We start from the raw sequence: 114068 nt of genomic DNA on the forward strand, positions 1-114068 counted from the left end.
GGCCGGCTACCCGTCGTCGCCTTGGTAGGCCACTACCCCACCAACAAGCTGATAGGCCGCGAGCCCATCCCTGACCGAAAAACTTTCCACCACCACCCGATGCCGGAGGAGGTCACATCCGGTATTAGACCCGGTTTCCCAGGCTTATCCCAGAGTCAGGGGCAGGTTACTCACGTGTTACTCACCCGTTCGCCGCTCGAGTACCCCGAAGGGCCTTTCCGCTCGACTTGCATGTGTTAAGCACGCCGCCAGCGTTCGTCCTGAGCCAGGATCAAACTCTCCAAACAATGCTTGGAAAACCGTCCTGGCCGACATTCACATGAATGTCAACCAAAGGAATCCGTCCAAAAAAGACGGGGTTGTGCATCATGCACTGGCTTTTTGACACACTGTTGAGTTCTCAAGAAACGGACGCGAACACTCGGTTGAGATCCACTTTCAGTAGATCCTGCCCGGGGGCGCTATCTCGTCTTCCGCTAGTTTATCAGATCGTCGATCTCCGTGTCAAATCTTGCGATTTGTTCGGAGGTGTTCAGACCGTCCAAGATTGCGATGCTCCGAGTCCGGAGCGGCCCTCGCAACTTACCGTGTCATCCGGATCACGTCGAATCAACCGAATATTTCGGCGTTCTCGATGTGCCAGAAGACGAGTCGTGCTGGAGCACACCGAAGCGGCTCAGCCGACTGGCTCGTACTTCAAGGGGTTTGCCCTTGGGGCCCGTCCGCCTGATCGGCGTCCGGCTCACTCCCGGGGCGAAGTGAAAGATTAGGTCGCGATCCCCGACACGTCAAATCGCCTCGCCCGGCGATATTCGAACTTCTCGCGGACGTCTCGACCCGACCCGGCTCGCGAGTTCCGGTGGCGAGGCACCCGACGATCTCGAACTCACGGCGAGGGCGAGCGGCGACTGCGGCTGCGGCTGCGCGTCGCCGCCGTGCGGCCGGGGCGTCGTCCCGAACACCGCCGACGTCGGCGGTCTCAGCGAGACTGGCCGTCGACCCGCGGTCACCCCCGCCGAACCGCCGGGTGGACGGCTTCTTGGGGACGGCCCAGGCTACGGAGGAGCAGGTCAGCGGGCCGACTGCTCCTTGGCGGGCAAGTGGGCGCGCCCTCAGGACGAGCTGTGGGGATGGGTGTTCGGCGGTCGGTTCCCCTGTGCGGCGGGCGGGTGCTGCGCCGGGTCCGGAGATCCCGGAGTCGCGGGTCCTCCGGTGGGTGCCGCCCAGGACGGGCGGGGTACTCGATCAAGAAGCCCCGGCTCCGGCGACGGCCGTCGTTCATGGTCTGCCCGGCTCGGGAAGCCCTGTGGTGTCGGGGTTTCGGGCCGGTTCCCGCGACCGGGAGCGGGCGGGATCGTTATGAAGCCGACACGTACCGCCCGCCGAGAGAACCCCTGTTCCCGGCAGGACCGCCGGAGGGTCACAAACCCCCTTAAACGTGATCACATCCTCCATACCCGCGTCCCCACGCCGCGTATCCTGCCCCGGTGACCACTGCCGCCACGTTCGCTCCTCCGACAGCTCCGCCCGCCCGACGCCGCCGCGCGGCGCCCCCTTGGGTGATGGGCGGGCTCGCCGCGCTGGCCGCGTTCTCGGGGACGGGCGCCAGCACCCTGAACGGCGACGAGCTGGCCACGATCAGCGCCGCCTCCCGTTCGCTCTCCGGCATGTTCGAGCTGGCGCGGCACATCGACGGTCACTTTCTCCCCTACTACCTGTTCATGCACTTCTGGGGGATGGCGGGCACGGCGGAGCTGTGGCTGCGGCTGCCCTCGGCAGTCGCGATCGGGGTGGCGGCCTGGCTGCTGGTCGAGCTGGGCAGGCGGTTGCACAGCACGCGGACGGGCGTGATCGCCGCCGCCGTCTTCGCGATCCTGCCGTCGGTGTCCTACTACGGGGCCTTCGCCAGGTCGTACGCGTTCGCCGCCGCGGCGGTGGTGTTCGCGTTCTGGGCCCTGCACCGGGCGATCGAGCGGCCGGTGGGGCGGCGCTGGGTGGTGTACGGCGTGGCGGTGGCGCTGGTGTGCTCCACCCATCTGTTCGCGGTGCTGGTGCTGCCCGCCCAGCTTCTGCTGATGCGGCGCGCGGTGGCCGGCCGGATGGTGGCAGCGCTGGCCGCCGGGTCTGTTCCGGCCGTCGTCCTGGGGCTGATCGGGTTCGGGGAGCGGCATGCCATCAGTTGGATCCCGCAGCGGGGGCCGGAGGTGTGGCTGAAGTTCCCCAAGATGGCGGCGGGGGCGACCACGCTCGGGGTGGTGCTGTTCGCGATGGCGCTGGCCGGGGCGGTGCTGCTGTGGCGGGCCCGCCGGCGCGACCCGGCGCGGGTGTGGGCGTTCGTGCTGGCCGGGTGGCTGGTGCTGCCGCCGGTGCTGCTGCTCGCGGTCTCGCTGCTGGTGACCCCGGTGTACGTCGACCGCTACCTCTTCGTGACCGCCCCGGCGCTGGCGCTGCTGGCGGGGCTGGCGGTGACCTGCCTGCCCCGCTTCCAGACGGCGGCCGGGATCGCGGCCGTGGCGCTCGGGTGCGTGCTGGCCTTCCCCGACCACGTGGAGGTACGGGAGGAGAACGGGCGGTTCGAGAACATCCCGTGGGCGCTGCGCGTGGTCAAGGCCGAGCCGGACGACGGGATCGTCTACGGCCAGAGCCAGTTGCGTACCGGCTTCGACTACTACGCCGACTCCCTGATGCCGGTCGACGTGCTCCGGTCCGGCGACGTGCCCGACGCGGACGGGTTCGGTTACCCGGAGCGCCCCGACCTCTCGGCGGCCCTGGAGGGACGCGAGCGGGTCTGGGTCGTGTGGCGGGGGACGAAGCAGTCGGGGCTGGAGGGTGACGGCGTCCCGAGGGTCGGGGAGGTCGAGCGGGCCGGGTTCGAGCTGAGTTCGGCCCGGCATTCGGGCGATCTGCCGGGGCTGACGGTGGCCTTGTTCACGCGTCGGTGAACGCTCGCGTGAGCGGGCGGGCCCTCGGATTCCGGGGCCCGCCCCGTGTCTCGTCGGTACGGGTGACCGTTCGGTACGGGTGACGCCGGTCGAACGGTCAGCCGACCACCACGCCGCCGATCGACTTCTTGCCGCGCCGCAGCACCATGAACCGCCCGGCCAGCAGGTCGTCGGCGGTGGGCACGTAGGACTCGTCGGTGATCTTGCGGTTGTTGAGGTACGCCCCGCCCTCCTTCACCGCCCGCCGGGCCGCGGACTTGGACTCGACCACGCCGCTGTCGGCCAGCAGGTCCACGTAGGCGACGCCCAGCGCGGGCACCTCGGTCTTGGGCACCTCGGCCAGCGCGGCCCGCAGGGTGGCGGCCGGCAGCTCCGCCAGCTCGCCCTGCCCGAACAGCGCCTTGGAGGCGGCCACGACCGCGTCGAGCTCCGGCCGGCCGTGCAGCAGCTCGGTAAGGTCTTCGGCCAGCGTGCGCTGGGCCTCGCGGGCGAAGGGCCGCTCGGCGACCGCCTTCTCCAGCTCCTCGATCTCCTCGCGGCTCCTGAACGTGAACACCTTCAGGTAATGGATCACGTCGCGGTCGTCGGAGTTGAGGAAGTACTGGTAGAAGGCGTACGGGGAGGTCATCTCGGGGTCGAGCCAGAGCGCGCCGCCGGCCGTCTTGCCGAACTTGGTGCCGTCGGCCTTGGTGATGAGCGGCTGGGTGAGCACGTGGACGTGCCCGCCCTCGACGCGGCGGATGAGGTCGGCGCCCGCGGTGATGTTGCCCCACTGGTCGCTGCCGCCGATCTGCAGCGTGCAGTTGTAGCGGCGGAAGAGCTCGAGGTAGTCGTACGACTGCAGGATCTGGTAGCTGAACTCGGTGTAGCTGAGCCCCTCCCCCGCCAGGCGCGCGGAGACCGACTCCCTGGCCAGCATGCGGTTGACCGGGAAGTGCTTGCCGACGTCGCGCAGGAAGTCGATGGCGCTCAGCTCGCCGGTCCAGTCGAGGTTGCTGACCAGGAGGGCGGGGTTGGGCTGGGCGTCGAAGTCGAGGAACTTGCCGACCTGGCCGCGCAGGCGGTCGACCCACTCGGCGACGATCTCGGTGGAGTTGAGTGAGCGCTCGGTGTTGCGGCCGCTCGGGTCGCCGATGAGGCCGGTGGCCCCGCCGACCAGGCCGATCGGCCGGTGTCCCGCGAGTTGGAGTCGGCGCAGCGTGAGCAGCGGCACGAAGTGGCCGATGTGCAGCGACGGCGCCGTGGGGTCGAAGCCGGAATAGACCGTGATCGGTTCCTTTGCCATGGACGCGCGCAGGGCGTCGAGGTCGGTGGACTGTGCGATCAGGCCCCGCCATGCGAGGTCGTCGAGGATGTCGGTCACGGTATCTGGCTTTCCTGGGGTTGGATGCGGATGCCTTCAGCCTGCCCGATCGGTGCGGATGCGCGCCACTTGGATACGCTGGGTGTCCATGTGGAGGGTCCGTCGCGAGCTTGCCGTTTTCAAGATCTTAGGGGCTCTGGTGTGCGCCGGTCTCGGCGTCTACTGGTGGTTCGGCGATGACTACCGGGGCGTGATCCTCGCGGTGCCCGCGGCCGTGCTGGTCGGCGCGATGGGGCTGCGTGACGTGCTGGTGCCGGTGCGGCTGGCGGCCGACGAGAGCGGCATCACGGTGGTGCACGGGTTCGCGGGCAGCCGGCACGTGCCGTGGGAGTCGATCTGGGACATCAACGTGGACGTACGCAGGCGGTGGGGCAGGCGCAGCGAGATGCTGGAGATCGACACCGGCGACCACCTGCACCTCTTCAGCGCTCACGAGCTGGGCGCCTCTCCCACGGAGGTGGCCGCCGTGCTGCGCCGCCGGGGCACGTGAGCGCGATACGGGGAGACGGTGGGCTCACCGTCGATCCAGAACCGCCACGGGGTCTCCTTGGCCGTCGACACGCCGGTGCGCGGGCCTGACCTGATCGCGGTCGGCTCGGCGGCCAGGCCCTCCAGCATGGTGGCCGACAGGTGGGGGCGTCCGGCGGGCGAGCCTTCGAGGATCGCGTCGAGGCCGTTGTGCTCGCGCAGCAGCCCGAGTGACACGGCCAGCCTGGCGGGCCCGCGGGCGAGGTCGCGGTCGGTGACCCGGCTGCCGGACGAGCGGCGCGAACGGGCCTCGGGCACGCCCTCCACCACCTCGCCCGCGCGCAGCAGCACGGCCGAGCCGAAGCCGTCGGGCAGGCACACGACGTTGGCGCAGAAGTGCATGCCGTAGGTGAAGTAGACGTACAGGTGGCCCGGTGGGCCGAACATGACCGCGTTCCGCGGTGTCCTGCCCCGGTACGTGTGCGCCGCCGGGTCCTCGCCCGGGCCGCCGTACGCCTCGACCTCGGTCAGGCGCACGGCGACGGAGCCGTGCACGAGTACGCGCCCGAGCAGGTCGGGCGCCACCTCGTGCGACGGCCGGTCGAAGAAGCTCCGCGGCAGCGCGGCGGGGCTCAGCTTCCCGCTGCCCATGCCGCCTGCGTGTCGACGGCCTCCCGCAGCGCGATGAGCTGGTCGCGGACGCGGTCGGGGGCGGTGCCGCCGTACGCCTTGCGGGCGGCCAGGGCGCCGGGCACGCTGAGCACGTCGCGTACGTCGGGCGTCAGGTGCGGCGAGACCTTGACCAGCTCGTCGTCGGTGAGGTCGCCGAGGTCCTTGTCGTTGACCTGGCACCACACCACGAGGTGGCCGACCGCCTCGTGGGCGTCGCGGAAGGCGACCCCGCGCCGCACCAGCAGCTCGGCCAGGTCGGTGGCGAGCGCGAAGCCGTCGGGGGCGGAAGACTCCAGGCGGGCGGTGTTGACCCGCATGGTGGCGACCAGACCGGCCACCGCGGGCAGCACGAGCAGGAGCGTGTCGACCGCGTCGAACACCGGCTCCTTGTCCTCCTGCAGGTCGCGGTTGTAGGTCAGCGGCAGGCCCTTGAGCGTGGTGAGCAGCGACATCAGGTTGCCGATGAGGCGGCCGGACTTGCCGCGGGCCAGCTCGGCCACGTCGGGGTTCTTCTTCTGCGGCATGATCGACGAGCCGGTGGAGTAGGCGTCGTCCATCTCGATCCAGCGGAACTCCTGCGAGGCCCACAGGACGATCTCCTCGCCCAGCCGCGACAGGTGCACGCCGATCATGGCCGCGTCGAACAGGAACTCGGCGGCGAAGTCGCGGTCGGCGACGGCGTCCATCGAGTTGGGCGCGGGGGCCGAGAAGCCCAGCTCGTCGGCCACGGCCTGCGGGTCGAGCGGGAGCGAGGAGCCGGCCAGGGCGCCGGAGCCGAGCGGGGAGATCGCGGCGCGCTTGTCCCAGTCGGTGAGGCGGTCGACGTCGCGGGCGAAGGCGTGCACGTGGGCCAGGAGCTGGTGGCCGAACGAGACGGGCTGGGCGTGCTGCAGGTGGGTCATCCCGGGCGCGGCCGTCTCGGCGTGCTGCTCGGCCTGGGCCATGAGCGCGGTCTCCAGCTCGACCAGCCGGGAGACGATCGTGCGCGCGTGGTCGCGGAGGTAGAGCCGCAGGTCGGTGGCGATCTGGTCGTTGCGCGAGCGGCCGGCGCGGAGCTTGCCGCCGAGCGAGCCGAGCCGTTCGAGCAGGCCGCGCTCCAGGGCGGTGTGCACGTCCTCGTCGGCGACCGTCGGCCGGAACTCGCCCGCCTTGCAGGCCCGCTCCAGGTCGTCGAGCGCGCCGATCATGCGTTCGAGCTCGTCGTCGCTCAGCAGCTCCGCCCTGTGCAGCACGCGGGCGTGCGCCCTGGACGCCGCCAGGTCGTACGGCACCAGCCGCCAGTCGAAGTGCACGCTCACCGACAGCCGGGCCAGCGCGTCGGACGGGCCGCTCTCGAAGCGTCCGCCCCACAGCCGCATCGGCTTGCCATCACTCACCGTTGTGTCCTCCGTTTACGTTTTCGAGGGTCGCGTCCGCTTTGGACGGCACGACTCCGGCGACCCCCGAGCTGTGCGCCCCGGCGCGACGATAGTGCACGTCAGCCCTTCCGGTCCCCGACCGCCGCGATCTTAGCGGGCGCGGGCGGCGGAACGCGTGCTAGGCACGTCTGTCGGCGACCTTCAGCAGGGCGTCGGCGACGGATTGGCCGCCGGTGGGGTCGCGGCTGATGACGAGGACCGTGTCGTCGCCCGCCACCGTGCCGAGGATCGACTCCCAGTCGGCGTGGTCGATGGCGGAGGCGAGGAACTGCGCCGCGCCGGGCGGGGTCCTGACGATGACCAGGTTGGCGGACGCCTCGGCCGAGACGAGCAGTTCCTCCGCGATGCGGTGCAGCCGGGCGAGCGGGCTCTCGCCGGTGCCCAGGCGGGTGACCGGGATCCGGCCGCCGCCCTCGCCGGGCAGCGCGTACACGAGGGAGCCGTCGTCGGCGCGCAGCTTGAGCGCGCCCAGCTCGTCGAGGTCGCGCGAGAGCGTGGCCTGGGTGGCCTCGACGCCGCTCTCGGCGAGCAGCTTGGCCAGCTCGGGCTGGGAGCGCACGGCCTGGCGCTGCAGCAGCTCGGTGATCTTCGCCTGCCGCGCGGCCTTGGTCATCGGGATCGTCATCGTCGTCTCACCAGCCAGTGGAGCAGCGCCTTCTGGGCGTGCAGGCGGTTCTCCGCCTGGTCCCAGACCACGCTGCGCGGGCCTTCGAGCACGCCTTCGGTGATCTCGTAGCCGCGGTAGGCGGGCAGGCAGTGCAGCACGATCGCGTCGGACGCGGCGTGTTCGAGCAGTTCGGCGTTGACCTGGTACGGCATGAGCGCGGCGACCCGCGCCTCCTTGCCGTCCTGGCCCATGGACACCCACGTGTCGGTGGCGACCACGTGGGCGCCCTGGGCGGCGGCGGCCGGGTCGGACAGCGCGATCACCGAGCCGCCCGTCCTGGCGGCGATGGCGGCGGCCTGGTCGAGGATGACCGCGTCGGGCTGGTAGCCGGCGGGCGCGGCGACGCGTACGTGCATGCCCGCGGTGGCGCCGCCGAGCAGGTAGGAGTGGGCCATGTTGTTGGCGCCGTCGCCCACGTAGGTGAGCGTGAGCCCGGCGGTGCGGCCCAGCTTCTCCTTGACCGTCTGCAGGTCGGCGAGGATCTGGCAGGGGTGGAACTGGTCGGTCAGCGCGTTGACGACGGGCACCCGGGAGTGGGCGGCCATCTCGTCGATCAGCTCCTGGCCGGTGGTGCGCCAGACGATGGCGGAGACCTGCCGGTCGAGGACCCTGGCCAGGTCGGCGGCCGGCTCGCCGCGGCCCATGAGCACCGAGACGTGGTCGACGATGAGCGGCAGGCCGCCCAGCTCGCCGATGCCGGTGTGGAAGGAGACGCGGGTCCTGGCCGACGGCTTGTCGAACAGCACGGCCACGCTCTGGGGGCCCTCGAAGGGGCGGTAGCCGAACCGGTCCTTCTTCATGGCGGCGGCGAGGTCGAGGACCTCGGCCTGCTCGGCCGGGGTCAGGTCGTCGTCGCGGAGGAAGTGCCGCACGCTCACTTGGCCGCCTCCGCCAGGATCGCGGGGAACGCCGCCACCAGCGCGTCCACCTCGCCGGCCGTCACGACCAGGGGCGGCGCGATGCGTACGGCGTCGGGCTGCACGGCGTTGACCAGGAAGCCGGCCTCGGCGGCGGCCTTCTGGAGCTCGGCGGCGCGGGGCTCGGCCAGCACGGCGGCCAGCCACAGGCCCCGGCCGCGTACGCCCTTGAGCAGCGGGTGCCCGGCGGACTCGAGCCCGGTGCGCAGCCGCGCGGCGACCGAGGTGACGTGGTCGAGGTCGACGTTGGCGAGCACGGCCAGCGCCGCGGCGCACGAGACCGGGTTGCCGCCGAACGTCGAGCCGTGGTCGCCCTTGTCGAAGAGCGTGCCGATCTCGCCGAACCCGACGCAGGCCCCGATCGGCAGCCCGCCCCCGAGCCCCTTGGCCAGGGTGAGGAGGTCGGGGGTGACGCCGTCGGCCTGGTGGGCGAACCAGTGGCCGGTGCGGCCGATGGCCGACTGGATCTCGTCGGCCACCAGCAGGGCGCCGGTGGAGTCGCAGATCTCGCGGGCGGCCTCGAAGTAGCCCTCGGGCGGCGGGACGACGCCGGCCTCGCCCTGCGTGGGCTCCAGGAAGACCGCGATGCAGTCGCCGGTGACGGCCTCTTTGAGCGCGTCGGCGTCGCCGTACGGGACGAAGCGCACGTCGACGGGGAAGGGGCCGAACGGGTCGCGGATGGACTTCTTGCCCGTCAGCGACAGGGCGCCCATGGTGCGGCCGTGGAAGCCGTTCTCGGCGGCCACGAAGTAGGAGCGGCCCTCGCGGCGGCCGTACTTGAGGGCGACCTTGTAGGCGGCCTCGTTCGCCTCGGTGCCCGAGTTGGCGAAGAAGACGCGGGCGGGGGCGTTGAGCAGCGCGAGGAGCCGCTCGGCGAGCAGCACCTCGGGCTCGTGCAGGAAGAGGTTGCTGGTGTGCGCGATCGTGGCGACCTGCGCGGAGACGGCCTCGACCAGGGCGGGGTGGGCGTGGCCGAGCGAGCTGGTGGCGATGCCGGCGATGAAGTCGAGGTATTGCCTGCCCTCGACGTCCCAGACCCGGGTGCCCTCGCCTCGTGCCAGTGCCAGCGGCGGGACGCCGTAGTTGGGCATGAAGGCGTTCTCGAACCTCTCGTACAGGTTCATCCGGGCATCACCATCGTTCCGATTCCTTCATTGGTGAAGATCTCCAGCAGCAGCGAGTGGGGCACCCGGCCGTCGAGGACGTGGGCCTGCGGCACCCCGCCCTTGACGGCCGTCAGGCACGCCTCCATCTTCGGGACCATACCGCTGGACAGTGTGGGCATCAGTGTCGCCAGCTCGTCGGCGGTGAGATGGTCGATCACCTCGGAGTCGTCGGGCCAGTTGGCGTACAGGCCCTCGACGTCGGTCAGGACGATCAGTTTGTGCGCCTCGAGGGCGACGGCGAGCGCGGCGGCGGCGGTGTCGGCGTTGACGTTGTAGATCTCGCCGTCCTCACCCCTGGCCACGCTGGACACGATCGGGATGCGGCCGTTGTCGATGAGCGCGCCGACCGCGCCGGGGTCGACCTTGATGATCTCGCCGACCTGTCCGATGTCGACCGGCTCGCCGTCCACGACGGCGTGCTTGCGTACGGCCGTGAACAGATGGGCGTCCTCACCTGACATGCCGACCGCGAACGGGCCGTGCCGGTTGACCAGGCCGACGATCTCGCGGTTGACCTGACCCGTCAGGACCATCCTGACGACCTGCATGGCCTCGGGCGTGGTCACCCGCAGCCCGGCGGTGAACGTGGACTCGATGCCGAGCCGGTCGAGCGCGCTGCTGATCTGCGGGCCGCCGCCGTGCACGACGACCGGGCGCAGGCCCGCGTGGTGCAGGAAGACGATGTCCTCGGCGAAGCCGCTCTTCAGCGCCTCGTCGATCATGGCGTTGCCGCCGTACTTGATGACGACGGTCGCGCCGTGGAAGCGGGTCAGCCAGGGCAGCGCCTCGATGAGCGCCCCCGCCTTGGTCTGGGCGGTGGTGAGCCTCACGAGGAGTACGCCGAGTTCTCGTGGACGTAGTCGGCCGTCAGGTCGGTGGTGTGGACGGTCGCGGTGTGCGGCCCCGCCGACAGGTCGACGGTGATCGTCACGTCGCGGGGTCGCATGTCCACCTTGGAACGGTCGTCGCCGACGGCTCCGCCCCGGCAGATCCAGATGCCGTTGATGGCCACGTTGAGCCGGTCGGGCTCGAACACCGCGTCGGTGGTGCCGACGGCGGCCAGGACGCGGCCCCAGTTGGGGTCCTCCCCGTGGATGGCGCACTTGAGCAGGTTGGAGCGGGCGACCGAACGGCCGACCTTGACCGCGTCGTCCTCGGAGGCCGCGCCGACCACCTCGATGGCGATGGCCTTGGAGGCGCCCTCGGCGTCGACCAGGAGCTGCCTGGCCAGGTCGGCGCAGACCTCGGTGACCCGCTGCTCGAACTCGGCCAGGTCGGGCACGACCCCGGCGGCCCCGCTGGCCAGCAGGAGCACGGTGTCGTTGGTGGACATGCAGCCGTCGGTGTCGAGCCGGTCGAACGTCCTGGACGTGGCCGCGCGCAGCACGGCGTCGAGCTGCTCGCTGCTCAGCTCGGCGTCGGTGGTGATCACGCAGAGCATCGTGGCCAGGGCGGGGGCCAGCATGCCGGCGCCCTTGGCCATGCCGCCGACCATGTAGCCGGAGCCCCGCTTGAAGGAGATCTTGGAGACGGTGTCGGTGGTGCGGATGGCGTCGGCGGCGGCCAGGCCGCCGTCGCGGGAGAGCTGGCCCGCGGCGGTCTCGACACCGGACAACAGCGCGTCCATGGGCAGGCGCTCGCCGATCAGGCCGGTGGAGCAGACCGCGATCTCGCCCGCGGAGTCGTCGAGCAGCCCGGCGGCCTTCTCGGCGGTGGCGTGGGTGTCCTGGAAGCCCTCGGGGCCCGTGCAGGCGTTCGCGCCGCCGGAGTTGAGCACGACCGCGCGCAGCCGGCCGCCCGCGAGGACCTGCTGCGACCACAGCACGGGGGCGGCCTTGACGCGGTTGGCGGTGAAGACGCCCGCGGCGGCGCGGGCGGGGCCGTCGTTGACGACGAGGGCGAGGTCACGGGAGCCGCCGGACTTGATCCCTGCGGCCACGCCCGCGGCGCGGAAGCCCAAGGGGGCGGTGACGCTCATGCGCCCTCCTTCACCGGCCGCGCAAGTGCCGGCGCCATGAGTCCTGGCCGCAGGGGTGTGGAGCACCCTTGCTCGTCGGTTCGTTCGCTGCGCTCTCTCACGGAGCTACTCCTGTCGTGGGGAGGCCGAGCTCTTCCGGCAGGCCGAGGGCGAGGTTCACGCTCTGGACGGCGCCCCCGGCCGTGCCCTTGGTGAGGTTGTCGATGGCGATGACGGCGACCACGCGGTCCGCGCGCTCGTCGAGCGTCACCTGGAGGGCGGCGGTGTTGGCGCCGTAGGTCATGGAGGTGGCCGGCCAGGTGCCCTCGGGCAGCAGCCGGACGAACGGCTCGGCCTTGAGCGCGGCCTCGTACGCCGAGCGCAGCGACTCCCTGGTCACCCCGGGCGCGGCGGGGGCCGTGCAGGTGGCCAGGATGCCGCGGCTCATGGGGGCCAGCGTGGGGGTGAACGACACCCGTACGGGCGTGCCGGCGACGGCCGACAGGCCCTGCTCCATCTCGGGCGTGTGCCGGTGGACGCCGCCCACGCCGTACGCGCTGACCGCGCCCATGACCTCGCTGCCGAGCAGGTGGGGCTTGAGCGACTTGCCCGCGCCGCTGGTGCCGCTGGCGGCCACGACGACGACGTCGGGCCCGGCGAGCCCGGCGGCGTACGCGGGGGTCAGGGCGAGCAGCACGGAGGTCGGGTAGCAGCCGGGGACGGCGATGCGCCTGGCGGTCCTGAGCACCTCGCGCTGGCCGGGCAGCTCGGGCAGGCCGTAGGGCCAGGTGCCGGCGTGCTCGCCGCCGTAGAACTCCTGCCAGGCGGCCGGGTCGGCGAGCCGGTGGTCGGCGCCGCAGTCGACGACGATCGTCTCCTCGCCGAGCTGGGCGGCGACGGCGGCCGAGTGGCCGTGCGGCAGGGCCAGGAAGACCACGTCGTGCCCGGCGAGCGCGTCGGCGGTGGTGTCCTGGATGATCCGGTCGGCGAGCGGGGCGAGGTGGGGCTGGTGGGCGCCGAGCGGGCTGCCGGCGCTGGAGGCGGCGGTGAGCGCGCCGATCTCGAACTCGGGATGGCCGAGGAGGAGGCGGAGCAGCTCGCCTCCCGCGTAGCCGCTGGCTCCCGCGACTGCTGCCCTCATCCGTCATCCTCCTGCATGATTATGCATCACAGCTCATGACCTTACTGGTGAAGATGATGCACTCTAGAGGATGAACATGCAAGCTGGGGCGGGTCCGAGGACCGCATCGTGAGACTTGTCACCCGCGGGCGAGAACCGGGAGGCGGGCGGCAGGATGGAGGCCATGACCCAGTTCTTGTCCGAAAACCCGGCCGTCACACGTGGAAACGGGCCCGGGCCGTGGGGACGGGTGCTCCTCGCGCTGCTGTGGGCGGGCCTGTGCGTGGTGCCGGCCGTGTCGGCGCTCGGGGAGTTGGGCCTGGTCGCGGACGGGTCCGGCACGCCGGGGACGTTACGCGTCGTCTCGTGCGAGGACCTGGGACACGAGGACCTCGGACCCGAGGGCGCCGGACTGGAAGGCGCCAGACTGGATGCCGCCGGACCGGAGGGCGTCGGCACCGAGGCGCGCAGCCGGTACGACTGCCGGGGCTGGTTCACGTCCGACTCGGGGGAGGCCGTGGTGGAGGTGCCCGCCCCGCCCGGCACCGAGGTGGGCGAGGTGCTGCGGGCCCGGCTCACGCCCGAGGGCGACCGGGCCGTGCCCGCGGGCGCGAAGGCGGTGCTGGCGGCGCTGACGCTGCCCGCGACGGGGCTGGCGGGGCTGGGGTTCCTGCCGTACGTGGTCATGCACTGGCTGGGGGTGCGCAGGGGGCGCCGGGCCGCCGTGACCGGAGGGGTCCTGATCACGGCGGCCGGCGCCGCCCTCGCGGTGGCCGGCCTCGTGGCCGCCCACGCCTGAGCCCGCGGCTCCGGCTCACCGCGGGCGGGGCTCACCGCGGGAGGGACTGCGGCTCCGAGTCGCTCACCGCAGGAAGGCGGCGGCCACGCCCGCGTCCACCGGGATGTGCAGGCCGGTGGTGTGGGTCAGGTCGCTGCCGGCGAGGGCGAAGACGGCCGCGGCCACGTGCTCGGGCAGCACCTCGCGCTTGAGCAGGGTCCGCTGGGCGTAGAACTCGCCGAGCCGCTCCTCCTCGACCCCGTACACGGCGGCGCGGTTGGCGCCCCAGCCGGAGGCGAAGATGCCCGACCCGCGGACGACGCCGTCGGGGTTGACGCCGTTGACCCGGATGCCGTGGCCGCCCAGCTCGGCCGCCAGCAGGCGGACCTGGTGGGCCTGGTCGGCCTTGGCCGCGCCGTAGGCGACGTTGTTCGGGCCGGCGAAGACGGCGTTCTTGGAGGAGATGTAGACGATGTCGCCGCCCATCCCCTGCCCGATCATGACCTTGGCCGTCTCGCGCGAGACCAGGAACGAGCCGCGCGCCATGACGTCGTGCTGCAGGTCCCAGTCGGCCAGGGTGGTCTCCAGGAGCGAGCGCGACAGCGACAGCCCGGCGTTGTTGACGACCAGGTCGACGCCGCCGAACGCCAGGACGCCCGCGCGTACGGCCGCCGCGATCTGCTCCTCCGACGTGACGTCCACCCCGATCGCCACCGCGACGTCCGAGCCCCGGTACGCGCCCGCGCCCAGCTCGGCGGCCACCTTCTCGGCCGCCCCCAGGTCGCGGTCGGCCACGATCACGCACGCGCCCTCGGCGGCCAGCCGGCGGGCGGTGGCCGCGCCGATGCCCGAGCCGCCGCCGGTCACCAGCGCGATCCTGGTGGCCAGGGGCTTGGGCTTGGGCAGGCGGCGGAGCTTGGCCTCCTCCAGCTCCCAGTACTCGATGCGGAACTTCTCCGACTCGGGAATGGGCGCGTAGGAGGAGACGGACTCGGCTCCGCGCATGACGTTGACGGCGTTGACGTAGAACTCGCCCGCGACCCTCGCCGTCTGCTTGTCCTTGCCGAAGGAGAACATGCCGACCCCCGGCACCAGCACGATCGCCGGGTCCGCGCCGCGCATGGGCGGCGAGTCGGGGGCGGCGTGCCGGTCGTAGTAGGCGGTGTAGTCCTCGCGGTAGGCGGCGTGCAGCTCGCGCAGCCGTTCGGCGGCCTGCTCCAGGGGCGCGTCCGGCGGCAGGTCCAGCACCAGCGGCGCGACCTTCGTCCGCAGGAAGTGGTCGGGGCAGGACGTGCCGAGCGCCGCCAGCCTCGGGTGCTCGGAGCGCGCGACGAAGTCGAGCACCTCGGCGGTGTCGGTGTAGTGGCCGACCACGCGCACGTCGGTGGAGGCCAGGCCGCGCACGATCGGGAACAGCGCGGCGGCGCGCTCGTGGCGCTCGGCCTCCGGCAGCGTCTCGTAGATCACCGAGCCGAACGGGTCGGGGCGGCCGTGCTCGGCCAGGTACGCCTCCGCGGTGCGGATGATCTCCAGCGAGCGCTCCTCGCACTCCTCGGACGTCGCGCCCCACGCGGTGATGCCGTGGCCGCCCAGGACGCAGCCGATGGCCTGCGGGTTGGCCTCCTTGATGGCGGCGATGTCCAGGCCGAGCTGGAAGCCCGGCCGCCGCCACGGCACCCACACGACCCGGTCGCCGAAGACGCGCCTGGTCAGCTCCTCGCCGTCGGCGGCGGTGGCCAGCGCGATGCCGGCGTCGGGGTGCAGGTGGTCGACGTGCGCCGCCTCGACCAGGCCGTGCATGGCGGTGTCGATGGACGGCGCGGCACCGCCCTTGCCGTGCAGGCAGTAGTCGAACGCGGCGACCATCTCGTCCTCGCGCTCGACGCCGGGGTAGACGCGGGTCAGGGCGCGCAGCCGGTCGAGTCGCAGGACGGCCAGCCCCTGCTCCTTCAGCGTGCCCAGGTCACCGCCCGAGCCCTTGACCCAGACCAGCTCCACCTCCTCGCCGGTGACCGGGTCGGGGGCGGCGCCCTTGGCCGAGGTGTTGCCCCCGGCGAAGTTGGTGTTGCGCGGGTCGGCCCCCAGGCGGTGGGAGCGGTCGAGCAGTTCGTTGATGACGTTCATGATCGGTCAGGCCCCCCAGCCGGCCTGCTCGCCGCCGACACGCTCGGCGGCGATCTTCTCGAAGTATCCGGAACCGGCGTAGGCGGCCATCGGGTCGGGCGCGAGGCCCAGCTCCTGCCGCAGCTCGGCGAGAAGCGGCCGCACGTCGGTGTTGTAGGCGTCCATGAACACGGCGTTCGCGCCCAGCACGTCGCCCTCGGCCTGCGCGGCGGCCAGCGCCTCGCGGTCGACCAGCAGCGCCTTGGCGGTGGCCTCCTGGACGTTCATGACCGAGCGGATCTGGCCCGGGATCTTGGGCTCGATGTTGTGGCACTGGTCGAGCATGAACGCCACCCCGGCCTCGGCCTCCAGGCCGCCGCCGCGCACGACCTCGTACATGATGCGGAAGAGCTGGAACGGGTCGGCCGCGCCCACCATGAGGTCGTCGTCGGCGTAGAAGCGGGAGTTGAAGTCGAAGCCGCCGAGCTTGCCCTCCCGCAGCAGGAAGGCGACGATGAACTCGATGTTGGTGCCCGGCGCGTGGTGGCCGGTGTCGACGACCACCTGGGCCTTGGGGCCGAGCTTGACGCAGTGGGCGTAGGCGGTGCCCCAGTCGGGCACGTCGGTGGCGTAGAAGGCGGGCTCGAACAGCTTGTACTCCAGCAGGAAGCGCTGGCCCTCGCCGAGCCGCTCGTAGACCTCGGCGAGCGAGTCGGCCAGGCGGTCCTGGCGGGCGCGCAGGTCGTCCTGGCCCGGGTAGTTGATGCCGTCGGAGAACCACAGCTTGAGGGTGTCGGAGCCGGTGGCGTCCATGATGTCGACGCATTCGAGCAGGTGGTCGGTGGCCTTGCGGCGGACCCTGGCGGCGGGGTGGGTGACGCTGCCCAGCATGTAGTCGTCGTCCTGGAAGACGTTGGAGTTGATCGCGCCGATGCGTACGCCCAGGTCGCGGGCGTGCCGGGCCAGGTCGGCGTAGTCGGCGACCTTGTCCCACGGGATGTGCAGGGCGACCGTGGGGGCGATGCCGGTGTGGGCGTGCACCTGGGCGGCGTCGGCCAGCTTCTCGTACGGGTCGCGCGGCACGCCCTTCTGCGCGAACACCTTGAACCGGGTGCCGCTGTTGCCGTAGGCCCAGGAGGGCGTCTCGATGTGCTGCGCCCGCAGCGCGGCCTTGATGTCAGTCATTGCTCCCCGATCAATCCAGGTGGAACACGTCGGGTCAGTGGTCGTGGGGGCCGCTGCACCGACACTCCCTTCAAAACGTTTTAATCTTCGTGCAGGAAACTACGATTCCAGGTCCTCGCTGTCAATGCATCACCGGCCCCGCTCCTGGCCCGAGATCGGATCGGCGGATGACACGTTTTAATGCCCTTGGTTGGAGTTAGAACGTTTTAAGATCTTGCGGCGCACCACCCCTCAACCGCCGAGCCGGTGCGGCGCGAATGCCCACCCCTGGCGGTCACGCGACTGGCGCGCGGGGGGTTTGTACGTTTTAATTGCCCTCCATGGCCATGGTCAGCATCAAGGAGGTCGCCGCGCACGCCGGCGTCTCCCCGGGCACGGTCTCCAACGTACTGAACCGGCCCGGCAAAGTCGCCCCCGCGACCCGGCGGCGGGTGGAGGCGGCCATCGACGAGCTGGGCTTCGTCCGGCACGGCTCGGCGTCCACGCTGCGCGCCGGGCACAGCAGGACGATCGGCCTCAGCGTGATCGACATCGGCAACCCGTTCTTCACCGAGGTCGCCGCCGGGGTGGAGGACATGGCCAGCGAGCTGGGCTACGCGGTGATCCTGGGCAACTCGGCCGGCTCGGCCGGCAAGGAGGACCGCAACCTGCGGGTGCTGTCGGAGCACCGGGTGCGCGGCGTGCTGATCACGCCCTCCGGAGAAGACCCGGCCCGCCTCGACCGGCTGCGCGAGCACGGCATCAGCGTGGTGCTGGTCGACCATCCCGCCCATCGGCCCGACCAGTGCGCGGTGGCCGTGGACGACGTCGCGGGCGGCCGGGCGGCGGTGGCGCACCTGCTGGCGAAAGGGGCGCGCAGCATCGCCTACGTGACCGGCCCGCTGACGATCAGGCAGTGCGTCGAGCGCCGCGCGGGCGCCAAGGTCGCGATGCGGGCCGCCGGGCTCGACCCCGCCGGCCTGCGGGTGGCCGAGGTCGAGACGATGACGGCCCGCGCGGGCGAGCAGGCCGCCACCGAGCTGATCGCGGCCGGCCTGCCGGAGGCCGTCTTCTGCGCCAACGACCTGCTCGCGCTGGGCGTGCTGCGCGCGCTGCTGCGCGCCGGCGTACGCGTGCCTGAGGACGTGGCGCTGATGGGCTACGACGACATCGACTTCGCCGCCGCCTCGGCCGTGTCGCTCAGCTCGATGCGGCAGCCCACCTACCAGCTCGGGCGGATCGCCACCGAGCTGCTGCTGGACGAGTGCGACAACCCGGAGACGCACGCGCACCAGCACATCATGTTCCAGCCGGAGCTCGTCGCCAGGGAGTCCACGCAATGAGCCGCCGTTTCGCCGCCGTCGACCTGGGGGCCTCCAGCGGCCGGGTGATGCTGGCCGACCTGTCGGGCGGTCTGTCGGGCGGGCTGAGCCTGACCGAGGCGCACCGCTTCCCCAACGGCCCCGTACGCGTGGCCGGCCGCCTCCACTGGGACATCCTCGGGCTCTACCGCGAGATCCTGGCCGGGCTGCGGCAGGCGGGTCCGGTCTCCTCGATCGGCGTCGACTCCTGGGCCGTCGACTACGCGCTGCTGGACGCGTCGGGCGCGATGCTGGGCAACCCGGTGCACTACCGCGACGACCGCACCCACGGCGTGGCCGAGCGGGTCGCCGCCGAGGTGGGCGCGGAGACCCTGTACGACGTGTCCGGCCTGCAGGTGCTGCCGTTCAACACGATCTACCAGCTCCTCGCCGACCGGCTCGACGGGGCGGCCACCATGCTGCTGGTCCCCGACCTGATCGGCTACTGGCTGACCGGCGAGACGGGCGCGGAGGAGACCAACGCCTCCACGACGGGGCTGCTCGACGTGCGCACCCGGTCGTGGGCGACGCCGCTGATCGAGCGGCTCGGGCTGCCCGCCGGGATCTTCCCGCCGCTGCGGCGGCCCGGCGACGAGCTGGGCGGCCTGCGCCCCGACGTGGCCGCCGAGCTGGGCTGGTCGGCGCCGGTCAGGGCGGTGGGCTCGCACGACACGGCCTCGGCGGTGGCCGCCGTGCCGGCCCGCGGCCCCGCCTTCGCCTACGTCTCGTGCGGCACCTGGTCGCTGGCCGGGGTCGAGCTGCCCGGCCCGGTGCTGACGCCCGAGAGCCGGGCCGCGAACTTCACCAACGAGGCCGGCATCGACGGCACCGTCCGCTACCTGCGCAACGTGATGGGCCTGTGGCTGCTGCAGGAGTGCCTGCGCGCCTGGCCGGGCTCCGACCTGGGCGAGCTGCTCGCCGCGGCGGCCGGCGAGCGGCCGTTCGCCGCCGTGGTCGACCCCGACCAGCCCCTCTTCCTGCCGCCCGGCGACATGCCGGCCAGGATCGCCGCCGAGTGCCGCCGCACCGGGCAGGCTCCGCCCTCCTCGCCCGCCGCGTACGTGCGGTGCGTGCTGGAGAGCCTGGCGCTCGGGCACCGGCTGGCCGTGCGCCAGGCGATGGAGCTGTCGGGCCGCGACGTCGAGGTGGTCCACCTGGTGGGCGGCGGGTCGCGGAACGAACTGCTGTGCCAGTTCACGGCCGACGCCTGCGGGCTGCCGGTCGTGGCCGGGCCCGCTGAGGCGACCGCGATCGGCAACGTGCTGGTGCAGGCGCGGGCGGCCGGGCTGGTCTCCGGCCTGGAGGAGCTGCGGGCGCTGGTCGCCTCCTCCCAGCCGCTGCGCCGCTACGAGCCGTCCGGCGACCGGGCCGGTTGGGACGAGGCGGCCGCCCGGCTGTTCTGACCCGCCCGCCTTCCCGGGTGTCCTGACCTGCCGGTTTTCCACCGTCCTGTCCAGGGCAGGACTGGGGCCGGGGGCATCGGGGGGTGTCATGGAGTTCTCGTGGCCGCTGCTGCGGCAGCTCACCGGCGACGACCGTACGGCGCGGGGGCCGGCGGCGCGGTCGGCCAGGACCGGGGCGTGGCGGGCGCGTACGGCCACGGCCGACCGGGTGGTCAAGTCGGTGTGCCCGTTCTGCGCGGTGGGCTGCGCCCAGAACGTGTACGTACGAGAGGAGAAGGTCGTCCAGATCGAGGGCGACCCCGACTCCCCCATCAGCCGCGGCCGGCTGTGCCCGAAGGGCGCGGCCAGCCTCCAGCTCACCACCGGCTTCTCCCGGCAGCGCCGGGCGCTCTACCGCCCGCCGGGCGCGGCCGACTGGCAGCGGATCGACCTCGCCACCGCGATGGACATGATCGCCGACCGGATCATCGCGACCCGGCGCGAGACCTGGCAGTGGGAGCAGGACGGCCTGCGTACCGCGCGGACGATGGGCATCGCCAGCCTCGGCGGCGCGACGCTGGACAACGAGGAGAACTACCTCATCAAGAAGCTGCTGACGGCGCTGGGCGTGGTGCAGATCGAGAACCAGGCCCGCGTGTGCCACAGCTCGACCGTGGTGGGGCTGGGCACCTCGTTCGGGCGGGGCGGGGCCACCACGTTCATGCAGGACCTGCAGCACTCCGACTGCATCGTCATCCAGGGCTCGAACTTCGCCGAGGCGCACCCGGTGGGCTTCCAGTGGGTGATGGAGGCCAAGGCGCGCGGCGCGGTGATCATCCACGTGGACCCGCGCTTCACCCGGACGAGCGCGCCCGCCGACCTGCACGTGCCCATCCGTGCCGGCTCCGACGTGGCCTTCCTCGGCGCGATCATCAACCACGTGCTGGAGAACGAGCTGTACTTCCACGAGTACGTGCTCAACTACACCAACGCGGCCACCATCCTGCGGGAGGACTACCGCGACACCGAGGACCTCGACGGCGTCTTCTCCGGCTTCGACCCCGAGAGCCGCACGTACGACCCCGGCTCCTGGCAGTACGAGGGCATGACCACGGTCGCCGCCTCCGGCGAGCGGAACGCGGAGTACGAGCGGCACCTGGGGAAGGTCCCGCCGGGCCGCGGCGAGGTGCAGGGTGGCACCGGCGTGCCGCTCGTCGGGCATCCGCAGCGCGACGAGACGCTGCGGCACCCGCGCTGCGTCCTGCAGGTGCTGCGCCGCCACTTCGCCCGCTACACGCCGGAGACGGTGGAGCGGGTGTGCGGGGTGCCGCGACGCCTGTTCGAGGAGGTGTGCCGCCACCTCACGGAGAACTCGGGGCCGGAGAAGACCTCCGAGTTCGTCTACGCGGTCGGCTGGACGCAGCACAGCGACGGCTCGCAGTTCATCCGGGCGGCGAGCATCCTGCAGTTGCTGCTGGGCAACATCGGCCGCCCGGGAGGCGGCATCCAGGCGCTGCGCGGGCACGCCAGCATCCAGGGCTCCAGCGACGTGCCGACGCTGTTCAACCTGCTGCCCGGCTACATCCCGATGCCGCACGCCCACGAGAACGAAAGGCTGCGCGACTTCCTGTCGGCCGACGCGCCGCACAAGGGCTGCTGGGCGAACATGCCCGCCTACCTGGTCAGCCTGCTCAAGGCGTGGTGGGGCGAGTCTGCGCAGCCGGACAACGACTACCGCTTCGGCTGGCTGCCCCGCCTGACGGGCTCGCACAGCACGTACGACACGGTGCTGGCCCAGCTCGACGGCGTCTGCAAGGGCTACCTGCTGCTCGGCGAGAACCCGGCGGTCGGCTCGGCCAACGCCAGGATGCAGCGCCTGGGCATGGCCCGGCTCGACTGGCTGGTGGTGCGCGACCTCAACCTGATCGAGAGCGCCACCTGGTGGAAGGACGGCCCGGAGATCGAGACGGGCGAGCTGAGCACGGCCGACATCGGCACCGAGGTGTTCTTCCTGCCCGCGGCCTGCCACACCGAGAAGAGCGGCAGCTTCACCAACACCAACCGGCTGCTCCAGTGGCACCACCAAGCCGTCGAACCCGAGGACGACGCCCGCAGCGACCTGTGGTTCATGTACCACCTGGGCCGGATCATCCGCGGGAAGCTGGCCGGGTCGCAGGACCCGATGGACGCGCCCGTGCTCGACCTCACGTGGGACTACCCGGTCGGGGGCGGGCTGGCCGAGCCGTCCGCGGAGGCGGTGCTGGCCGAGATCAACGGCTGGGACGGCGAGGGCCGTCCGCTGCCGGGCTACCACGCGCTCAAGGACGACGGCTCCACCGCCTGCGGCTGCTGGATCTACTCCGGCGTGTACGCCGACGGCGTCAACCAGGCCGCCCGCCGCAGACCGGCCGCCGAGCAGGACTGGATCGCCGCCGAGTGGGCGTGGGCCTGGCCGGCCAACCGGCGCATCCTCTACAACCGGGCCTCGGCCAGGCCCGACGGCACCCCGTGGAGCGAACGCAAGCGGCTGGTCTGGTGGGACGCCGAGGCGGAGCGGTGGACCGGCCACGACGTGCCCGACTTCGAGGCGGGCAAGAGCCCCGGCTACCGTCCGCCGCCGGACGCGCAGGGGAGCGAGGCGCTGTCGGGCATCGACCCGTTCATCATGCAGGCCGACGGGAAGGGCTGGCTGTTCGCGCCCGCGGGGGTGGTGGACGGGCCGCTGCCCACGCACTACGAGCCGCAGGACTCGCCGGTGGCCAACCCGCTGTACGGACGCCAGCGCAACCCGGCGCGCAAGGTCTACCCGCACGAGGACAACCGCTACCAGCCGAGCGGGGACGAGCCGGGGGCGTCGGTCTATCCCTACGTGGTGACGACCTACCGGCTGACCGAGCACTTCACGGCGGGCGGCATGAGCCGGTTCACGCCGTACCTGGCCGAGTTGCAGCCGGAGATGTTCTGCGAGGTCTCGCCGGCGCTGGCGGCCGAGCGGGGGCTCGTCCACGGAGAGTGGGCCACGATCGTCACCGCGCGCAACGCCATCGAGGCGCGGGTCATGGTCACCGACCGCATCCCGTCGCTGCACCTGGACGGGCGGGTGGTGCACCAGATCGGGCTGCCGTTCCACTTCGGCCCGAACGGGCTGGCCAAGGGCGACGCGGCCAACGAGCTGGCGGCGATCTCGCTGGACCCCAACGCGCACATCCAGGAGGTCAAGGCCCTGTCCGCGGACATCCGGCCGGGCCGGCGACCGCGCGGCCCCGCGCTGCCGGAGCTGGTCAGGTCCTATCAGCGGCGCGCAGGGGTGGACGCCGGCACCGGAACGGAGGCGTGAGCCGTGGCTTTCGACCTGGACGAGCGGCTCGGCGAGGGCAGGGTGGGCTTCTTCACCGACACCAGCATCTGCATCGGCTGCAAGGCGTGCGAGGTGGCGTGCAAGGAGTGGAACCAGGTCCCCGAGGACGGGCTGAACTTCACCGGCATGTCCTACGACAACACGGTCGGGCTGGGCGCCGACACCTGGCGGCACGTGGCGTTCGTCGAGCAGCGGCGGCCGCTCGGCCACCAGGAGCCCGGGGTCGGCGACATGGACTTCCGCTGGCTGATGGCCTCCGACGTGTGCAAGCACTGCACGCACGCGGCCTGCCTGGACGTCTGCCCGACCGGTTCGCTGTTCCGCACCGAGTACGGCACGGTCGTGGTGCAGCAGGACATCTGCAACGGCTGCGGCTACTGCGTGCCCGCCTGCCCGTTCGGGGTGATCGGCAAGCGTGAGAGCAGCGGCACGGCCGCCAAGTGCACGATGTGCTACGACCGCCTGGGCGCCGGGCAGGAGCCGGCCTGCGCCAAGACCTGCCCGACCGACTCCATCCAGTTCGGCGACCTGGACGAGCTGCGCGAGCGCGCCGAGCGCCGCCTGGCGCAGGTGCGGGAGGCGGGGCTGACCTCCGCCCGCCTGTACGGCCACGACCCCGGCGACGGCGTGGGCGACACGGGCGCGTTCTTCCTGCTGCTGGACGAGCCGGAGGTGTACGGCCTGCCGCCGGATCCGGTGGTGACCACCAGGGACCTGCCGTCGATGTGGCGGCACGTGGGGGTCGCGGCGCTCGCCCTGCTCGCGGGGCTGACCGCGACGGCCTGGAGGAGGCGGGGATGAGCCAGACCGACGTGCGGATGGACGGCTCGGCGGAGCTGCGAGCCGAGCGCGAGGCCACGCCCGGCTCGGCGGGCCGCAGGCGCGAGCGGCTGCAGGCGCCGAAGGCGGACTTCGACTCCTACTACGGGCGGCCGGTGCTGAACGCGCCGACGTGGCAGGCGCCGGACATCGCCGGCTACCTGTTCCTGGGCGGCCTGGCCGGGGCGTCGTCCACGCTGGCCGCCGCCGCCGACCTCACCGGGCGGCCCCGCCTGGCCAGGGCGGCCAAGGTCGGGGCGGTGTGCGCGCTGGGCGGCTCGCTCTACGCGCTCATCCACGACCTGGGCCGGCCCGAGTGCTTCCTCAACATGCTGCGGGTGTTCAAGGTGACCTCGCCGATGAGCGTGGGCACGTGGATCCTCAGCGCGTACGGGCCGCAGGCCGGGTGCGCGGCGGCCGCCGCCGTCACCGGGAGGTTCCCCGGGCTCGGCCGCGCCGCCACCGTGGGGGCCGGGATCGCCGGGCCGGCGGTGGCGACGTACACGGCGGCGCTGATCTGCGACACCGCGGTGCCGTCCTGGCACGAGGGGTTCCGCGAGATGCCGTTCCTGTTCGCCGGGTCGGCCGCGGCGGCGGCGGGCGGGCTCGGCCTGCTGGCGGCGCCGCTGTCGGAGGCGGCCCCGGCGCGGCGGGCGGCGCTGCTGGGCGCGGCGGTGGAGTGCGTGGCCGCCCAGCGGATGGAGCGGCGGCTCGGGCCGCTGGCCGAGCCGCTCAAGCGCAGCGGACTGCTGCGGGCGGGCGAGGTGCTGTCGCTGGCCGGGGCGCTGGCGGGGGCGACCCTGGGGCGGCGCAGCAGGATCGCGGCCGTGGCGGCGGGGGCGGCCCTGCTGGCGGGGTCGGCGTGCACCAGGTTCGGGATCTTCCTGGCCGGGATGGAGTCGGCCCGTGATCCCCGGTACACCGTTCAGCCGCAACGCAGGCGGCTGGCCAAGGAGAGAGCGGAAAGCGACCTCACATGAAGCGAAAAGTCACTGAATATCTGCCGTTCTTCGGCATCGTGTTGCTCACCTGCGCGGCCGCCTGGCTCGCGGGCCGGATCTCATCTGACGGGAGTACCGTACGCCGGTGACCCGCCGGGCCGTACGATCAGCGCATGACCGAAAAGACCGAAACGACGCCGGCGTGGCTCGCACCGGAAGAACTGGAGTCGGTGCGCGGCCGGATGCCGATCCTCTACGTCGACGCCGTGCCGGTGCGGGTCGACGAGACCGGTGTGGTCACCCACGTCGGCCTGCTGTTGCGCATCCTGTCGGACGGTACGGTCAGCCGCGCGCTGGTCTCGGGCCGGGTGCTGCACCACGAACGGATCCGCGACGCGCTCCTGCGCCACCTGGAGAAGGACCTCGGCCCCGTGGCGCTGCCCCACATCCCCGCCGCGCCGCAGCCCTTCACCGTGGCCGAGTACTTTCCCACGGCCGGGGTCACCCCCTACCACGACCCGCGCCAGCACGCCGTCTCGCTGGCCTACGTCGTGCCCGTCGCGGGCGACTGCCGGCCCCGGCAGGACGCGCTCGACCTGGTGTGGTTCACCCCCGAGGAGGCGGCCTCGCCGCTGGTCCAGCAGGACATGGCGGGCGGGCAGGGTGTCCTGCTGAAGCAGGCGCTGGCCCACGTCGGCCGCCTCCCCTGACCTCCGGCTCGTCGCGCGGGCCCCGCCGCGGCGCGGCGGCGGGGGTCAGGGGCGTTCGGCGCCGTCGCGTACCCAGCGGTAGAGCGGGTCTCCCGGGCACGAGGTGGCGTAGCCGTCGCGGTGCCCCTTGACCTCCCGGCCCGCCTCGCCGTGCTCGCGCAGGTATTCGATGGCGTCGACCAGGGCGTTGAGCAGGTCGTCGTTCGGCTCGGTCAATCCCGAGCTGCCGACCAGCGCCAGCACCGCGTAGTGGCCGGAGTTGAGGCCCGCGCCGTTGGCGGCCGGGAGGGCGTGCGGGCCCCGGCCCATGAACGTGCTCCTGTGGGGGCAGCACACCATGTTGTAGCCCAGGTCGATGTACCGCTCGCCGCGGCCCCCCGCCATGTGCATGCGCTGGATGTCCTGGACGAGGCCGACGCAGCGGTCATGGTTGCCCGCCTCGGCCAGGTCGGCGGGCACCGTCCCGCCGGTGTAGTGGATCTTGACTCCTCTGGTCGACGACAGGCGGGTGTAGACGCTGGTCGGCTTCTTCGCGTGCCAGTCCGCCCGGGTGATCAGGTTCATGCGGCCCCTCCTCGTAGGCATGTCCTGACTAACACCCTGTCAACTTTTGGTAGCGGTGTCATCACTCTTCGTCATCAGAGTGGGGTTCCGCGCGGGTGACGGCCCTCTCAGGGGCCGCCGCCCGCGTCTCGGACGCTCAGCCGGTGGACTCCAGGAGGGCCGGGGGCGACGCGGCGCCGGTGTGCACCCTTCTGAAGACGTGCGACCGGCCGTTCGCCTGGAAGTCGGCCCGAGCGGTGACCTTCCCCGCCGACGGCACGGGGAAGCCGACCGAGACGGCCGCGCCCGGGTCGACGAGCGCCACCGTCTGCGCCCGCGAGCGCTTGCGCCCGTCGAGGCCGAGCCGTACCTGACGCCAGGCCACGCTGGAGCCGTTGTGCAGGGTGACCACGACCTGGTCGCCGGTCACCTCGGTCCGCAGCCCGTACGGGATGCGCGGGTCGGGCCCGATCGAGCTGTCGAGCAGGTCCTGCAGCTCCTGGGTCAGATCGGGCCTGTCACCGGCCAGGTCACGCTCCTCCCCGGGGTCGGCGGTGAGGTCGTACAGCTCGACGCGCCCCTCGGGCCCGGCCCCCTCGATCTTCGGGGCGAACCTGACCACCTTCCACCGGCCCCGGCGGATGGCCTGGGCCTTGCGCGGCCGGTTCCAGATCAGGTGGGTGTGCTTGGGCGCGTCATCGCCGGTGAGCAGCCCCCTGAACGACAGCCCGTCGATCTGCGCGGGCACCGGCACCCCGGCCAGGTCCGCGAACGTGGGCAGCACGTCCCAGAACGCCACCGGCTGCCGCTCCACCCGCGGGCGCAGCGAGGGCGACCAGGCGATCAGAGGGACGCGGATGCCGCCCTCGTACACGTCGCGCTTGTCGGCCCGGTAGGGGCCGTTGGAGTCGAAGAGCCAGGGCGTCACGCCCCGCTCCCGGTGCGGGCCGTTGTCGCCGGTGAACAGCACGATGGTGTCCTTGGCCAGGCCCGCGTCGCGCAGCGCCCGCACGAGCGCCGCGACGTCGGTGTCGAGCCTGCTCACCTGGGCGGCGTGGCGGGCGTTCGGACCGCTCCACGGCTGGTCCGCGTACTGGCCGGCGCCGCCGGGGATCACGCTGGGCGAGTGCGGCAGGATGGTGGCGTAGTAGAGCAGGAACGGCTTGTCGTCGTCGGCCTTGATGAACTCGATCGCCCGGTGGCGGAACAGGTCGGGCGCGTACTTGCTGCCGTCGAGCCGCACCGTCTTCCTGTTGTGCCAGAGGTACTTGGGGTAGTACTGGTGCGCGTGCTTGTGGCCGATGTAGCCGAAGAACTCGTCGAAGCCGCGCTCGTTCGGGTGCGAGACCTGGTCGGGCTCCTCGGGGCCGAAGCCCCACTTGCCGATGCACGCCGTCCGGTAGCCGGACATCCGCAGTAACTCGCCGAAGGTCAGGTCGTCTCCGGTGAGCGCGAGCTGCGGCCCGCCCTCGGGGTTCTCGCGTACGGTGCCGTGCCCCGCGTGCAGCCCGGTGAGCAGCGCGCAGCGCGAGGGCGCGCACAGCGGCGCACCCGAGTACGCGGTCTTGAACTGCACCCCTTCGGCCGCCAGCTTGTCCAGGTTCGGGGTTTTGATCATGCGCTGACCGTTGCTGCCGATCTCCCCCCATCCCAGGTCGTCGGCCAGGATGAGCAGGATGTTCGGCCGCGAGGGCAGGCTGCCCCGGCGAGCGGTGGCCTCGGCGCCCGCGGGTGTCACCGCGGGCAGGGCGAGGCCGGCGAGGGCGCCGGCGAATAACGCTCGGCGCGAGGGCCCGTTGATCACGATGGGCAACCTATCGGAGCCGAAAGCGAATCGCGGGCAAATCGCGTGCGAACTCTGTCACAGCCGGTCGACCGCGCCGGTAAGACGCGCCTCACCGGAGATAGTCCCACTTCCTGCAGATGTCGTGCAGCTCGGCGGGGATCTCGTCGGGCGTGGGCAGGGGGCGGCCCGCGACGACCGTTCCGGAACGGATCTTGTCGCGCCAGTCGCCGATGCCCTTGACGAAGGAGCCGTGGTCCTGCTTGCCGTACTGGAGCATGGCGGTCTCGAACTCGACGCCCAGGAAGAGGCAGAGCCGGCGGAGCTGGGCCTCGGGTTCGGCGACCAGCTCCTCGTAGCGCAGGGTCAGGCCCTCAAGGTGGGTGCGGGCCTCCTCCAGGTAGGTCATGTAGCTGAGCGTGCGCGGCACGGCCTGCTCCATGGGCCGCTTGACCGGGTCGGCCTCGTGCCACGACTGGACGATCGACATGGGGTGGCGCAGCAGGAAGATGAAGCGCGCGTCGGGCCAGCAGGTGGCGATGCGCCGCCAGACGAAGACGTTGCTGGGCGTCTTCTCGGCCATGATCGGCTTGCCGCTGCGGACCAGCTCGCGGTGCAGCAGGCGGTCCCAGAGCAGGTGCTCGATGTCGCTGTGGGTGTGGCCGAGCGCCTCCATGGCCTGGCGTACGGGCTCGGTGCCGAGGCCCACGGTCATCCGCCTGAAGTGCGTCTCGATCGGCGCGTGCACCTTGGAGTGGCTGTTGAGGATGACGCGCAGCAGCGTGGATCCCGACCGCACGGACGACAGCAGGAAGACGGGCTCGCGCAGCAGCCGGTCGTGCCCAGGGTCGGTGGGCTGCCGGACCGTGTCTCCAGGCAGTCGCTGCATCGCCAGCGGCGGCTTGGGCGGCGGCGGTTTCGGCGGCTCCTTGCGCAACCGTCGCGTCAGCGTGTATCCCGTCAGGCCCTCAAGAGTCGCGTTGGCCCGGTACCTCCAGTTCATGGGGCTACAAGGTAGGCCCAGCCAGTGAACCTCAGGTGAATCTGGCCTGTGAACCTGTCGCGAAGAAGCCCGGTCATCCACCCACCGGGCCCAAAAAGCGACAATTCACCCGCCCGGCCGCGGGGTCAGACCCGCTTGACCACCCTGTCGTGCACGACCGCGTACGTGTTGCGCAGCGCCGTCATCGACTCGTCGTACGACGCCTGCGCGACACCCGTGAACAGGCAGTCCACGACCATGAGCTGGGCGATGCGGCTGCCCAGCGCGCCCGAGCGGAACTCGGTCTCCCGCGCGGCCGTCGTGAGCGTCACGTCGGCCGCGCGGGACAGCGGGGAGTCGAGGAAATTCGTGATCGCGACCGTGCCGGCCCCCGCGTTGCGGGCGATGGACAGGAACTCGACGGTGTCCACGGTGGCCCCGGAGTGCGAGACGGCCAGGGCCAGGCAACCGGGGCTCAGCGTGGCGGCCGAGGTCCAGGCCGAGTGGGAGTCGTGCCAGTTGATCGCGGTACGCCCGATGCGCGAGAGCTTCTGCTGCAGGTCGAGGCCCACGAGCGCGCTGGCCCCCACGCCGAAGGTGTCGATCCGGCGGGCGGCCAGCAGCAGCGCCACCGCCTCGGCCAGGGCGCCCAGGTCGAGGGAGCGGGCGGTGTCGGCGATGGACAGCGTCTCGTTCATCGCGACCTTGGAGACGATGCCCTCCAGGCTGTCGTTCCTGTCGATGTCGCCTGACACGTCGGGCATGCTCGACCTGGCCAGCTCCTCCCTGGCCGCCGCCCTGGTCAGGTCGATACGGAAATCCTTGTAGTGCGCGTACCCCATGCGCTGATAGAAACGCACCACCGAGGTGGTCGAGGTCTCGCAGCGGGCGGCCAGCTCGGCGATCGACAGGTTCGCGGCGGCGGCCGGGTCACCGGTGAAGACCCCGGCGATGCGCCGCTCCGACGGCCGCAGGGCGGGCAGGGCCGCACGGATGCGGATCAGCAGCGTCTCGGCGTCCTCGCCCATCCGCACCTCATCCCGTAGAGGAAATTAATTCCCATAGTGGTATGGTCTGCGTAATTTTATGACCATCTGTCCTGAGGAGACCACATGCCTCGTGGCGCCATCTCCGCCGTCGGCGCCGCCGCGGCGCTGACCCTCGTCCTCACCGCCTGTTCGTCCTCCTCGGGATCGTCCTCCTCCGGATCCGCGAACAGCCCCGCGAGCGGCGGCGGCACGCTCGTGGTGGGCGTGACCTCCGACCCCGACACGCTCTTCCCCTGGAAGGCCACCCAGTTCCAGGCCGTCAACGTGCTGCAGAACCTGTACGGCACGCTCACCGAGTTCGACAAGGACCTCAACGTGGTCCCCGGCCTGGCCGAGTCGTGGCAGCCCTCTGAGGACGGAAAGAAGCTCACGCTCAAGCTGCGCCAGGGCGTGACGTTCGCCGACGGCAGCGCGTTCGACTCCGCGGACGCCAAGGCGTCACTCGACCAGATCATGGACGAGAAGACCGCGGCCGTGGCCAGGGCGTCGCTGTCGTCGGTGAAGTCGGTCGAGGCCCCCGACGCGGGCACGGTGGTGCTGGAGCTGACCGGGCCCGACGCGGCGCTGCCCGCCAACCTGGCCACGGTGAACATGGCCATGCTCTCCTCCGGCGACACCGAGGAGAAGCTCAACGCCACGCCCAACGGCACCGGCCCGTTCACGCTCGGCAAGCGCGTGCCCAGCCAGTCGATCACGCTGGCCAGGAACGACAGGTACTGGGGCGCGGAGAAGGCCAAGGTCGCCTCGGTCGAGTTCCGGGTGATCCCCGACGAGTCGTCCATCGTGTCGGCCATGCAGTCGGGCAACGTGCAGCTCGCGGTCTTCGACGACCCGCTCGTCGCGCAGACGGCCGCGGGCGGCGGCACGATCACCGTCGCCAGGACCCCGCAGCTCAACTACCACGCGCTCCAGCTCAACGCCCAGCACGGCGACCTCAAGGACGTCAACGTGCGCCTGGCGATCCAGTGCGCGATCGACCGCAAGCAGGTGCTCGACACCGCCGCGCTCGGCGAGGGCGAGGTCACCGGCCCGATCACCGCCCCGGCGTACAAGTCCGACCCGAACCGGCGCCCCTGCCCCGGCCGCGACCTGGCCAAGGCGGCCGAATACCTCGCCAAGGCGGGCAAGGCCGGCGGCGTGACGGTCAAGACCATCGTGTCCCAGGGCGAGTACGCCACCTCGGTCAACGAGGCCCAGAACCTCAAGGCCCAGCTCGCCGAGGCCAAGATCAACCTGGAGCTGGAGGTGCTGGAGTCGGGCGCGTTCGTGGACCGCTGGGTGGCGGCCGACTTCGACGCCGCGGTCGCGCTCAACGGCGGCCGTCCCGACCCCGACGGCGCCTACGGCCGCTACTTCACCAGCGACGGCAACCTGAACAAGGTCGCCGGGTACAGCTCCCCCGCCCTGGACGAGCTGTTCGCCCAGGGCAAGGCCACGACCGGCCAGGCCGAGCGCAAGGCGATCTACGACAAGGTGGCGGCCGAGCTGGAGGACAACGCGGCCTGGATCTGGCTGTTCGCCGGCTACACCTACACCGCGACGACCGCGAACGTGACCGGCTTCGCCCCCATGGCCAGCGGGTCGCTGCAGTACCTGCGGACCACCGCCGTCGGCTGATGATCGTACGCAACCCAGTCGTCCGGCGGATCGTCCGGAACGTCGTCGCCCGGCGGGTCGCGGGGACGCTCGGCACCCTGTTCGGGGTGGCCGTGCTGGTCTTCGTGATGCTGCGGGCGATCCCGGGCGACCAGATCACGGCGGGCCTGGGCACCGAGGCCGCGGCGCTCACCCCGGCCCAGCGGCAGGCCCTGGAGCTGTACTACGGCCTCGACCAGCCCCTGGTCGCCCAGTTCTTCTCGTGGCTGGGCAACCTGTTCACCGGCAACCTCGGCTACTCGGCGCGCTCCCAGCAGAGCGTGCTGGAGCTGACCCTGCACGCGCTGCCGGTGACGTTCGAGCTGGCGGTGTTCTCGATCGTGCTGGCGCTGCTGATCGGGGTGCCGCTGGGCATGCTGGCGGCCTCGCGCACGAGCGCCGCCGGGAACGCCGCCGGACAGGTCGTCAGCCTCGCGGGGCTGTCGATCCCGGCGTTCCTGCTGGCCACCACGCTGCTGTCGGTGTTCGCGGCGTCGTTCGGGTTCAACCCCAACGGCCAGGGCTTCGCCACGCTCGTCGAGGACCCGCTGCTCAACCTGCAGCAGATGTTCCTGCCCGCGCTGGTGCTGGGCTTCGGCATCGCGGCGCCGATCCTGCGCACCACCCGCACGGCGGTGCTGGAGGTCCGCTCCGACGACTTCGTGCGCACCGCCCGCGCCAAGGGCGTGCCGGAGCGGCGGCTGCAGGTCAGGCACGTGCTGCGCAACGCGCTGGTGCCGATCGTGACCATGACCGGGCTGCAGTTCGGCTACCTGCTGGGCGGGGCCGTCGTGGTGGAGCAGATCTTCTCCGTACCGGGCATCGGGCGGCAGGTGCTGCTGGGCATCCAGCAGAAGGAGTACGCGGTCGTGCAGAGCACCGTGCTCGTGATCGCGCTGGCGTTCGTGCTGGTCAACCTGCTGACCGACGTGCTGTACCGGGTGATCGACCCACGGGTGAGGGCCTCGTGAGCGCCCTGTCGCGGCGCAGCCCCGCGGGGCTGGCGGGCGTGGTGATCCTGGTGCTGCTGGCGGCCGTGGCGGCGCTGTCGTACCTGGGGTGGCTGCCGTACGATCCGATCGCGCAGCACCCGCCGTCCCGGTTCCTGGCGCCGTCGGGCGCGCACCTGTTCGGCACCGACCAGTTCGGGCGCGACGTGTTCTCCCGGGTGGCGGCCGGGGTCGGCAACTCGGCGCTCATCGCGGTCGTCGCGGTGGCCTTCGCCACGGTGGTGGGCACGCTGGGCGGGCTGGTCGCCGGTTTCTACCGGGGCTTCGCCGACGGCGCCGTCGGCGGGGTGACGAACGTGCTGTTCGCCTTCCCGCCGCTGCTGCTGGCGCTGTCGCTGGCCTCGGTGCTGGACCGCGACTGGTTCACCATCGCCGTGGCCATCGCCGTCGTGTACGTCCCCATCTTCGTCCGCGTCACCCGCGGTCCCGTGCTCTCGCTCAGGGAGATCGAGTACGTCAAGGCGGCCGTCGCGACCGGCCAGAGCCGCTGGCAGATCATGCTGCGGCACGTGCTGCCGAACCTCACCCCGATCGTGATCATCCAGGTCGCACTGTCGCTGTCCTGGGCCGTGCTGACCGAGGCGTCGCTGAGCTTCCTGGGCCTCGGCACCCCGCCGCCCGCGCCGTCGCTCGGCTCGATGATCTTCGAGGCGCGCAGCCTGGTGTTCGTCGCCCCGTGGACGCTGGTCGCGCCGGGAGCCGTCGTCGTGCTCCTGGTGGTGGGGCTGAACCTGCTGGGCGACGGCCTGCGGGACACTCTCGACCCGCGAAGCCGGGTCAGACGGTGAATCACGTACCGGCCGCCGGAGGGCGGGCCGCGATCGGGGAGGACACATGAAGGTACTCGGGATGATCTCCGGCACCTCGCACGACGGGATCGACGTGGCCGTGGTGGACTTCGACCCCGACGGGAGGATGCTCGAGGGCGGGGCGCTGGAGGGGCGGGTCGGGCACACCGCGAGCACGCCGTACCCGCCGGAGCTGCGCGCCCGGCTGATCGCGGCGCTGCCGCCGTCGCGGACGACGCTGGCGGAGGTGTGCGAGCTGGACACGCTCATCGGGCAGAGCTTCGCGCGGGCGGCGGCCGCCGCCGTCACGGCGGGCGGCCCGGTCGACCTGATCGTCTCGCACGGCCAGACCGTCTACCACTGGGTGGACGGGACGCACGCGCTCGGCACCCTGCAGATCGGGCAACCCGCGTGGATCGCCGAGCGCACCGGCGTGCCGGTCCTCTCGGACGTGCGGATCAGGGACATCACCGCCGGCGGACACGGCGCTCCCCTGGTGTCGGTGCTGGACGGGCTGCTGCTCGGCGGGCACGAGGGCGGCGCGGCGGCGCTCAACCTGGGCGGCATCGCGAACATGACCGTGGTCCGCGGCCCCTCGCTGCACGCCTACGACCTCGGCCCGGCCAACGCCCTGATCGACGCCGTGGTGACCGCCAGGGGCCTGAACCCGCGGGGCTTCGACGAGGACGGCCGGATCGCCGCGTCCGGGCGGGTGCACGAAGGGCTGCTGGAGGTGCTGCTGGACGAGCCGTACTACCGGCTGGCGGCGCCGAAGAGCACCGGCAAGGAGCTGTTCCACCTCGGCTACGTGGAGGCCGCCCTGTCCAGGGCCGGAGTGACGCCCGCGGACGCCGACCTGGTGGCGACCCTGACCGAGCTGACCGTGCGCACGGTCGCGCACGACGTCCGGGCCGCCGGAGTGGGCGCGCTGGTCGTCTCCGGCGGCGGGTGCCGCAACCCCGTGGTCATGGCCGGACTGCGGGCGGCGCTGCCCGGCGTGGCCGTGGCCCCGTCCGACGAGTACGGCGCGCCCTCCGACGACAAGGAGGCCATCGCGTTCGCGCTGATCGGCTGGCTGACCGCGCACGGCCTGCCCGGCACGGCCCCCGGCGGGACGGGCGCGCGCGAGGCCCGGATCCTCGGCACCCTCACCCCCGGGGCCGGACCGCTGAGGCTGCCCGCGCCGCTCGCCGAGCCGCCCCGGTCCCTGGTGCTGACCCGATGACGGCACCGGCCGCCGACGCGCCGCCCGGCCTGGTCGTGGCGGCGCGCACGCCTTGGCTCGACTTCACCGAGTGCACCGGCCACCGCACCGTGGTCAGGGACGGCGGGCGGCTCGCCGGGGCGGCCCTCATGACCGCGGACACCTATCACGACCTGGCCTCGGTGACGAAGGTGCTGGCCACGACCACGATGCTCATCCGCCTGGTGTCCGACCGGCTGGTGGACCTGGACGCGCCGCTGCGCGCGTACCTGACGGGGTCGTACGAGGCCATCACCGTGCGGGAGCTGCTGCTGCACCGCGGCGGGCTGTGGGAGTGGTGGCCGCTGTACATCCAGCCGCGGCTTCCCCCGCCCCGCTACCGGCCCGGCCGCGCCCGCCACTACTCCGACCTCGGGTTCGTGCTGCTCGGGCGGATCGTCACGGCCGTCACCGGGCTGCGGCTGGACCGCGCGCTGGCCGAGCTGGTGACCCGGCCGCTGGGCCTGACCTCCACCACGTACGGCCGCCCGGCCGGGGCGCAGGCGGCCATGAGCGCCCTGGACGACCGCGTCGAGATGACCATGCTCGACACCGGCCGGCCGTACCCGGTGCCCTACCGCAGCGGCGACTTCACCGGCTGGCGGTCGGAGCCCGTGCTCGGGGAGGTCGCCGACGGCAACGCCTTCCACGCCTTCGGCGGCGTCTCGGGGCACGCGGGCCTGTTCTCGACGGTGCCCGACCTGCTCAGGTACGCCGCCGCCCTGTCCAGGTACGAGGAGCACGACCACCTGTGGCGGCCCGAGGTCGCACGGGAGTTCTTCGCCCCCGGCCCCGACGCCGGGCAGGCGCTCGGTTTCCGCAGGTACGCGCTGGAGCTGCCCGGCGAGACCGTCACCGTGCTCGGCCACCCGGGGCACGTGGGCTGCGCGGTCGGCTTCGTGCCCGGCCGCGACATCGCCCTCGCCCTCGCGAGCAACCGGCTGCTCGTCGACGGCACGCCCACTCCCACCGACTCCCTCTGGAACGGCCTGCTGCAGGACGTCGCCCACCGATCGAGGACCGCATGACGACCCCGCTCCTGGAGATCCGCGACCTGTCGGTCGCCTTCCGCACCCGCAAACAGGACGTCACCGTCGTCAGGAACGTCTCGATGGAGATCCGGCCCGGCCAGACCGTCGCCGTGGTCGGCGAGTCCGGGTCGGGCAAGTCCACCACGGCCGCCGCGGTCAACCGGCTGCTGCCCGACAACGGCCGCATCACCGGCGGCCGGGTGCTGTTCGACGGCCGCGACCTGGTCGCGCTCGGCGAGCGCGAGATGACCGCGATCCGCGGCGCGGGCATCGGCCTGGTGCCGCAGGACCCGATGTCGAACCTCGACCCCCTCATGCGCATCGGCGACCAGATCGCCGAGGCGCTGGAGGTGCACGGGGTCGCCGCGGGCAGGGCGGCGCGCTCACGCGTGACCGAACTGCTGGACCTGGTGGGCATCCAGGAGCCGGAGCGGCGGGCCAGGCAGTACCCGCACGAGTTCTCCGGCGGCATGCGCCAGCGCGCGCTCATCGCCATGGGGCTCGCCTGCCGCCCGAAGCTGCTCATCGCCGACGAGCCGACCTCCGCCCTGGACGTGACCGTCCAGCGGCGCATCCTCGACCAGCTCGCCCGGCTCACCGCCGAGATGGGCACGGCCGTCCTGCTCATCACGCACGATCTGGCGCTGGCCGCCGAACGGGCCGACGTGGTGGCCGTCATGTACCAGGGGGAGATCGTCGAGACGGGGCCGGCGGCCGGGATCCTGGCCGATCCCGGGCACGACTACACGCGGCGGCTGCTGGGCGCGGTGCCCGGCCTGTCGTCCGTACGCGTGAGCGAGCCGCCCCGCGACGCGCCCGACCTGGTCGAAGTGGCGGGCCTGCGCAAGGTGTTCCCGATGCGGGGGACCGCGGAGGAGTTCACGGCGGTGGACGGGGTGTCGTTCACGATCCCGCGCGGCCACACGGTCTCGATCGTGGGCGAGTCGGGCTCCGGCAAGTCGACGACCGCGAACCTGCTGCTCGGCCTGGACGACCCGACCTCGGGCGCCATCCGCTTCGACGGCACGGACCTGGCCGGGCTGGGGCGGCGGGAGCTGTTCGCGTTCCGCCGTCGGGTGCAGCCGGTCTTCCAGAACCCGTACGCCTCCCTCGACCCCCGCTACACCGTCGAGAAGTCGATCACCGAGCCGCTGCGCGTGCACCGCGTCGGCACCGCGGCCGAGCGGCGCAGGGCGGCGGCCGAGCTGCTGGAGAAGGTGGCGCTGCCCGCCTCCACGGCCGAGCGGCTGCCGCACGAGCTGTCCGGCGGTCAGCGTCAGCGGGTGGCCATCGCCCGCGCCCTGGCGCTCTCGCCCGACCTGGTCGTGCTCGACGAGGCCGTCTCCGCGCTGGACGTGCTGGTGCAGGCGCAGATCCTGGAGCTGCTGGCCGGGCTGCAGCGGGAGCTGGGGCTCAGTTACCTGTTCATCAGCCATGACCTGGCCGTCGTACGGATGATCTCGCACGCCGTGCACGTCATGCGCGGCGGGCGGATCGTGGAGAGCGGCACCGCCGAGGAGATCTTCGACCACCCGTCCGACGACTACACCCGCGAACTCCTCGCCGCGATCCCGGGCCGTGGGTAGGCCGGGGATCGGCGGGCGCGGCAGCGGACGGTAGGGCTGGCCCTACCGTCGACACGGCCGTGAGCAGGGTCGATCGGGGCGGGGCGCGGCTCGTAGCGTTCTCCTCATGACAACCCTCCGGCACCGCCTCTCCACCGACACCCGCTACACGCTGCTCGGCCTCCCGGTCTCCATCGCCCACTTCGCCGTCTCCGTGACCGGCCTGTCGGCCGGGCTGGGCACCTCGGTCGTGTTCGTGGGCCTGCCCATCCTGTCCGGGTGCGCCACGGTGGCCAGGAACCTGGCCGACTTCGAGCGGGTCGCGCTGCCGGGCGTGCTCGACCGGCGCGTGGCCCGCCCGCCCTACCCGGCCGCCCCGGCGGGCGCGGGCTGGTTCCGCCGCATGATCAACCCGCTGGCCGGCGGGCAGGGCTGGGTCGACCTGCTGCACGGCGTGATCGCGTTCCCGCTCTCGCTGGCCGCGGCCGTCGTCACCGCCGTGTGGTGGGCGGGCGCGATCCTCGGTCTGACCTTCCCGGTCTACGGCTGGACGATCCCCGCCATTCCCGGGTTCGACGGAGGGCTTCCCGCGCTGCTCGGGCTGGGGGACGGCAACCTGACGTTCATCGGGTTCAACACCGCGGTCGGCGTGCTGTTCGCGCTGACGCTGCCGGCCGTGGTCCGCGGCGCCGCCCTGACCAAGGCCACGCTCTCCCAGGCCCTGCTCACCCGCGCCCCCGCCGCCCACGCCCCGGCCGGGGCCACCGACCCGCGCTGGGTGTGACCGCCGCCCGCGCGCACGGCGCCGGGGGAGGCCGCGTACGGCACTCCCCCGGCTCGGTCATTCACGCGGTCACGCCGCGCCCGGCGCTCAGCGCACGGCGTAGGCGCGGATCGCCTCCTGCGAGACCGTGTTGCCGTCCACGTCGGAGGCGTTCACGCGCAGCGAGACGAACCCCGACGGCGAGCGGTCGAGCGTCGTCTCGTACGACTGCCCGCCCTTGTCCCGCAGCCGGGCGGGCTTCCAGGTGGCGCCGTCGTCGTACGACACCTCCAGCGAGACGTTCTTGATGGCGCTCTGCTGGGCGCCCTCCTGGTGACGCACGGTCAGGCCGAGCTTGCGGGACTTGGCCTGGTTCTTCAGGTCCACCGGCGCGTCGAAGGAGGCCAGCAGCAGCGGCATCACCTTCGTGCCCTCGACGTGCTCCGAACCGAACGTCCACACACCCCGGGTGCGGGTGGACAGCTTCGCCCAGGCGGCCTCGTTGACCACGTCGTACTCGATCCGGTACGGGAGCTTCTCCGGCGGCACCATCCCCCACCCTGAGGGCAGGTAGTTCGTCTGCCACAGCAGGGTCTCGCCCTTGAAGAGCCGGAAGTCGGTCTTCAGGCCCTGCTCGAAGTCGCTGGTGAAGGCCTCGCCGAAGTTGCCCTGCGCGTCCACGAAGCCCTGCATCGACACGTGGAGCTCGTCGCCCTCGCGGCGAAGCGGGTTGATCGGGTTGACGCCCGGCAGCATCGGCTGCTGGAAGACGCCGCCCTCGGCCTTCTCGCCCGCCTTGTACGACCGGAACACCGGCGAGATCAGCGCCACGTTCGGCGTTTCCGGCTGCGGCCACATGGTGTTGTGGGGCCGCGCCGGCGTGATCGCGGAGGCGTTCCAGAGCAGGTCAGGGTCGGGGGTGATGTAGTCGGTACGGGTGCGCGGCGTCTTGGGCACATGGTAGTTGGTCGTGAACGAGTAGGCGTCCCACGGCTCGAAGACGAACCGGGCCTCGTTGACCGTCACGTCCTCGGCGAGCTGGCTGTGGTAGTCGGTCTCGACGCGGGCCAGCGACTTCGAGCGGACCACGTAGTCGAGGGAGTCGGGGACCCCACCCGTCTCGCGCAGGTACAGGTCGTAGAGGTACGGGCTGGCCACGATGCCCTTGGCCACGATCGGCACCGGCAGCCGGCGCAGCCGCTCGACCAGCTTGAGCCCCTCCTCGTGGGTCAGCCGCACGGTCGGGACCGTCAGCTTGACCCCGCTGCCGCCCGTCGTGATGTCGGTGCCGGGCCGGTCGCTGTAGACGGCCACCATCGCGGCCCCGGCCGCCGCGGCGGCGTTCGACTGGGTGGAGACGGGCACGCCGTCGGTGCGGCGGATGACGGCGAGCTTGCCGCGCACGTTGCGGGCCTTCAGCTCGGCCTCGGTGCCCCGGCCGGCGTCCACGGCCTGGAGCAGCCGGGTGCCGTCCAGGCGGGGGTACTGGGCGTCGAAGTCACTGAAATAGGGCGGGAAAACGTACTCGGGCTCCAGCTTCAGGCCGGGCGTGGAGAAGGCGATCTCCGGGGCCTTCAGCCGCCAGCGCGTGGCGACCGCGAACGTGCCCTTGGTGACCTGCTTGGTCGGCTGCACGAACAGGCGCTCCTCGGCACGCACGCCGGGCGCGATCAAGGTGCCGCCGCGCACCCCGCCGCCCTGCTCCCCGACGCGGTACCACGCGGTGGCGGAGGCGGAGCCGGTGTTCCGCTTCGTCGTGTGGTCGGGTGTCTCGATCTCGACCTCGACGGCCTTGCGGGCGTCCAGCACGACCTCGGTGTTCTCGGTGATCTCCATCTCCGGATCGCCGACCAGGCTCTCGTTGAGCTCCAGGTCGTATCCGGTGCTGGGCACCGTGGGGTCCATGGTGATGATGTAGCCGAACACGGAGTAGGTTCCGGGCGTGACCAGCAGGCAGGTCTCGTCGCCCCACTTGGCGGAGCTGCAGGGCAGGGCGGGGTCGCCCGGGAGCTCGCGGCCGACCAGGGTGCCCTCGTCCAGGTTGAGCACGGTGAAGCCGCCGCGGGCGGTGCGGCCGTCGCGGGCGATGCCGCTCACGCGCAGCTCGACCCGCGGCTTCTCGACGCTCGCCGTCAGCAGCGTGCGCACGCCCGCGGCCGTCAGCTCCTGACGCACTTTGCCGAACTCTTCGGCCTTGATGGTGACCTTCGCCTCGGCGGTGCCGCCCGCGGGCACGGTGAGGCGCGCCGGCTCGACGGTGAACGCGTCGCCGCTCGACAGGTCCAGCTCGGCGGGGGTCTGCCCGAGGTTGCGGTAGCCGACGGTGAGGGTCTTCTCCTCGCCGGCCGTGAGGCGGCCGAAGTTGAGCGAGCCCGCCGAGGCCACGATCGAGCCCTTGACCGCGGCGGCCACGTCAATGCGGCCGGCGCCCTGCGCGTCCACGGGGATGCCCGCGCCGGGCTCGGCGGTGGCCATGAGCAGCGACTTCAACTCGCCGCCCGAGAGCCCGGGGCGGGCCTGGCGCAGCAGCGCGGCGGCGCCGGCGACGTGCGGGGTGGCCATCGAGGTGCCGGACATCTCGACCCGGCCGCCGCCCGCCTTGGGCGCCATGATCTTCACGCCGGGGGCGGTGACGTCGGGCTTGACCGCCAGGTCGGCGCTGATCGGGCCCCTGCTGGAGAAGTCGGCGAGCTTGTCCTGCTTGTCCACGGCGCCGACGGTCAGCGCCTCGGGGGCGTCGCCGGGCGAGCCCACGCACTCGTCGCAGCCGTCGTTGCCGGCCGCGACCACGAACAGCGTCCCGTGCTGCTTGGTCAGCGTGGACACCGCGTCGGTGAGCGGGCCGCCCGCCGTGGCGCTGCCCAGGCTCATGTTGACGATCCCGGCGCGCTTCTCGCCGGCCGCCCACTCCATGCCGTCGATGATCCAGGAGGTCAGGCCGGAGCCGTTCGAGCCCAGCACGCGGCCGTTGAGCACCTTCGCGCCGGGCGCCACGCCCTTGGCGCCGCCGTCCGCGCCGGTGCCCGCGATCGTGCCGGCCACGTGGGTGCCGTGCCCGTGGGGGTCGCCGGCGACGTTCTCGCCGGTGAAGTCGCGCTGGTCGGCGACCTGGCCGGCCAGGTCGGGGTGGGTGGCGTCCACGCCGGTGTCGAGCACGGCCACGGTGGTGCCGGTGCCGTCGTACCCGGCGGCCCACGCCTCGGGGGCGCCGATCTGCGGCACGCTGTCCGCCAGCGCGGGCTCGACCTTGCGGTCGAGCCAGATCTTCGACACGCCGGCCAGCGGCCCGGCCGCGCGGGCCTGCGGGGCCGCGGCGGCCAGCTTGACCAGCTCGGCCCCGAACGCGGCCGCGTCCCGCTCGGCCACCGACACGCCCGCGCCGCCGATGCTCTCCAGCGTGCGGGCCTGCTTGACGGCCGGCAGCGCCGCCTTGGTGGCGTTGCCCTCGTACGTGAGGATCAGCGGGATGGCGTCGCCGTAGTCCTGCCCGGCCAGCGCCGTCACGTTGAACAGCTCGGGGTCGAGGAGCTCGGGCACCAGGGCGGCGACGTCGCTGGGGGTGACCGTGACACCGCCGTCCGTCTCCATCGTCTGGAACGTGGGCACGGACCCGTCCGCGCGGGGCGCGGGGTCGACGGTGACCGCCTGGTGCTCGCCGTCCACGGCCCGCACCTGCACCCGGTCACCCGTGATCAGGGTGATCTCGTTGGTGTCCGCCGTGGCGGTGAACGTCGCGGGGGCGGGGGCGGGGGCGGCGTACGCGCCGGGAACGGTCAGGAGCGAGGCCGCCATGGCTGTGCCGACGGCCATCACCGTCCCTCGTCTTAAGCCACGCAGCATGGACGACCTCCAGAAGGTTCGGTAAGAACGAATACCGAATTCCTAGTCATCCTGATCAGCCGTTGTCCACGAAAAGCCGTGGCTAGATCCCGACTTGTCGTAAATCCGCCACGAGTCCGCCCTAGCCCTTCACCGATCCCGCGAAGGTGAACGACCCGGCCAGATACTTGTTGACCGCCACGTAGAGCAGCACCGCCGGCGCCGTGTAGAGGACGGAGAACGCGGCGAGCTGCCCGTAGGCGACCTGTCCGTACTCCGAGAAGAACGTGTAGATCGTCACCGCCGCCGGCTGCTCGTCCGGGGTGTCCAGCAGCACGAACGGGGCGAAGAAGTTCCCCCACTGCCCGACGAACACGAAGATGCCCACCACCGCGATCCCCGGCGCCATCAGCGGCCCCACCACGGTCCGCAGCGACCGCACCCATCCGGCGCCGTCCACCCAGGCGGCCTCCTCCAGGCTCACCGGCACCCCGTCCATGAAGTTCTTCAGCATCCAGATCGAGAACGGCAGCGCGCTCGCGGTCAGGAAGAGCACCATGGCCGGGACCGAGCCGTACAGGTTGAAGCGGAAGAACATGGCGTAGACCGGGACGAGCACCGCCGTCATCGGCAGGCCCGTGGTGAACAGCAGGGTCAGCATGAAGGGACGGCGGTAGCGGAGCTGGTAGCGCGACAGCGGATAGGCGGCCAGCCCCGCCACCAGCACCGTCAGGAGCGCCGTCGAGCCCGAGATGACGATCGAGTTGATCAGCGGCAGGATGGTCGTCTCCCAGGTCAGCACCGCCTCGAAGTTGGCCAGGGAGAACGTGGGCGTCGGCGTGGCGGCCAGCGTGGCCTCCGGCTGGACCGAGGCGACCAGCACCCAGAGGAACGGCCCTACGAAGGCCAGCGCGATGACCAGCAGGGCGAGCCAGGCCGCACCCCGCGCGGCGAGCCGGGTCATGCGTCCTCCACCTTGATCAGCCGCAGGTAGATCAGCGAGAACAGGGCGCCGATGACCAGCATCACCAGGGCGATGGCCGCGCCGTAACCGATCTCGAAGTAGCGGAAGGCCTGCTCGTACATGTAGAGGGGGGTGGTCTGGCTGGCCGTGCCAGGGCCGCCGCCGGTCAGGGCGTAGATGAGGCCGAAGCTGGCCAGCGTCTGCAGGGTGATCAGCATGAGGTTCGCCATGATCGAGCGGCGGATCAGCGGGAGCGTGATGTGCAGCAGCCGCCTGGCCGGGCCCGCGCCGTCCACCGCGGCGGCCTCGACCAGGTCGGCGGGCACCTCCGACAGCGCGGCCGAGTACACGAGCATCGAGAACGCCGTGCCGCGCCAGATGTTGGCCAGGATGACCGCGACCATGGGGGCCGTGTAGAGCCACTCCTGCGAGATGCCGAGCACGGTGTTGAGCGTGCCGTCCTCGGCCAGGAACGAGTACCAGCAGGCCGCCGCCACGATCTCGGGCATCACCCAGGCGGCGATGACCACGCCGTTGACCACGCTGCGCGTCACCCGGCCGCGCCCGCGCTGGAGCAGGGCGATGATCAGGCCCAGCGTGTTCTGGCCGATCACCGCCGAGCCGACCACGAAGACGAAGGTCAGCAGGAACGAGTTGATGAAGTTGGGGTCGCCGAAGAGCCGGACGAAGTTGTCCAGCCCGACGAACCGGGAGTTCACCGAGGCCGACCCGGTCAGGGTCTCGTTGGTGAAGGCGATGTAGACGCTCCACAGGATGGGCCCCGCGAGGAAGAGCGCCAGCAGCACCAGCGCGGGACCGAGCGGGAGCAGCCGGCGCAGCACCCGCCGCCGCCGTGACGGGCCGCCGGGCGGCGTGCCCGTCACGAGCGGGGACTGCGCCGTGGCGACCGTCATCGCGCGACGACCTTGTCGGGGCCGCCGACGGCCGAGGGCAGCGCCTTGACGTAGGCCGCGGTGGCCTCCTCGGGGCTCTGCCGCCCGGTGGTGACCGCCTCCATGGCCTCCTGGACCTGCGCCGACACCTTCGGATACACCTCATACGCGGGCCGGAAGTGGGTCACCGCGGCCAGGTCGGTGAAGAACTTGACGCTCGGGTTGTCGGCGGTGTACCTCGGGTCGGCCGCGACGTCCTTGCGGGGGGCCAGGTCGCCCGTGCCCACCGCGTACGTCGTCGAGTTCTCCTTGTTGGTGGCCACGGTGAGGAAGTCGAACGCCTCCTGCTTGTGCTCGGTGTAGGCGCTCATCGCCATCACCCAGCCGCCCGACATGCTGACCGCGCCCGGCTCCTCGCCGTTCTGCGTGGGCATGGCGGTCCAGCCGATCTTCTCCGTCCACTGGGGCCAGGGCTTGGTGCTGGTCGGCTTCCAGGCCGCGGCCGTCCAGGCGCCGTCGAGCGAGATGCCGAGCTTGGCGTTGGGGAACCACTCGTAGTTGGCCTTGTCGGCCAGCTTGAGGTTGTGCGCGTCGGCCTGCCTGGGGCCGAGTTCCTCGCGGTAGATGGTGTCGATGAAGGTCAGGGCGTCGGTGAAGTTCTTGCCGCCGGCCACCCACTTCTGCTGCGTCTCGTCGTAGAGGGTGCCGCCGGGAGTGCCGTACAGGAGCATCTCGAAGCCCTGCATGGTCGACGCCTCGCCGTGGACCTTCGTGGAGTACATGCTGAACGGGACGGCGTCCGGCACCTTCTGCTTGATCGTCCGGGCCGCGGTCAGGACGTCGTTCCAGGTCTTCGGCTCCCACGGGACGGGCAGGCCGGCCTTGGCGAAGACGTCCTTCTGGTACCAGAGGCCGCGGGTGTCGGTGCTGATCGGCACCCCGTAGATCTTGCCGTCGGCGCCCCTGGCGGCCTGCTTGACGGAGTCGGGGAACTGGGTGGCCCAGTCGGGCCACTTGGCCAGGTAGTCGTCGAGGGGGGCCAGCTTGCCCGCCGCGACGTCCGCGTTGACCTGGAACGTGTCGTGGTAGTAGAGGTCGGGCGCCGAGTCGGGTGATCGGTTGAGCAGTGCGAGTTTGGTGTAGTACGCCTCGTTCTCGCCCTGCACCGGGACCAGCTTGATCGTGACGCCGGGGTGGGCGGCCTCGTACTGCTTCTTCGCGTCGGTGAGCGTCCTCTCCAGATGCGGCCAGGTCGGTTGGACCTTGTAGAGGACCTCGAGTTCCTTGGCTCCTGACGCCTCCTGCGACGCGCCGCCACCGCATCCTGCGACTGTCAGCGCTGTCAACAGGAAGAGGGAACCAGCCAGCCTGTTTCTCATCACGGCCTCCCCTTGTTTCCTTGGGTTGCCGAGAACGTAAATCTTTTTGATTTACTAAGTCAACACTCTGTGGTGACATGAATCACATGCAGCGGGGCACGAACCTGCCCAAGGTCGGCAGCTACAACCGGGCCGTGGTGCTGGAGGCCATCCAGTCCTCCGACGGGATAAGCCGGGTGCGGCTCGCGGGGATGACCGGCCTCACCGCCCAGACCGTGTCCGTGATCGTACGCAGGCTGCTGGAGGAGGGGCTGGTCGTCGAGGACGGCTCGGCCCCGTCGCGCGGCGGCAAGCCGCCCACCATCCTGCGCGTCGACGCCCGCGCGGGATACGCGGTCGGCGTGCACTTCGACCCCCAGGAGCTGTCGTGCGTGCTGGCCGACCTGGCAGGGCGGCCGATCGCCCGGCGGCGGCAGCCGGTCCGCCCGGGGTCCAGGCCCGACGCGGTGATCCGGCGGATGGCCGGGCAGGCGCGCGGGATCCTGCGCGAGGCAGGGGTGCCCGACGGGAAGGTGCTCGGGATGGGCCTGGCCTGCCCGGGGCCGCTGGACGCCGCGGGCGTGATGGTCTCGCCGCCCCGGCTGCCGGGCTGGGACCGGGTGCCGATCAGGGGCCTGCTCCAGGAGTACACCCGCTTCCCCGTGACCGTGGACAACGACGCCACGGCCGCGGCCATCGGGGAGCGCTGGGCGGGCATCGCCCGCTCCACGGCCGGCTTCGCCTACCTCTACCTGGGCACGGGGATCGGGGGCGGGCTGTTCCTGGACAACCAGGTCTACCGGGGCAGCTCGCTCAACGCCGCCGAGTTCGGGCACATCACGGTCGAGCCCGACGGGCCCGAGTGCTACTGCGGCAACCGGGGGTGCGTGGAGGCCGTGTGCTGCCCGAGCGCCATCGAGGCGGCGATGCTGGCCCGCACCGGACGCCGCGCCGACCACGCCGCCATCTGCGCGGCGGCGGCGAGCGGCGAGCCCGAGGCGCGGCGGGTGATCGAGCGGGTGGCGGAGCGGCTGGCCGACGCCGCCGTGAGCGTGGTGAACATGCTGGACATCGACCTCCTCGTGCTCGGCGGGCCCGCGCTCAGGGAGGTCGGGGGCGTCTACCGGGAGGTGATCGCGCGCGCGGTGGCGGAGCGGCCGCTGGCCAGGGGGCTGCACGCGGTGCGGGTGGAGACCTCGCCGATCGCGGCAGATGCCGCCGCGATCGGCGCGGCCTCCCTGGTCTTCCACGCCACCTACGCCCCCCGGCTGGGGCGCTAGGCGCGCCTCATGCGCAGCGTGACCAGCTCGAACGGCCGCAGCGTCACGGGAATGCCGTCTTCCGGCCGCCGTGGCTCGCCCGTAGGCCGCTCCAGCAGGTCCGTGGCGACCACCTCCGCGACCGGGAACCCGGCCCGCAGCGTCGCCCTGGCCCGGCCGCCCCGTGACTCGTGGAAGCGCACGACCACGTCGCCGCTGCCGTCGTCGGCCAGCTTGACCGCCGTCACCACCACGGCGTCGTCGTCCACCGTGACCAGCGGCTCGACCTGCCCGCCGCCGGGCACGCCCCGCTCGGGCAGGTTGACGAAGTAGCCCTCGCGCACCGCGTCGCCGATCTCCGCGCCGGGGACGAGCGCGTGGCGGAAGCGGTGCACGCCCTGGTCGGTCTCGGGGTCGGGGAAGCGCGGGGCGCGCAGCAGCGAGACGCGCAGCGTCGTGGTGGTGCCGTGCTCGTCCACGTCGCGGGTGACGTCGTGGCCGTAGGTCGAGTCGGTGACCAGCGCCACGCCCCAGCCGGGCTCCGCCACGTGCACGAAACGGTGGTTGCACGCCTCGAACTTGGCCGCCTCCCAGCTCGTGTTGGTGTGGGTGGGGCGGAAGGCGTGGCCGAACTGGCTCTCGGAGGCGTAGCGGTCGGCGTGCACGTCCAGCGGGAAGGCCAGCTTGAGGAACTTCTCTGTCTCGTGCCAGTCGACCTCCGTGTCGATCTCCAGGCTCCGGTCCGCGAGCGTGAGCCGCTGGGTCACCGACGAGGCGCCGAACGAGCGCCTGACCACGACCGCGTCGCCGTCGAGGCGGACCTCGCCGGCCTCGGTCAGGTCGGTGACCGTGTTGCGGTAGAACTCGTCCACGTCCCAGGCGTCCCACTTGTTGGGGAAGTCGGGGTGGAGCTGCAGCAGGTTGGCCGCCCGGCCGGGCGCGACCGCCTCCCTGCCCTGCCGTACGTCAACGACCGAGACGACCAGCCCGCGGCCGTCGATCTCCACCCTGAGCCGGTCGTTGTCCAGGACGTAGCCGCCGCCCTCGCGGGGGTGCGCCCGCGTCGCGTCCCCGGGGACCGCCTGCGCGGCGCCGCCCGCGGGCACGCCGTGCCGGGCGTGCGGGGCACCGTTGAAGACCAGCGTGCCGCCCGACGGGTCACCGGCCAGGGCGTGCTGGGCCTCGTCGATGATCTCGTTCAGCTCCGCCGCCACCACCTCGTACGTCCTGCGCGCCTCCCGGTGCACCCACGCGATCGACGACCCGGGCAGGATGTCGTGGAACTGGTGCAGCAGCACCGTCTTCCAGATCCGGTCGAGCCGCTCGTACGGATACGCCGCCCCCGTGCGCACCGCCGCCGTCGCCGCCCACAGCTCGGCCTCCCGCAGCAGCGACTCGCTGCGCCGGTTGCCCTGCTTCGTCTTGGCCTGGCTGGTCAGCGTGGCCCGGTGCAGCTCCAGGTAGAGCTCCCCCACCCACACGGGCGGGTTCGGGTTCTCCGCCTCGGCCTTGGCGAAGAACTCGGCCGGCGTCTCCCAGGTGACCGTGGGAGAGCCCTCCAGGTCCCGTACGCGGGCCGCCTTGGCCACCATCTCCCGCGTCGTGCCGCCCCCTCCGTCGCCCCAGCCGGTCGGGGCCAGCGAGTGCCTGGCCACGCCCTTGTCCTTGAAGTTGCGGGCCGCGTGCGCCAGCTCCCTGCCCGTCATCGCGCAGTTGTAGGTGTCGACCGGCGGGAAGTGGGTGAAGACGCGGCTCCCGTCGATGCCCTCCCACAGGAACGTGTGGTGCGGGAACGTGTTGACCTGGCTCCACGAGATCTTCTGCGTGAGCAGCCGCTTCGACCCGGCCGCCCTGATGATCTGCGGCAGCCCGGCCGCGAACCCGAACGTGTCGGGCAGCCACACCTCCTCGTTGTCCACGCCGAACTCGTCGATGAAGAACCGCTTGCCGTGCACGAACTGCCGGGCCATGGCCTCCGAGCCGGGCATGTTCGTGTCGGACTCCACCCACATGCCGCCCGCCGGGACGAACCTGCCCGCGGCCACGGCCTTGGTCACCTTCGCCCACACCTCGGGCCGGTGCTCCTTGACCCAGGCCCACTGCTGGGCCTGCGACATCGCGAACACGAAGTCCGGCTCGTCCTCCAGCAGCGCGGTCATGTTCGAGGTCGTCCTGGCCACCTTGCGCACGGTCTCGCGCAGCGGCCACAGCCAGGCCGAGTCGATGTGCGCGTGCCCGACCGCGCTGATCCGGTGCGCCGACGGCACCGCCCTGGCCGACAGCACCCCGGCCAGCTCCGCCCTGGCGGCCGCCGCGGTGCCGTTCACGTCCTGCAGGTCGATCCGGTCGAGCGCCCGGTCCAGCGCGCGCAGCAGCTCCCAGCGGCGGGCGCCCTCCACGGGCAGCTCCAGCATCAGCTCGCCCAGCACCTCCAGGTCGATGACGAGCTGCCAGACCGTCTCGTCGAAGACTGCCAGGTCCATGCGGGCCAGCCGGTACAGCGGCTCGCCGCCGGCCGTCTCCTTGTCGCCCAGCCACGTCGGCCGGAAGGGGTGGGCGCCGAGGATGACCGGGTTGGAGGCGGCCTCGACGTGCAGGCGCACCTCCTCGCCGCCCTCGGCGGGTGAGCCGATCCTGACCCACTGGTTACGCGGGTTGAGGCCCTTCACCGGGGTGCCGTCCGGGCGGTAGACCAGGCCCTCGCACTGGAAGCCCGGCATGTTCTCGTCGAACCCGAGGTCGAGGACGGCCTCGACGATCCGCCCGCGCCACTCCGCGGGCACGGTGCCGGACACCGTGAACCAGCTCGTGCCCCACGGCGCGCCCCACGCCTGCCCCACCGCGATCGGCTGCGGCGGCGCGGCCAGGCCCTCCGCCACCGGGACGGGCTCGTCCGGCGCGTGCCAGACCGACACCTCCAGCGGCACCGACTCGGGGTGGATCGCCGGGCGGATCCGTTCCTCCAGCACACGCTTCAAACGGCCTTCGACCAGGTTACGGTCGTCATGCATCAGGCAAGCTCCTCAGCAGGTTCCTCAGCGGATGGGTGTGTCAGCCTTCGATGGCGCCTCACACAAAACGTTATGCATCCTGATGGCGCCGGGCAACGCCCGCCCGCGATGACGATCGGGTCGGCACCCCATCCGTGAAGAGGATCCCCCGGGACGGCGACCGGCGCCGGGCGGGCAGGCGGGCAGGCCCCGGGGGATCCTCCGCTCAGGCGCAGGTGTAGCCCGACGGCGTCTGCGTGTTGCCGTTGGGGCGACTCACCTGGAAGCCGAAGCTGGTGGCGGCGTTCGGCGCGAGGGCGCCGTTGTGGTTGGCGTTCCTGGCCGTGACGGTCTGGCCGCTGACGGTCAGGGTGGCGTTCCACGAGCCGGTCAGCGTGTGCCCGGCGGGCAGGGTGAAGGTGACGGTCCAGCCGGTGATGGCGGAGGAGCCGGTGTTGGTGACGGTGACGGGCTGGATCACGTAGCCGTTGTTCCACTGCGTCTGCACGGTGCCCGCCGCGGTGCACGGCCCGCCGCCGCCGGGGCCGGACGTGGTCGTGAACGTGACCGCCGGCGAGTTGCCCGACAGGTTCCCCGCCCCGTCACGCGCCCGCACGTAGACCTGGTACTGGGTGGCCGGTGACAGCCCGGTCAGGTTGATCGAGTTGGTCGTGCTCTGCCCGAGCAGCGGGTCGGTCGCCCCCTGCTCCCGGTAGACGTTGTACCCGGCCAGCCCGCTGCCGCCGGTGTCGGTGGAGGCCGCCCAGGTCAGCGCGGCGGAGTTGGCGGTGACGCTGCCGGACGAGGGCGTGCCCGGCGTGCTGGGCGGGGTGGTGTCGCCGCCGGTGCCGCCCGCCAGCGCGTCGTGCACGGCGGTGTAGGAGGGCTTCTGCTGGTAGCTCTCGTTGTAGATCAGCGCCGCGCCCTGGCCGGGGAACGTGTCGGGCACCCAGGAGTACTTGTCGGTGAAGCCCCAGATCGTCACCCCGGCGCAGGCGGTGACGGCGTTGCAGGCGTTGACGACGTTGCGGTAGTAGGTGGCCTGGGTGGCGTCCTTGGCAGCGTCTCTGGGCGTCTGCATGCGCACGTCCAGCTCGGTGATGCGCACCTGGACGCCGAGGTCGGCGAAGCGCTGCAGGTTCTGCTGGAGGTCGCCGGGGAAGCCGTACTGGATGGCCAGGTGGCCCTGGAGGCCCACGCAGTCGACCGGCACGCCCTGCTGGCGCAGCGAGGCGACCAGGTTGTACATCGCGGTGCTCTTGGCGTTGACGCCTTCGACGTTGTAGTCGTTGATGCACAGCCGGGCGTTGGGGTCGGCGGCGCGGGCGGCGCGGAAGGCGTCCGCGATGTAGCTCTGGCCGAGCGTGTTGTACCAGAACGAGGTGCGCATGCCGCCGTTGTCGTCGAACACCTCGTTCACCACGTCCCACGACACCACGGCCGGGTTATTGGCGTAGCGGCCGACGACCTGGCTGATGTGGTTCTGCATGGCCGCGCGCATGGCGGTGGCGCCCAGGCCCTGCACCCAGCCCGGCGTCTGGCTGTGCCACACCAGTGTGTGACCGTGGACCTGCTGGTTGTTCTGGGTGGCGAAGTTGACGACGGCGTCGGCGCCGGAGAAGGTGAACTGGCCCTGGCTGGGCTCGGTGGACTCCCACTTCATCGCGTTCTCGGCCGTGACCTGGCTGAACTCCGTGGCCGCGAGGTCGCGGTAGGAGGTCTCGTTCGACAGCGGGCCGGTGGCCAGCGCCGTGCCGATGAACTTGCCCCGGGCCGCGGCGTGGGTGCGCAGGGGCGCCGACGCCTCGGCCGCGCTGGTGAACGGGCTGGTGGGCAGGAGGAAGGTTGCGAGCATCCCCACTAACGTGAGGGCTCTGAGGAGCGAGGACGAATGCACGGGACATCTACCTCCGGAGGCAGGCACTCGGTTCCGAAAGTTTCGGCCCGGATCGGACCGCACCGACGACGGTATTGACCGGTGAGTGCGCGGTCAACCACGAACTCACCGCAGCACCAGAGCAGCAGTTGGAGGGCTGAAACTATCGGATGACAAGTGAAACTTTCACATGGCACTCGGTCACGATTTGACCGTCTAGCGCGACGTACCTACCGGTCGGTACTGTGATTTATCCGGGATAATCGTCCACTGCGGGAGTTCAGCGGATGTCTCTTTCGCACGCCCAGGTCCAGGCCCAGCTCACCGGCCCCGGCCAGCTTTTCGAGATCGAGGAGATCGGCGACACCGGCGTACGCACGTGGAAGCACGCCCCCGCCCACTTCCGGGCGCTGCTGGAGATGAGCAGGTTCCACGGCGACAAGGTCTTCCTGGTGTACGAGGACGAGCACCTCACGTTCGAGGACCACTTCCGCCGCGCCGCCACCCTCGCCACCCGCCTGGTCGAGGAGTACGGCGTGACCAAGGGCGACCGGGTGGCCGTGGCCATGCGCAACTACCCGGAATGGGTGGTCTCGTTCTCGGCCGCGCTGGTGGCGGGCGCCGTCGCCGTACCGCTCAACGCCTGGTGGACGGAGACCGAGCTGGCCTACGGCGTGCGCGACTCCGGCGCCAAGGTGCTGATCGCGGACGGCGAGCGCGCGGCCCGGCTGGCCGCCACGGGCGTGCCGATGATCGTCACCAGGGGTGAGACACCGGCCGGGGCCCGTGCGTTCGACGAGGTCATGGGCGAGGTCACCGCCGACGCGAAGCTCCCCGACGTCGAACTGGCCCCGCACGACCCGGCCACGATCTTCTACACCTCGGGCACGACCGGCAGCCCCAAGGGCGCGCTGGGCAGCCACCGCAACCTGGGCCAGTCGCCCATGACGATCGCGTACGGGCTCATGCGCGCGACCGTCCTGGCCGGGCAGGACCCGGGGGCGGCGGCCGGCGTCCGCAGGGTCTCGCTCCTGACCGTCCCGCTCTTCCACGTCACCGGCTGCTTCTCGGCCATGACGAGCACGATGTTCGGCGGCGGCTGCCTCGTGCTCATGTACAAGTGGGACCCCGAGCAGGCGCTGCGCCTGATCGAGCGCGAACGGGTGACCGCCATGGTCGGCGTGCCCACCAACGCCTGGCAGCTCATGTCCCATCCCGACTTCGGCAAGTACGACCTGTCCTCCCTGACCACCCTCGGCTACGGCGGCGCCCCCTCCCCGCCCAAGCTTCTGGAACGCATCGCCACGTACCTCCCCGACCGCGCCCCCTCCAACGGCTACGGCATGACCGAGACCTCAGCCCTGGCCATCGGCAACGGCGGCGCCGACTACCTGGCCAGACCCGAGAGCATCGGCGTGCCCTCCCCCGTGGTGGACGTGCGCGTGGTGGACCCGGCCGGCGCCGAGCTGCCCGCCGGCGAGGTCGGCGAGCTGTGCGTACGCGGCCCGAACGTCATCCTGGGCTACTGGAACAAGCCGGAGGCGACCGCGCGGACGTTCGTGGACGGGTGGCTGCACACCGGCGACCTGGCCAAGATCGACGAAGAGGGCTTCGTCTACATCGTGGACCGCGCCAAGGACATGGTCATCAGGGGCGGCGAGAACGTCTACTGCGCCGAGGTGGAGGCGGCGCTGTTCGAGCACCCGGCGGTGGACGACGTGGCCGTGATCGGGGTGCCGCACGAGGAACTGGGCGAGGAGGTCGGGGCGGTCATCCGCCTGGCTCCCGGCGCGTCGGTCACGGGAGAGGAGCTGCGGACGTTCCTCTCGGGCCGGATCGCCAAGTTCAAGATCCCGGCACACGTGTGGTTCCGCGACGCCGAACTGCCGCGGAACCCCGGCGGCAAGATCCTCAAGACGCACCTGCGCCGGGAGATCCTCGGCAACCCCTGAGGCGGCCCCAGGACCCGCCTGCGTGACGGTCCTCACATCATCCGCGTTCTCCCTGGTGAGAGCGCGGATTCCGGTCCTCGCCTACCTCACGGGTAATCGCGGCCCCTACCCACGGCCTGACATCTTTCAGGTGTCCGACCAGGCCGTCCGTAAAAGGAGCCCGATATGACCGCCGTGACCGTCACCCCCGACCGGATGAAGTTCCTGCGCCTCGCGCTGGCCGCCGACGCCGTCGTCACCGGCGGCAACGGCCTGGCCTACCTCGCCCTCGCCACCCCGGTGAGCCCCCTGCTCGGCCCCGGCACCGGCCTGCTGCGCGGCATCGGCGTCTTCCTCCTCGCGTACGCCGTCGCGGTCGGCCTCCTGGCCGCCCGCCGCCAGATCTCCCCCACCGGCACCCGGGCCGTGATCGCCATGAACATCGTCTGGACCCTGGGCAGCATCGCCGCCGTCGTCACCGGAGCGGCCGACCTCACCACCGCCGGATCCGCCTGGGCCATCGCCCAGGCCCTGGTGGTCGCCCTCTTCGCCGAACTCCAGATCACCGGCCTGCGCAGGACCCGCACCGCCGCCTGACCACCCACCGCCTTCAGACCCCAGAGAAAGAACGAGAACCATGACCCTCATCGACCGCTACGTCGCCTGCTGGAACGAGACCGACCCCGAGGCTCGCGCCAAGGCCGTGGCCGACCTGTGGACCGAGGACGCCACCTACACCGACCCGCTGGCGGACGTCTCCGGCCACGCCGGGATCGCCGCGGTGATCGAGGGCGCGCAGGGCATGTTCCCCGGCCTGGTCTTCACCCCCGGCGACCTGTACGACGCCCACCACCACACCGCCCGCTTCACCTGGCACCTGGGCCCGGCGGGCGGAGAGCCCGTCGCGATCGGGTTCGACGTGATCGAGCTGGCCGAGGACGGCAGGATCCGCAAGGCCCTCGGCTTCCTGGACAAGGTCCCCTCCTGACCACTGAAACCTTGACCGAGGCGGCCCCGGAACAACCTCCGAGGGCCGCCTCGGCGCTGCCCCGCCGAAACCCCGACCGCCCCAGGGCCGAGCATTCACACGGTCACAAATTGAGTTGCCCTGACCACGGCGTTCACCGGAAAATTGCACTTCGTGCCCGCTGCCGTGAAACGCCTTCTCCGTCACCTTTCGCTGGACCTGAGCCCGCTGCGCGACTCCCGCGACTACCGGCTGCTCTTCGGGTCCGGCGTCATCACGATGTTCGGCACGATGATCTCCATGGTCGCGGTGCCGTACCAGATGAAGGAGCTGACGGACTCCTACCTGGCCGTCGGGCTGGTGAGCCTGGCCGAGTTCGTCCCGATGGTGGTGTGCGGGCTGTGGGGCGGGGCCATCGCCGACGCGCTCGACCGCCGCAAGATCATCGTGCTGAGCGAGCTGGGCCTGCTGGTCACCACCGCCGCCCTCATGGTCAACGCGATGCTGCCCGACCCCCAGGTCTGGGTCCTGTACGTGATGGGCGCGCTCTCCACCGGCATCGCCTCCCTGCAACGTCCGAGCCTTGAGGCCGTGATCCAGCAGGTCGTCAAGCACGAGCAACAGAGCGCCGCCGCGGTGCTGTCGAGCCTGCGCTGGAACTTCGGCGCCATCGTGGCCCCGGCGCTGGGCGGCCTGATGGTCACGGCATGGGGGCCGGCCTCGGCGTACGCGCTCGACACGCTGACCTTCCTGGTGTCGATGGTCCTGCTCAGCCGGGTCAGGTCGCTGCCCGCCGCCGAGGATGCCGCGCCCGCGTCGCTGCGGTCGCTGGTCGAGGGCGTGAGATACGCGGTGGGCCGCAAGGACCTCATAGGCACCTACCTGGTGGACATGGCCGCCATGGTGTTCGCGATGGCGACGGCGTTGTTCCCGTTCCTGGCCGACGAGCTGAAGGCGCCGCAGGCCCTCGGGCTGCTCTATTCGGCCGCCGCGGTGGGCGCGCTGATCGCCTCGCTCACCGGCCGCTGGACGGCACGGGTGCAGCGCCACGGTCTCGGCGTGATCGTGGCGGCGGCGGCCTGGGGCGCGGCGGTGGCCCTGGCCGCCCTGGCTCCGAACATCTGGCTGATCTTCGCCTGCCTCGCGCTCGCGGGCGCGGCCGACATGATCAGCGGCATCTTCCGCATGACGATGTGGAACCAGACCATCCCGCCCGAGCTGCGCGGCCGCCTGGCGGGCATCGAACTGCTCTCCTACGCCAGCGGCCCGATGCTGGGCAACGCACGGGCCAGCCTCATGGGGAACATCGGCGGCACCCGCTTCTCCCTCGGGGCGGGCGGCCTGCTCTGCGTCGCGGCCGTCCTCGGCCTGGCCGCCGCCCTGCCGAAGTTCCGCCGGTACGACGCGCGCACGGACGAGCACGCCCTGGCGGGGAAGGCCCGCAGGGAGGCCGACGCCAAAGCAGAGGCGAAAACCACCTGACACAGCATCCTCGGCACCGCTGAACACCAGAACCCCCGGCACCACCGAACTCCAGCACCCCGGGTACCACCGAACATCGGTGCCCCGGGCACCACCGAACATCGGTGCCCCGGGCACCACCGAACATCGGCGCCCCTGAACCGCCGCCGATCAGGGGCGCCGCTCCGCCTTCGCGAAGACGGTCAGCGCCTCGGCGTCGGAGTAGACGTGGGAAACGTACTCACCGACCCACTCCTCGATCCCCTCGAACCCGCTCTCGGCGACCAGCCGCTCCCCCACCCGCCGAGCGTCGAGCGGCGTGGTCATCAAGGTCACCGCACCGCTCTCCCCGTCGAGCAACGCCCACTGCGCCCCGTATCTCCCGTACGGCATCCCGACCGACCCCGGGTTGACCACCAGCACCCGATCGGCCAGCCGGACGAACGGCATGTGCGTGTGGCCCACGACCACCGTCTCGGCGCTCTCCCCCGCCAGCACCTCGCCCCACCGCTCCAGCGAACTGTCGACCAGGATCATCTCCTCGTCGCCGCGCGGCGTGGCGTGCACGAACAACGTCTCCCCCAGCCGCCCCAGCTCCAGCACCTGCCGCGCGGGCAGCCCGGCGAGCAGCTCGACCTGGTCGGCCCGCAGTCGCCCGGCCGCCCACTGGCTGGACGGATAGGGGCTCTCCTTCCCCCGGGCCGCCTCCACCAGCTCGCGGTCGGCGTTGCCTCCCACCCACAACGCGCGCTCGCCCAGGGAGACCAGCAGGTCGATCGTCTGCACCGGCATCGGCCCGGCCGCCACGTCACCGGTGAGCACGATCAGATCGGCGGCCACCACCTCGGGCTCGGCCAGCACGGCTTCGAGCGCGGGCAGCACACCATGGACGTCGGAGAGCACGGCGACACGCATACGCCCACTCTCCCGCACTCCGGCCGCACCGGATCACATGTTCGCACCCGACGAACAACCTCGGCCCGCCCGAGCCCGCACCGGGCACGTCAACCAGCCAGGTCCTGGGAGGCCCCCCTCTTAGGACCGTCCGCCGTCAGCTCTCCTCGCGCCACCCGTCGTACCGCTCGACCAGCTCGTCCACCCGCCCCAGGGCGGCCTCGTCCAGCCCTTCGACGACGACCAGCCACTGCGCGTCCTCGGCGTCGTCCTCCCCGGCCAGCGTCTCCCGCACCACCCGAGGCACCCCCACCTCCGGAAACCACTCCCCCAGCGTCTCGGCCACCTCCTCCGCGTCGTCCCGCTCGCCGAAGACCAGCAACCGCGCCATACCGATCCTCCAGACTTACCCGACCGTGTCCTGTCGTTTACCTGGCGTGAGCACAAGAGATTGGTAGCGTTTGGACCATGACTGCCGAAGCGATGATCGAAAAGATGACGCATCCTTCTCACCCCGACTGGTTGATCCCACCGCCAGAGGGCTTCACGGCAGACGACCTCGATCACCCTCCGGATTTGCCTGCGCACACAGAGTTGATTGATGGAAGCTTGGTCTTCGTGAGCCCACAGCGAGACTTCCATTCCTCCGTACTCTTCCGGCTGCACGTCGAGCTGGAAGAACTCGCGCCCGAAGACCACGAAGTGCGCCAGCAGATGAGCATCAAACTCGGACCTCGGCAACGTCCCGAGCCCGACCTGGTCGTTCTCGGGCCCAACGCAATCTTCACCAGCGGGATCACCTACTTCGACGCCGCGGACGTCGTCCTCGCCGTCGATGTGGTCTCACCCGACTCGGAGATCCGCGACCGGGAGCGCAAGCCCGTCCTCTACGCGGAAGCCGGGATTCCGCACTACTGGCGGGTCGAAGAGATCCACGGCCAGCCCGCGGTCTTCGTCTTCGAGCGCGACCCCGGCACGAAGGCCTACGCCAGCGCCGGCGTTCACCACGACCGGCTCAAGCTCACGGTCCCGTTCGACATCGACATCGACCTCACCACGCTCTACCGGCCCCGCACCCGCTGAGGGCCGGCGCGGCGTCCGCCGCGCCGACCCCCCGCGTCACCTCGTCAGCCGCTCACCCGCGAAGCTGCGCGCCCACCCGGTCGGCCGCCATCGCGACCGCCGCGTCGCGCGCGGCCGTGGTCTCCTCCACGGTCAGCGTACGGTCGGCGGCCCGGAACCGCATCGAGTACGCGAGCGACTTGTTGCCCTCGCCCACCTGCTCCCCGGCGTAGACGTCGAACAACCGGATCGACTCCAGCAGCTCCCCCGCCCCGTCGCGCAGCGCCGCCTCGACGTCGGCCACCGGCGTGAAGTCGGGCACGATCAGCGCGACGTCCTGGGTGGCCACCGGGTAGGCCGACACCGACGGTGTCTGCACCGGCCCCGGCATGGCCGCCTCCAGCCGCGACAGCTCCAGCTCCATCGCCGCCGTGCGCGCCGGCAGCCCGTACGCCTCGACCACCCGCGGATGCAGCTCACCGGCGTGCCCCACCAGCGTGTCGCCCACGTAGAGGGCGGCACACCGGCCCGGGTGGAACGGTTCGTGCTGGTCGGCGCTGATGGACAGCTCCAGCCGCGCCTCACCCGCCACCAGCCGGGCGGCCTGCACCGCGTCGGCCCACGAGGCCGCGCGCCCGTCGCCCCACCAGCCGGACCGCTCGAACTCCCCGGCCAGCACCACCGCGACCCGCAGCGGCTGCTCGGGCAGCGCCGCCTCGATCGAGGCCAGCTCCTCGAGGGTCGGCCGGCGCTCGACGCCGAGCACCGGAGCCGTCGCGGGCCCGCTCTCGCGCGGCCGGTAGACGGCGCCCGTCTCGAACAGCGCCACGTCGGGGAAGCCGCGCCCGACGTTGCGTACGAGGGTCTTCAGCAACCCCGGCAGCAACGTCGTGCGCATCAGCGGCTCGTCCTCCGACAGCGGGTTGGCCAGCCGGGCGGCGCGGCGGCGCGCGTCGTCGGCGGGCAACTGCAGCCGGTCGAAGTCGTCGGGGCTGATGAACGGATAGCTGAGCACCTCGACGTAGCCGCCCTCGGCCAGCGCCCGGCCGACCCGCCTGCGCAGGCGCTGCGACTCGGTGAGGCCCGCGCCCGCCGGGGCGGAGGGCAGCACCGACGGGAGGCTCTCGTAGCCCTCCAGCCGGATGACCTCCTCGGCCAGGTCGTTGGGGTCGGTGAGGTCGGGCCGCCAGGACGGCGGCGTCACGGTGATCATGTCGTCGCCGGTGACCGCGAGCCTGGCCGCCAGCGCGCCGCCGGTCACGACGCCGGTCGGGGCCACGCCGCCCTTGCGCACGGCCGGGTCGGCGCCGTCGGTCACGACGCAGCCGACCTGTTCGAGGCGGGCGACCACGGTGTCCTTCGAATACGTCATCCCGGCCACCCGGCTCGGGTGGCCGGCCGGGATCGCGATGCGCGCGGGCGTCACCTCGACCTCGGCGTGCGTGACCCCGGGCTGGACGCTCGCGCCGCCCAGCTCGGCCAGGAGCTGCACGGCCCGCCACGAGGCGACGAGCGGCAGCTCACGGTCGACGCCGCGTTCGAACCGCTTGGACGCCTCCGACACCAGCCCGTGCCGGCGCGACTCGCGCGAGATGCCGGTCGCGGAGAAGTGGGCGGCCTCGATGACGATGTCGGTCGAGCTGCCGGAGATCTCGGTCTCCAGCCCGCCCATCGTGCCGGCCATCGAGATCGGCCCCGACTGGTCGGTGATGAGGATGTCGTCGGGATCGAGCTCGCGCACCACGTGGTCGAGGGTCTCCAGCCGCTCACCGGCCTCGGCCCTGCGCACCACGATCTCGCCCGTCAGCCTGGCCCGGTCGAACGCGTGCAGCGGCTGCCCGAGCTCCAGCATCAGGTAGTTGGTGACGTCGACGGCCAGGGACACCGGCCGCATACCGGCCCGGGTGAGGCGTACGCGCATCCACAGCGGGCTCTGCGCGGCCGGGTCGAAGCCGCGCACCTCGCGCAGCACGAACCGGTCGCACGCCGTCGGGTCGGCGATGACGGCCGGCCACGACGGCCCGCTCTCGGCGGGCAGCTCGACGTCGGCGGGGTCGCGGAAGGCCACCCCGAACGCGGTGGCGGTCTCGCGCGCCACCCCCCTGATCGACAGCGCGTAGCCGATGTCGGGGGTGATCTCCAGCTCGATCACCTCGTCGCGCAGCCCGAGCAACTCGACCACGTCGGCGCCGATCGGCGTGCCCGCGGGCAGCACCATGATGCCGTTGTGGTCGTCGCCCAGCCCCAGCTCGCGCTCGGAGCAGATCATGCCCTCGGACACGCGCCCGTACGTCTTGCGCGCCCCGACCTCGAACCCGCCGGGCAGCACGCCCCCGGGCAGCACGACCGGCACGCGGTCGCCCGCGGCGAAGTTCGTGGCGCCACAGACGATCATCCGTGGCTCGGCCTCGCCGGTCTCGACCCTGCAGTGCCTGATCGGCTTCTTGAAACCGGTCAGCTCCTCGATCTGGAGCACCTCGCCGACGACGACGTTCTTGACGTCGTGGCCGTGCGAGGAGATCGACTCGAGCTTGAGCCCGGCCGCGGTGAGCCTGTCGGCCACTTCCTGCGCGGTGGCCGCCGGGAGATCGACATACTCCCGCAGCCAGGAGAGCGGGACCTTCATCAGATCTCCATTCCGAACGGGAGCGTGAAGCGCACGTCTCCCTCGACCATGTCACGCATGTCCTCGGCGTTGTGGCGGAACATCAGCGTCCGCTCGATGCCCATGCCGAACGCGAAGCCGGAGTACCGCGAGGGGTCGACGCCGCACGCGACGAGCACGCGCGGGTTGACCATGCCGCAGCCGCCCCACTCGATCCAGCCCTCCGACTTGCAGGTGCGGCAGGGCGGGTTGCCGGGGACCGCCGAGGCGCCCCGGCAGACGAAGCACTTCAGGTCCATCTCGGCGGACGGCTCGGTGAACGGGAAGTAGTTGGGCCGGAACCGGGTGGTGATGCCCTTGCCGAACATCACCTCCGCGAACCGGTCGAGCGTGCCCTTGAGGTGGGCCATCGTCAGGCCCTCGTCGACGGCCAGGCCCTCGGTCTGGTGGAAGACCGGGGTGTGGGTGGCGTCGAGCTCGTCGGTGCGGAACGTCTTGCCCGGGGAGATCACGTAGACCGGCAGCTCGCGCTGGAGCAGCGCGCGAATCTGCACCGGCGAGGTCTGCGTGCGCAGCACCATGCCCGACTCGGTGGAGTCGACGAAGAACGTGTCGTGGTCGGAGCGGGCCGGGTGGTCCTTGGCGATGTTGAGCGCGTCGAAGTTGAACCACTCGCCTTCGAGCTCGGGACCCTCGGCCACCTCGTAGCCCATGGCGACGAACGCGTCGGCGATGCGCTCCTGCAGCGTCGTCAGCGGGTGGCGGGCGCCGCGCGGCCGCCGGTCCCAGGGCAGGGTGACGTCGACGGTCTCCTCGACGAGCACCCGGGCGTCGCGCTCGGCCTCCAGCTCGGCCTGGCGGGCGGCCAGCGCCTCGTTGATCGCCTTGCGGGCCGCGCCGACGCGCTTGCCGGCCTCGGCGCGGGCGGCGGGCGGCAGGGCGCCGATCTCACGGTTGGCCAGGGCGATGGGCGAGCGGTCGCCCGCGTGCGCCAGCCTGGCCTGCTTGAGTGCGTCGAGGTCGCCGGCCGTCTTGATCGCGGCGACGGCGTCGGCCTCCATCCGCGACAACTCGTCGGCATGCAACGGTGTCACCTCGACGGGATCGTAGTCAGACAAGAGTGAGCTCCGTATCCAGGGCTTGAGCGGAAAAGAGTCTAGTGGGACCCGCCCACCGGGCCCGAACGCGGCGACTAGACGCCGGCGAAGTCGGGCGTGCCGGTGGGCAGGGTAAATCGGAACTCCGCCCCGCCCTCGGGGGCCCGCGCCACCGTGATCGTGCCGCCGTGCGCCTCGACCAAACCCTTGACGATGAACAGGCCGAGCCCGGTGCCGCCGCGGCGACGGCTGTTGCCGCCCCGCCAGAACTGCCTGAAGACGCGCGGAGCCAGCTCGGGCTCGATGCCCTCGCCCTCATCGCGCACCGACACGGCAACTCCCCACTCGAAGGACTCGATCTCTATTGTCACGGTGCCGCGCCCGTGGCGCAGCGCGTTTTCCACCAGGTTACCCAGGATCTGGTCGATCTTGTCCTGGTCGAGCCACATCTCCGGCAGGTCGGCGCCCGCGATCAGGTGGAACCGGTCTTCGGCCTCACCTGCCGCGACCCGGCCCGCGACGAGCCGCCGCGCCCTGGCGGGCAGGTCGACGACCTGGCGGCGCACCTCCAGCCGCCCGGACTCGATGCGCGAGACGTCGAGCAGCTCGGTGATGAGCCGGGTGACGCGGTCGGCGTCGTTGTTGACGGTCTCCAGCATGACGCGCTTCTGCTCGTCGGTGAACCGCTCCCACTTCGCCAGCAGCGTCGCCGTGAAGCCCTTGACGCTGGTCAGCGGCGAGCGCAGCTCGTGGGCCACGGTGGAGACCAGGTCGGCGCGGCTGCGCTCCAGCCTGGCCCGCGCGCCGCCGTCGCGCAGCGTGATCGCCACGCGGTCGACCTCGCCGCCGCGCTCCGGCTCGCGGACGAGCCGGGCGGCGACGTAGAGCTCCTGCCCGCCGGGCAGGTGCAGCGGCCGCTCGGGCACGCGTACGCGGGTGCGCAGCCCGCCCTCGGGGTCGAGCGCCTTCCACCAGTCGCGCCCGTCGTTGTCGCGGAACGGGAACACGTCGTTCATGTGCCGGCCGACCGCGCGCTCCATGGCGACGCCGGTGAGCCGGGCGGCGGCCCGGTTGACCGCCTGCACGCGCCCGTTTCGGTCGGTCACGATGAGGCCGTCGGGAAGATCGTCGATGGCTATCGTGCACAGGGCGGCCACGACTCGCCCGTCGGTGTCTGCGCCGTGCACGACCTCGCCTCCTCCACCTACAACGCCGACAATAGCGGGTTTCCGGCCGCCTAGGGCACTCGCTGCGCCCTGGCCGAGGAGTAAAGGCATACCGCCGCTGCGGTGGCCAGGTTCAGACTTTCAGCCTGTCCGTAGATGGGCACTCTGACCACATCGTCCGCCTCGGCGAGTATCTCCTCCGGCAGTCCCCACGCCTCGTTGCCGAAGATCCACGCGGTCGGTCCCGAGAGATCGACATCGTCGAGCGTGTGCTTGCCCGTGCCGTCGGCCGCCAGCACGCGCAGCCCCCGCTCCCTGAGTTGACGCACGGCGGCGCCCACGGGTGCACCGATCGCGACGGGCACGTGGAACAGGCTGCCAGCGCTGGCGCGTACGCACTTGCCGTTGTACGGGTCCACGGAGGCGTCGGTGAAGACCACCGCGTCGGCCCCGGCGGCGTCGGCCGCCCGCATGACGGTCCCGGCGTTGCCAGGATCGCGCACGTGTGCCAGCACCGCCACCAGCCGTGCCTGGCCGGACAGCGCCTCCTCCAGCGGCACGTGGACGAGCCCGCAGACGGCCACCAGCCCCTGCGGGGTCACGGTCTGCGACAGCTCGGCCATGACCTCGCCGCTGGCCCGGTGCACGGGCACGCCCTTGAGCGTGGCCTCGGTGATCAACTCGGGGTGGCGCAGCTCGGCCTCGGCCGTGCTGAACAGCTCGAGCGGCACGCCGTCGAGCTTGAGCGCCTCGCGCACCGCCTGCGGCCCCTCGGCCAGGAATCTTCTGTCCTGCTCGCGGAAGGCCCGTTTGGTGAGCCGCCTGGCGGCCTTGACCCGCGGCGATCTCACGTTGGTCAGTTCGGACCCGGCCATCGTCTCCCCCAGTCGTGCGGACGGCTCATGCGGCCCGTCCCCGCGGCCGACCCCCTGAAGTGGGCCCACGCGGCTCGTGCAGACAGCAACAAAGGGCCCACCGTCGTCGGTGGGCCCCTCGGTCAGATCAGCCGCTTCAGCTCGCGGCCGGAGCGTTCACGTTCGCCGGGAGCGCCTTCTTGGCGGCCTCGACGAGCGTGGCGAAGGTCTGGCTGTCGTTGACCGCGAGATCGGCCAGGATCTTCCTGTCGACCTCGATGTTGGCCAGGCGCAGACCCTGGATCAGGCGGTTGTAGGTCATGCCGTTCTGGCGGGCGGCGGCATTGATGCGCTGAATCCACAGACGACGGAAAGCGCCCTTGCGATCCTTGCGGTCGCGGTAGGCGTACGTCATCGAGTGGAGCATCTGCTCCTTGGCCTTGCGGTAGAGCCGCGACCGCTGGCCACGGTAACCTCTCGCCCTTTCGAGGACGACCTTACGCTTCTTCTTGGCGTTGAGCGCCCGCTTCACGCGTGCCATGATTCTTCTCCCCGGGGGTTCGCACTACTTGGCGAGCAGCTTCTTGATCTTCTTCGAGTCGGCGTCGGAAAGGACGACCTCGTTCTTGAGACGGCGCGTCAGCGTGGACGACTTCCACTCGTTGTAGTGCGCGCGGTTGGCACGGCGACGCTTGATCTTGCCGGTGCCGGTGACCCGGAACCGCTTTTTCGCACCGCTGTGCGTCTTCATCTTCGGCATGTCGCCGTCTCTCCTCGTTTCGGTCGTGCCGCTGGCCGGGCCGGTGCTGGCCGACCCGGTCGCGGCGTCTTCGTCTGCCGGTGGCTGCTGGGGTGTTGTAAGGCTAACCCCAACCGCGGGTCACGCCTCCTGTTCGGAAGGCTCCTCGCTGCCACGCTGGGCCTTGGCTGCGGCCTTTTCCGCCTTCGCCTCGGCCTTCTTCTTGTGCGGACCGATCACCATGATCATGTTACGGCCGTCCTGCTTCGCGTGGGACTCCACGAACCCCAGCTCCTGGACGTCGTCCGCCAGCCGCTGCAGGAGCCGGAAACCGAGCTCCGGCCGGGACTGCTCGCGTCCGCGGAACATGATCGTGACTTTGACCTTGTCTCCCGCCTTCAGGAACCGCACCACGTGACCCTTCTTGGTCTCGTAGTCGTGCGGGTCGATCTTCGGCCGGAGCTTGATCTCCTTGATGATCGTGTGCGCCTGATTCTTGCGCGCCTCGCGCGCCTTCATCGCGGACTCGTACTTGAACTTGCCGTAGTCCATGAGCTTGCACACGGGCGGTCGAGCTGTGGCCGCGACCTCGACGAGGTCGAGGTCGGCCTCCTGGGCGAGCTTCAGCGCGTCGTGAATCGAGACGATGCCTACCTGCTCGCCGTTCGGGCCCACGAGGCGAACCTCGGGAACTCGGATACGCTCGTTGATGCGGGGCTCAGTGCTGATGGGGCCTCCTAGGTTTGCGATCCCTACGTGCTCGTCGCATCGGAGCTTTACGCATTCCCGCGAACGCGAAAAGCCCCGCACGTCGCGCATGCGGGGCCACTGAGCTCTTCGGCTTCGTGGCCTTGAGCTCCCCGGAGTAGTCCGGCGTGATCCTGGACCCGGCCGCCTTTCCGGCGACTCAGGTGGGAGGGAGACCTCCGCTTGCGCGTCCAGCAAGGCATGCCGGACCGATCAGAGAGCTACATTACCACAACGCCTGGGGCCGTTCGAATCATTCCGGGCGGACCACCGGAGCCCGCAACCGTCGTTCCAGGCGGACCGCCGGGCCCCCGCCACCGTCATTCCGGACGGGCCGCCGGGGTCCGCAACCGCCGTCAGGACGCGGGTCCGGCGGCCGAGCGCCTGCGGATCTCGGCCTCCCCCGCCGCGCGCATGGCCTCCACCGGCACGTCGGCCGCGCCGGTCATCAACCGCACCTGCCGCACCGCCTGGTGCAGCAGCATCTCGAACCCGGCGACCACCGTGCCGCCCGCGGCCGCGACCGCCGCCGCGGCGCTCGTCGGCCACGGCGAGTAGACCACGTCGAAGAGCGCGGGCACCCGCGCCAGCCGGTCGGCGAAGGCGTCGGCGGCCCCGCCCGGCAGCGTGGAGACCACCAGGTCCACCCCCGTGAACGCGTCGAGCTTGTCGAACGTCTCCATCGACAGCGTCACGCCCAGCCGCTCGGCCACCTCCGCCGTCTCCCCGGCCCGCGCCGGGTCGCGCGCCAGCAGCGTGACCGAGAACAGCCCCAGGTTGCGCAGCGCCGCCAGCGTGGAGGCCGCCGTGGCGCCGCCGCCCAGCACGGTCGCCGAGCGCGGCGCGGGCACCCCGGCCCCGGCCAGCGCCCGCTCGATGCCGTAGACGTCGGTGTTGTCGCCGTGCCGCCGCCCGTCCCTGAAGATCACGGTGTTGGCCCCGCCAACCTCCAGGGCCGCTTCGGAGACCGTGTCGAGCAGGGGCAGCACGGCCCGCTTTAGCGGCATCGTGAGCGACAGCCCGGCCCAGGCGTCGTCTCCCGCGCCGGCCTGCCCGCGTACGGGCGTCAGCCCCGCCAGCAGCTCCGGCAGCCGGACCTCGTCGCACTCGAACGCCTCATAGCTCCACCCGTCGAGCCCCATCGCCCGGTAGGCGGCCCTGTGCAGGCAGGGCGAGAGCGAATGACCGATGGGCGAGCCCATCACCGCAGCCCGCATCCCCACTCCTTCCGAACAGGCACGACCCTATCGCCCTCGTCGCCCCGCCCTGTCCCCCGGCCGCATGACGCCCGCCCGCGGACGCCTCGGACGGCCTCGGGCGCGCGGCGGCCTCGGGCGCGCGGCGGCCTCGGGCGCGCGGCGGCGCGGCGGCGCGGCGGCCCGGGGGGTGCCCCGGGCAGACGCAGGGGCGGTCAGCCGCCGTTCCGCCTGAGCTCGGCCTCCAACTGCTGGAACTCGGCGTACGTGTTCGCGAACTTCGTGACGTTGCTCTTCGGGTCGGTGGCCGCGAAGTAGAGCCAGTCACCCTTGGCCGGACTGAGCGCCGCCTCGATGGCGTGGTCACCCGGGTTGGTGATCGCGCCGGGCGGCAGCCCCAGGTTCATGTACGTGTTGTACGGGTGCTTGGTCTCCGTCTCGGCGATGGTCGCGGTCGTGCGGAACCTGTTGAGCGCGTACATCACCGTGCTGTCCATCTGCAGCTTCATCGGCGGATCGAGTTCGAGCCGGTTGTAGATGACGCGGGCGATCTTCGCCATGTCCTCCTGCCGGCCGGCCTCGGCCTGGACGATGCTGGCGATGACGATGATCTCGTGCGGCGGGCGGCCGAGGGCCTTGGCGCCGCCTTCGAGGTCCATCTGGTCGGCGGTCTGGTTGAACCGCTTGACCATCGCCGCCAGCATCTCCTTGGGGGTGGTCTTGGGCTGGAACTGGTACGTGGCCGGGAAGGCGTAGCCCTCCAGCCGGCCCTTGGCGTAGGACGGCAGGCCGAGGTCCTCGGTGTCCTTGGCCGCGGCGGCGAAGTCCTTGGCCGGTTTGCCGGTCTCCTTGGCGAGCTTGGCGAGCGTCTGGGACAGCCGCAGGCCCTCCTCAAGCGTGACCGTCACGAGCATCCGGCTGTCCGGGGCGAGCAGCAACGTGACGGCGTTGGCGGCCGACATCCGCTTGCGCATCTTGTACTCGCCGGGCTGCAACTGGTCGCTCTTGCCCGCGTTGCCGATCGCGTTGGTGAACGCCCTGGCGCTGGCCACGACCCCCTGCTTGGCCAGTTCCTCGGCCACCTCGGAGGCGCTCTGCCCCTGTTTGACCTCGATGACGACATCGCCCGCGCCCTGACCGGTGAAGTCGTCGGGCACGAGCGCGTCGCTGAGCCAGAGGTAGCCGTAGTAGCCGCCCCCGCCGAGGATGCCCGCCAGGACGACGAAGGCGAGCAGCGGCGCGAGCAGCCCGCCCCGGTTGCGGCGACGGCGACGGCGGCGGCCGCCGCGTTTGCCGGCTCGGGTACGGCGCCGAGGCGAGCCTTCGTCGTCCTCGGGGCCGAGCAGCGTGTTCAGATCGAGATCGTTCATAGGTGCGCTGGCCAATCTCCCGGTGCCGGCAGCCGGGCGTCAAGCAGATCTGCCCAACCGGCTGGAGTCACCGAGCGAAACTGGGGGATCCGCCGGACGCGGGGGGACGACCGGCGGGGATCACTCTGGGTAGCCATGCTAAGGGACGGAAAGAGGACGCATGCCCCGTTTTGGGGCTTTTGCCGGGGGCCAGGGGTGGTCCCGTCGAACATCATCTCGTCCCGAGGTTCTTGTTCAACTCTTCCCGGTATCTCACGAACTCGCTCTCTTTGTCAGTGAATTTGGTGATTCTATGCGCCGGATCCGTGGTGACAAACCAGTGCCAATCACCATCGGCAGGGTTCAGCGCCGCCATCAGCGCCTTCTCTCCGGGATTGGCGATGGGTCCCGGCGGCAGCCCTCGGTGGCGGTAGGTGTTGTACGAAGAGTTCACCTTGGTGTCACGCTCCGTCACCTTCAGTGTTCTCCGGTTCTGCGCGTACAGGACGGTGCTGTCGATCTCCAGCGGGGTGCCCTTGGCCAGGCGGTTGTAGATCACCCTGGAGATCTTCGGGTAGTCCTCGTCGGTGCCGCCCTCGGCCTGGATCATGCTGGCCACCGTGACGACCTGGAGCGGCGTCAGGTTCACCCGACCGGCCTGCTCCTCCAGCCCCACGTGGCGGGCCGCGGCGGCGAAGCGCTCGGCCATGGCCGCCAGCACGTCCACGGCCGTGTCGCCGGGCTCGACCTCGTACGTGGCGGGGAACAGGAACCCCTCCAGCCCCGAGGCGTACCGGGGCAGGCCGACCAGGGCCTTGTCCACCTTGCGCAGGTCGTCCACGCGCAGGCCGGTCAGCTTGGCCACGCGGTCGAACACCTCCGACACCCGCATCCCCTCGGGCACGGTCACCCGCCGCACGACCCGGGAGGCGGGAGCGAGCAGCAGGTCGAGCGCCGCGCCCGCGGCCATGCCCTTGCGCAGCCGGTAGTGCCCGGGCCGCAGCCGGTCGCTCACCGCGCGGTCCTCGGTCGCGTTCACGAACGACTGCGCGCTGGCCACCACCCCGGCCTCGGCCAGCACCGAGCCGATCGCCTGCGCGCTGGAGCCGGGCGCGATCCGCACGGTCACCGCGCCGCTGCCCGGCCCGTCGAAGTCGTCGGGGCTCAGGTACGGCTTGAGCACCATGATCGCCCCCACACCCAGGGCCAGCACCCCGGCGAGCAGGCCCGCGGACAGCAGCCCGGCCTTGCGGATGGCCCCGTGCCGACGCGCGGGCAGCGGGATGACCTCCGCCTCGGGCCCCGCGGGCTCGTCCACCGGCCGCTCGGCCGATGGTCTCTCCGCCTCGGGCCGCTCCTCGGCGGCCGGGGGGTCGGGCTCGTCGGCCGCGCCCTCCCCCGGGCGGAACGGGATCACCTCACCGACGTCGTCCCCGTCGTCCGGTTTCCCGCTCATGAGGCAGATCCGTCGGCCGCTGTTGGCGGTTCGACGGGCCTGCCTGGTGGTCTTTCCGTGGCGCGCTCGGAGTCGAGCGCGTCCTGGAGCAGTACGACGGCCGCCGCCTGGTCGACGACGCCGCGCTGCTTCTTGCTCCGTACGCCGCTGGCCCGCAGCCCGTGCTGGGCCGCGACCGTGGTCAGCCGCTCGTCGAACAGGCGGACCGGCGTGGGCGCCAGCCGGGCCGCGAGCCTGGCGGCGAACTCGCGCGCCAGCCCCGCCGCCTGACCCTCACGCCCCGACAGCGAGGTGGGCAACCCGACCACGACCTCGATCGCCTCGTGTTCTGCGACGATCGCGGCGATGCGGGTGAGGTCGCCCTTGCCTCGTCTGACAGTCTCGACCGGCGTGGCCAGCAGCCCGGAAGGGTCGCTGCGGGCCACGCCGATGCGTACGGAGCCGACGTCGACGCCGATCCGTGAACCGAATCTCATGTCAGCCGAGCTGCCCAGAAATCGCCTCTTCGACCAGGCGCAACGCGTCGCCGATCGCCTCCGGCCGCGTGCCACCGCCTTGCGCGACGTCGTCCTTGCCGCCACCGCCACCCCCCAGAGCCTTGGCGGCGACGCCGACCAGTTTCCCGGCCTTGAGCCCCCGCTCGCGCCCCGCCTCGTTGACCGCGGCAACCACCACCGGCCGGTCGGAGGGGACGCCGACGATCACGATGACCGCCGGCCGGTCGGCCGGGAACCTGCCACGCACATCAAGCGCGAGCTTACGCAGATCGTCGGCGCCGGTTCCATCAGGCGCGCGGTGTGTCACGACGGAGACACCACGCAGGTCACGGGCCTGCGCTACCAGCTCGCCAGCCACCTGGAGCACCTGGGCCGAGCGGAGCCGCTCCAGCTCCTTCTCCGCCGTGCGCAGGCGGGTGACGATGCCGTCGATGCGCTCGGGCAGCTCCTCGCGGCGCGCCTTGAGCTGCTCGGTGAGCTGGCTGACCAGCACGCTCTCGCGGGCCAGGAAGCGGAAGGCGTCGATGCCGACCAGCGCCTCGACGCGGCGCACGCCCGCTCCGACCGACTGCTCGCCCAGCACCTTGACCAGGCCGAGCTGGCCCGAGCTGTGGACGTGGGTGCCACCGCACAGCTCGCGCGAGTAGTCGCCGATCTCGACCACGCGGACCTCGTCGCCGTACTTCTCGCCGAACATCGCCAGCGCGCCCATCGCCCTGGCCTCCGCCTGGGAGGTGTAGAAGGCGTTGACCTTGAGGTCGTTGACCAGCACCGCGTTGACCTCGTCCTCGACGTCGCGCAGCACGCTGGGCGGCACCGCGCCCGCCGCGGTGAAGTCGAAGCGGAAGCGGCCGGGCGAGTTCTCCGAGCCGGCCTGCGCCGCCGTCTCGCCGAGCGCGTTCTTGAAGCCGCGGTGGACGAGGTGGGTGGCGCTGTGGCTGCGCGAGATCGCGCGGCGGCGCTCGAGGTCGATCTCCGCCTGCGCCTCGTCGCCGATCCGCAGCTCGCCGGCGCGCACCTTGCCGCGGTGCACGACCAGCCCGGACAGCGGCGACTGCACGTCGGTGATCTCGACCTCGGCGCCGCTCGTGCGGATCAGGCCCTGGTCGGCGAGCTGGCCACCGCCCTCGGCGTAGAACGGGGTGCGCTGGAGCACGACCTCGACCGTGGCGCCCGCGCCGGCCGCCGGGACGGACACGCCGTCGACGAGGATGCCGACCACGCTCGTGTCGGCCTCGGTCTGGTCGTAGCCGAGGAACTCGACCTTGCCCGCCGCCTCCAGGAGCTGCCCGAAGACGGAGATGTCGGCGTTTCCGGTCTTCTTCGCCGCCGCGTCGGCCTTGGCCCGCTCCCGCTGCTCCTTCATGAGGCGGCGGAAGCCCTCCTCGTCGACCTTGAGCCCGTGCTCGGACGCCATCTCCAGCGTCAGGTCGATCGGGAAGCCGTAGGTGTCGTGGAGCTGGAACGCCTGGTCGCCGGAGATCGCGGCGCCGGACTTGCGCTTGGTCTCCTCGACGGCCACGTCGAAGATCGCGGTGCCGGTGCGGAGCGTGCCGAGGAAGCTCACCTCCTCGGCGTCGATGACCGCGTGGATCTGCGGCGCGTCGGCCTTCAGCTCGGTGTACTGCTCGCCCATGACGTTGATCGCGACGTCGGTCAGCTCGTGCATGTAGCGCTCGTCGCCCGAGCCGAGCAGCCGCAGGTTGCGGATCGAGCGGCGCAGGATGCGGCGCAGCACGTAGCCGCGGCCCTCGTTGCTCGGCAGGACGCCGTCGGCGACCAGCATGGTGCCGGTGCGCACGTGGTCGGCGATCACCCGCAGGCTGACGTCGGCGCGGTGGTCGCGGCCGTAGCGGGTCTTGGTCAGCTCGGCCGCCCGGTCGAGGATCTTGTAGGTGGTGTCGATCTCGTAGAGGTTGTCGACGCCCTGCAGGATCGCCGCCATGCGCTCCAGGCCCATGCCGGTGTCGATGTTCTTGCTCGGCAGGTCGCCGGAGATGTCGAAGTCGACCTTCGAGCGGACGGCGCTGAGCTGGTACTGCATGAAGACGAGGTTCCACACCTCGAGGTAGCGGTCTTCGTCGGCGACCGGGCCGCCTTCTTTGCCGTATTCGGCGCCGCGGTCGTAGTAGATCTCCGAGCACGGGCCGCCGGGGCCGGGCACGCCCATGTGCCAGTAGTTGTCCTCCAGGCCGCGGCGCTGGATGCGCTCGTCGGGCACGCCCACCTTGTTGCGCCAGAGGTCGTACGCCTCGTCGTCGTCGTGGTAGACCGTCGCCCACAGCTTGTCTTCCGGGAAGCCGAAGCCGCCGTCGGACTCGGACCTGGTGAGCAGCTCCCACGCGAAGGGGATCACCTCGGCCTTGAAGTAGTCGCCGAAGGAGAAGTTGCCCAGCATCTGGAAGAACGTCGCGTGCCGGGTGGTCTTGCCGACCATGTCGATGTCGGGGGTGCGCACGCACTTCTGCGCGGTGGCCAGCCGTGACCCCGGAGGCCGTCGCTGCCCCAGGAAGTACGGCTTGAACGGCACCATACCCGCATTGACCAGGAGAAGCGTCGGGTCCTCAGCGATCAGGCTGGCCGAGGGCACTATCTTGTGCCCACGCTCCTCGAAGAAGCGCAGGAAGCGGCGGGCGATCTCTGCCGACTCCATGGTGGCCATCCTTTGCTGTAGTCAGTCGTGTGGTCAGTTGTCGTCTTCAGCGTTGTCGAGCCCGAAGCGCGCCCGCAACTCGGTTTCGCGCGCCTCGGCCTCGCCGAGCGCGTCGGTAGTAAAGTCTCTCACCCGCCGGAGCATCCCCGCCGCGCCGTCGGCCGTGCGGCGGGCGACGTGGTCGGGGTGCAGGGCCTGGAGCCTGCGCATCACCCAGAAGGCGAGGAACGCCCCGAGCGAGAGGTAGAACAGCCGCCGGATCATCGCGGCCGCCGCTGCCGCGCTCTGGCGGGCGTGCGCGTCCGGCGGGCCTCGATGGCGCGGCGCACGCCGTAGCCGAGCGAGGACACCTTGATCAGCGGCCCGGTGAAGATGGTCTGGGTCACGGCGCTGAGCCTGGCCGCGTGCCCGCTGACCTGCTTGACGTCGTGGGCGATGGCCTCGACGGCGACCAACTGCCTGTTGGTCTCGTTGACCGTGACGCTGACGTCGTCGAGCAGCGGCCCCAGGCGGTTGTTCAGGTCGGCGACCGCCTTGGTGGTCTCGGTGAGCAGCCTGGCGAGCTTGACGAGCACCATGGCCATGACGCAGACAAGGACCACCCAGCCCGTGGCCGCGATCAGCCCGGCGACCTCTCCAGCGGTAAGCATCCGCTCATCTCCCTCGTACGCTGGGCCGGAACGGCAAGACCCTATCGCGTTCGGGTGACAAGGTTAGTGCGGAAACCTCCCTTGATCAGGCAGCCACGGCGGCTCCCTGCCCTCCGGTGACGGCTCACGCGAGGCTCGGATCTCGCCTGACGCCGGCCGTTCCCGTGCCGCACGGACGCGCGCGGCGGGGCGCCGGCGTCACGAGCCGCGCAGGAAGTCACGGATCTTGGCCCACCGCTCGGCCACCGGGCCCTCCGCCCCGTGCCGGGTCGGCTCGTAGTAGCGCCGCCCGCGCACCTGCTCGGGCGCGTAGTCCTGGCGCACCAGCCCGTGGTCGAAGTCGTGCGGGTATTTGTAGCCGTCGCCGTGCCCGAGCTTGGCCGCCCCGGGGTAGTGGGCGTCGCGCAGGTGGCCGGGCACCTGGCCGATCAGCCCCTTGCGCACGTCGCCGACGGCCGCCCCGATGGCCTTGACCACGGCGTTGGACTTGGGCGCCATCGCGCAGTGGATGACCGCGTGCGCCAGGTTGATCTGCCCCTCGGGCAGCCCGATGAGCTGCACCGCCTGCGCGGCGGCCACCGCCGTCTGCAGGCACGTCGGGTCGGCCATGCCCACGTCTTCCGAGGCGAAGATGACGACGCGGCGGGCGATGAAGCGCGGGTCCTCGCCCGCCTCGATCATGCGGGCCAGGTAGTGGAGCGCGGCGTCGGCGTCGGACCCGCGCATCGACTTGATGAACGCGCTGATCACGTCGTAGTGCTGGTCGCCCTGCCGGTCGTAGCGCACGGCGGCCTTGTCGACGGCCTTCTCCACCACCTCCACCGTGATGTCGTCGGCCAGCAGCGCCGCCGCCTCCAGGTACGTCAGCGACCGCCGCGCGTCGCCGCCCGCCAGGCGTACGAGGTGGTCGAGCGCCTCGGGCGAGAGCGTCGCGCGCCCGCCCAGCCCGCGTGGGTCGGACACCGCCCGCTCCAGCACCGCCCGCACGTCGTCGTCGGACAGCGACTCCAGCGTGAGCAGCAGCGAGCGCGACAGCAGCGGCGAGATGACCGAGAAGAACGGGTTTTCCGTGGTGGCGCCGATGAAGGTGACCCAGCGGTTCTCCACGGCGGGGAGCAGGGCGTCCTGCTGGGCCTTGTTGAAGCGGTGCACCTCGTCGACGAACAGCACGGTCTGGCGGCCGCTCATGCCCAGCTCGCGGCGGGCGTTGTCGATGGCGGCGCGTACGTCTTTGACGCCCGCCGACACGGCGGAGACCTCGACGAAGCGCCGCTCGGTGACGTTGGAGACGACGTAGGCCAGCGTGGTCTTGCCGGTGCCGGGCGGGCCCCACAGGAACAGCGACATGGGAGCCTCGCTCTCGACCAGGCGCCGCAGCGGAGTGCCCGGCCCGAGCAGGTGACGCTGGCCGATCACCTCGTCGAGCGTGCGCGGGCGCATCCGGACCGCGAGGGGCTGCGGGGTGGCCTCCTCGGCCGCCGAATCGAACAGGCTATCCACAACGCGAGATTACACGCTGAGGCAAGGGCTCGACGCGGCTACGACCACACCGCCCGCGCCCCCGAGTCCCCTGCGCGGAAGACGAAATAGCCGGCCACGGCCGCCAGCACCACGGTCACCGCCGAGAGGACCACCGTGACGGGCCGGCCGAAGCGGTCGCGGCCGACGGAGTCGCGGGCGGGGGTGGTGGAGTAGACGAGCAGCAGGGCGGCCACGCCGAGCCCGGCCGCCGAGAGGAGCAGCGGGGTCGCGAAGCTCTGGTGCGTGGAGATGCGGGCGGCCAGTTCGCCCTCGGCCGTGGCGAAGCGGGCCGCCTCGAGGTTCTCGCCGCTTTCCTTGGCCGCGAGGACGGCCGCGGGGGAGGCCAGGGCGAGCAGGACCACCGCCCACGCCATGTGGGTACGCCAGCGAGGCAGCAGCGCGTAGACTGCCGCGACGGCGACGAGGAGCGGGGTCAGCACCACGGCGAAGTGAATGATCAGCGGATGGGCCGGCAGGCCCATGATCTCGTCGAACATGAGGCGCTCCTTAGTGCTCATTTCAACTACGAATGGCAGCACCATATGGTTCACGACCTCATCAGTCGCACCATGCGGCTTTCGCCACTTACGTCCGTCACATATCAGGGGCCGGTAGCATGCGCGGAGTTGTTTGGTCATGCGACGGCAAAAACGAGAGGACATAGCGGTGAGCGGCGACGACCGCCAGAGCGAAGAGGACCGCCAGAAAGAGCTGGCGCGAGAGCACAAGGAACGCCAGTCGAAACGGGCGGCCGAGCAGAACGCCAAGGGCAGGCGGAACACCTTCATCGGCGCGGCCGTGGCCGTCGTCGTGGTCGCGGGCGGCATCTTCGCCGCGACCACCCTGGTCAACGGCGGCGACGGTACGGAGCCCGCCTCGGCGCAGAGCTCGCCGTCCGCGTCGGCCTCGCCCTCCGCCACGCTGCCGACCGAGTTGCCGAGCACCGCGCCGCCCAGGAAGGCGAGCGACATCTCCTGCACGTACAAGCGTGACAAGTCGGTCCCGCACAAGTACGTGGGCCTGCCGCCCAAGCAGCCCAACCTGAAGCTGTCGACGATGACACTGAAGACCAACCGCGGCGACATCGTCATCGAGGTCGACCCCAACGCCACCCCGTGCTCGGTCAACTCGATGGCCTTCCTGGCGAAGAAGCGCTTCTACGAGGGCAACAAGTGCCACCGCCTGGCCACGCCCGAGACCTCCGGCCTGGGCCTGATCCAGTGCGGCGACCCGCAGGCCAAGGCCGACGGCAAGAACGCCACCGACGGCCAGGGCAACGCCGGCTACGTCTTCACGGACGAGGCGGTGGGCGTCATGCCGTACACCAGGGGCGTGGTCTTCCTGACCCAGCCCCTGGACGCGGCCGGGCAGAACAGCAGCCAGTTCGCCTTCTCGCTGACGGACGAGAACACCCAGATCGAGCCGGCGTACACGCCGCTCGGCGTCGTCAAGTCGGGCATGGAGATCCTCGACGAGATCTCCAAGGGCGGCGTGCTCACCAACCCCGAGGACATCACGGGCGACGGCGGCTCCTCCGCGCCGAAGCTCCCGCTCGTCATCGAGAAGGTCACCCTCAAGTAGGAGGACCCGCGCCAAAGCGGCAGGCACCGCCGGTGCCTGCCGCTTTCGCTGTGCCACGTCCCTTTGCCACGGAACCCTCTGCCAGGGAACCGGCCCTCACCCACGCGACGGGCTCTTCGCCGCGTGCGGGCCCGTCGCGCGGACCCGCCGGAGCGCCGCTACGCCTGGACCTGGGAGACCTCGGCCCTGGGCCCGTCGGCCTTGGCCGCCTCTGACTTGGGCTGGGCGTCGACGCCCGCCTCCTTGCGCTGCTCGACCGTGATCGGCGTGGGCGCGCCCGTGAGCGGGTCGAAGCCGGAGGCCGTCTTCGGGAACGCGATCACGTCGCGGATCGAGTCGCCGCCGGACAGCAGCATGCAGATGCGGTCCCAGCCGTAGGCGATGCCGCCGTGCGGGGGCGGGCCGTACTTGAACGCCTCCAGCAGGAAGCCGAACTTGCTCTCGGCCTCCTCCTTGGAGATGCCCAGCACGTCGAACACCCGCTGCTGCATCTCGGCCCGGTGGATACGGATCGAGCCGCCGCCGATCTCCATGCCGTTGCAGACCATGTCGTAGGCGTAGGCCAGCGCCTCGCCGGGGTGGTCCTGGAAGTTGTCGGCCCACTCCGGCTTCGGCCCGGTGAACGGGTGGTGCACGGCCGTCCAGCCGCCCTCGCCGTCCTCCTCGAACATGGGGGCGTCGACGACCCACAGGAACGACCACAGCGACTCGTCGATCAGGCCGCAGCGGCGGCCGATCTCCAGCCGGGCCGCGCCCAGCAGGTCGCGCGAGGCGTTCCTGGCGCCGGCGGCGAAGAAGATCGCGTCGCCCGGCTCGGCCCCGACCTTGGCGGCCAGCCCGGACAGCTCCGCCTCCGACAGGTTCTTGGCGACGGGGCCGCCGAGCGTGCCGTCTTCCTGGACGAGCACGTAGGCCAGGCCCTTGGCGCCGCGCGAGCGGGCCCACTCCTGCCAGCCGTCCAGCTCCTTGCGGGTCTGCCCGGCCCCGCCCGGCATGACCACGGCGCCGACGTAGTCGGCCTGGAAGACACGGAAGGTGGTGCCGGAGAAGTATTCGGTCATCTCGACCAGCTCCTGGCCGAAGCGCAGGTCGGGCTTGTCGGAGCCGTAGCGGGCCATGGCGTCGGCGTACGTCATGCGCGGCAGCGGCGTCGGCAGGTCGTGGCCGACGATGTCCTTCCACAGCCGGCCGACCAGCCTCTCGCCGACCTCGATGACGTCTTCCTGGTCGACGAACGACATCTCGACGTCGATCTGCGTGAACTCCGGCTGCCGGTCGGCGCGCAGGTCCTCGTCGCGGTAGCACTTGGCGAGCTGGTAGTAGCGCTCGAGCCCGGCCACCTGCAGGAGCTGCTTGAAGAGCTGCGGCGACTGCGGCAGCGCGTACCAGTTGCCGGGCTGCAGGCGCACCGGCACCAGGAAGTCGCGCGCGCCCTCGGGCGTGGAGCGGGTCAGGGTGGGCGTCTCGACGTAGACGAAGCCCAGCTCGTGCATCACCTCGTTGGCCAGGTAGGTGGCCTTGGAGCGGGTGCGCATCGCCGTGGCCACCTGCTGGCGGCGGATGTCGAGGTAGCGGTACTTCAGCCGCGCCTCCTCCGACACCCCCACGTTGCCCTCGATCGGGAACGGCAGCGGCGCGGACTCGCTCAGCACCTCGACCCGCTCGGCCACCACCTCGATCGCGCCGGTCGGCAGGTCGGGGTTCTCGTTGCCCTCGGGGCGCACCCTGACCTGGCCGACGACCTGCACGCAGTATTCGGCGCGCAGGTCGTGGGCGTGGTCCTCCTCGCGGAAGACCACCTGCGCCGAGCCGGAGGCGTCGCGCAGGTCGATGAAGACGACGCCGCCGTGGTCACGGCGGCGGGCCACCCATCCTGCGAGCGTCACCTGCTGCCCGGCGTGCTCCTCGCGGAGCGACCCGGCGGTATGCGTGCGGATCACTGCACTTTCCCTTCATGCTGAGAGGAGAGGGGCGGCAGCGGCCCCGGCTCGCCGGTCACTGCACCTTCCCCTTCAAGACGTCGACGACCTGGGCCAGCGGCACCTCGGCCTGCTCGGCGGTGGCCAGGTCTTTCACTTGCACGGCCGCGGCCGCGAGGTCACGCTCGCCCAGGATCAGCGCGAAGCGCGCGCCGGAACGATCGGCACCCTTCATCGCACCCTTGAGCCCCTTGCCGCCGAAGGCCATGTCGGCGCGCAGGCCCGCGCCGCGCAGCTCGTCGACGAGCAGGAACATGCGGCGGCGGGCGTCGTCGCCCAGCGGCACACCGTACACCTGGACGCGCTCCTGCGCCTCCTCGTCGGCCAAGCCCTCGGCCTGCAGGGCAAGGAAGGTGCGGTCGACGCCGAGCGCCCAGCCGACGCTGGGCAGCGGCGGGCCGTCGAGCATCTCGCTGAGCCCGTCGTAGCGGCCGCCGCCGCCGACGGCCGACTGGGAGCCGAGCCCGTCGTGGACGAACTCGAACGTCGTGCGCGTGTAGTAGTCGAGCCCGCGCACCAGCCGGGGGTCGTCCTCGAAGGCGACGCCGCAGGCGCTCAGCAGCCCGCGCACCTCCTCGTGGTACGCCTTGCACGCCGCGCACAGGTGGTCGACGACCAGCGGGGCCCCGGTGAGCTGGGCCTGCACCTCGGGCCGCTTGTCGTCGAGCACCCGCAGCGGGTTGATCTCGATGCGCGCCCTGGTGTCGTCGTCGAGGTCGAGCCCGCGCAGGAACTCCTGCAGCGCCGCCCGGTAGGCGGGCCGGCAGCTCTTGTCGCCCAGCGAGTTGAGCAGCAGCCGGACGCCCTTGAGCCCGAGCGAGGCGAAGCCGCGCACGCCCAGCACGATCATCTCGGCGTCGAGCGCCGGATCCTCGGAGCCCAGCGCCTCGGCCCCCACCTGCCAGAAGTGGCGGTAGCGGCCCTTCTGGGCGCGTTCGTAGCGGAACTGGCTGCCGGAGTACCACAGCTTCACCGGGAGCTGGCCGGTGTGCAGGTTGTGCTGGAGCACCGCGCGCACGACCGAGGCCGTGCCCTCGGGGCGCAGCGTCAGTGAGCGGCCCGCCTTGTCGGGGAAGGTGTACATCTCCTTGGAGACGATGTCGGTCGACTCGCCCACGCCCCTGGCGAACAACTGGGTGTCCTCGAACACAGGCGTCTCGATGTAGCCGTAGCCCGCCCGGCGCAGCGGCGCGGCGAGTGCCTCGCGTACGGCGAGAACCCGCTCCGAGCGGGGCGGCACCCAGTCGAAGGTGCCCTTCGGTGCTTGGAAGCTCATTAGATCCCTCGTGTGGGACCGGCGTGCGGCGCGGCTTCCTTCAGGTACGGGTTGGTCACGCGCTCGCGGCCGATCGTGGTCTGTGGTCCGTGGCCCGGCAGGACGACCGTATCGTCAGGCAGCGGCAGACACTTGGTAGCCAGGCTGCGCAGGATCGTCGCGTAGTCGCCGCCGGGAAGGTCGGTGCGGCCGATGGAGCCGGCGAACAGCAGGTCGCCCGCGAACATGACCTCGTCGCCGGGCAGCCGGAAGGTCACCGACCCCCTGGTATGGCCGGGCGTGTGGTCGACCACGAGCTCGAGGCCGGCGAGCTGGAGCGCGGCCCCGTCGGACAGCTCGCGCACGTCGTCGGGCTCGCTCAGCGTCAGCCCGCCGAACAGCGAGGCGCTGGTGCCCGACCAGCCGGCCGCCGGATCGCTCAGCAGGTGGCGGTCTTCCGGGTGGATCCACGCCGGCACGTCGCGCGCGCCGCAGACGGGGGCCACCGACCAGACGTGGTCGAGGTGGCCGTGGGTGAGCAGGACCGCGACTGGCTTGAGCCGGTGCTCGCGCAGCAGCTCGTCGACGCCGTCGGTCGCGTCCTGGCCCGGATCGACGATCACGCACTCCTCGCCGGCGGCAGGCGCGACGACGTAACAGTTGGTCTGGAAGGCCCCTGCGGGGAAGCCGGCGATGAGCATCTGCCTCAGGTGATCTCGTCGAAAAGCCAATGGGAATGTAACCGAAGGGTACCGGTGCGGGTCGCCGGGCTGCGAATCATTACCCATTGGCCGATACGATTCGCCCACCTCAGTTGATTGACTATGGGAGGCAAAGCGGTGGCCACGGGGAAGGACCGGCAGAAGCAGCTCGCGCGCGAGCACTACGAGCGGCAGCAGCAGCGCCGCGTCGAGCGCGAGCAGAAGGCCAAGCGGACGGCGATCATCGGCTCCACCGTCGGTGTGGTGATCGTGGTCGGCGGCATCGTGGCCGCGGTCGCGCTCCTAGGGGGCAACGACCCGGGCACCGAGGCGGCCGCCGCGTCGCCCTCGGCGACACCCGCCGAGACCGCCGCCGCGACGGCGGCCACGGGCCCGAAGCCGTACGACCCGGCGACGGGCACGTGCGACTACGCCAAGGACACGGCCGGCGGCCAGGTCGAGGACGTCGGCATGCCGCCGGCGAAGGTGAAGACCGAGCCCGCCACGAAGACGATGACGTTCGAGACGAACCAGGGCGACATCGTGGTCGAGCTGAACAACGCCAAGGCTCCGTGCACGACGAACTCGCTGGAGTTCCTGGCGAAGAAGAACTTCTACGACGGCAGCAAGTGCCACCGGCTCGGCAGCGCGCAGTTCCCGATGCTCCAGTGCGGCGACCCGACCGCCAAGGCCGACGGGAAGAGCCAGACCGACGGCTCGGGCGGCCCCGGCTACGTCATGGCCGAGGAGAACCTCACCGGCGCCCAGTACAAGCGCGGCGTGATGGCCATGGCCAAGACCCAGGCCCCGGGCAGCACGGGCAGCCAGTTCTTCCTCGTTTTCGGGGACATCGGCCTCACCCCCGATTACACACCGGTGGGTACGATCACCAAGGGGCTCGACATCCTGGACAAGGTGAGCAAAGCCGGAGTCATCGCCGACATGGGAGACGGGACCGGAGCACCGAAGCAAACCCTCGAAATCAAAGACGTGACAATCGCCGGCAAGAGCTGACGTAATACAAACTAGGGACGAAGTAGTCCCGAAGGGTCTGATGGATAGTGCGGGAGGACACGGTGAGCACCGACCCGTGGGGCCGGGTAGACGACGACGGCACCGTCTACGTGCGTACGGCTGAGGGAGAGCGGGCCGTCGGCTCCTGGCAGGCCGGTGAACCCGAAGAGGCACTGGCCTACTTCCATCGCAAGTACGACGAGCTGGCCGGGCAGGTGCAGCTCCTCGAGCAGCGGGTCAGGGGCACCGATCTGGCGCCGGCCCAGGCCGAGGCCGGCATCGTCAAGCTGCGCGAGGCCGTCGCCGACGCGCACGTCGTCGGCGACCTGGCCGCGCTGACGGCCCGCCTCGACAGCCTGACCGAGCTGGTGGCCCAGCGCCGCGAGGAGGTCAAGGCGGCCCGCGAGCACGCGCGGGCCGAGGCCAGGGAGGTCAAGGAGCGCATCGTCGGCGAGGCCGAGCGCATCGCCGACGAGACCACCCACTGGAAGTCGGGCGGCGAACGGCTGCGCCAGCTCGTCGAGGAGTGGAAGGCCGCCGACCGCATCGACCGGGTCACCGAGGCCGCGCTGTGGAAGCGGCTCTCGGCGGCGCGCACGGCGTTCGCCAAGCGGCGAAAGACGTACTTCGCGGGGCTCGACGAGCAGCGCGAGGGCGTGCGGGCGGCCAAGGAGCGCATCGTGGCCGAGGCCGAGGCGATCGCCGGCTCCACCGACTGGGGCGCGACCGCGGCCTACTACCGCGAGCTGATGCAGCAGTGGAAGAGCGCGGGCCGGGCCTCCCGCGAGGCCGAGGACGAGCTGTGGGCCAGGTTCAAGGCCGCCCAGGACCAGTTCTTCCAGGCGCGTTCCGCGGTCTTCGCCGAGCGGGACGCCTCGCTGGCCGCCAACGCGGTGGCCAAGGAGGAGCTGCTGGCCGAGGCGGAGAAGATCCTGCCGGTCACCGACGTACGCACGGCCAGGGCGGCGCTGCGCCACATCCTGGAGCGCTGGGAGGCCGCGGGACCGGTGCCGCGCGAGCAGCGCGACCGGCTGGAGGGCGGGCTGCGCAAGGTCGACGAGTCCGTGCGCAAGGCCGAGGACGCCGAGTGGAAGCGGTCCAACCCCGAGGCCAGGGCCCGCGCCCAGAGCACGGTCGACCAGCTCCGCACCTCGATCGAGCAGCTCGAGAAGCGGCTGTCCAAGGCGCAGGCCGCCGGGCGGGCCAAGGACGTCAAGGAGGCCGAGGAGGCCCTGACCGCCCGCCGCTCGTGGCTGGCGGAGGCCGAGCGCACACTCACCGAGTTCAGCTAGGGTCCGGCGCGGGGGCCGGGCGCCCCTCGCCGGACCGCTTCGAACACCCCTTACCTGCGGGCCGCCGTCGCCGAATCGGGCGGCGAGCGACGGGGCCCGCGATCTAGGCTGTCCAGCATGGACCCCGTCGCCGCCGCGCGCGCCTTCGTCGAAGAGACGTTCCCGGGAGCTTTGTACGCCTTCGTCGGCGGCAGTGTGCTCACCGAGCGCCGCACGAGCACCTCAGATCTCGACATCATCGTGGTGCTCGACGGTCTCGACCGCCCCTATCGCGAGACGTTGCGCTGGCAGGGCTGGCCGATCGAGTTGTTCGCGCACAGCGAGACCAGCCTGGCCGCCTACATCGAGCGGGGCTTCGAGGAGCGGCAGCCCACGCTGGCGCGCGTCTGCGCGGAGGGCGCCGTGCTGACCGACAGGACGGGCGGGCGGGCCAGCGACCTGCAGAGCGCGCTGGGCGAGCGCGTCTCGGCCGGTCCGGGCGGGCAGACGGCGGGCCAGGCCGAGCAGTCCCGCCACGTGCTGTCCGACCTGCTCGACGACCTGGCGGGGGCGACCGACGCGGGTGAGCGGGCGTTCATCGGCTGGGAGGTCGTACAGGCCGCGGCGAAGACCGCGCTGGGCGCCGGGCGGTGGTGGCAGGGCAGCGGCAAGTGGCTGCTGCGGGAGCTGCGCGCGCACGATCCGGGGCTCGCCGACGAGCTGCTGAGCGCCCACGACGACCCCGCCAGGCTGACGGCCGTGGCCACAGGCGTGCTCGAACGGGCCGGAGGGCGCCTCTGGGAGGGCTACCGGAGCCAGGGTGACCCCTTCCACCAGACCCTGCGTCACGTCGCCTCAGAGGCGCTCTCCGGCGATACGGCGCAGAGCCCCGGCATGCGGCGCCTGTCCGCGATCAGCGGGGCCACCACCGGGTCGGCGCGGCTATGGATGGGCCAGACCCACGTCTCCCCCGCCACCCGCTCCTCCGACCACCACCACGGGGCCTCCGAGACGGCGATCTACGTGGTCAGCGGCAGGCCGTCGTTCGTGTTCCTGGAGGACGACAGGGAGGTGCGCATCGACGCGGGGCCCGGCGACTACGTCTACGTGCCGCCGTACGTGCCGCACCGCGAGGAGAACCCCGACCCGTCGCGGGAGGCGGTCGTGGTGATCGCCCGCAGCACCCAGGAGGCGATCGTCGTCAACCTGCCTGGCCTGCGCGCCCGCTGACCGCGCCCCGGCAGGGCGCGCGCCGGTCAGTTGCCCGCGCCGCTGACCCGGTAGACGTCGAAGACGCCCTGGATGCCGCGCACCGCCCTGAGCACGTGGCCCAGATGCTTCGGGTCGCCCATCTCGAAGGTGAACTTGCTGATCGCCACCCGGTCGCGCGACGTCGTCACCGACGCGCTCAGGATGTTGACGTGCTGGTCGGACAGTGTGCGGGTGACGTCGGACAACAGCCGCGGCCGGTCGAGCGCCTCGACCTGGATGGCCACCAGGAACACGCTGTCGTCGCCGGGCGACCAGCTCACCTCGACCAGCCGGTCGGGCTGCGTCTTGAGCTGCTGGACGTTGGTGCAGTCGGCGCGGTGCACGGACACGCCGTGGCCGCGGGTGACGAACCCGACGATCTCGTCGCCGGGCACCGGGGTGCAGCACTTCGACAGGCGTACCCACACGTCGGCGTCGCCGGCCACCACCACGCCCGCGCCGCCGCCGCGCGGACGGCCGCGCAGCCGGGTCGGCAGCGAGGTCTCGGCGATGTCCTCCTCGGCGCTGTCGACCCCGCCGATGGAGGCCACCAGCTTCTGTACGACCGCCTGGGCCGCGATGTGCCCCTCCCCCACGGCCGCGTAGAGGGCGGACACGTCGGGATAGCGCAGGTCGCGGGCGAGCGCCAGCAGCGACTCGCCCGACATCAGCCGCTGCAGCGGCAGGCCCTGCTTGCGCATGGCCCGCCCGATGGCCTCCTTGCCCGCCTCGATCGCGGTCTCGCGGCGCTCCTTGGAGAACCACTGACGGATCTTGTTGCGGGCCCGGCCCGACTTGACGAACTTCAGCCAGTCGCGCGACGGCCCGGCGTCGGGCGACTTCGAGGTGAAGATCTCCACCGTGTCGCCGTTGCCGAGCCGCGACTCCAGGGGCACCAGCCGCCCGTTGACCCGGGCGCCGATGCACCGATGGCCCACCTCGGTGTGCACCGCGTAGGCGAAGTCGACCGGCGTGGCCCCCTCGGGCAGGGCGATGACCTGGCCCTTCGGGGTGAACACGTAGACCTCGGAGACCGACAGGTCGAAGCGCAGCGACTCGAGGAACTCGCCGGGGTCGGCGGTCTCCTTCTGCCAGTCGAGGAGCTGGCGCAGCCAGGCCATGTCGCTGCCCGGCTTGACCTTGCCCGTGGGGCCGGGGGCGCCGACCTCCTCCTTGTACTTCCAGTGCGCGGCCACGCCGTATTCGGCCCGGTGGTGCATCGCGTGGGTGCGGATCTGCAGCTCCACCGGCTTGCCCTCGGGACCGATCACCGTGGTGTGCAGCGACTGGTACATGTTGAACTTGGGCATCGCTATGTAGTCTTTGAACCGGCCGGGCACCGGGTTCCACCTGGCGTGGATGGTGCCGAGCGCGGCATAGCAGTCGCGCACGCTGTCGACCAGCACGCGGATGCCCACGAGGTCGTAGATGTCGTCGAACGCCACGTCGCGGGCGATCATCTTCTGGTAGACCGAGTAGTAGTGCTTCGGCCGGCCCTTGACCACCGCGCGGATCTTGGCCTCGCGCAGGTCGCCCGAGACCTTCTCGATGACCTCCTGCAGGAACAGGTCGCGGCGCGGCGCCCGCTCCGACACCATGCGCGCGATCTCGTCGTAGCGCTTGGGGTAGAGCATGGCGAAGGCGAGGTCTTCCAGCTCCCACTTGATCGTGTTCATGCCCAGGCGGTGGGCCAGCGGGGCGAAGATCTCCAGCGTCTCGCGGGACTTCTGGTGGCGCTTGTGCTCCGGCAGGTAACGCATGGTGCGCATGTTGTGCAGCCGGTCGGCCAGCTTGATGATCAGGACCCGGATGTCGCGCGACATGGCCACGACCATCTTGCGCACGGTCTCGGCCTGCGCGGCGTCGCCGAACTTGACCTTGTCGAGCTTGGTGACGCCGTCGACCAGCGACCCGATCGTGTCGCCGAAGTCGCCGCGCAGCTCGTCGAGGCCGTAGGCGGTGTCCTCGACCGTGTCGTGCAGCAGGGCCGCGCACAGCGTCTCGTCGTCGGTGCCCAGCTCGGCCAGGATGGTCGCGACGGCCAGCGGATGGGTGATGTAGGGGTCGCCGGACTTCCGCTTCTGGTCGCGGTGGTGATAGGCGGCGACGTCGTACGCACGCTCGATCAGCCGCAGGTCGGCCTTGGGGTGGGTGGCCCGGACCGTCCGGAACAACGGCTCCAGCACCGGATTCATGGCCCCACCCCCGAACCGCCTGCGACGCACCGCCGGAGCGCCGGGCGCCTCGGCACTGCCGGCGTCGGTCACGTCGGGCGCGACCACGTCACGGGGCACACAGACTCCTCACGCAATGCTCCTCACGTTCGAGTCCAGATCCCCCCAGTGTATCCAGGCAGCCGACCTGGGCCTCCGTGGGCCGGGCTCACACGATCACGAGGGAGTGCAACTCCACTCCCGGCAGACGCTCACGTCCCTTGAGGAAGGCCAGCTCCATCAGCACGGCGATGCCGACCACCTCGGCTCCGGCCCTCTTCACCAGCTCCACGGCCGCCCTCGCGGTGCCCCCGGTGGCCAGCACGTCGTCGACGACGAGAACCCGGTCGCCGGGCGTGAAGGCGTCACGGTGGACCTCGATGGTCGCGGAGCCGTACTCCAGATCGTAGGACTCTTCCAGGGTTTCGGCGGGCAGTTTCCCCTTCTTGCGCACGGGCACGAACCCGGCCCCCGCCCGGTACGCCACCGGCGCGGCCAGGATGAACCCGCGCGCCTCGATCCCCACGATCTTGTCCACCTGGTGCAGCCCGGCCAGCTCGTCCACTACGGCCGTCATCGCGACCGGGTCGGCCAGGAGCGGGGTGATGTCCTTGAACAGGACGCCCGGCTTGGGGTAGTCGGGCACGTCCCTGATCCGGTCAAGGATGATCGTGCTCAGCTCCGTCATGGTGTTCCTCACATTTCTCCACCGGCCGTCTGCCGGGCTCCATGATGGTGCATTCCGGGCCCGGGTCCGTACGGAGAGCCCTGGGACGCCCCTGAGAGGCCCTCGGAGCGCCCGGACGCACACGAACGACGCCCCCGCCCCGGAGAGGGGCGAGGGCGTCGTACAGGAGCTCCGGCTAGCCCTTGGCTACGGCCGCGCTTTTGGAACCCTTCTTGCCGCCTCCGCCACCGCCTCCGGTGGAGGCCAGCCGCTTGGCGATGGCCTGGTACTTCGGCTCGCGCTCCTTCAGCGTCACCAGCAGCGGCGTCGCCACGCACAGCGAGGAGTAGGTGCCGACGATCATGCCGACGAACAGGGCCAGCGACAGGTCCTTCAGCGTGCCCGCGCCGAGCAGCGTGGTGCCGATGAACAGGATCGCCGCCACCGGCAGGATCGCGACCAGCGAGGTGTTCAGCGAGCGGATCAGCGTGTGGTTGAGCGCGTTGTTGGCCGCCATCGAGTAGGTCTGCTTGGACGTGTGCCCCAGCTTGGCCGTGACCTCCTTGATCATGTCGAACACCACGACCGCGTCGTAGAGCGAGTAACCGAGGATGGTCAGGAAGCCCAGCAGCGTGGCGGGCGTGACCTCGAAACCCGACCAGGCGTAGATGCCCGCCGTGATGACGAGGTCGTGGATGAGCGCGACGATTGCCGCCAGCGCCATCTTCGGCTCGAACGCCATCGACAGGTACAGGATGATCGCCAGCATGAACACGGCCAGGCCGATCCAGGCCTTCTGCAAGACCTCACCGCCCCAGGACGGGCCGATGGCCTGGACGCTGACCTGCCCGACCGGGACGTTGTATTCCTTGGCGATCTCGGACTGCACCTGCTCCCTGGTGTTCTCCGGGAGGCTCTCGGTGGTCACCCGCCAGCCGGTCTCGCCGGCCGACTGGACGATCGCCTGGTGCACGCCCTCGTCGAGGACGGTCGCGCGGACCTGCTCGACGGTGGCCTGCTCCGACTTGAACGTGAAGACCGTGCCGCCCCTGAACTCCACACCCAGATTGAGTCCGTTGAACACCAGGCCCGCGATCGAGATGAGCAGCAGGAGGCCCGACAGGCTGTACCAGAGCCTCCACTTGCCGACGAAGTCGACGTCGATCTCGCCGCGGTAGAGGCGACGCCCCAGTCCCATCTCAGGCCTCCTGCGGAGTGGTCGTGCTGCCGGACTGACCCGCTTCGCTCATGCGCTCCGCGTCGAGACCCGACAGCGGGTGCCCCTTGGCGAAGAACTTCACTCTCGCCAGCAAGGCGATGAACGGCTTGGTGAACAGGAACACCACCACGACGTCGATCAGCGTGGTCAGGCCCATCGCGAACGCGAACCCGGCCACACCGCCCACCGCCAGGAAGTAGAGCACGATCGCGGCGATGAACATGACGGCGTCGGCGATCAGGATCGTGCGCCGTGCACGGACCCAGGCCACCTCGACGGCCGCGCGAAGCGACCGCCGTCCTTCCTTCATCTCATCACGTATGCGTTCGAAGTACACGATGAAGGAGTCGGCGGTGATGCCGATCGAGACCACCAGGCCGATGATGTGGGGCAGCGAGAGGCGGAAGTTGGCGTTGTGGCCGAGCACGACCACCGCCGCGTACGTGATGATCGTGGCCACCACGAGGCTCAGCACCGCCACGATGCCCAGGCCCCGGTAGTAGAGCAGACAGTAGACGACCACGAGCGCCAGGCCGATCAGGCCCGCGATCAGGCCGCCCGTGAGCTGGTCCTGGCCCAGGGTGGACGAGACCGTGTCGACCGAGCTGCGGTTGAACTTCAGCGGCAGCGCGCCGTACTTGAGCTGGTCGGCCAGGTTGGTGGCGCTGATCTGGTCGAAGCCGCCGGTGATCTCGGCCCGGCCGCCGGGGATCGGGCTGATGATGTTGGGGGCGGTGATGACGACGCCGTCGAGCACGACCGCGACCTTGTTGCGCGGCTCGGGCGAGTTGTAGGCGGCGGTGGTGAGCTTGCTCCACTCGCCGGCGCCCTTGCTCTTGAAGTCGAGCTGGACGACCCACTCGGTGGTGCCCTGCTGGACGCCCGACGTGGCCGTGTCGATGTCGGTGCCGACGACCTTGGCGACGTCGAGGACGTACTTGAAGCTGCCGTCGGTCTCGCAGGCCGCGTACTGCTTGTTCGGGTCGTCCTGGACACCCTGGCCGCGGTTGGCCGGGGTGGCGCAGTCGAGCTTGTTGAACTGCGCCAGCACCGCCGGGTCGATGCCCGAGGTGTCGATCCCGGCGTTGGGGTCCTGCATGGGCGGCGTGCTCGCCTCGCCGGAGGGCGTGGCCGAGGGCGACGTCTTCGCGTCCTGGCCCTTGTCGTCCTGCTTCTTGCCGTTCTGGCCGCCGCTCTCATTGCCCGAGGGCTGCGCGGACGGATCGGTGGACGCCCGGCCGGAGCCCTCGGCGGGCGCCGACGCCGCCGGGGACGGGGCGGTCAGCGCCGACGACAGCGCCTTGCCCGTCGGGGAGGCGCTCGGCGTGGAGACCGACTGCGAGCCGGACGGCGCGGTCGACGGCGACGAGGACGGCGGGGTGGACGCGTTGCCCGGCTGGCTCGCGGAGCCGCTCGGCGTCGGCGCGTTCGTGGGCAGATTCTGCGGGACCTGCGTGGCCTCCATGGCGAGCACCTGGCGGAAACGCAGCTCCGCCGTGGTCGCGACCAGTTTGATGGCCTCGCTCTGGCCGACGCCCGGGATGGAGATGATGATGTTGTCGCCGGACTTGGCGACCTCCGCGTCGGAGATTCCGGTGCCGTTGACCCGGTCGCGGATGATGTTCACCGCGCGGTCGAGGATCTCCTCCGGCGGCGCCGCGTTGTTCTGGGTCACGGGGGACAAAGTCACCGTCGTGCCGCCCGCGAGGTCGAGCCCCAGCTTGGGCGTGAACGCCTTCTGCAAGAGCATCGTCCCGCCCAGGGCGAGGATGAGCGCCAGCAGCACCAGGAGCGTACGCCCCGGTCGGCTGTGGCGGCTGGTCGGTCGGGCCACTGGTCGTCAGTTCTTTCAGATAGAGGTTGTATCGCAGAGCTTAGTCAGGACTGCTTCGTGCTGGAGTCCTGGTCGCCGTTGCGCTCCACGGTGGCCTCGGACTCCTTCTTGCCCTCTTCGCCGAGCCCGGTGTCCTGGGTGGACGGCTCGTCGTCACTCCCGGCGGCGTCGGACTGGGTGACGACGCGGCCGATGGCGGCCTTCACCCAGCGCGTCTCGACCCCCGGAGCGATCTCGAGGATGACGTCCTCATTGTCCACCGCGACGACGGTGCCGAACAGCCCGGTCGTGGTCATCACCCGGGCGCCGGGCGCCAGGGAGTTCTGCATCTTGACCGCCTCTTGCTGGCGCTTGCGCTGGGGGCGGATCAGCAGGAAGTAGAACACCACCACCAGAAGAATCAGCGGCAGGATGCTTCCGAGTTGTCCCATGTCCATCAGGGGCGACCTTCCATTTTCGTACAAGAAGTTGACACCGGCCTCGCGCCGGAAATTCCGTGCGTTGCGTCGGGCCGCGCCGCTCAGCCCATCAGCCTACACAGCCAGCCAAGCCACGGAGTGTAGGCGCTTGTTGCGAAACGCGGCAACGAGGCAGCGTTTCGGCGCGCGGGGAAGTTCCCATTTTGAAATGGTTGCAACCGTTCTGTGATCAGTCGAAAAGCGACGCTCCGAACGCGTCGGGTGGCGGAGTCATTCCGAGATGTGCCCAGGCGGCAGCCGTGGCGACCCGGCCGCGCGGGGTCCTGGCCAGCAGCCCCTGGCGGACGAGGAACGGCTCGGCCACCACCTCGACCGTCTCCGGCTCCTCCCCCACGGCCACCGCCAGCGTGGAGAGGCCGACCGGGCCGCCGCCGAACTTGCGCAGCAGCACGCCCAGCACGGCCCGGTCGAGCCGGTCGAGCCCTTCGCCGTCGACCTCGTACAGGTTGAGCGCCGCCGAGGCGATGTCCCGGTTGACCAGGCCGTCGGCGCGGACGTCGGCGAAGTCGCGCACGCGGCGCAGCAGCCGGTTCGCGATGCGCGGCGTGCCCCGGGACCGCCTGGCGATCTCGTGCGCGCCCTCGCCGGGCAGCGCGACCTCGAGCAGCTTGGCCGAGCGGCGGAGCACCTCCTCCAGCTCCGCGACCTCGTAGAAGTCCATGTGGGCGGTGAAGCCGAAGCGGTCGCGCAGCGGCGCGGGCAGCAGGCCCGCACGCGTGGTGGCGCCGACCAGTGTGAAGGGCGCGATCTCCAGCGGGATGGCGGTGGCCCCAGGCCCCTTGCCGACCACGATGTCGACCCGGAAGTCCTCCATGGCGAGGTAGAGCATCTCCTCGGCGGGTCTGGCCATGCGGTGGATCTCGTCGATGAACAGCACCTCGCCCTCCGCCAGCGTGGACAGGATGGCGGCGAGGTCTCCGGCGCGCTCCAGGGCGGGGCCGGAGGTGATCCGCAGAGGGGCGTTCAGCTCGGCGGCGATGATCATGGCCAGCGTGGTCTTGCCGAGGCCAGGAGAGCCGCTCATGAGCACGTGGTCGGGCGGGCGCCGCCGGCGCAGGGCGCTCTCCAGGACGAGGGAGAGCTGCTCGCGCACGCGCCCCTGGCCGATGAACTCGCTCAGGCGCTTGGGCCGGAGCGCGGCCTCGATCTGGAGCTCGTCGCCTCCGGCGGAGGGCGACAGGATCTCCTCCCGCTCATACCCCACGCCCATACCTCCTCTTGCCGCCGCCCTGACTGACCGAGCCCAGACTGACCGAGCCTTGGCTGATTGAGCCTTGGCTGACCGATCCCTCGCCCACAGCACCCTTGTCCACAGCGCCCTTGCCCACAGCACCCCCACTGACGGTGCCCCTGCCCACGGCACCCTCGCCGACAGTGCCCCTGCCCACGGCGCCCCTGCTGACAGTGCCCTTGCCGAAAGCGCTCCTGCTGGCTGAGAGCTTGCCGACCGATAGCTTGCCGACCGAGATCTTGCTGGCACAGGCCCGGCTCACGGGCTCTCCGGTGAGGGTGCCGGTCCCGGCTCGCGGTCGTTCACCTGTGGTTTCGGCTCTTCGCGGAGCGCGCGGGACCGTGCGGGCGCGGCGGTGGGGAGGGGTCATCGGACGCTCAGGGAGCGCAGGGCGGCCTTGAGGAGGGCGGCGACCTGGGGCTGGCGTCCGGCGGCCAGCTCGGCCTCGGCCTCGGGCTCCACGGTGGCGACGGCCTCGTCGGCGTCCTTGCCTGAGTAGCCCAGCCCCACCAGCCCTGAGTGCACCTGATCCCGCCACAGCGCCACCCGCCGCTCTCCGTTGAGCGCGGCGTTGACGGCCTCTTCCGGCGTGCCGAGCCGGTCTTTCAGCTCCAGGACGATCCGCTGCGCGCCCTTCTGGCCGATGCCCGGCACCTTCGTCAGCGCCTTGAGGTCGGCACTGGCGACGGCCACCCGCAGCGCGTTGGGCGGGTGCACGGCGAGCATGGCCAGGGCCAGCTTGGGCCCGACGCCGCTGGCCGTCTGGAGCAGCTCGAACACGGCCCGCTCGTCGTCGGTGGCGAAGCCGTAGAGAGTGAGCGACTCCTCGCGGACGACCAGCGACGTCGCCAGGCGCGCGTCTTCTCCCATGCGCAGGGTCGCGAGGGTGCCCGGAGTGCAGTGGGTCAGAATGCCGACGCCGCCGACCTCGATCACGGCTCCGTCGGGCGCCATCGCCGTCACCCTGCCCGCCACCGACGCGATCACGTCAGCCCTCCTGCCACCGCTCCCCCTGACCCGATCGCGGCCTCGCCGCCGGTCATCGGCCCGATCACGGCCTCGTCGCCGGTCACCGGCCCCACCGGCGCGATCCCGGCCGTGCCGCCGGTCGCCGGCCCCATCGGCGCGATCACACCCGTCCCCCTGGTCACTGGCACCTCCGCCACGGCTCTGCTCCCCGCACGCGTCTGCCCAGGCTCTGCCCTGGGCTCGCGGGCGATGCGGTTATCTGTCATAGCGCACTCCGGGCCCCGGCGACCACCGACACCACGTGAACCTCCGGCGAGGGCTCACCGACGTGGGCCCTTCTGGGTCGCCTTGGCCAGGGCTTCGGCCAGGCGGTGCTGGGCGCCGCCGCGCCAGACGTGGCAGATGGCCAGGGCGAGCGCGTCGGCGGCGTCGGCGGGCTTGGGCATCTCCGGCAGCCGCAGCAGGCGGGTGACCATGGTGCCGATCTGCTTCTTGTCGGCCCGGCCGCTGCCGGTGATGGCCGCCTTGACCTCGGACGGCGTGTGCAGCGCCACCGGGAGCCCGCGCCGGGCCGCGCAGAGCACGGCGATGCCCGCCGCCTGCGCGGTGCCCATCACCGTGCGGACGTTGTGCTGGCTGAAGACCCGTTCGACGGCCACCGCCTCGGGGCGCACGTCGTCGAGCCACTCCTCGATGCCCGCCTCGATGCGGACGAGCCTGGACCCCAGCTCGTCGTCGGCCCCGGTGCGCACCACCCCGACGGCCACCAGCGACAGCGGCGCTCCCGGGCGCCCCTCGACGGCGCCCAGGCCGCACCGGGTCAGCCCCGGATCGACGCCCAACACCCGCACCCGCATGCCCTCCCGGCCCGTCGCCGAACATCTGTTCGGCACGAGACTTTACCCCTGCGGGGCGGGGCGCGCATCGGGAAACGCCTGTCAGAAGCTCTCGAGCATGTACGGCTTGGCGACGAAGGCGGCCTCAAGTGCCTGGTCGTATCGGTCATCTCCGGACATGAGCCCGCTGAGCCGCAGCGTCTGCACCGGAATCCCGGCGTACAGGGCGGACAAGCCGTTCACCGAGAGCGTGACGCCGAGGGTCCCGGAGACCGGCGTGGCCGTGCCAGAGCCGCCGGAGACCTCCAGCCGGTACGTCCCCCCTCCCCCGATCGGGTCGTCCACGGTGACCACGGCCGCGCAGGAGACGTGCGCGGGAAAGCCCCTGCGCTCGACGGCCGCGGCCACGTCCAGCACCCTGAACATCCACCGCTCCTGGTGGACCCGCTCGGCCGTCCGCTCGTGGAGCAGCCACAGCACGGGGTCGTCGGGCGACACCGCGGCCACCACCTCGCGGGCGATCGTGGACGCGCTGCCCACCAGGGACCACAGCGCGCGCAGCGTCTGCGTGGAGGCGGCCAGCAGGCTCTCGACCGCCATCGTGCCGTCGCCCTGCCACCGGTAGATGGCGTAGCCGTCGTCCGCGAGGTAGAGGAAGTCGTCCTCCTTGGCCAGCCACACGCTCCAGGTGCGCTCGTCCCAAGAGACGGGACCGCTCGAACGGGCGGCGCCGTGCACGCGGTGCAGCACCGAGACCAGCTCCGCGGCGTCGTCCGGCCCCATCCTGCGCAGCTTGACCTGCCCGGACGGCCGGATCGCGCGCAGCGACTCGGCGGGCAGGCGTACGGTGTGCCGGGCCCCGGCGTGCTCGTAGCCGACGCCGCGGTAGATGGCGGTGGTGGCCGGGAACAGCACGGACACCGCGTCGCCGAGCGTCTTCCCCCGCTCGACCACGGCGCGCATGAGCCGGCCGCCGACACCGCGACCGCGGTCCTCCGGGCTGACGGTGACGGCCGCGATGCCCGACATCGGCTGCGGACGCCCGTGCCACCACTGCGTGAACGGGCGCAGCCGGGCCGCCGCGACCAGCCGGCCGCCGTCGAGCACTCCGAGGTAGCGGCCCTCGTCCAGGTCGGGGAGTACGGCGCGCCGCCATCTCTCCCCGTCGGCGGGCGTGACCGGGCCGAAGGAACGCTTACGCAGGTCGAAGACGTCGTCGAGATCGTCGGGGGTGAGGTCGCGTATATCCACGAACAGGCAACCCTACGCAACCGGCGTACGTTCGCGCGAACCAGTTGCGGCGCCGTTCGTCGCGACCGCGAGCCTGTCGAGATAGAGGAGCTGGGCGGCGACCAGGGCGGCCAGCGCGACCGCGACGACCAGCAGCGGCGTCCCTGCGGCGACGTCGGGGGCGATGCCGCTGTAGCCGCTGAGCAGGGCCAACTGCGCGACCGGGGTGGTGAACAGCTCGGCGTTCTGCGCCACCAGCAGCGGCCAGCCGAGGTCGTGGGCGTTCACGAGCGTGACGGCGCCGACGAGGATGCCCGCCATGGGGAGCGAGGGCAGGAACACCCCCGCGAAGAAGTCCTTGTCGGTGCGCTCGGCCAGGCCCTTGCACAGCAGCGTGAGAACGAACAGGGCCGGGACGCTCACCAGCAGCGGCGGAATGAGCGCGGGAAGGGTGTCGATGAGGCCGAGGTTGCGGACGTTCTGCCAGTTGGCGACGCCGAGGGGGCCGGTGCCGACGAACAGCCACGGGGCGAAGAGGAGGAGCAGCCACTCGCTGGCCCTGCCGAGCGGGCGCAGTCCGCCGATGCCGAGCGCGGCCAGGTACGCCACCCCCACCGAGACGAACGCCCCGACGATCGCGGGCACCCAGGTGTTGACGAACGCGCCCAGGCTGCCGGCCTCGGTGGAGGGCGGCGAGGCGAGGACGCCGTCCATCCAGGGCCAGGTGAGCACGAGCGCGACCACCACGACGACCACGAGCGCGACGACGCCGACCGCCACGGCCACGGGGTTCGCCGCCGTCCGGGCCGGGGCCCGACCGCCGTCGCCGCTCACGGGCCCCGGGAGGTACGGGCTGCCCGGCCCGGGAACGGCGCCGGGAGCCGCCGGGGGCGGCAGGGGCACCGCGCTGCCCGGGGCCGGCTCGCCGCCGGGGATGCCGGAGGCCTGACCGTACGGGCCCTGCGGCGCCGGGTCCGACGCGGCGCGGCGGGTCACGGTGATGCTGAGGCGCGCGGCCACGGCGACGATCGTGGCGATGAGGCCCAGCACGCCGAGGATCACCCCCGTAAGGACCGCGATGGACGCACCAAGGCCGAATTCGGCCGTTCTGAAGGCTTTGTCGTACTGGAGGCCCGCGAGCGTCTCTGTGACGCGCTCAGGGCCGCCCCGCGTGAGCGCCAGGCCGATGGAGAACGACTGGAGGCCGACGGCGACCATCGCGAGCACGACGAGGACGCCGACGACGAGCATCGCGGGCACGGGGGTGCCGCCGCGCAGCGCGGGCAGGAACGCGATCACGGCCAGCGCGCAGACCAGCCCGAACGTGGCGGCGGCGACGATCAGCCGGAGCGCGCCCGGGGCCGTGGCGGGCTCACGCAGGCCCTCGGCCAGGGTGACCAGGCCCGTGGCGTCGTCCGTCAGGCCGCGCATCCAGGCCCCCGCGACCGCGACCGGCGAGAAGGTGACGACGGCCAGCGAGAGCACGACGCGCCCGGCCCGCCGCGTCCAGGTGCCCGCCCGGTCGAGGGCGAGGGCCAGCAGCGGTCCCACCACCACGGCCACCAGCAGCGGGAACACGATCATCGAGAACGTGAACCCCAGCGCACGCCAGAACTCGGCCTCGCCCAGCAGATGGGTGTAGTTGGCCGTCCCCACGTAGGCGCTGTCGCGCAGGATGCCGCCGCTCTGGAAGCTGAGCCAGATCGTCTGCCCCGTCGGCAGCACCAGGGTGATGAGGGCGCCGAGTAACGCGGGGACGGCCAGCAGGAAGCCGAGCGCTCGCGAGTAGGGCTGTGGAGGGATGGGGGAAGTCACGACGCCCGACCCTACGCTGCCCCGGCCCCCTCGCGCACGCTTCGCCACCGGCCGGTCCGTGATCCATCACACCCGGACGACCCGTGCCGGTGAACACCAGGCCATCGCGCCCATCCGGCCAGAACGGCCGTCCGGTGAACGCCAGGCCATCGCGCCCGTCCGCCAGAACGCCCGTCCGGTGAACGCCGCGCCCGCGGACACCGCCCCGGTGAACGCCGGACCAACAGGACACCGGACCGATGGGACGCCGAGGTGGCGGACGCGGGACCGGCCGGCCGGACCGCCGGGCTCGCGGACATCGGGGCCCGGCAGCGGATCAGTCGAGGGCGGCCAGCACGTCGTCGGAGACGTCGAAGTTGGCGAAGACGTTCTGCACGTCGTCGCTGTCCTCCAGCGCATCGATGAGGCGGAAGACCTTCTTGGCCCCCTCCTCGTCGAGCGGCACGCTCATCGTCGGCAGAAAGCTGGACTCGGCCGAGTCGTAGTCGATGCCGGACTCCTGGAGCGCCTTGCGCACCGGCACCAGGTCACCGGCCTCGGAGACGACCTCGAACGAGTCGCCCAGGTCGTTGACCTCCTCGGCGCCCGCGTCGAGCACGGCCATGAGCACGGTGTCCTCGTCGAGCCCGTTCTTGGGCACGATCACGACGCCCTTGCGGTTGAACATGTAGGAGACGGAGCCGGGGTCGGCCAGCGAGCCGCCGTTGCGGGTGAGCGCGACGCGGACCTCGGAGGCCGCGCGGTTGCGGTTGTCGGTGAGGCACTCGATGAGCACCGCGACGCCGCCGGGCGCGTAGCCCTCGTACATGATCGTCTGCCAGTCGGCGCCGCCCGCCTCCAGGCCGCCGCCGCGCTTGCGCGCCCGCTCGATGTTGTCGTTGGGCACGGAGTTCTTCTTGGCCTTGAAGATGGCGTCGAAGAGGGTGGGGTTGGCGTCCGGGTCAGGGCCACCGGTCCGGGCCGCCACCTCGATGTTCTTGATGAGCTTCGCGAACAGCTTGCCGCGCTTGGCGTCGAGCGCGGCCTTCTTGTGCTTCGTCGTCGCCCATTTGGAGTGGCCGGACATTACCTAGAGCTCCCTCACCATGTCTACGAAGTAACGGTGCACGCGCACGTCCCCGGTGAGCTCAGGGTGGAACGACGTCGCGAGCAACGGCCCTTGACGGACCGCGACGATCCTATCCCCAGGCTCGCACCTGCCCAGCACTTCGACGTCCGCGCCGACCGATTCGACCCAGGGCGCGCGGATGAAGATCGCGTGGACCGGTTCGCCCGCGAAGTCGAGGTCGGACTCGAAGGAGTGGACCTGGCGGCCGAACGCGTTGCGCCTGACCACCATGTCGATGCCGCCGATGGTCTGTTGGCCGGCGACGCCGTCCTCGATGCGGTCGGCGAGCATGATCATCCCGGCGCAGGAGCCGTAGGCGGGCATGCCCTCCTTGATCCGCATGCGCAGAGGCTCGAGCAGGTCGAAGATCTCGGCGAGCTTCCACATCGTGGTCGACTCACCGCCGGGGACGACCAGGGCGTCGACCGCGTCCAGCTCGGCGGGGCGGCGTACGGCGGTGGCCGTCGCGCCCGCCTCCCGAAGCATGCGCACATGCTCGCGCACGTCTCCTTGGAGGGCGAGAACACCGATCGCGGGCACAGCCGATCCTTCCGTCCGGGTACGGGTTCCGCTAATTCAACACCAGAACCGCGTGCCGTCTTCCATGTGGGGCGCGTCCGCGGCCCGTCCGCAGGCAAAGAGGCCCGCCCGAGGACCGGCCGCGGAGGGCAGGCGCAACGGGCGGGCGGGAACAGCGGGCACGGACAGAAGTCGGGCGAAGGGCGTTACGGGCGCTCGGTCTCCAGTCGGACCGTCTCCTCCACCGTCATCTCCTGAGCGGCGCGGAGCGTCGGGTCGAGCGGCCGCAGGTACGTCTGCTGCACGCCCGGCACCCGGTCCTCGATGACGAACGTGGCCCGGGTGTAGACCTCGGCCCCGGGCGTCTGGACCCGCGGCACGACCTTGAAGTCGGCCGACATCTGCTCGCGCTCGATCTTCGTCAGCACGTACCCGCGCTGGTTGTTGTAGAACTTCAGGTGCGGGTTGATCGTCAGGAACGGGTGCCGGGCCGGGTCGGAGTCGGCCCCGTCGCCGCCGGTCGAGATCGAGGTCGCCACCAGCTCCGACCCCACCGTGGGCCCGGTCGGGTCGTCGTAGTCGAGCTTGAGGTCGCTGGCCCAGTGCGCGTGCACGTCGCCGGTCAGCACCACCGGGTTGCGCACCTCGGCGTCGATCCAGCCCTCGGTGATGCGGCGGCGGGAGGCGACGTAGCCGTCCCAGCCGTCCTGAGAGGTGATCTTGGCGGGCCCGGCGTTGTTGTCACGCTGGGCGAAGAAGACCTGCTGGCCCAGGATGTCCCACTGGGCGCGCGAGTTGCGGAAGCCGTTCAGCAGCCACTCCTCCTGCGCCGCGCCGGTGATCGAGCGGGCCGGGTCCACCGCGGCGGGGCAGTCACGGTAGCCGTCGCCGCAGCCCTGGTCGTCGCGGTACTGGCGGGTGTCGAGCATGTGGAAGGTGGCCATGCGCCCCCAGCGGACGCGCCGGTAGAGCTGCATGTCGATGCCGCGCGGGATCGAGGTGCGGCGCAGCGGCATGTTCTCGTAGTAGGCGCGGAAGGCGGCCTCGCGCCTGGTCAGGAAGTTCGGCTGGGGCACCTCCGGCTTCTCCGGCACCTCGTCGGCCCAGTTGTTGTCCAGCTCGTGGTCGTCCCAGACCACCAGCCAGGGCGCGGCGGCGTGCGCGGCCTGCAGGTCGGGGTCGACCTTGTACTGGGCGTGGCGCTGGCGGTAGTTCGCCAGCGTCTCGGTCTCGGGGCCCTCGTGGTGGCGGACGTTGCCGCCGGGGATGGTGTAGGTGTTCTTGGTGTACTCGTACTGGTAGTCGCCCAGGTGCAGGATGATGTCCGGGTGCTCCTCGGCGAGGCGCCCGTAGCTGGTGAAGTAGCCGTGCTCGTACTGGGCGCACGAGACGAAGGCCATGGCCAGGGCGCCGCCGTACGACAGGGGGTGCGGGGCGGTGCGGGTGCGGCCGAGCGGCGAGACGTACGGGCCCACGCGGAAGCGGTACCAGTACTCACGGTCGGAGCTGAGCCCCTCCACCTCGACGTGGACGCTGTGCCCCCACTCCGGGGCGGCGACGGTGACGCCGCTGCGCACGACCCGGCGGGCGCGCTCGTCGGAGTACACCTGCCACAGCACGGGGAAGGTCCGCTGCGGCATGCCGCCGAGCCCGTCCTCGGCCATCGGCTGCTGGGCGAGCCTGGTCCACAGGACGAAGCCCTCGTGGTCGGGGTCGCCGCTGGCGACACCGAGGGTGAACGGGTCGGTACGCAGCCCGCGAGACGCCAGGCTCTGGGCGGTCTCGGCGGCCGGGTCGGGCTCGGCGTGCGCGGCGGTGGCGGGGATGGCCGCGGCGGCGCCTGCCGCTAACCCTGTGACGAGGAAGTGTCTGCGGTTCAGGTTGGACACCTGGGGCTCCTGTGGTGATCAAGGGTGAGGACGCCCCGTAGCCTGACTCAGCATCATGACCATTTGGTGAACAACAGACAACACGAAAAAGGCGACATCCTTCGCGGATGCCGCCTTCTCCGGCAATTTTCACCGTCGCATCGTGGCGCCCCCGCCAGGCCGTCTCCGGCCTGCCGGATGTGATCGTCTCACGGGCCCAAGCCTGTGACCTGCAACGACGCGCCGGAACTACCAGCCGCGCTCGGCCAGGCGGTGCGGCTGCGGGATCTCGTCGACGTTGATGCCGACCATGGCCTCGCCCAGACCGCGCGAAACCTTGGCGATGACGTCGGGGTCGTCGTAGAACGTGGTGGCCTTGACGATGGCCGCGGCGCGCTTGGCCGGGTCGCCCGACTTGAAGATGCCCGAGCCCACGAACACGCCCTCGGCGCCGAGCTGCATCATCATCGCCGCGTCGGCGGGGGTGGCGATGCCACCCGCGGTGAACAGCACCACCGGCAGCTTGCCGGACCTGGCCACCTCGGCGACCAGCTCGTAGGGGGCCTGCAGCTCCTTGGCGGCGACGTAGAGCTCGTCGTCCGGCAGCGAGGCGAGCCGCTTGATCTCGGCGCGGATCGTCCGCATGTGGGTGACGGCGTTGGAGACGTCGCCCGTGCCGGCCTCGCCCTTCGAGCGGATCATGGCCGCGCCCTCGGTGATGCGGCGCAGGGCCTCGCCCAGGTTGGTCGCCCCGCACACGAACGGCACGGTGAACTGCCACTTGTCGATGTGGTTGGCGTAGTCGGCCGGGGTGAGCACCTCCGACTCGTCCACGTAGTCGACGCCCAGCGCCTGCAGCACCCTGGCCTCGACGAAGTGGCCGATGCGGGCCTTGGCCATGACGGGGATCGACACGGCGGCGATGATGCCGTCGATCATGTCGGGGTCGCTCATCCTGGACACGCCGCCCTGCGCGCGGATGTCGGCGGGCACGCGTTCGAGGGCCATGACGGCCACCGCGCCGGCGTCTTCAGCGATCTTGGCCTGCTCGGGGGTGACGACGTCCATGATGACGCCGCCCTTGAGCATCTCGGCCATGCCGCGCTTGACGCGGGCGGTTCCGGTGACGGGGGTGCTTTCTGGCGTGCTGCTGGACACGGTCATCCTCACGGGCTCTACGGCGATTCTGTACACGTCTATCAAGCCCATCGTAGGTCCTGCGCCACCCCTCCCCCGACATACCAACATGTCAGGATCTGTGACCCAGCCCATACAGGATGACCATGAAGGGCTCATCCGGTGGGGCGCGCTAGGGGATGACGGGCTTGCGGCTGGCGAGGGCCACCCAGACCTGGCCGGGCGCGAAGTTCATCGGCTCGCCGCTCGCGGTGGTGAACGTCGTGCCGCTCTCCTCCGACTTCCGCTCCCACTTGGCGTTGAAAGCTTTACCGTCGCGCAGCACGACCGCCGAGCCCTTGCCCGTGGTGTGCACCAGCGGCGTGTAGCTGTCGTTCACGTCGTGGAACTCGGAGCGCTCGGTCTTGGTGTACTGGACCACGATCGTCGGCGCGCTGAGCTGGCCGCCCTCGGCGGCCATGTCCTTCTTGCCGTCCTGCGCGATCATCCACTGCTTCTTCGCCTCCGACCAGGTGAACGTGAAGCGCGCGGCCGGCCACCTGACCGTGAACGACTTCCGATCGGTCCCGCCCTCGGCCGGCGCGTCGCCGAAGGTGAAGCCGACGTCCTTGGCCTTGCTCGCCTTGGGGGCTCCGGCCAGCAGTTCCTTGGTGTTGGCGAACAGGTTGTAGGGGGCGACGCGGCCCGGCTGGCGGAAGTACGCGCCGGGGGTGCGCGTGTCGCCGACGTCGAACAGGGACGCCTCGGCGATGAACGGCAGCATCTTGGTCTGCGCGCCCGAGTAGGAGAAGGCCGGTTTGCCGAACTGCGGCGCGATGTGCAGGTCGGAGATGCGGGCGCTGCGCACCGGGCCCACCTTGGGCGGCAGCTTGGAGGAGAAGATGGCCATGAGCCGGGTCAGTCCGGCCTCGACCTGCTCCACGTAGACGATGTCGGCGCTCTTGAGCCCGAGCTGCGGCTTGCCTGCCGCGGTGTTCTCGATCTTCACCGCGAGCACCGGCTTGAGCTTGTCGTACGGCTTGCCGGTGAACGGGTGGGCGTTGACCTCCTCCGGCTCCTCGCTGGGCGCCGCCGCGGCGGTGGCGGCCCGCGGCGCCTGCCCGGCCGCCGGGTCGTCGGAGGAACAGGCCGTCACGGGCAGCACCACGGCCGCTCCCGCCAGCCAGAGCGTGATCATCCGGGTAAGCCGCACGTGTAACTCTCCTTGCCTCAGCCCGAAAACGGGATGAAGCTTACTGGCTTCCCCAAATCAGGTCATTCAGTTGCCATGGTCGCGGGCGGATTGTCATCAATCTCGAAGAATTGCGGGTACTCGGTGTAGCCCGCCAGGCGCAGGGTTCTGGCCAGCCAGCGGCGCTGCGCCGTACGCGTGACGCCGACGGCGTTGTTGTAGAACCGGCGCGAGTAGACGACCTTGGCCACCGCCGCGTCGAGCTCCTCCAGCAGGTCGGGGCCGCCGGGCGCCTCCGACAGCCGCTCCCTGAAGCGCTCCTGGTCGACCACCGCCCGCAGCGCCCGCGACAGGTCGCTCTCGGCGTGCTCGCGCTCCTCCGGCCCCGCCGTCCTGGCCTCGTGGGCCGCCGCGGCCAGCACCAGCGACGTGGCCGGGTCGAGCAGGCGCGAGCCGGCCAGCTCGAGCACCACCGCCCGGCGCCGCATCAGCGCCGCGTCGAGCGACTCCTGGGCCAGCTCCAGCCGGATGTGCAGGCGGTCGAGACGACCGGCCCGCCAGGAGATGTAGACCGCCATGAGCACCACGACGATGCCCACGATCAGCACGATCATGGTGGACGTCACAGGTCTTCCTCCACCCGCCCCGCACCGCTCATGGTGACGGTCTCGTAGACGCGTACGACGTCGCGCGCCACCGTGGACCAGTCGTACTTCCTGACCGCCACCAGCGCCTCCGCGGCCAGCTTGGCCCGCCGCTCCGGCGCGTCGAGCAGCGCGCCCGCCTCGCGCGCCAGCGAGGCCGGGTCGCCGTTGGCGAACAGCGCGCCCGCCTGCCCCTCGCCCAGCACCTTGCGGAAGGCCGGGATGTCACTGGCCAGCACCGTGGCCCCGGACGCCATCGCCTCGGCCAGCACGATGCCGAAGCTCTCACCGCGCGTGTTGGGCGCGCAGAACACGTCGACCGAGTGGTAGGCGCGGATCTTGTCGGCCTCGCTCACCATGCCCAGCACCGTCACCCGGTCGCGGAACTCCCTGGGCACCCGCTCGTAGACGTCCTTCTCGTCGCCCGGCCCGGCGATCAGCAGCTTGACCTCGGGCCGCTCGGCCGCCAGCGTACGGAAGGCGTCGAGCAGGATCGGCAGGCCCTTGCGCTCTTCGTCCATGCGGCCCAGGAAGCCGATCGTGGCGCCGTCGGGCCCCCAGCCGTCGAGGGGCTCCGCCTCGGTGTAGCGGGCCACGGTGACGCCGTTGGGGATGAGCACCGTGTCGCCGCCGAACTGCTCGACCAGGCTCTTGCGGGCCGCGTCGGAGACCGCGATGCGGCCGCTGAGCTTCTCCAGCGCGCTGCGCAGCAGCGGCTCGGCGATCGCGATCGCCCGCGAGCGCGAGAACGAGGCGTGGAACGTGGCCACGATCGGCCCCTTGGCCGCCCAGCAGGCCAGCACGCCCAGGCTCGGGATCAGCGGCTCGTGGATGTGCAGCACGTCGAACTCGCCCGTGCGCACCCACCGCCGCACCCGCGCGGCCGACAGGAACCCGAACGACATCCTGGCCACCGACCCGTTGTACGGCACCGGCACCGCCCGGCCCGCGCCCGTCACGTACGGCGGCAGCTCGTCGTCGTCGGCGGCCGGCGCGATCACCGACACGATGTGGCCGTGCGCCATGAGCGCCTGGGCCAGGTCGTCGATGTGCTGCTTGACCCCGCCGGGCATGTCCCACGAGTAGGGGCAGACGATGCCGACCCTCATCGGGGCTCCAGATCGTCGAGCCAGAGGCGCTGCATCATGTGCCAGTCTTCCGGATGCTCGGAGATGCCCTTCTCGAACACGTCGGCCAGGCCCTGCGCCAGCGCGGAGACCTTCTCCTGCCGGGTGCCCTCCGCGGGCACCGGCAGCTCCCCGTGGATGTGGATGCCCCAGTCGTCGCCCTCGAAGTAGACGATGGCGGGCAGCAGCGCCGCCCCCGTCTGCACGGCCAGCAACGGCGGCCCCGCGGGCATCTTGGTGGCCGCGCCGAAGAAGCGCACCTCCACGCCGTTCTTGGTCAGGTCGCGCTCGGCCGGCAGGCAGACCACGCCGCCCTTGCGCAGGCGGGTGGCCAGGGTGCCGAAGTTGTGGCCGTCGCCGCCGGTCAGCGGCAGCACCTCCATGCCGAGGCTTTCGCGGAAGGCGACGTAGCGGCGGAACAGCGACTCGGGTCTGAGCCGCTCGGCCACGGTCGCGAACGGATGGCCCACGCCCACCAGCCACGCCCCCGCCTGGTCCCAGTTGCCCATGTGGGGCAGCGCCAGCACCACCCCGCGCCCGGCCGCCACGGTGTCGTGGACGTGCTCGGCGCCGATGACGTGGGTGCGGCGGACGATCTCGGCGCGATCCATCGACGGCATGCGGAAGATCTCGTGGAAGTAGCGGAAGTAGGAGCGCATCCCGGCCCGCGTCAGCTCGCCCAGCTCCCTGCTGCCCGCGTCGAGGCCGCTCACCCTGGCCAGGTTGGACTCCAGCCGCAGCACGGACCTGCCGCGCCGGCCCCAGACCCGGTCGGCCAGGAACCGGAAGACGGCGGCCGTGGGGCGCCGGGGCAGCAGCGGCACGAGCCGCCACCCCGCCGCGAACCCGGCGGCCACGACCCGGTCGGTGAAAGACGCCTTCTCGCTCATCTCTCCCTCGTCTGCTGGTAGACGGCCACCACACGCTGGCCCACGGTGATCACGCTGGCCAGCGCGAGCAGCCACATGCCCACAGGCAGCACGTACGGTACGCCGAGCCCCGCCAGGCACGCGGCCACCAGCGCCACCACCAGCCGCTCCGGCCGCTCGGCCAGCCCGACGTCGGCCGTGAGCCCGAGCGCCTCGGCCCTGGCCTTGGCATAGGACACCAGGGCCCCGGCGATCAGGCACACCAGCGTCACCGAGGCCGTCACGGTGTCGCCCAGCGAGATGAAGTAGAGGATCAGGCCGGCGAAGATGGCGGCGTCGGCGACCCGGTCGAGCGTCGAGTCGAGAAAGGCCCCCCAGGTCGTGCCCCCCTGCCCGCCGAGCCGGGCAACCACGCCGTCGAGCAGGTCGAACAGCACGAAGACGGTGATCACGAGGGCGCCCAGGGTGAGCTGCCCCAAGGGGAAGAAGAACAGGGCGGACACGACGGTGCCGAGGGTGCCGACCGCCGTGACGGCGTTCGGGCCGATCCCGCGGCCGACGAGAGCCCTGCCCAGCGGGGTGAGTATCCGGGTCATGGCCGGGCGCAGGAGTTTGAGCATCGCGCTCCGATCCTAGGCCACGACGAGCCTGACAACTTTCTTTGCCGTGCCCCCCTTGTGATATCCGCCACATGGGTATTTGGTGAACACACCGCGTCCATGCGGTTTCCAGCACCCTCCGCGCGGGCGCGGCGTTGGCAGACGTACCGACGACGCGGGAGGCGATGTGGCGGAAAGACATTCGAGCGGCGCCGTGGGAGCCGCGGGCAGGGCACCCGCGGCCGACAGGGCGGATGCGATACGCAATGTCGTGCTGGTCGGCCACTCAGGAGCGGGCAAGACGACCCTCGTCGAGCAGCTACTGGCCGCGACGAGCACCATCCAGCGCCCGGGACGGGTCGAGGACGGCAACACCGTCAGCGACTTCGACGAGGTCGAGGTCCGGCAGCAGCGGTCGGTCAACCTCGCCGTGGCGCCGCTGGTGCACAACGGCATCAAGATCAACCTTCTCGACGCGCCCGGCTACGCCGACTTCGTGGGCGACCTGCGCGCCGGCCTGCGCGCCGCGGACGCCGCGCTGTTCGTGGTCTCGGCGTCCGAAGGGGTCGACGGTCTCACCCAGATGCTCTGGGAGGAGTGCGCCAGGGTCGGCATGCCGCGGGCGGTCGTCATCACCAAGATCGACCATCAGCGGGCCGACTTCGACGAGGTGCTGGCCACCTGTCAGGAGGTCTTCGGCGACGGCGTCGCGCCGCTCTATCTCCCGGTGATCACCAACGGTCACGTGAACGGGCTGATCGGGCTGCTGACGCAGAAGTTCTACAACTACGCCACGGGGAAGCGTACGGAGAAGGACCCCGGCGCCGAGTACGAGGCGCAGATCGAGGAGCACCGCGGCGTCCTGATCGAGGGCATCATCCAGGAGAGCGAGGACGAGTCGCTCATGGAGCGCTACCTCGAGGGTGAGCCGATCGACACCAAGGTCCTGGTCGACGACCTGGAGAAGGCCGTCGCGCGCGGCAGCTTCCACCCGGTGCTGTGCAGCGGCCTCGGGGTGGGCGCGCACGAGGTGCTGGAGCTGATCACGCAGGGCTTCCCGTCGCCCCTGGAACATCACCTGCCCGAGATCACCGATCTGTCCGGCAAGCCGGTCAACAGCATCACCTGCGACCCCGACGGCCCGCTCGTCGCCGAGGTCGTCAAGACCACCAGCGACCCGTACGTGGGCCGCATCAGCCTCGTACGCGTCTTCTCCGGCACCCTGCGCCCCGACATGACCGTGCACGTCTCCGGGCACGGCCTGGCCGACCGCGGGCACGAGGACCACGACGTGGACGAGCGCATCGGCACCCTGACCTGCCCGCTGGGCAAGCAGCAGCGCGGCGCGGCCAAGGGCGTCGCCGGCGACATCGTGGCCGTGGCCAAGCTCTCGCGGGCCGAGACCGGCGACACGCTGTCGGAGGTCGAGCACCCGCTGCTGATGACGTCCTGGACCATGCCGGAGCCGCTGCTGCCTGTGGCGATCAGGGCCAGGTCGAAGGCCGACGAGGACAAACTGTCGCAGGCGCTCGGCCGGCTGGTGGCCGAGGACCCGACGCTGCGCCTGGAGAACAACGCCGAGACTCGCCAGCTCGTGCTGTGGTGCATGGGCGAGGCGCACACCGACGTGCTGCTCGACCGCCTGGCCAAGCGCCACGGCGTGGAGGTCGAGCGGGTCGACCTGCGGGTGCCGCTGCGCGAGACGTTCGGCGGCAGGTGCCAGGCGATGGGCCGCAACGTCAAGCAGACCGGCGGCCACGGCCAGTACGCGATCTGCCACCTCGAGGTCGAGCCGCTCCCGTCCGGCGGGGGCTTCGAGTTCGTCGACAAGATCGTGGGCGGCGTGGTGCCGCGGCAGTTCATCCCGTCGGTGGAGAAGGGCGTGCGCGCCCAGATGGAGCGCGGCGTGATGGCCGGCTACCCGATGGTGGACGTGCGCGTCACCCTGTACGACGGCAAGGCCCACTCCGTCGACTCCTCCGACATGGCCTTCCAGATCGCGGGACAGCTCGCGCTCAAGGAGGCGGCGTCGAAGGTGCCGACGCTGCTGCTGGAGCCCGTGGACGAGCTGTCGGTGCTGGTGGCCGACGACTACGTGGGCTCGGTGATGTCCGACCTGTCGTCGCGGCGCGGCCGGGTGCTCGGCACGGAGCCGGTCGGCACAGGACGCACGCTGGTCAAGGCGGAGGTGCCCGAACTGGAGATCACGCGCTACGCCATCGACCTGAGGTCCATGTCGCACGGGACGGGGACGTTCCACCGCGCGTTCCTGCGCTACGAGCCACTGCCGCCGAACCTCGCGAGCAAGGTGACCGCCACAGAGTGACCACCACGGGGTGAACATGTCCGGGTAGACAGGTAGACACATCAGGCAGCGGGGGCCGGGAGGGAAATGTCCCTCCCGGCCCAGCCCTTTACTTTTGTCACAAGAGCATCACGACTCGATTTCGTTTTTTCGTACCGAGCATGCCCCGGCGGCTGCAACACTGGGGGGCACTATGCGAACCGGACGCCCACTCCTCGCCGTTGCCGCTCTCGCGGTGGTGACCACCACCGCCGCCTACGCCTTCGGCCCCGACGCCAGGCAGAGCACCGCGGCGAGCGGGAAGAAGACGGCCCTCGCCGCACCCTCGGCGTCCTGCAAGGCCGACGCCCGTCACCCCAAGCGCGAGCTGCGCGGGGTGTGGATCGCCACGACGACGAACATCGACTGGCCCACCAAGACCGGGCAGAGCCCCGCGCGCCAGAAGGCCGACTACGTCAAGATCCTCGACAGTGCCGCCAAGCGCAACTTCAACGCGGTCTTCGTGCAGGTGCGGCCCGCCTCCGACGCGTTCTACAAGTCCTCGCTCGAGCCCTGGTCGCAATACCTCACCGGCACGGCGGGCAAGGACCCCGGCTGGGACCCGCTGCCCTTCCTCATCAGCGAGGCGCACAAGCGCGGCATGGAGTTCCACGCCTGGTTCAACCCCTACCGCGCCTCCTACGGCGACGACACCGCCAAGCTGCCCGCCGACCACCCCGCGCGCCGGCATCCCGACTGGACGGTCGAATACGGCGGCCGCCTCTACTACAACCCCGGCCTGCCGGCCGTGCGCGACCACGTGACCAAGGTCATCACCGACGTGGTGAGCCGCTACGACATCGACGGCGTGCACTTCGACGACTACTTCTACCCCTATCCGGTGGCCGGGGAGAAGTTCGACGACGCCGCGGCCTTCCGCAAGCACGGCAAGGGCAAAAAGCTGGCCGAGTGGCGGCGGAGCAACGTCAACACGCTCGTGGCCGAGGTCGACAAGGCCGTCCACCGGACGAAGAAGCACGTCAAGTTCGGCATCAGCCCGTTCGGCATCTGGCGCAACAAGTCCAACGACCCGAGCGGCTCGGCCACCTCGGGCATGTCCGCGTACGACTCGATCTACGCCGACTCGCGCGCCTGGATCAAGTCCGGCACCGTCGACTACGTGCTGCCGCAGCTCTACTGGCCGCGCGGGCACGACCTCGCCGACTACAACACGCTGGTGCGCTGGTGGGCCGACGAGGTCGAGGACAGCGACGTGCAGCTCTACATCGGCCACGGCCTCTACCGGGTCGGCACCAAGGACGACAAGGCGTGGACCCGTCCCGGCGAGCTGTCCGCCCAGGTCGCCGCGAGCCGCGACGGCAAGGTGGTCGAGGGCGCCGTCTACTTCAGCGCCAAGCAGCTCCTGTCCGACCCGCTCGGCGCGATGGACCGGCTGGCGAAGAGCCACTACAGCCGCCCGGCGCTGCAGCCGCTCATGAAGGACCGCGGGGGCCAGGCCCCGGCCGCGCCCGCCGGCGCCAAGGCGGCCGGCGCCCGCCTGTCGTGGACGCCGTCGGCGAACGCCCGAGCCTACGCGGTCTACCAACTGCCGAAGTCCGGCAAAGACTGTCACACCACCGACGCCAGGAACCTGGTGGCGGTGGTGAGCGAGCCTTCCTACACGACGAAGGCGGAGGGGACCTATCTGATCACCGCGCTCGACCGGCTGCACAACGAGAGCAAGGCGGTCAAGGTGAAGGTCGACGCCGTCTGACGTCCTCAGTCCACGGTCTGACGTCCGTAGGAGGCGGGGGCCGGTCCCTACCCGGGGCCGGCCCCCGCGCATTTCCAGCGCCGTGACGCGCATCCGGGGCTCGGCACGTCCTGGTCGGGAAGATCTTCCTGTGCGGGGCGGGGGCGTACGCCCTGCGTGACAGGCGCCGACGCGCGCCGCCCGCCCGGCCCCCGTCCAGGACGGCCTTGCGCGCGCCCGGCCCGTGAGAGGGTAGTCGGGTCTGATGGCGTGTCAGGGCCCGCTCGCGGCCTGCCGCGTCACGCGAAGTCAGCGAACGCGGGAGGTCGTCGGCGTGAGGCGCGCGCTGGTCGTGCTGGCCGTCCTGGTCGGTCACGTGCTTGTCGGTCAAGGTCTGTTCGCCGGGCCCGCCCGGGCGGAGCGGCCGGCCGACCAACGGTCCCCGGCCGCCGCGGAGCAGGCCGCGCAGCGGGTGGCGCTCATCGGCGTGTCCGGCCTGCACTGGAACGACCTGACCCCGTCGGACACGCCCCATCTCTGGGAGTTCGCCAAGGGCAGCGCGATCGGCTCGCTGTCGGTCCGTACGGTCGGCAACGTGACCTGCCCCTACGACGGGTGGCTGACCGTGTCGGCGGGCACCCGCTCGGCCGTCGGCTACGGCTGCGGCGCGCCCCCGGCGCCCGAGCCCAAGGGCGAGGGCGCGGTCATCCCCGACTACGGCTACCTCACCGACGTGGCCGGGCAGCGCAACGCGGGCACGCTCGGCGAGTCGCTCAAGGCGGCCGGCCAGTGCTCGACGGCGATCGGCCCGGGCGCCGCGCTGGGGCTGGCCGACCGGCAGGGCGCGGTCGGCCACTACCGCGCCTCCGCGCTCCAGGTCACCCCTGCCGACCTGGCGAAGTGCCGGATGATCGCCGTGGACGTCGACGACCTCGTCCTGCCCTACCTGGCGGGCGAGCAGGACCGGCTGCCCAAGGTGCCCGACAAGCTCACCCCGGCCCAGCGCCGCGAGGCGCTGCGGCAGGCCGACGCGAAGGCGGGCGCGGTGCTGTCGGCACTCCCGGCCGGCACCACCGTGCTGCTGGCGGGGCTGTCCGACCACAGCTCGGTGCCCCACCTGCGGGTGGCCGCGCTGCGCGAGCCGGGGGCGGAGGGGCGGCTGCTCGGCGCGGCCTCCACCAAGCGCGCCGACATCTCGATCCTGCCCGACCTGACCTCCACCGTGCTGGGCAGGCTGGGCGTGCCCGTCCCTGCCACGGTCGTCGGCGGGCCGCTGCAGGTGGGCGACGCCGGGGCCACGTTCGAACGGCTCCAGCGCGCCGACGCCACCGCCCAGACCATGCGCTCGGCGAAGGGCGTCTACTTCACCGCCCTGGCGGTGCTCCAGGTCCTGTTCTACGTGCTGGCCTTCCTGCTGCTGCGCCGCCGCAAGAGCCTGCCCTGGGTACGCGCCTCCGCCGTGGCGCTGGCCGCCCTGCCGGTCACCTCGTTCCTGGTCAACCTGCTGCCCTGGTCCAGCCACCTGGAGCTGTTCGGCGGCATGCTGGCCTGGTGGGCCGCGATCACCGTGCTGGCGCTGGCCGGGCCGTGGCGGCGCGATCCGCTCGGCCCGCTGGCCGTGGTCGCCGGCATCACCGCGCTCACGCTCGCCGGTGACCTGCTCACCGGCACCACGCTCCAGCTCAACAGCTTCATGGGCTACAGCGCCGAGCAGGGGGCCCGCTACTACGGGCTGGGCAACATCCCGTTCGCGCTGCTGGCGACCGGCACGCTGCTGGCCACCACGGTGATCGCGCACCGGTGGCCGGGCAAGGTGGGGCTGGGCGCGATCGTGGGGCTGGGGGCGTTCGCGATGGTGCTGGGCGGCTCCGGGATGGGCAGCGACTTCGGCGGCGTGATCGCGTTCGTGCCCGGCATCGCGGTGACCGCGCTGATCCTGTCGGGCCGGCGGGTCTCGCTGGTGAAGCTGGGCGCGTTCTGCGTGGCCGGGGGCGTGATCGTGATGGGCTTCGCCTGGGTCAACTACCTGCGGCCGCCCGACGAGCAGTCGCACCTGGGGCGGTTCGTCGGGCAGGTGCTGACCGGGGAGGCGGTCGACGTCATCTGGCGCAAGCTGCAGGCCATGCTGTCCACCCTGCTCAGCCCCAACCTGATGCCGATCGTGATCGTGGCCGTGGCCTTCCTCGTGTACGCGATCGTCCGGCCCGAGCAGGCGTCGGCCGGCGTGGTGCCGGCGGCTTTCGAGCACTCCCCCGCGCTGCGCGCCGGGCTCATCGGCACGATGGTCAGCGGCGTGGTCGGGATGCTGGTCAACGACTCCGGCGCCGCCGTGCTGTCGATGGCCCTGGCGCTGGCGGTGCCGCTGCTGCTGGCGGCCGGCATCAGCGCGCTGAACCGTACGGGCGGGTCAGTCCCAGGCGTCGGCGAGCAGTTGGCGGGTATCACGAAGTAGCTGCGGCAGCACCTTGGTCTGGGCCACGACCGGCATGAAGTTCGTGTCGCCGCCCCACCTCGGCACCACGTGCTGGTGCAGGTGGGCGGCGATGCCCGCGCCCCCGACGTGGCCCAGGTTCATGCCCACGTTGAAGCCCTGCGCGCCGCTGGCCTTGCGCAGCGCCCGCAGCGCCTTCTGGGTGAACTCGCCCAGCTCCGCCACCTCGGCCGCGTCCAGTTCGTCGTAGTCGGACACGTGCCGGTAGGGCACCACCATCAGATGGCCCGAGTTGTAGGGGTAGAGGTTGAGCACGGCGTACACCGACCGCCCCCGCTTCACGATCAGGCCGTCCTCGTCGCTCATCTTCGGGATGGCGTCGAACGGGCAGCCGTCGCCGGGGCCGGTGCCGGTCGGCTTGTTCTCGCCCTTGATGTAGGCCATCCGATGCGGGGTCCACAGACGCTGGAAGTTGTCGGGGGACCCGGCCCCTGCCTGATCGTGCATAACTAGCAGCATAGGACCCCGGACAAACGGGGTGCTCTTCCGGCACAATCCTGAGCACCGCCTACAGGAGGGCCGCCATGAGTGAAGCGTTGGCCGAGCAGCGACAGCCCGCCCCGCCCGGGGGCTCCGACTCCCAGGACGCCGTGCCCCCGACCGCTCCGTCGTCCGTCGAGGCCCCGACGGCGGACGAGGGAGCGGACGTGAAGGGCCGGATCAAGGTCGCCGACGAGGTGGTCGAGAAGGTCGCCGCGCTGGCCGCGCTGGAGGTGCCCGGGGTCGCCGACATGGGCGGCGACCTGGTGCGCGCCCTCGAGTCCGTACGCGACCGCATCGGCATCGGCTCGCGGCGCGCCAACCAGGGCGTCAGCGCGCAGATCCAGGACGGCCAGGTGGCGGTGAGCCTGACCATCGTGGTCGAGTACGGCCATGTCGTCATGGACGTCGCCTCCGAGGTCAAGGCGAACGTGTCCAAGGTCGTCAGCCGCATGCTGGGGATGGGCGTCACGGAGGTCAACGTGACCGTGGACGACGTCCGCCTCCCCGGCGAGGGCCGCCGCCCGACCCCCGCCGAAGCCGAAGAACCCTCCTGACCCCTGCCCGGCCGCATCCCGCGTCGGGCCGGGCGCTGGTCTCCCGGCGGGCAGGATGGTCAGCTCACGCGGGTCATGTCGGAGTCGTAGCCGCCGCCTCCTGGGTACACCCAGGCGCCGTGCACCTTCGTGCCCTCGGCGTCGAAGGTGCCCCGGTAGTAGGCCGGTGAGCCCTTCTCCTCGCCCCAGATCGTCAGCGTGTCGCCGTCGACCTCGTACACGTAGGTGAACGTGCTGCCGTGGCTGTCGAAGTACCAGGAGCGCAGGTCCTCGCCCGGCGCCTGGGCGCCGAACGCGCGCTCCCTGCCGATGATCTCGGTACCCCTGATGGTCATGCCGTCCTGCCTGAGGTCCACGTCCTGGACGAGGAAGTAGCCGCCCTCCATCCACCGGTAGGTCACGGTGCCCTCGGCGCCGCCGGTGACGGTCCAGGTGCCGACGAGCCGGTCGAGGGCCTTGAGCTGAGGGTCGATGTGCTCGGTCATGATCGAGTCCTTTGCCGCCGCAGCGTTCGGAAGTGTCGTACGCCGGTATGACTTCGGCGCGGCGGAAAAGGAATCGGTGGCGGACGAGAAATCCGGTCAAGCCCGGAAAGCTGCCCGGCCATCGCCGCTCGCCGGGTCTCGCTCAGCCGAGATCAGGCGGGACGTTCGCACCGATGGCCCGGGCGAGCGCCATGGGCAGGGGATAGGGGCGCTCCACGGGAAGCAGGTCGGTGACGTCCTTCCCGTCGCGTAGCGCCTGCCGGAGGTCATGGACCCGATCGGTCAGGTCGGTGATCCGCACGACCCATTGATCGACGTAGCGCGTGACGGCGTCGCCGGACAGGCCCACCTGGACGGAGCGGTGGGGCAGGGCGTTGTGGTGCGGGTCGCGTTCAGGATCCCACTGGACGCGGACCGGGCTGTCGCGCAGGCGCTTCTTCCACGCCGCCTGGTCCGTGCCGGAGTCGGGATGGCTGAGGCAGGAGTGCCCCAGCGCCCATTCGAACCCCTCCCGCGTGATGGCGACGGCCAGGACCCTGGTCTGGCCGGGCTTCGTGGCCCAGCCACAGCGGTACATCATCCACAGGAAGGATGGTTTGATCCAGGTCATCCGCTCCCGTTTGAAGGGCGGGACGAAGCGTTGCGAGGCGACGGCGGGGGCCGCGATGGCGGGCTCGTACGCCTGGTAGACGGTGATCGCTTCGTCGGTGAAGTCGGCACGGATCTGCCGGTAGGGGACGTTCATCCCCTCGATCATGGCCAACGCCTGCCTGCCGGACAACCGGATTAACACGTCAGAGGCGTCAGGGCGCCGGGCCGGTGCGATGGGTGGTCAGGCGGCCGGGGCTGGGCCAGCGGACGTCGTGGGCCCAGCCCGCCCGCTCGAACCACCGGATCAGCCGTGCGCTGGGATCGAGCTGGCCCCGCAGCACCCCGTGCCGGGCGCAGGTCGGCTCGACGTGGTGCCAGTTGTGCCAGCCTTCGCCGAGCGTCAGCATCGCCACCCACCACACGTTGGACGAGCGGTCACGGGTGCGGAACGGGCGGTCGCCGAAGGTGTGGGCGATCGAGTTCACCGACCAGGTGACGTGGTGCACCACGGCGTAGCGGACCAGGCCGCCCCACAGCAGCGCGCTCCACGCGCCCGCCCAGGACATCGACCACAGCCCGCCGACGACGGCGGGCAGCCCGAACGACAGCGCCACGACGGCGGGATAGGCGGCGTCGAAGCGCCGCACGTCCGGGTCCGCCATGAGGTCCGGCACCCAGTGCTCGCGGCTGGAGCGCCGGCGGGCGGTGTAGAACCAGCCGATGTGGGCGTGCAGCATGCCGCGCAGCAGCGCCAGGCCGCTGTCGCCGTAGCGCCACGGTGAGTGGGGGTCGCCCTCGCGGTCGGCGTACTTGTGGTGTCTTCGATGCTCGGCCGCCCACAGGGTGACCGGTCCCTCGACGGCCAGGCCGCCGGCGAACATGAGGCAGATCCGCAGCACCCGGTTGCCCTTGAAGGCGCGATGGGTGAAGAGCCGGTGGTAACCGATGGCGATGCCGAAGATGCTCACCAGGTACATCACGACCGCGATGACCAGGTCGCGGAGCCCGACGCCCCATCCCCAGGCGGCCGGCACGGCGAGCGCCAGCGCCAGAACGGGCAGGATGACCAGGACGACCAGGTAGGCGCTACGACGGCCGGTGCCGATCGCCACCGTCTCCGCCGTGCCCTCGCTCTGCC

At 71.4% G+C, this 114068-nt stretch carries 96 protein-coding genes and 1 rRNA gene (1 of these 97 running past the window's edge); 30 read left to right on the top strand and 67 right to left on the bottom strand.

Annotated features, from left to right (window positions below):
• Window positions 1-287: ribosomal RNA gene (locus ACZ6S0_RS00005) — 16S ribosomal RNA — on the bottom strand; the annotation flags it as partial.
• Window positions 288-1487: 1200 nt separating this feature from the next.
• On the opposite strand from ACZ6S0_RS00005, the gene ACZ6S0_RS00010 reads away from it, so the two are divergent.
• On the top strand, window positions 1488-2942 hold the full coding sequence (locus ACZ6S0_RS00010) for a glycosyltransferase family 39 protein (RefSeq protein WP_465912213.1): 1455 nt from the start codon (window positions 1488-1490) through the stop codon (window positions 2940-2942).
• Between the two features lie 97 nt (window positions 2943-3039).
• Here the strand turns inward: ACZ6S0_RS00010 and tyrS are convergent, their stop codons facing one another.
• Window positions 3040-4305 (bottom strand): tyrosine--tRNA ligase, encoded by a 1266-nt coding sequence (gene tyrS / locus ACZ6S0_RS00015; RefSeq protein ID WP_465912215.1) that lies wholly within the window; start codon window positions 4303-4305, stop codon window positions 3040-3042.
• 88 nt (window positions 4306-4393) lie between these two features.
• Here tyrS and ACZ6S0_RS00020 point away from each other — a divergent pair, with 88 nt between their 5' ends.
• Window positions 4394-4795: a PH domain-containing protein gene (locus ACZ6S0_RS00020; RefSeq protein WP_465912218.1), complete on the top strand. Its 402-nt coding sequence runs from the start codon at window positions 4394-4396 to the stop codon at window positions 4793-4795.
• On the opposite strand, the gene ACZ6S0_RS00025 is transcribed toward ACZ6S0_RS00020, so the two are convergent.
• The 8 genes from ACZ6S0_RS00025 to argC all read right to left on the bottom strand — a co-directional run bounded on the left by ACZ6S0_RS00025 (window position 4735) and on the right by argC (window position 12711).
• Entirely contained in the window at window positions 4735-5424 is a 690-nt protein-coding gene (locus ACZ6S0_RS00025) for a DNA-3-methyladenine glycosylase (RefSeq protein ID WP_465912220.1), read from the bottom strand. The two genes, ACZ6S0_RS00020 and ACZ6S0_RS00025, sit on opposite strands and share 61 nt — an antisense overlap.
• Window positions 5406-6803, bottom strand: a complete 1398-nt coding sequence (gene argH, locus ACZ6S0_RS00030) for an argininosuccinate lyase (protein ID WP_465913336.1) — start codon at window positions 6801-6803, stop codon at window positions 5406-5408. Before argH ends, ACZ6S0_RS00025 begins: the two co-directional genes overlap by 19 nt.
• Before the next feature lie 178 nt (window positions 6804-6981).
• Complete coding sequence (locus tag ACZ6S0_RS00035; protein WP_465912222.1) at window positions 6982-7488, bottom strand: arginine repressor; 507 nt, start codon at window positions 7486-7488, stop codon at window positions 6982-6984.
• Window positions 7485-8402 carry an ornithine carbamoyltransferase gene (argF, locus tag ACZ6S0_RS00040; protein ID WP_465913338.1) on the bottom strand — a complete coding sequence of 306 codons (918 nt, stop codon included), beginning with the start codon at window positions 8400-8402 and terminating at the stop codon, window positions 7485-7487. Before argF ends, ACZ6S0_RS00035 begins: the two co-directional genes overlap by 4 nt.
• A 2-nt stretch (window positions 8403-8404) precedes the next feature.
• On the bottom strand, window positions 8405-9571 hold the full coding sequence (locus ACZ6S0_RS00045; RefSeq protein ID WP_465912224.1) for an acetylornithine transaminase: 1167 nt from the start codon (window positions 9569-9571) through the stop codon (window positions 8405-8407).
• Window positions 9568-10443: an acetylglutamate kinase gene (gene argB / locus ACZ6S0_RS00050; RefSeq protein ID WP_465912226.1), complete on the bottom strand. Its 876-nt coding sequence runs from the start codon at window positions 10441-10443 to the stop codon at window positions 9568-9570. The genes ACZ6S0_RS00045 and argB overlap by 4 nt, the downstream gene beginning before the upstream one ends.
• A complete protein-coding gene (argJ, locus tag ACZ6S0_RS00055; RefSeq protein ID WP_465912228.1) occupies window positions 10440-11591 on the bottom strand; it encodes a bifunctional glutamate N-acetyltransferase/amino-acid acetyltransferase ArgJ in 1152 nt (383 codons plus the stop codon). The genes argB and argJ overlap by 4 nt, the downstream gene beginning before the upstream one ends.
• 97 nt (window positions 11592-11688) lie before the next feature.
• The gene (gene argC, locus ACZ6S0_RS00060) at window positions 11689-12711 is read right to left on the bottom strand and encodes an N-acetyl-gamma-glutamyl-phosphate reductase (protein WP_465912230.1); all 1023 of its coding nucleotides are present in this window, start codon (window positions 12709-12711) and stop codon (window positions 11689-11691) included.
• Window positions 12712-12874: 163 nt separating this feature from the next.
• On the opposite strand from argC, the gene ACZ6S0_RS00065 reads away from it, so the two are divergent.
• Window positions 12875-13489 carry a hypothetical protein gene (locus ACZ6S0_RS00065; protein ID WP_465912232.1) on the top strand — a complete coding sequence of 205 codons (615 nt, stop codon included), beginning with the start codon at window positions 12875-12877 and terminating at the stop codon, window positions 13487-13489.
• Window positions 13490-13552: 63 nt separating this feature from the next.
• Here ACZ6S0_RS00065 and ACZ6S0_RS00070 read toward each other — a convergent pair whose 3' ends face one another.
• Window positions 13553-15592, bottom strand: a complete 2040-nt coding sequence (locus tag ACZ6S0_RS00070; protein WP_465912233.1) for a bifunctional aldolase/short-chain dehydrogenase — start codon at window positions 15590-15592, stop codon at window positions 13553-13555.
• 6 nt (window positions 15593-15598) lie between these two features.
• The gene (gene rhaI, locus ACZ6S0_RS00075; RefSeq protein ID WP_465912235.1) at window positions 15599-16756 is read right to left on the bottom strand and encodes an L-rhamnose isomerase; all 1158 of its coding nucleotides are present in this window, start codon (window positions 16754-16756) and stop codon (window positions 15599-15601) included.
• Between the two features lie 320 nt (window positions 16757-17076).
• Here rhaI and ACZ6S0_RS00080 point away from each other — a divergent pair, with 320 nt between their 5' ends.
• The 6 genes from ACZ6S0_RS00080 (at window position 17077) to ACZ6S0_RS00105 (ending at window position 25306) form a co-directional block, all read left to right on the top strand.
• Window positions 17077-18078, top strand: a complete 1002-nt coding sequence (locus ACZ6S0_RS00080) for a LacI family DNA-binding transcriptional regulator (RefSeq protein ID WP_465912237.1) — start codon at window positions 17077-17079, stop codon at window positions 18076-18078.
• Window positions 18075-19499, top strand: a complete 1425-nt coding sequence (locus ACZ6S0_RS00085; RefSeq protein WP_465912239.1) for a rhamnulokinase — start codon at window positions 18075-18077, stop codon at window positions 19497-19499. Before ACZ6S0_RS00080 ends, ACZ6S0_RS00085 begins: the two co-directional genes overlap by 4 nt.
• A gap of 88 nt (window positions 19500-19587) precedes the next feature.
• Window positions 19588-22815, top strand: a complete 3228-nt coding sequence (gene fdh / locus ACZ6S0_RS00090; RefSeq protein WP_465912241.1) for a formate dehydrogenase — start codon at window positions 19588-19590, stop codon at window positions 22813-22815.
• Between the two features lie 3 nt (window positions 22816-22818).
• Entirely contained in the window at window positions 22819-23637 is an 819-nt protein-coding gene (locus ACZ6S0_RS00095) for a 4Fe-4S dicluster domain-containing protein (RefSeq protein ID WP_465912243.1), read from the top strand.
• The gene (gene nrfD / locus ACZ6S0_RS00100) at window positions 23634-24635 is read left to right on the top strand and encodes an NrfD/PsrC family molybdoenzyme membrane anchor subunit (protein ID WP_465912244.1); all 1002 of its coding nucleotides are present in this window, start codon (window positions 23634-23636) and stop codon (window positions 24633-24635) included. Before ACZ6S0_RS00095 ends, nrfD begins: the two co-directional genes overlap by 4 nt.
• Before the next feature lie 134 nt (window positions 24636-24769).
• Window positions 24770-25306: an NUDIX hydrolase family protein gene (locus ACZ6S0_RS00105; RefSeq protein ID WP_344875561.1), complete on the top strand. Its 537-nt coding sequence runs from the start codon at window positions 24770-24772 to the stop codon at window positions 25304-25306.
• A 45-nt stretch (window positions 25307-25351) separates the two neighbouring features.
• Here the strand turns inward: ACZ6S0_RS00105 and ACZ6S0_RS00110 are convergent, their stop codons facing one another.
• The 4 genes from ACZ6S0_RS00110 to ACZ6S0_RS00125 form a co-directional block, all read right to left on the bottom strand.
• Complete coding sequence (locus tag ACZ6S0_RS00110; protein WP_465912247.1) at window positions 25352-25870, bottom strand: peptidoglycan recognition protein family protein; 519 nt, start codon at window positions 25868-25870, stop codon at window positions 25352-25354.
• Window positions 25871-26006: 136 nt separating this feature from the next.
• On the bottom strand, window positions 26007-27653 hold the full coding sequence (locus ACZ6S0_RS00115; protein WP_465912250.1) for an arylsulfatase: 1647 nt from the start codon (window positions 27651-27653) through the stop codon (window positions 26007-26009).
• Between the two features lie 91 nt (window positions 27654-27744).
• Complete coding sequence (locus tag ACZ6S0_RS00120) at window positions 27745-28635, bottom strand: sulfotransferase family protein (RefSeq protein ID WP_465912252.1); 891 nt, start codon at window positions 28633-28635, stop codon at window positions 27745-27747.
• A 125-nt stretch (window positions 28636-28760) separates the two neighbouring features.
• The gene (locus ACZ6S0_RS00125; RefSeq protein ID WP_465912254.1) at window positions 28761-29642 is read right to left on the bottom strand and encodes a MurR/RpiR family transcriptional regulator; all 882 of its coding nucleotides are present in this window, start codon (window positions 29640-29642) and stop codon (window positions 28761-28763) included.
• Between the two features lie 84 nt (window positions 29643-29726).
• On the opposite strand from ACZ6S0_RS00125, the gene ACZ6S0_RS00130 reads away from it, so the two are divergent.
• The 7 genes from ACZ6S0_RS00130 to ACZ6S0_RS00160 all read left to right on the top strand — a co-directional run bounded on the left by ACZ6S0_RS00130 (window position 29727) and on the right by ACZ6S0_RS00160 (window position 37719).
• A complete protein-coding gene (locus ACZ6S0_RS00130) occupies window positions 29727-31280 on the top strand; it encodes an ABC transporter substrate-binding protein (RefSeq protein ID WP_465912256.1) in 1554 nt (517 codons plus the stop codon).
• On the top strand, window positions 31280-32269 hold the full coding sequence (locus ACZ6S0_RS00135) for an ABC transporter permease (RefSeq protein WP_465912258.1): 990 nt from the start codon (window positions 31280-31282) through the stop codon (window positions 32267-32269). The genes ACZ6S0_RS00130 and ACZ6S0_RS00135 overlap by 1 nt, the downstream gene beginning before the upstream one ends.
• Complete coding sequence (locus ACZ6S0_RS00140; RefSeq protein ID WP_344875548.1) at window positions 32266-33096, top strand: ABC transporter permease; 831 nt, start codon at window positions 32266-32268, stop codon at window positions 33094-33096. The genes ACZ6S0_RS00135 and ACZ6S0_RS00140 overlap by 4 nt, the downstream gene beginning before the upstream one ends.
• A gap of 46 nt (window positions 33097-33142) precedes the next feature.
• Window positions 33143-34321, top strand: coding sequence for an anhydro-N-acetylmuramic acid kinase (locus tag ACZ6S0_RS00145; protein ID WP_465912261.1), 1179 nt, complete (start codon window positions 33143-33145; stop codon window positions 34319-34321).
• Complete coding sequence (locus ACZ6S0_RS00150) at window positions 34318-35367, top strand: serine hydrolase domain-containing protein (protein WP_465912262.1); 1050 nt, start codon at window positions 34318-34320, stop codon at window positions 35365-35367. The genes ACZ6S0_RS00145 and ACZ6S0_RS00150 overlap by 4 nt, the downstream gene beginning before the upstream one ends.
• Window positions 35364-36956 carry an ABC transporter ATP-binding protein gene (locus tag ACZ6S0_RS00155; RefSeq protein ID WP_465912265.1) on the top strand — a complete coding sequence of 531 codons (1593 nt, stop codon included), beginning with the start codon at window positions 35364-35366 and terminating at the stop codon, window positions 36954-36956. Before ACZ6S0_RS00150 ends, ACZ6S0_RS00155 begins: the two co-directional genes overlap by 4 nt.
• Before the next feature lie 106 nt (window positions 36957-37062).
• A complete protein-coding gene (locus ACZ6S0_RS00160) occupies window positions 37063-37719 on the top strand; it encodes a sensor domain-containing protein (RefSeq protein ID WP_465912267.1) in 657 nt (218 codons plus the stop codon).
• A gap of 87 nt (window positions 37720-37806) precedes the next feature.
• On the opposite strand, the gene ACZ6S0_RS00165 is transcribed toward ACZ6S0_RS00160, so the two are convergent.
• From ACZ6S0_RS00165 to ACZ6S0_RS00180, 4 genes are all read right to left on the bottom strand, one after another.
• Window positions 37807-41508: a S8 family peptidase gene (locus ACZ6S0_RS00165; protein WP_465912269.1), complete on the bottom strand. Its 3702-nt coding sequence runs from the start codon at window positions 41506-41508 to the stop codon at window positions 37807-37809.
• 151 nt (window positions 41509-41659) lie between these two features.
• On the bottom strand, window positions 41660-42481 hold the full coding sequence (locus ACZ6S0_RS00170) for a carbohydrate ABC transporter permease (RefSeq protein ID WP_465912271.1): 822 nt from the start codon (window positions 42479-42481) through the stop codon (window positions 41660-41662).
• Entirely contained in the window at window positions 42478-43395 is a 918-nt protein-coding gene (locus ACZ6S0_RS00175; protein ID WP_465912272.1) for a carbohydrate ABC transporter permease, read from the bottom strand. Before ACZ6S0_RS00175 ends, ACZ6S0_RS00170 begins: the two co-directional genes overlap by 4 nt.
• The gene (locus ACZ6S0_RS00180; RefSeq protein ID WP_465912274.1) at window positions 43392-44720 is read right to left on the bottom strand and encodes an extracellular solute-binding protein; all 1329 of its coding nucleotides are present in this window, start codon (window positions 44718-44720) and stop codon (window positions 43392-43394) included. The genes ACZ6S0_RS00175 and ACZ6S0_RS00180 overlap by 4 nt, the downstream gene beginning before the upstream one ends.
• Before the next feature lie 110 nt (window positions 44721-44830).
• On the opposite strand from ACZ6S0_RS00180, the gene ACZ6S0_RS00185 reads away from it, so the two are divergent.
• Window positions 44831-46012 carry an ROK family transcriptional regulator gene (locus ACZ6S0_RS00185; RefSeq protein ID WP_465912276.1) on the top strand — a complete coding sequence of 394 codons (1182 nt, stop codon included), beginning with the start codon at window positions 44831-44833 and terminating at the stop codon, window positions 46010-46012.
• On the opposite strand, the gene ACZ6S0_RS00190 is transcribed toward ACZ6S0_RS00185, so the two are convergent.
• Window positions 46009-49002: an alpha-mannosidase gene (locus ACZ6S0_RS00190; RefSeq protein ID WP_465912278.1), complete on the bottom strand. Its 2994-nt coding sequence runs from the start codon at window positions 49000-49002 to the stop codon at window positions 46009-46011. The genes ACZ6S0_RS00185 and ACZ6S0_RS00190 overlap by 4 nt on opposite strands.
• Before the next feature lie 205 nt (window positions 49003-49207).
• On the bottom strand, window positions 49208-50836 hold the full coding sequence (locus ACZ6S0_RS00195) for an endo-1,4-beta-xylanase (protein WP_465912280.1): 1629 nt from the start codon (window positions 50834-50836) through the stop codon (window positions 49208-49210).
• Between the two features lie 308 nt (window positions 50837-51144).
• Between ACZ6S0_RS00195 and ACZ6S0_RS00200 the strand changes: the two genes are divergently transcribed.
• The 4 genes from ACZ6S0_RS00200 to ACZ6S0_RS00215 all read left to right on the top strand — a co-directional run bounded on the left by ACZ6S0_RS00200 (window position 51145) and on the right by ACZ6S0_RS00215 (window position 55237).
• A complete protein-coding gene (locus tag ACZ6S0_RS00200) occupies window positions 51145-52809 on the top strand; it encodes a class I adenylate-forming enzyme family protein (protein WP_465912281.1) in 1665 nt (554 codons plus the stop codon).
• A gap of 165 nt (window positions 52810-52974) precedes the next feature.
• Window positions 52975-53385: a hypothetical protein gene (locus ACZ6S0_RS00205; RefSeq protein ID WP_465912284.1), complete on the top strand. Its 411-nt coding sequence runs from the start codon at window positions 52975-52977 to the stop codon at window positions 53383-53385.
• A 40-nt stretch (window positions 53386-53425) separates the two neighbouring features.
• Window positions 53426-53776: a nuclear transport factor 2 family protein gene (locus ACZ6S0_RS00210; RefSeq protein WP_465912286.1), complete on the top strand. Its 351-nt coding sequence runs from the start codon at window positions 53426-53428 to the stop codon at window positions 53774-53776.
• A gap of 153 nt (window positions 53777-53929) precedes the next feature.
• Window positions 53930-55237: an MFS transporter gene (locus ACZ6S0_RS00215; protein WP_465912288.1), complete on the top strand. Its 1308-nt coding sequence runs from the start codon at window positions 53930-53932 to the stop codon at window positions 55235-55237.
• A gap of 150 nt (window positions 55238-55387) precedes the next feature.
• Here ACZ6S0_RS00215 and ACZ6S0_RS00220 read toward each other — a convergent pair whose 3' ends face one another.
• Together ACZ6S0_RS00220 and ACZ6S0_RS00225 are read right to left on the bottom strand one after the other, a co-directional pair.
• The gene (locus ACZ6S0_RS00220; RefSeq protein ID WP_465912290.1) at window positions 55388-56131 is read right to left on the bottom strand and encodes a metallophosphoesterase family protein; all 744 of its coding nucleotides are present in this window, start codon (window positions 56129-56131) and stop codon (window positions 55388-55390) included.
• 136 nt (window positions 56132-56267) lie between these two features.
• Window positions 56268-56501: a hypothetical protein gene (locus ACZ6S0_RS00225; RefSeq protein WP_465912292.1), complete on the bottom strand. Its 234-nt coding sequence runs from the start codon at window positions 56499-56501 to the stop codon at window positions 56268-56270.
• 77 nt (window positions 56502-56578) lie between these two features.
• On the opposite strand from ACZ6S0_RS00225, the gene ACZ6S0_RS00230 reads away from it, so the two are divergent.
• Window positions 56579-57193 carry a Uma2 family endonuclease gene (locus tag ACZ6S0_RS00230; RefSeq protein ID WP_465912294.1) on the top strand — a complete coding sequence of 205 codons (615 nt, stop codon included), beginning with the start codon at window positions 56579-56581 and terminating at the stop codon, window positions 57191-57193.
• A gap of 52 nt (window positions 57194-57245) precedes the next feature.
• On the opposite strand, the gene ACZ6S0_RS00235 is transcribed toward ACZ6S0_RS00230, so the two are convergent.
• The 16 genes from ACZ6S0_RS00235 to ACZ6S0_RS00310 all read right to left on the bottom strand — a co-directional run bounded on the left by ACZ6S0_RS00235 (window position 57246) and on the right by ACZ6S0_RS00310 (window position 74199).
• On the bottom strand, window positions 57246-59798 hold the full coding sequence (locus tag ACZ6S0_RS00235) for a phenylalanine--tRNA ligase subunit beta (RefSeq protein ID WP_465912296.1): 2553 nt from the start codon (window positions 59796-59798) through the stop codon (window positions 57246-57248).
• Entirely contained in the window at window positions 59798-60838 is a 1041-nt protein-coding gene (gene pheS, locus ACZ6S0_RS00240; protein WP_465913340.1) for a phenylalanine--tRNA ligase subunit alpha, read from the bottom strand. The genes ACZ6S0_RS00235 and pheS overlap by 1 nt, the downstream gene beginning before the upstream one ends.
• 131 nt (window positions 60839-60969) lie before the next feature.
• Window positions 60970-62061: a sensor histidine kinase gene (locus tag ACZ6S0_RS00245; protein WP_465912299.1), complete on the bottom strand. Its 1092-nt coding sequence runs from the start codon at window positions 62059-62061 to the stop codon at window positions 60970-60972.
• Window positions 62062-62111: 50 nt separating this feature from the next.
• Window positions 62112-62915, bottom strand: coding sequence for a TrmH family RNA methyltransferase (locus ACZ6S0_RS00250; protein WP_465912301.1), 804 nt, complete (start codon window positions 62913-62915; stop codon window positions 62112-62114).
• Between the two features lie 136 nt (window positions 62916-63051).
• Window positions 63052-63435: a 50S ribosomal protein L20 gene (gene rplT, locus ACZ6S0_RS00255; protein WP_465912304.1), complete on the bottom strand. Its 384-nt coding sequence runs from the start codon at window positions 63433-63435 to the stop codon at window positions 63052-63054.
• Window positions 63436-63459: 24 nt separating this feature from the next.
• A complete protein-coding gene (gene rpmI, locus ACZ6S0_RS00260; protein WP_090761693.1) occupies window positions 63460-63654 on the bottom strand; it encodes a 50S ribosomal protein L35 in 195 nt (64 codons plus the stop codon).
• Between the two features lie 120 nt (window positions 63655-63774).
• Window positions 63775-64452 (bottom strand): translation initiation factor IF-3, encoded by a 678-nt coding sequence (gene infC, locus ACZ6S0_RS00265; protein WP_465912306.1) that lies wholly within the window; start codon window positions 64450-64452, stop codon window positions 63775-63777.
• A 284-nt stretch (window positions 64453-64736) separates the two neighbouring features.
• Window positions 64737-65597, bottom strand: a complete 861-nt coding sequence (locus ACZ6S0_RS00270; RefSeq protein WP_465912309.1) for a shikimate dehydrogenase — start codon at window positions 65595-65597, stop codon at window positions 64737-64739.
• Between the two features lie 194 nt (window positions 65598-65791).
• Entirely contained in the window at window positions 65792-66946 is a 1155-nt protein-coding gene (mltG, locus tag ACZ6S0_RS00275; protein WP_465912311.1) for an endolytic transglycosylase MltG, read from the bottom strand.
• Between the two features lie 211 nt (window positions 66947-67157).
• Entirely contained in the window at window positions 67158-68381 is a 1224-nt protein-coding gene (gene mltG, locus ACZ6S0_RS00280; RefSeq protein WP_465912313.1) for an endolytic transglycosylase MltG, read from the bottom strand.
• A complete protein-coding gene (gene ruvX / locus ACZ6S0_RS00285; RefSeq protein ID WP_465912315.1) occupies window positions 68378-68857 on the bottom strand; it encodes a Holliday junction resolvase RuvX in 480 nt (159 codons plus the stop codon). Before ruvX ends, mltG (ACZ6S0_RS00280) begins: the two co-directional genes overlap by 4 nt.
• A gap of 1 nt (window position 68858) precedes the next feature.
• A complete protein-coding gene (gene alaS / locus ACZ6S0_RS00290; RefSeq protein WP_465912317.1) occupies window positions 68859-71531 on the bottom strand; it encodes an alanine--tRNA ligase in 2673 nt (890 codons plus the stop codon).
• A 33-nt stretch (window positions 71532-71564) separates the two neighbouring features.
• Window positions 71565-71795, bottom strand: a complete 231-nt coding sequence (locus ACZ6S0_RS00295) for a hypothetical protein (RefSeq protein ID WP_465912319.1) — start codon at window positions 71793-71795, stop codon at window positions 71565-71567.
• On the bottom strand, window positions 71792-72181 hold the full coding sequence (locus tag ACZ6S0_RS00300; RefSeq protein ID WP_465912321.1) for a DUF948 domain-containing protein: 390 nt from the start codon (window positions 72179-72181) through the stop codon (window positions 71792-71794). The genes ACZ6S0_RS00295 and ACZ6S0_RS00300 overlap by 4 nt, the downstream gene beginning before the upstream one ends.
• A gap of 198 nt (window positions 72182-72379) precedes the next feature.
• On the bottom strand, window positions 72380-73621 hold the full coding sequence (locus ACZ6S0_RS00305; RefSeq protein WP_465913345.1) for a replication-associated recombination protein A: 1242 nt from the start codon (window positions 73619-73621) through the stop codon (window positions 72380-72382).
• 98 nt (window positions 73622-73719) lie between these two features.
• The gene (locus ACZ6S0_RS00310; protein WP_465912323.1) at window positions 73720-74199 is read right to left on the bottom strand and encodes a DUF2231 domain-containing protein; all 480 of its coding nucleotides are present in this window, start codon (window positions 74197-74199) and stop codon (window positions 73720-73722) included.
• Window positions 74200-74368: 169 nt separating this feature from the next.
• Here ACZ6S0_RS00310 and ACZ6S0_RS00315 point away from each other — a divergent pair, with 169 nt between their 5' ends.
• Window positions 74369-75283: a peptidylprolyl isomerase gene (locus ACZ6S0_RS00315; protein WP_465912325.1), complete on the top strand. Its 915-nt coding sequence runs from the start codon at window positions 74369-74371 to the stop codon at window positions 75281-75283.
• A 158-nt stretch (window positions 75284-75441) separates the two neighbouring features.
• Here the strand turns inward: ACZ6S0_RS00315 and aspS are convergent, their stop codons facing one another.
• Genes aspS through ACZ6S0_RS00330 form a run of 3 tightly spaced genes read right to left on the bottom strand, consistent with a single transcriptional unit; the run spans window position 75442 to window position 79218 of the window.
• Window positions 75442-77223: an aspartate--tRNA ligase gene (gene aspS / locus ACZ6S0_RS00320; protein WP_465912327.1), complete on the bottom strand. Its 1782-nt coding sequence runs from the start codon at window positions 77221-77223 to the stop codon at window positions 75442-75444.
• A 55-nt stretch (window positions 77224-77278) separates the two neighbouring features.
• Window positions 77279-78538 carry a histidine--tRNA ligase gene (hisS, locus tag ACZ6S0_RS00325; protein WP_465912328.1) on the bottom strand — a complete coding sequence of 420 codons (1260 nt, stop codon included), beginning with the start codon at window positions 78536-78538 and terminating at the stop codon, window positions 77279-77281.
• Window positions 78538-79218: an MBL fold metallo-hydrolase gene (locus ACZ6S0_RS00330; protein ID WP_465912331.1), complete on the bottom strand. Its 681-nt coding sequence runs from the start codon at window positions 79216-79218 to the stop codon at window positions 78538-78540. Before ACZ6S0_RS00330 ends, hisS begins: the two co-directional genes overlap by 1 nt.
• Window positions 79219-79356: 138 nt before the next feature.
• Between ACZ6S0_RS00330 and ACZ6S0_RS00335 the strand changes: the two genes are divergently transcribed.
• The 3 genes from ACZ6S0_RS00335 to ACZ6S0_RS00345 all read left to right on the top strand — a co-directional run bounded on the left by ACZ6S0_RS00335 (window position 79357) and on the right by ACZ6S0_RS00345 (window position 82733).
• A complete protein-coding gene (locus tag ACZ6S0_RS00335; RefSeq protein WP_465912333.1) occupies window positions 79357-80232 on the top strand; it encodes a peptidylprolyl isomerase in 876 nt (291 codons plus the stop codon).
• Window positions 80233-80294: 62 nt separating this feature from the next.
• On the top strand, window positions 80295-81524 hold the full coding sequence (locus ACZ6S0_RS00340) for a DUF349 domain-containing protein (RefSeq protein ID WP_465912335.1): 1230 nt from the start codon (window positions 80295-80297) through the stop codon (window positions 81522-81524).
• Between the two features lie 117 nt (window positions 81525-81641).
• Complete coding sequence (locus tag ACZ6S0_RS00345; RefSeq protein ID WP_465912338.1) at window positions 81642-82733, top strand: cupin domain-containing protein; 1092 nt, start codon at window positions 81642-81644, stop codon at window positions 82731-82733.
• A gap of 26 nt (window positions 82734-82759) precedes the next feature.
• Here ACZ6S0_RS00345 and ACZ6S0_RS00350 read toward each other — a convergent pair whose 3' ends face one another.
• From ACZ6S0_RS00350 to pgsA, 20 genes are all read right to left on the bottom strand, one after another.
• The gene (locus tag ACZ6S0_RS00350; protein WP_465913348.1) at window positions 82760-84949 is read right to left on the bottom strand and encodes a RelA/SpoT family protein; all 2190 of its coding nucleotides are present in this window, start codon (window positions 84947-84949) and stop codon (window positions 82760-82762) included.
• A 187-nt stretch (window positions 84950-85136) separates the two neighbouring features.
• On the bottom strand, window positions 85137-85655 hold the full coding sequence (locus tag ACZ6S0_RS00355) for an adenine phosphoribosyltransferase (protein ID WP_465912340.1): 519 nt from the start codon (window positions 85653-85655) through the stop codon (window positions 85137-85139).
• 175 nt (window positions 85656-85830) lie between these two features.
• On the bottom strand, window positions 85831-86832 hold the full coding sequence (gene secF, locus ACZ6S0_RS00360) for a protein translocase subunit SecF (protein WP_465912342.1): 1002 nt from the start codon (window positions 86830-86832) through the stop codon (window positions 85831-85833).
• Between the two features lies 1 nt (window position 86833).
• The gene (gene secD / locus ACZ6S0_RS00365) at window positions 86834-88687 is read right to left on the bottom strand and encodes a protein translocase subunit SecD (protein ID WP_465912344.1); all 1854 of its coding nucleotides are present in this window, start codon (window positions 88685-88687) and stop codon (window positions 86834-86836) included.
• Window positions 88688-88731: 44 nt separating this feature from the next.
• Entirely contained in the window at window positions 88732-89124 is a 393-nt protein-coding gene (yajC, locus tag ACZ6S0_RS00370) for a preprotein translocase subunit YajC (protein WP_465912346.1), read from the bottom strand.
• Window positions 89125-89335: 211 nt separating this feature from the next.
• Entirely contained in the window at window positions 89336-90376 is a 1041-nt protein-coding gene (ruvB, locus tag ACZ6S0_RS00375) for a Holliday junction branch migration DNA helicase RuvB (RefSeq protein ID WP_465912348.1), read from the bottom strand.
• A gap of 387 nt (window positions 90377-90763) precedes the next feature.
• Window positions 90764-91384: a Holliday junction branch migration protein RuvA gene (gene ruvA, locus ACZ6S0_RS00380; protein WP_465912350.1), complete on the bottom strand. Its 621-nt coding sequence runs from the start codon at window positions 91382-91384 to the stop codon at window positions 90764-90766.
• A complete protein-coding gene (locus ACZ6S0_RS00385) occupies window positions 91381-91563 on the bottom strand; it encodes a hypothetical protein (protein WP_465912352.1) in 183 nt (60 codons plus the stop codon). Before ACZ6S0_RS00385 ends, ruvA begins: the two co-directional genes overlap by 4 nt.
• 123 nt (window positions 91564-91686) lie before the next feature.
• Window positions 91687-92217: a crossover junction endodeoxyribonuclease RuvC gene (ruvC, locus tag ACZ6S0_RS00390; RefSeq protein ID WP_465913351.1), complete on the bottom strand. Its 531-nt coding sequence runs from the start codon at window positions 92215-92217 to the stop codon at window positions 91687-91689.
• Window positions 92218-92304: 87 nt separating this feature from the next.
• On the bottom strand, window positions 92305-93453 hold the full coding sequence (locus ACZ6S0_RS00395; protein WP_465912353.1) for a GNAT family N-acetyltransferase: 1149 nt from the start codon (window positions 93451-93453) through the stop codon (window positions 92305-92307).
• Window positions 93454-93465: 12 nt separating this feature from the next.
• Entirely contained in the window at window positions 93466-95247 is a 1782-nt protein-coding gene (locus tag ACZ6S0_RS00400) for a hypothetical protein (protein ID WP_465912355.1), read from the bottom strand.
• Window positions 95248-95563: 316 nt separating this feature from the next.
• A complete protein-coding gene (locus ACZ6S0_RS00405) occupies window positions 95564-96313 on the bottom strand; it encodes a YebC/PmpR family DNA-binding transcriptional regulator (RefSeq protein ID WP_465912357.1) in 750 nt (249 codons plus the stop codon).
• A 3-nt stretch (window positions 96314-96316) separates the two neighbouring features.
• Window positions 96317-96895 carry a pyridoxal 5'-phosphate synthase glutaminase subunit PdxT gene (gene pdxT, locus ACZ6S0_RS00410; RefSeq protein ID WP_465912359.1) on the bottom strand — a complete coding sequence of 193 codons (579 nt, stop codon included), beginning with the start codon at window positions 96893-96895 and terminating at the stop codon, window positions 96317-96319.
• Window positions 96896-97080: 185 nt separating this feature from the next.
• Window positions 97081-98763: an alkaline phosphatase D family protein gene (locus ACZ6S0_RS00415; protein ID WP_465912361.1), complete on the bottom strand. Its 1683-nt coding sequence runs from the start codon at window positions 98761-98763 to the stop codon at window positions 97081-97083.
• A 228-nt stretch (window positions 98764-98991) separates the two neighbouring features.
• The gene (gene pdxS, locus ACZ6S0_RS00420) at window positions 98992-99906 is read right to left on the bottom strand and encodes a pyridoxal 5'-phosphate synthase lyase subunit PdxS (protein ID WP_465912364.1); all 915 of its coding nucleotides are present in this window, start codon (window positions 99904-99906) and stop codon (window positions 98992-98994) included.
• A gap of 145 nt (window positions 99907-100051) precedes the next feature.
• Window positions 100052-101071 carry a DUF3048 domain-containing protein gene (locus ACZ6S0_RS00425; protein WP_465912366.1) on the bottom strand — a complete coding sequence of 340 codons (1020 nt, stop codon included), beginning with the start codon at window positions 101069-101071 and terminating at the stop codon, window positions 100052-100054.
• A gap of 62 nt (window positions 101072-101133) precedes the next feature.
• Window positions 101134-101664, bottom strand: a complete 531-nt coding sequence (locus ACZ6S0_RS00430; protein WP_465913354.1) for a hypothetical protein — start codon at window positions 101662-101664, stop codon at window positions 101134-101136.
• 8 nt (window positions 101665-101672) lie between these two features.
• Entirely contained in the window at window positions 101673-102803 is a 1131-nt protein-coding gene (locus ACZ6S0_RS00435; RefSeq protein ID WP_465912368.1) for a glycosyltransferase family 4 protein, read from the bottom strand.
• On the bottom strand, window positions 102800-103711 hold the full coding sequence (locus ACZ6S0_RS00440; RefSeq protein WP_465912370.1) for a phosphatidylinositol mannoside acyltransferase: 912 nt from the start codon (window positions 103709-103711) through the stop codon (window positions 102800-102802). Before ACZ6S0_RS00440 ends, ACZ6S0_RS00435 begins: the two co-directional genes overlap by 4 nt.
• Window positions 103708-104310: a phosphatidylinositol phosphate synthase gene (gene pgsA, locus ACZ6S0_RS00445; protein WP_465912373.1), complete on the bottom strand. Its 603-nt coding sequence runs from the start codon at window positions 104308-104310 to the stop codon at window positions 103708-103710. Before pgsA ends, ACZ6S0_RS00440 begins: the two co-directional genes overlap by 4 nt.
• 166 nt (window positions 104311-104476) lie before the next feature.
• Here pgsA and ACZ6S0_RS00450 point away from each other — a divergent pair, with 166 nt between their 5' ends.
• The 3 genes from ACZ6S0_RS00450 (at window position 104477) to ACZ6S0_RS00460 (ending at window position 110778) form a co-directional block, all read left to right on the top strand.
• A complete protein-coding gene (locus tag ACZ6S0_RS00450; protein WP_465912375.1) occupies window positions 104477-106615 on the top strand; it encodes an elongation factor G-like protein EF-G2 in 2139 nt (712 codons plus the stop codon).
• A 172-nt stretch (window positions 106616-106787) separates the two neighbouring features.
• Window positions 106788-108347 (top strand): glycoside hydrolase family 10-like protein, encoded by a 1560-nt coding sequence (locus ACZ6S0_RS00455; protein ID WP_465912377.1) that lies wholly within the window; start codon window positions 106788-106790, stop codon window positions 108345-108347.
• 313 nt (window positions 108348-108660) lie between these two features.
• On the top strand, window positions 108661-110778 hold the full coding sequence (locus ACZ6S0_RS00460) for a hypothetical protein (protein WP_465912379.1): 2118 nt from the start codon (window positions 108661-108663) through the stop codon (window positions 110776-110778).
• Here ACZ6S0_RS00460 and ACZ6S0_RS00465 read toward each other — a convergent pair.
• Window positions 110734-111264, bottom strand: coding sequence for an HIT family protein (locus tag ACZ6S0_RS00465; protein WP_465912381.1), 531 nt, complete (start codon window positions 111262-111264; stop codon window positions 110734-110736). The two genes, ACZ6S0_RS00460 and ACZ6S0_RS00465, sit on opposite strands and share 45 nt — an antisense overlap.
• A 77-nt stretch (window positions 111265-111341) precedes the next feature.
• Between ACZ6S0_RS00465 and ACZ6S0_RS00470 the strand changes: the two genes are divergently transcribed.
• A complete protein-coding gene (locus ACZ6S0_RS00470) occupies window positions 111342-111854 on the top strand; it encodes an Asp23/Gls24 family envelope stress response protein (RefSeq protein WP_465912382.1) in 513 nt (170 codons plus the stop codon).
• Between the two features lie 59 nt (window positions 111855-111913).
• On the opposite strand, the gene ACZ6S0_RS00475 is transcribed toward ACZ6S0_RS00470, so the two are convergent.
• The 3 genes from ACZ6S0_RS00475 to ACZ6S0_RS00485 form a co-directional block, all read right to left on the bottom strand.
• On the bottom strand, window positions 111914-112339 hold the full coding sequence (locus tag ACZ6S0_RS00475; protein ID WP_465912384.1) for a hypothetical protein: 426 nt from the start codon (window positions 112337-112339) through the stop codon (window positions 111914-111916).
• A 142-nt stretch (window positions 112340-112481) separates the two neighbouring features.
• Window positions 112482-113132: a DUF4291 domain-containing protein gene (locus ACZ6S0_RS00480; protein ID WP_465912387.1), complete on the bottom strand. Its 651-nt coding sequence runs from the start codon at window positions 113130-113132 to the stop codon at window positions 112482-112484.
• A 10-nt stretch (window positions 113133-113142) separates the two neighbouring features.
• A protein-coding gene (locus tag ACZ6S0_RS00485; RefSeq protein WP_465912388.1) for an acyl-CoA desaturase crosses the window boundary here: on the bottom strand, window positions 113143-114068 show its 3' portion. It continues 31 nt past the right edge of the window; 926 of the gene's 957 nt are visible here — the last part of the coding sequence; the start codon falls outside the window, past its right edge — the gene reads right to left on this strand; its stop codon occupies window positions 113143-113145.

The sequence above is a fragment of the Nonomuraea sp. NPDC051298 genome (assembly GCF_055586305.1).

What these genes read in the sequence shown, in the direction of transcription:
- ACZ6S0_RS00020 (WP_465912218.1), top strand. Translation starts at nt 4,394, where the DNA reads ATGTGGAGGGTCCGTCGCGAGCTTGCCGTTTTCAAGATCTTAGGGGCT.
- ACZ6S0_RS00025 (WP_465912220.1), bottom strand. Translation starts at nt 5,424, where the DNA reads ATGGGCAGCGGGAAGCTGAGCCCCGCCGCGCTGCCGCGGAGCTTCTTC.
- argH (WP_465913336.1), bottom strand. Translation starts at nt 6,803, where the DNA reads ATGCGGCTGTGGGGCGGACGCTTCGAGAGCGGCCCGTCCGACGCGCTG.
- ACZ6S0_RS00035 (WP_465912222.1), bottom strand. Translation starts at nt 7,488, where the DNA reads ATGACGATCCCGATGACCAAGGCCGCGCGGCAGGCGAAGATCACCGAG.
- ACZ6S0_RS00045 (WP_465912224.1), bottom strand. Translation starts at nt 9,571, where the DNA reads ATGAACCTGTACGAGAGGTTCGAGAACGCCTTCATGCCCAACTACGGC.
- argJ (WP_465912228.1), bottom strand. Translation starts at nt 11,591, where the DNA reads ATGAGCGTCACCGCCCCCTTGGGCTTCCGCGCCGCGGGCGTGGCCGCA.
- argC (WP_465912230.1), bottom strand. Translation starts at nt 12,711, where the DNA reads ATGAGGGCAGCAGTCGCGGGAGCCAGCGGCTACGCGGGAGGCGAGCTG.
- ACZ6S0_RS00065 (WP_465912232.1), top strand. Translation starts at nt 12,875, where the DNA reads ATGACCCAGTTCTTGTCCGAAAACCCGGCCGTCACACGTGGAAACGGG.
- ACZ6S0_RS00070 (WP_465912233.1), bottom strand. Translation starts at nt 15,592, where the DNA reads ATGAACGTCATCAACGAACTGCTCGACCGCTCCCACCGCCTGGGGGCC.
- rhaI (WP_465912235.1), bottom strand. Translation starts at nt 16,756, where the DNA reads ATGACTGACATCAAGGCCGCGCTGCGGGCGCAGCACATCGAGACGCCC.
- ACZ6S0_RS00080 (WP_465912237.1), top strand. Translation starts at nt 17,077, where the DNA reads ATGGCCATGGTCAGCATCAAGGAGGTCGCCGCGCACGCCGGCGTCTCC.
- ACZ6S0_RS00085 (WP_465912239.1), top strand. Translation starts at nt 18,075, where the DNA reads ATGAGCCGCCGTTTCGCCGCCGTCGACCTGGGGGCCTCCAGCGGCCGG.
- fdh (WP_465912241.1), top strand. Translation starts at nt 19,588, where the DNA reads ATGGAGTTCTCGTGGCCGCTGCTGCGGCAGCTCACCGGCGACGACCGT.
- nrfD (WP_465912244.1), top strand. Translation starts at nt 23,634, where the DNA reads ATGAGCCAGACCGACGTGCGGATGGACGGCTCGGCGGAGCTGCGAGCC.
- ACZ6S0_RS00105 (WP_344875561.1), top strand. Translation starts at nt 24,770, where the DNA reads ATGACCGAAAAGACCGAAACGACGCCGGCGTGGCTCGCACCGGAAGAA.
- ACZ6S0_RS00110 (WP_465912247.1), bottom strand. Translation starts at nt 25,870, where the DNA reads ATGAACCTGATCACCCGGGCGGACTGGCACGCGAAGAAGCCGACCAGC.
- ACZ6S0_RS00120 (WP_465912252.1), bottom strand. Translation starts at nt 28,635, where the DNA reads ATGAACTGGAGGTACCGGGCCAACGCGACTCTTGAGGGCCTGACGGGA.
- ACZ6S0_RS00125 (WP_465912254.1), bottom strand. Translation starts at nt 29,642, where the DNA reads ATGGGCGAGGACGCCGAGACGCTGCTGATCCGCATCCGTGCGGCCCTG.
- ACZ6S0_RS00130 (WP_465912256.1), top strand. Translation starts at nt 29,727, where the DNA reads ATGCCTCGTGGCGCCATCTCCGCCGTCGGCGCCGCCGCGGCGCTGACC.
- ACZ6S0_RS00135 (WP_465912258.1), top strand. Translation starts at nt 31,280, where the DNA reads ATGATCGTACGCAACCCAGTCGTCCGGCGGATCGTCCGGAACGTCGTC.
- ACZ6S0_RS00145 (WP_465912261.1), top strand. Translation starts at nt 33,143, where the DNA reads ATGAAGGTACTCGGGATGATCTCCGGCACCTCGCACGACGGGATCGAC.
- ACZ6S0_RS00150 (WP_465912262.1), top strand. Translation starts at nt 34,318, where the DNA reads ATGACGGCACCGGCCGCCGACGCGCCGCCCGGCCTGGTCGTGGCGGCG.
- ACZ6S0_RS00155 (WP_465912265.1), top strand. Translation starts at nt 35,364, where the DNA reads ATGACGACCCCGCTCCTGGAGATCCGCGACCTGTCGGTCGCCTTCCGC.
- ACZ6S0_RS00160 (WP_465912267.1), top strand. Translation starts at nt 37,063, where the DNA reads ATGACAACCCTCCGGCACCGCCTCTCCACCGACACCCGCTACACGCTG.
- ACZ6S0_RS00165 (WP_465912269.1), bottom strand. Translation starts at nt 41,508, where the DNA reads ATGGCCGTCGGCACAGCCATGGCGGCCTCGCTCCTGACCGTTCCCGGC.
- ACZ6S0_RS00170 (WP_465912271.1), bottom strand. Translation starts at nt 42,481, where the DNA reads ATGACCCGGCTCGCCGCGCGGGGTGCGGCCTGGCTCGCCCTGCTGGTC.
- ACZ6S0_RS00175 (WP_465912272.1), bottom strand. Translation starts at nt 43,395, where the DNA reads ATGACGGTCGCCACGGCGCAGTCCCCGCTCGTGACGGGCACGCCGCCC.
- ACZ6S0_RS00185 (WP_465912276.1), top strand. Translation starts at nt 44,831, where the DNA reads ATGAATCACATGCAGCGGGGCACGAACCTGCCCAAGGTCGGCAGCTAC.
- ACZ6S0_RS00190 (WP_465912278.1), bottom strand. Translation starts at nt 49,002, where the DNA reads ATGCATGACGACCGTAACCTGGTCGAAGGCCGTTTGAAGCGTGTGCTG.
- ACZ6S0_RS00195 (WP_465912280.1), bottom strand. Translation starts at nt 50,836, where the DNA reads ATGCTCGCAACCTTCCTCCTGCCCACCAGCCCGTTCACCAGCGCGGCC.
- ACZ6S0_RS00200 (WP_465912281.1), top strand. Translation starts at nt 51,145, where the DNA reads ATGTCTCTTTCGCACGCCCAGGTCCAGGCCCAGCTCACCGGCCCCGGC.
- ACZ6S0_RS00205 (WP_465912284.1), top strand. Translation starts at nt 52,975, where the DNA reads ATGACCGCCGTGACCGTCACCCCCGACCGGATGAAGTTCCTGCGCCTC.
- ACZ6S0_RS00210 (WP_465912286.1), top strand. Translation starts at nt 53,426, where the DNA reads ATGACCCTCATCGACCGCTACGTCGCCTGCTGGAACGAGACCGACCCC.
- ACZ6S0_RS00220 (WP_465912290.1), bottom strand. Translation starts at nt 56,131, where the DNA reads ATGCGTGTCGCCGTGCTCTCCGACGTCCATGGTGTGCTGCCCGCGCTC.
- ACZ6S0_RS00225 (WP_465912292.1), bottom strand. Translation starts at nt 56,501, where the DNA reads ATGGCGCGGTTGCTGGTCTTCGGCGAGCGGGACGACGCGGAGGAGGTG.
- ACZ6S0_RS00230 (WP_465912294.1), top strand. Translation starts at nt 56,579, where the DNA reads ATGACTGCCGAAGCGATGATCGAAAAGATGACGCATCCTTCTCACCCC.
- ACZ6S0_RS00235 (WP_465912296.1), bottom strand. Translation starts at nt 59,798, where the DNA reads ATGAAGGTCCCGCTCTCCTGGCTGCGGGAGTATGTCGATCTCCCGGCG.
- pheS (WP_465913340.1), bottom strand. Translation starts at nt 60,838, where the DNA reads ATGGAGGCCGACGCCGTCGCCGCGATCAAGACGGCCGGCGACCTCGAC.
- ACZ6S0_RS00250 (WP_465912301.1), bottom strand. Translation starts at nt 62,915, where the DNA reads ATGGCCGGGTCCGAACTGACCAACGTGAGATCGCCGCGGGTCAAGGCC.
- rplT (WP_465912304.1), bottom strand. Translation starts at nt 63,435, where the DNA reads ATGGCACGCGTGAAGCGGGCGCTCAACGCCAAGAAGAAGCGTAAGGTC.
- rpmI (WP_090761693.1), bottom strand. Translation starts at nt 63,654, where the DNA reads ATGCCGAAGATGAAGACGCACAGCGGTGCGAAAAAGCGGTTCCGGGTC.
- infC (WP_465912306.1), bottom strand. Translation starts at nt 64,452, where the DNA reads ATGCGCGACGTGCGGGGCTTTTCGCGTTCGCGGGAATGCGTAAAGCTC.
- ACZ6S0_RS00270 (WP_465912309.1), bottom strand. Translation starts at nt 65,597, where the DNA reads ATGCGGGCTGCGGTGATGGGCTCGCCCATCGGTCATTCGCTCTCGCCC.
- mltG (WP_465912311.1), bottom strand. Translation starts at nt 66,946, where the DNA reads ATGAACGATCTCGATCTGAACACGCTGCTCGGCCCCGAGGACGACGAA.
- mltG (WP_465912313.1), bottom strand. Translation starts at nt 68,381, where the DNA reads ATGAGCGGGAAACCGGACGACGGGGACGACGTCGGTGAGGTGATCCCG.
- ruvX (WP_465912315.1), bottom strand. Translation starts at nt 68,857, where the DNA reads ATGAGATTCGGTTCACGGATCGGCGTCGACGTCGGCTCCGTACGCATC.
- alaS (WP_465912317.1), bottom strand. Translation starts at nt 71,531, where the DNA reads ATGGAGTCGGCAGAGATCGCCCGCCGCTTCCTGCGCTTCTTCGAGGAG.
- ACZ6S0_RS00295 (WP_465912319.1), bottom strand. Translation starts at nt 71,795, where the DNA reads ATGATCCGGCGGCTGTTCTACCTCTCGCTCGGGGCGTTCCTCGCCTTC.
- ACZ6S0_RS00300 (WP_465912321.1), bottom strand. Translation starts at nt 72,181, where the DNA reads ATGCTTACCGCTGGAGAGGTCGCCGGGCTGATCGCGGCCACGGGCTGG.
- ACZ6S0_RS00305 (WP_465913345.1), bottom strand. Translation starts at nt 73,621, where the DNA reads ATGCGCCCGCGCACGCTCGACGAGGTGATCGGCCAGCGTCACCTGCTC.
- ACZ6S0_RS00310 (WP_465912323.1), bottom strand. Translation starts at nt 74,199, where the DNA reads ATGTTCGACGAGATCATGGGCCTGCCGGCCCATCCGCTGATCATTCAC.
- hisS (WP_465912328.1), bottom strand. Translation starts at nt 78,538, where the DNA reads ATGAGCTTCCAAGCACCGAAGGGCACCTTCGACTGGGTGCCGCCCCGC.
- ACZ6S0_RS00330 (WP_465912331.1), bottom strand. Translation starts at nt 79,218, where the DNA reads ATGCTCATCGCCGGCTTCCCCGCAGGGGCCTTCCAGACCAACTGTTAC.
- ACZ6S0_RS00345 (WP_465912338.1), top strand. Translation starts at nt 81,642, where the DNA reads ATGGACCCCGTCGCCGCCGCGCGCGCCTTCGTCGAAGAGACGTTCCCG.
- ACZ6S0_RS00350 (WP_465913348.1), bottom strand. Translation starts at nt 84,949, where the DNA reads ATGAATCCGGTGCTGGAGCCGTTGTTCCGGACGGTCCGGGCCACCCAC.
- ACZ6S0_RS00355 (WP_465912340.1), bottom strand. Translation starts at nt 85,655, where the DNA reads ATGACGGAGCTGAGCACGATCATCCTTGACCGGATCAGGGACGTGCCC.
- secF (WP_465912342.1), bottom strand. Translation starts at nt 86,832, where the DNA reads ATGGGACTGGGGCGTCGCCTCTACCGCGGCGAGATCGACGTCGACTTC.
- yajC (WP_465912346.1), bottom strand. Translation starts at nt 89,124, where the DNA reads ATGGACATGGGACAACTCGGAAGCATCCTGCCGCTGATTCTTCTGGTG.
- ruvB (WP_465912348.1), bottom strand. Translation starts at nt 90,376, where the DNA reads ATGGGCGTGGGGTATGAGCGGGAGGAGATCCTGTCGCCCTCCGCCGGA.
- ACZ6S0_RS00405 (WP_465912357.1), bottom strand. Translation starts at nt 96,313, where the DNA reads ATGTCCGGCCACTCCAAATGGGCGACGACGAAGCACAAGAAGGCCGCG.
- pdxS (WP_465912364.1), bottom strand. Translation starts at nt 99,906, where the DNA reads ATGACCGTGTCCAGCAGCACGCCAGAAAGCACCCCCGTCACCGGAACC.
- ACZ6S0_RS00430 (WP_465913354.1), bottom strand. Translation starts at nt 101,664, where the DNA reads ATGATCGTGCTGATCGTGGGCATCGTCGTGGTGCTCATGGCGGTCTAC.
- ACZ6S0_RS00435 (WP_465912368.1), bottom strand. Translation starts at nt 102,803, where the DNA reads ATGAGGGTCGGCATCGTCTGCCCCTACTCGTGGGACATGCCCGGCGGG.
- ACZ6S0_RS00440 (WP_465912370.1), bottom strand. Translation starts at nt 103,711, where the DNA reads ATGAGCGAGAAGGCGTCTTTCACCGACCGGGTCGTGGCCGCCGGGTTC.
- pgsA (WP_465912373.1), bottom strand. Translation starts at nt 104,310, where the DNA reads ATGCTCAAACTCCTGCGCCCGGCCATGACCCGGATACTCACCCCGCTG.
- ACZ6S0_RS00455 (WP_465912377.1), top strand. Translation starts at nt 106,788, where the DNA reads ATGCGAACCGGACGCCCACTCCTCGCCGTTGCCGCTCTCGCGGTGGTG.
- ACZ6S0_RS00465 (WP_465912381.1), bottom strand. Translation starts at nt 111,264, where the DNA reads ATGCACGATCAGGCAGGGGCCGGGTCCCCCGACAACTTCCAGCGTCTG.
- ACZ6S0_RS00470 (WP_465912382.1), top strand. Translation starts at nt 111,342, where the DNA reads ATGAGTGAAGCGTTGGCCGAGCAGCGACAGCCCGCCCCGCCCGGGGGC.
- ACZ6S0_RS00475 (WP_465912384.1), bottom strand. Translation starts at nt 112,339, where the DNA reads ATGACCGAGCACATCGACCCTCAGCTCAAGGCCCTCGACCGGCTCGTC.